General features: G+C 74.1%; 100 protein-coding genes, 3 tRNA genes and 2 riboswitches (1 of these 105 running past the window's edge). Of the genes, 53 read left to right on the forward strand and 50 right to left on the reverse strand.

Features of this window, described 5'->3' with window-relative positions; translation table 11 throughout:
• Positions 1-187: 187 nt before the first annotated feature.
• The 11 genes from dnaA (at position 188) to KKR89_RS00055 (ending at position 12,982) form a co-directional block, all read left to right on the forward strand.
• Positions 188-1,750, forward strand: a complete 1,563-nt coding sequence (gene dnaA / locus KKR89_RS00005) for a chromosomal replication initiator protein DnaA (RefSeq protein WP_208196683.1) — start codon at positions 188-190, stop codon at positions 1,748-1,750.
• Positions 1,751-2,608: 858 nt separating this feature from the next.
• Positions 2,609-3,739 (forward strand): DNA polymerase III subunit beta, encoded by a 1,131-nt coding sequence (gene dnaN, locus KKR89_RS00010; RefSeq protein WP_208196684.1) that lies wholly within the window; start codon positions 2,609-2,611, stop codon positions 3,737-3,739.
• Between the two features lie 26 nt (positions 3,740-3,765).
• Positions 3,766-4,761, forward strand: a complete 996-nt coding sequence (gnd, locus tag KKR89_RS00015) for a phosphogluconate dehydrogenase (NAD(+)-dependent, decarboxylating) (RefSeq protein ID WP_208196685.1) — start codon at positions 3,766-3,768, stop codon at positions 4,759-4,761.
• A gap of 5 nt (positions 4,762-4,766) precedes the next feature.
• Positions 4,767-5,966 (forward strand): DNA replication/repair protein RecF, encoded by a 1,200-nt coding sequence (gene recF, locus KKR89_RS00020; RefSeq protein ID WP_208196686.1) that lies wholly within the window; start codon positions 4,767-4,769, stop codon positions 5,964-5,966.
• Positions 5,956-6,615 carry a DUF721 domain-containing protein gene (locus KKR89_RS00025; RefSeq protein ID WP_251140950.1) on the forward strand — a complete coding sequence of 220 codons (660 nt, stop codon included), beginning with the start codon at positions 5,956-5,958 and terminating at the stop codon, positions 6,613-6,615. The genes recF and KKR89_RS00025 overlap by 11 nt, the downstream gene beginning before the upstream one ends.
• Before the next feature lie 287 nt (positions 6,616-6,902).
• A complete protein-coding gene (gyrB, locus tag KKR89_RS00030) occupies positions 6,903-8,903 on the forward strand; it encodes a DNA topoisomerase (ATP-hydrolyzing) subunit B (protein WP_208197262.1) in 2,001 nt (666 codons plus the stop codon).
• A gap of 62 nt (positions 8,904-8,965) precedes the next feature.
• Complete coding sequence (gyrA, locus tag KKR89_RS00035) at positions 8,966-11,548, forward strand: DNA gyrase subunit A (RefSeq protein WP_208196687.1); 2,583 nt, start codon at positions 8,966-8,968, stop codon at positions 11,546-11,548.
• Positions 11,548-12,501, forward strand: a complete 954-nt coding sequence (locus tag KKR89_RS00040) for a DUF3566 domain-containing protein (protein WP_208196688.1) — start codon at positions 11,548-11,550, stop codon at positions 12,499-12,501. The genes gyrA and KKR89_RS00040 overlap by 1 nt, the downstream gene beginning before the upstream one ends.
• 140 nt (positions 12,502-12,641) lie before the next feature.
• Positions 12,642-12,715: transfer RNA gene (locus KKR89_RS00045), tRNA-Ile, on the forward strand.
• 61 nt (positions 12,716-12,776) lie between these two features.
• Complete coding sequence (locus KKR89_RS00050; RefSeq protein ID WP_214765648.1) at positions 12,777-12,896, forward strand: DLW-39 family protein; 120 nt, start codon at positions 12,777-12,779, stop codon at positions 12,894-12,896.
• A gap of 13 nt (positions 12,897-12,909) precedes the next feature.
• A tRNA-Ala gene (locus tag KKR89_RS00055) sits at positions 12,910-12,982 on the forward strand.
• A gap of 72 nt (positions 12,983-13,054) precedes the next feature.
• Here the strand turns inward: KKR89_RS00055 and KKR89_RS00060 are convergent.
• A complete protein-coding gene (locus KKR89_RS00060) occupies positions 13,055-13,522 on the reverse strand; it encodes an ATP-binding protein (protein ID WP_208196689.1) in 468 nt (155 codons plus the stop codon).
• Positions 13,523-13,719: 197 nt separating this feature from the next.
• On the opposite strand from KKR89_RS00060, the gene KKR89_RS00065 reads away from it, so the two are divergent.
• Both KKR89_RS00065 and KKR89_RS00070 read left to right on the forward strand, forming a co-directional pair.
• A complete protein-coding gene (locus tag KKR89_RS00065) occupies positions 13,720-14,946 on the forward strand; it encodes an RtcB family protein (RefSeq protein WP_208196690.1) in 1,227 nt (408 codons plus the stop codon).
• Positions 14,947-15,534: 588 nt separating this feature from the next.
• Entirely contained in the window at positions 15,535-15,741 is a 207-nt protein-coding gene (locus KKR89_RS00070; RefSeq protein WP_089802810.1) for a cold-shock protein, read from the forward strand.
• Positions 15,742-15,813: 72 nt separating this feature from the next.
• Here the strand turns inward: KKR89_RS00070 and KKR89_RS00075 are convergent, their stop codons facing one another.
• From KKR89_RS00075 to KKR89_RS00090, 4 genes are all read right to left on the reverse strand, one after another.
• Positions 15,814-16,380 (reverse strand): hypothetical protein, encoded by a 567-nt coding sequence (locus KKR89_RS00075; protein ID WP_208196691.1) that lies wholly within the window; start codon positions 16,378-16,380, stop codon positions 15,814-15,816.
• A 57-nt stretch (positions 16,381-16,437) separates the two neighbouring features.
• On the reverse strand, positions 16,438-17,133 hold the full coding sequence (locus tag KKR89_RS00080; RefSeq protein WP_208196692.1) for a GNAT family N-acetyltransferase: 696 nt from the start codon (positions 17,131-17,133) through the stop codon (positions 16,438-16,440).
• A gap of 233 nt (positions 17,134-17,366) precedes the next feature.
• Complete coding sequence (locus KKR89_RS00085; protein WP_208196693.1) at positions 17,367-20,054, reverse strand: glycoside hydrolase family 9 protein; 2,688 nt, start codon at positions 20,052-20,054, stop codon at positions 17,367-17,369.
• Positions 20,055-20,259: 205 nt separating this feature from the next.
• Positions 20,260-21,108: a hypothetical protein gene (locus tag KKR89_RS00090; protein WP_208196694.1), complete on the reverse strand. Its 849-nt coding sequence runs from the start codon at positions 21,106-21,108 to the stop codon at positions 20,260-20,262.
• Positions 21,109-21,286: 178 nt separating this feature from the next.
• On the opposite strand from KKR89_RS00090, the gene KKR89_RS00095 reads away from it, so the two are divergent.
• On the forward strand, positions 21,287-21,826 hold the full coding sequence (locus KKR89_RS00095; protein ID WP_191783169.1) for a peptidylprolyl isomerase: 540 nt from the start codon (positions 21,287-21,289) through the stop codon (positions 21,824-21,826).
• A 16-nt stretch (positions 21,827-21,842) separates the two neighbouring features.
• Positions 21,843-22,715 carry a rhomboid family intramembrane serine protease gene (locus tag KKR89_RS00100; RefSeq protein WP_208196695.1) on the forward strand — a complete coding sequence of 291 codons (873 nt, stop codon included), beginning with the start codon at positions 21,843-21,845 and terminating at the stop codon, positions 22,713-22,715.
• 189 nt (positions 22,716-22,904) lie between these two features.
• Here the strand turns inward: KKR89_RS00100 and KKR89_RS00105 are convergent, their stop codons facing one another.
• Positions 22,905-23,210, reverse strand: a complete 306-nt coding sequence (locus KKR89_RS00105; RefSeq protein ID WP_372438581.1) for a cell division protein CrgA — start codon at positions 23,208-23,210, stop codon at positions 22,905-22,907.
• 137 nt (positions 23,211-23,347) lie between these two features.
• Between KKR89_RS00105 and KKR89_RS00110 the strand changes: the two genes are divergently transcribed.
• Genes KKR89_RS00110 through KKR89_RS00125 form a run of 4 tightly spaced genes read left to right on the forward strand, consistent with a single transcriptional unit; the run spans position 23,348 to position 25,830 of the window.
• Positions 23,348-24,193, forward strand: coding sequence for a DUF881 domain-containing protein (locus KKR89_RS00110; RefSeq protein WP_208196696.1), 846 nt, complete (start codon positions 23,348-23,350; stop codon positions 24,191-24,193).
• Positions 24,190-25,002, forward strand: coding sequence for a class E sortase (locus KKR89_RS00115; protein WP_251140951.1), 813 nt, complete (start codon positions 24,190-24,192; stop codon positions 25,000-25,002). The genes KKR89_RS00110 and KKR89_RS00115 overlap by 4 nt, the downstream gene beginning before the upstream one ends.
• 43 nt (positions 25,003-25,045) lie before the next feature.
• On the forward strand, positions 25,046-25,210 hold the full coding sequence (locus KKR89_RS00120) for a hypothetical protein (RefSeq protein ID WP_208197322.1): 165 nt from the start codon (positions 25,046-25,048) through the stop codon (positions 25,208-25,210).
• Positions 25,207-25,830 carry an aminodeoxychorismate/anthranilate synthase component II gene (locus KKR89_RS00125; RefSeq protein WP_208196697.1) on the forward strand — a complete coding sequence of 208 codons (624 nt, stop codon included), beginning with the start codon at positions 25,207-25,209 and terminating at the stop codon, positions 25,828-25,830. Before KKR89_RS00120 ends, KKR89_RS00125 begins: the two co-directional genes overlap by 4 nt.
• An 80-nt stretch (positions 25,831-25,910) precedes the next feature.
• Here KKR89_RS00125 and pknB read toward each other — a convergent pair whose 3' ends face one another.
• Genes pknB through KKR89_RS00160 form a run of 7 tightly spaced genes read right to left on the reverse strand, consistent with a single transcriptional unit; the run spans position 25,911 to position 35,060 of the window.
• Entirely contained in the window at positions 25,911-27,920 is a 2,010-nt protein-coding gene (gene pknB, locus KKR89_RS00130) for a Stk1 family PASTA domain-containing Ser/Thr kinase (RefSeq protein ID WP_208196698.1), read from the reverse strand.
• Positions 27,920-29,263, reverse strand: a complete 1,344-nt coding sequence (locus KKR89_RS00135) for a serine/threonine-protein kinase (protein ID WP_208196699.1) — start codon at positions 29,261-29,263, stop codon at positions 27,920-27,922. Before KKR89_RS00135 ends, pknB begins: the two co-directional genes overlap by 1 nt.
• A complete protein-coding gene (locus KKR89_RS00140) occupies positions 29,260-30,711 on the reverse strand; it encodes a peptidoglycan D,D-transpeptidase FtsI family protein (protein ID WP_208196700.1) in 1,452 nt (483 codons plus the stop codon). Before KKR89_RS00140 ends, KKR89_RS00135 begins: the two co-directional genes overlap by 4 nt.
• Positions 30,708-32,357: an FtsW/RodA/SpoVE family cell cycle protein gene (locus KKR89_RS00145; protein ID WP_243882971.1), complete on the reverse strand. Its 1,650-nt coding sequence runs from the start codon at positions 32,355-32,357 to the stop codon at positions 30,708-30,710. The genes KKR89_RS00140 and KKR89_RS00145 overlap by 4 nt, the downstream gene beginning before the upstream one ends.
• On the reverse strand, positions 32,357-33,832 hold the full coding sequence (locus KKR89_RS00150; RefSeq protein ID WP_208196701.1) for a Stp1/IreP family PP2C-type Ser/Thr phosphatase: 1,476 nt from the start codon (positions 33,830-33,832) through the stop codon (positions 32,357-32,359). The genes KKR89_RS00145 and KKR89_RS00150 overlap by 1 nt, the downstream gene beginning before the upstream one ends.
• A gap of 4 nt (positions 33,833-33,836) precedes the next feature.
• Entirely contained in the window at positions 33,837-34,343 is a 507-nt protein-coding gene (locus KKR89_RS00155; protein WP_208196702.1) for an FHA domain-containing protein FhaB/FipA, read from the reverse strand.
• A 9-nt stretch (positions 34,344-34,352) separates the two neighbouring features.
• Entirely contained in the window at positions 34,353-35,060 is a 708-nt protein-coding gene (locus KKR89_RS00160) for an FhaA domain-containing protein (RefSeq protein WP_191783144.1), read from the reverse strand.
• Between the two features lie 339 nt (positions 35,061-35,399).
• Between KKR89_RS00160 and KKR89_RS00165 the strand changes: the two genes are divergently transcribed.
• A tRNA-Leu gene (locus tag KKR89_RS00165) sits at positions 35,400-35,482 on the forward strand.
• 590 nt (positions 35,483-36,072) lie between these two features.
• Here KKR89_RS00165 and KKR89_RS00170 read toward each other — a convergent pair.
• Both KKR89_RS00170 and KKR89_RS00175 read right to left on the reverse strand, forming a co-directional pair.
• Positions 36,073-36,438, reverse strand: a complete 366-nt coding sequence (locus KKR89_RS00170) for a hypothetical protein (RefSeq protein ID WP_208196703.1) — start codon at positions 36,436-36,438, stop codon at positions 36,073-36,075.
• On the reverse strand, positions 36,438-36,785 hold the full coding sequence (locus KKR89_RS00175; RefSeq protein ID WP_208196704.1) for a hypothetical protein: 348 nt from the start codon (positions 36,783-36,785) through the stop codon (positions 36,438-36,440). Before KKR89_RS00175 ends, KKR89_RS00170 begins: the two co-directional genes overlap by 1 nt.
• 268 nt (positions 36,786-37,053) lie before the next feature.
• Here KKR89_RS00175 and KKR89_RS00180 point away from each other — a divergent pair, with 268 nt between their 5' ends.
• The gene (locus KKR89_RS00180) at positions 37,054-38,325 is read left to right on the forward strand and encodes an ATP-grasp domain-containing protein (protein WP_208196705.1); all 1,272 of its coding nucleotides are present in this window, start codon (positions 37,054-37,056) and stop codon (positions 38,323-38,325) included.
• Between the two features lie 92 nt (positions 38,326-38,417).
• Here KKR89_RS00180 and KKR89_RS00185 read toward each other — a convergent pair whose 3' ends face one another.
• Positions 38,418-39,305 (reverse strand): hypothetical protein, encoded by an 888-nt coding sequence (locus tag KKR89_RS00185; protein ID WP_208196706.1) that lies wholly within the window; start codon positions 39,303-39,305, stop codon positions 38,418-38,420.
• A 127-nt stretch (positions 39,306-39,432) separates the two neighbouring features.
• Here KKR89_RS00185 and KKR89_RS00190 point away from each other — a divergent pair, with 127 nt between their 5' ends.
• Positions 39,433-40,044, forward strand: coding sequence for a carboxymuconolactone decarboxylase family protein (locus tag KKR89_RS00190; protein ID WP_208196707.1), 612 nt, complete (start codon positions 39,433-39,435; stop codon positions 40,042-40,044).
• Here the strand turns inward: KKR89_RS00190 and sigJ are convergent.
• Both sigJ and KKR89_RS00200 read right to left on the reverse strand, forming a co-directional pair.
• The gene (gene sigJ / locus KKR89_RS00195) at positions 40,019-40,930 is read right to left on the reverse strand and encodes an RNA polymerase sigma factor SigJ (protein WP_208196708.1); all 912 of its coding nucleotides are present in this window, start codon (positions 40,928-40,930) and stop codon (positions 40,019-40,021) included. The genes KKR89_RS00190 and sigJ overlap by 26 nt on opposite strands.
• 68 nt (positions 40,931-40,998) lie before the next feature.
• A complete protein-coding gene (locus tag KKR89_RS00200) occupies positions 40,999-41,886 on the reverse strand; it encodes a hypothetical protein (RefSeq protein ID WP_208196709.1) in 888 nt (295 codons plus the stop codon).
• 311 nt (positions 41,887-42,197) lie between these two features.
• Between KKR89_RS00200 and yiaA the strand changes: the two genes are divergently transcribed.
• Positions 42,198-42,665: an inner membrane protein YiaA gene (yiaA, locus tag KKR89_RS00205; RefSeq protein WP_208196710.1), complete on the forward strand. Its 468-nt coding sequence runs from the start codon at positions 42,198-42,200 to the stop codon at positions 42,663-42,665.
• 29 nt (positions 42,666-42,694) lie between these two features.
• Here the strand turns inward: yiaA and KKR89_RS00210 are convergent, their stop codons facing one another.
• The gene (locus KKR89_RS00210; RefSeq protein WP_208196711.1) at positions 42,695-43,675 is read right to left on the reverse strand and encodes a LacI family DNA-binding transcriptional regulator; all 981 of its coding nucleotides are present in this window, start codon (positions 43,673-43,675) and stop codon (positions 42,695-42,697) included.
• A 74-nt stretch (positions 43,676-43,749) separates the two neighbouring features.
• Here KKR89_RS00210 and KKR89_RS00215 point away from each other — a divergent pair, with 74 nt between their 5' ends.
• Positions 43,750-45,396, forward strand: a complete 1,647-nt coding sequence (locus tag KKR89_RS00215) for an ABC-F family ATP-binding cassette domain-containing protein (protein WP_208196712.1) — start codon at positions 43,750-43,752, stop codon at positions 45,394-45,396.
• Positions 45,397-45,453: 57 nt separating this feature from the next.
• On the opposite strand, the gene KKR89_RS00220 is transcribed toward KKR89_RS00215, so the two are convergent.
• A complete protein-coding gene (locus tag KKR89_RS00220) occupies positions 45,454-46,074 on the reverse strand; it encodes a YigZ family protein (protein ID WP_208196713.1) in 621 nt (206 codons plus the stop codon).
• Here KKR89_RS00220 and KKR89_RS00225 point away from each other — a divergent pair.
• Both KKR89_RS00225 and KKR89_RS00230 read left to right on the forward strand, forming a co-directional pair.
• Entirely contained in the window at positions 46,073-46,807 is a 735-nt protein-coding gene (locus tag KKR89_RS00225; protein ID WP_208196714.1) for a hypothetical protein, read from the forward strand. The two genes, KKR89_RS00220 and KKR89_RS00225, sit on opposite strands and share 2 nt — an antisense overlap.
• Positions 46,808-46,918: 111 nt before the next feature.
• Positions 46,919-48,403 carry a Tat pathway signal sequence domain protein gene (locus KKR89_RS00230; RefSeq protein WP_243882973.1) on the forward strand — a complete coding sequence of 495 codons (1,485 nt, stop codon included), beginning with the start codon at positions 46,919-46,921 and terminating at the stop codon, positions 48,401-48,403.
• Between the two features lie 28 nt (positions 48,404-48,431).
• On the opposite strand, the gene KKR89_RS00235 is transcribed toward KKR89_RS00230, so the two are convergent.
• Positions 48,432-48,824, reverse strand: a complete 393-nt coding sequence (locus KKR89_RS00235; RefSeq protein WP_208196715.1) for a YchJ family protein — start codon at positions 48,822-48,824, stop codon at positions 48,432-48,434.
• A gap of 54 nt (positions 48,825-48,878) precedes the next feature.
• On the opposite strand from KKR89_RS00235, the gene KKR89_RS00240 reads away from it, so the two are divergent.
• Positions 48,879-49,550, forward strand: coding sequence for a ThuA domain-containing protein (locus KKR89_RS00240; protein ID WP_208196716.1), 672 nt, complete (start codon positions 48,879-48,881; stop codon positions 49,548-49,550).
• 2 nt (positions 49,551-49,552) lie between these two features.
• On the opposite strand, the gene KKR89_RS00245 is transcribed toward KKR89_RS00240, so the two are convergent.
• From KKR89_RS00245 to KKR89_RS00280, 8 genes are all read right to left on the reverse strand, one after another.
• Positions 49,553-50,707 (reverse strand): AI-2E family transporter, encoded by a 1,155-nt coding sequence (locus KKR89_RS00245; protein ID WP_208196717.1) that lies wholly within the window; start codon positions 50,705-50,707, stop codon positions 49,553-49,555.
• A gap of 126 nt (positions 50,708-50,833) precedes the next feature.
• Positions 50,834-52,270: an outer membrane protein assembly factor BamB family protein gene (locus KKR89_RS00250; protein ID WP_208196718.1), complete on the reverse strand. Its 1,437-nt coding sequence runs from the start codon at positions 52,268-52,270 to the stop codon at positions 50,834-50,836.
• A 77-nt stretch (positions 52,271-52,347) separates the two neighbouring features.
• A complete protein-coding gene (locus KKR89_RS00255) occupies positions 52,348-53,817 on the reverse strand; it encodes an outer membrane protein assembly factor BamB family protein (protein WP_208196719.1) in 1,470 nt (489 codons plus the stop codon).
• Between the two features lie 80 nt (positions 53,818-53,897).
• A complete protein-coding gene (locus KKR89_RS00260; RefSeq protein WP_208196720.1) occupies positions 53,898-55,361 on the reverse strand; it encodes a PQQ-binding-like beta-propeller repeat protein in 1,464 nt (487 codons plus the stop codon).
• Positions 55,362-55,421: 60 nt separating this feature from the next.
• Entirely contained in the window at positions 55,422-57,020 is a 1,599-nt protein-coding gene (locus tag KKR89_RS00265; protein WP_208196721.1) for an outer membrane protein assembly factor BamB family protein, read from the reverse strand.
• A 40-nt stretch (positions 57,021-57,060) separates the two neighbouring features.
• Complete coding sequence (locus KKR89_RS00270) at positions 57,061-58,569, reverse strand: outer membrane protein assembly factor BamB family protein (protein ID WP_208196722.1); 1,509 nt, start codon at positions 58,567-58,569, stop codon at positions 57,061-57,063.
• Between the two features lie 145 nt (positions 58,570-58,714).
• The gene (locus KKR89_RS00275) at positions 58,715-59,761 is read right to left on the reverse strand and encodes an LPXTG cell wall anchor domain-containing protein (RefSeq protein WP_208196723.1); all 1,047 of its coding nucleotides are present in this window, start codon (positions 59,759-59,761) and stop codon (positions 58,715-58,717) included.
• 178 nt (positions 59,762-59,939) lie between these two features.
• Positions 59,940-60,545, reverse strand: a complete 606-nt coding sequence (locus KKR89_RS00280) for a TetR/AcrR family transcriptional regulator (RefSeq protein ID WP_208196724.1) — start codon at positions 60,543-60,545, stop codon at positions 59,940-59,942.
• 103 nt (positions 60,546-60,648) lie between these two features.
• Here KKR89_RS00280 and KKR89_RS00285 point away from each other — a divergent pair, with 103 nt between their 5' ends.
• The 3 genes from KKR89_RS00285 to KKR89_RS00295 all read left to right on the forward strand — a co-directional run bounded on the left by KKR89_RS00285 (position 60,649) and on the right by KKR89_RS00295 (position 63,181).
• Positions 60,649-61,287 (forward strand): GNAT family N-acetyltransferase, encoded by a 639-nt coding sequence (locus KKR89_RS00285; protein ID WP_208196725.1) that lies wholly within the window; start codon positions 60,649-60,651, stop codon positions 61,285-61,287.
• Between the two features lie 478 nt (positions 61,288-61,765).
• A complete protein-coding gene (gene map / locus KKR89_RS00290; RefSeq protein WP_208196726.1) occupies positions 61,766-62,530 on the forward strand; it encodes a type I methionyl aminopeptidase in 765 nt (254 codons plus the stop codon).
• A 195-nt stretch (positions 62,531-62,725) separates the two neighbouring features.
• On the forward strand, positions 62,726-63,181 hold the full coding sequence (locus tag KKR89_RS00295) for a hypothetical protein (protein ID WP_208196727.1): 456 nt from the start codon (positions 62,726-62,728) through the stop codon (positions 63,179-63,181).
• On the opposite strand, the gene KKR89_RS00300 is transcribed toward KKR89_RS00295, so the two are convergent.
• Positions 63,135-64,751 (reverse strand): DNA polymerase IV, encoded by a 1,617-nt coding sequence (locus KKR89_RS00300; RefSeq protein WP_208196728.1) that lies wholly within the window; start codon positions 64,749-64,751, stop codon positions 63,135-63,137. The genes KKR89_RS00295 and KKR89_RS00300 overlap by 47 nt on opposite strands.
• Positions 64,752-64,832: 81 nt before the next feature.
• Positions 64,833-65,858 (reverse strand): endo alpha-1,4 polygalactosaminidase, encoded by a 1,026-nt coding sequence (locus KKR89_RS00305; RefSeq protein WP_208196729.1) that lies wholly within the window; start codon positions 65,856-65,858, stop codon positions 64,833-64,835.
• Positions 65,859-66,008: 150 nt separating this feature from the next.
• On the opposite strand from KKR89_RS00305, the gene KKR89_RS00310 reads away from it, so the two are divergent.
• The 3 genes from KKR89_RS00310 (at position 66,009) to KKR89_RS00320 (ending at position 69,496) form a co-directional block, all read left to right on the forward strand.
• The gene (locus KKR89_RS00310) at positions 66,009-66,524 is read left to right on the forward strand and encodes a low molecular weight protein-tyrosine-phosphatase (RefSeq protein ID WP_208197266.1); all 516 of its coding nucleotides are present in this window, start codon (positions 66,009-66,011) and stop codon (positions 66,522-66,524) included.
• 71 nt (positions 66,525-66,595) lie between these two features.
• The gene (locus KKR89_RS00315; RefSeq protein ID WP_251140952.1) at positions 66,596-68,173 is read left to right on the forward strand and encodes a class I SAM-dependent methyltransferase; all 1,578 of its coding nucleotides are present in this window, start codon (positions 66,596-66,598) and stop codon (positions 68,171-68,173) included.
• A gap of 147 nt (positions 68,174-68,320) precedes the next feature.
• Entirely contained in the window at positions 68,321-69,496 is a 1,176-nt protein-coding gene (locus KKR89_RS00320) for an aminotransferase class I/II-fold pyridoxal phosphate-dependent enzyme (RefSeq protein WP_208196731.1), read from the forward strand.
• A gap of 20 nt (positions 69,497-69,516) precedes the next feature.
• Here the strand turns inward: KKR89_RS00320 and KKR89_RS00325 are convergent, their stop codons facing one another.
• Positions 69,517-69,885, reverse strand: coding sequence for a hypothetical protein (locus KKR89_RS00325; RefSeq protein WP_208196732.1), 369 nt, complete (start codon positions 69,883-69,885; stop codon positions 69,517-69,519).
• 31 nt (positions 69,886-69,916) lie between these two features.
• Positions 69,917-71,293, reverse strand: coding sequence for a glucose-6-phosphate dehydrogenase (locus KKR89_RS00330; RefSeq protein WP_208196733.1), 1,377 nt, complete (start codon positions 71,291-71,293; stop codon positions 69,917-69,919).
• 262 nt (positions 71,294-71,555) lie between these two features.
• Here KKR89_RS00330 and KKR89_RS00335 point away from each other — a divergent pair, with 262 nt between their 5' ends.
• The 13 genes from KKR89_RS00335 (at position 71,556) to KKR89_RS00395 (ending at position 85,250) form a co-directional block, all read left to right on the forward strand.
• A complete protein-coding gene (locus tag KKR89_RS00335; protein WP_208196734.1) occupies positions 71,556-72,449 on the forward strand; it encodes a DUF72 domain-containing protein in 894 nt (297 codons plus the stop codon).
• A gap of 325 nt (positions 72,450-72,774) precedes the next feature.
• On the forward strand, positions 72,775-73,797 hold the full coding sequence (locus KKR89_RS00340; protein ID WP_208196735.1) for a LacI family DNA-binding transcriptional regulator: 1,023 nt from the start codon (positions 72,775-72,777) through the stop codon (positions 73,795-73,797).
• 133 nt (positions 73,798-73,930) lie between these two features.
• Positions 73,931-75,565 (forward strand): amidohydrolase, encoded by a 1,635-nt coding sequence (locus KKR89_RS00345; RefSeq protein ID WP_208196736.1) that lies wholly within the window; start codon positions 73,931-73,933, stop codon positions 75,563-75,565.
• A gap of 55 nt (positions 75,566-75,620) precedes the next feature.
• On the forward strand, positions 75,621-77,258 hold the full coding sequence (locus KKR89_RS00350; RefSeq protein ID WP_208196737.1) for an ABC transporter substrate-binding protein: 1,638 nt from the start codon (positions 75,621-75,623) through the stop codon (positions 77,256-77,258).
• 21 nt (positions 77,259-77,279) lie between these two features.
• Positions 77,280-78,236: an ABC transporter permease gene (locus KKR89_RS00355; RefSeq protein ID WP_208196738.1), complete on the forward strand. Its 957-nt coding sequence runs from the start codon at positions 77,280-77,282 to the stop codon at positions 78,234-78,236.
• Complete coding sequence (locus KKR89_RS00360; RefSeq protein WP_208196739.1) at positions 78,236-79,156, forward strand: ABC transporter permease; 921 nt, start codon at positions 78,236-78,238, stop codon at positions 79,154-79,156. The genes KKR89_RS00355 and KKR89_RS00360 overlap by 1 nt, the downstream gene beginning before the upstream one ends.
• Positions 79,153-80,154: an ABC transporter ATP-binding protein gene (locus tag KKR89_RS00365; RefSeq protein ID WP_208196740.1), complete on the forward strand. Its 1,002-nt coding sequence runs from the start codon at positions 79,153-79,155 to the stop codon at positions 80,152-80,154. Before KKR89_RS00360 ends, KKR89_RS00365 begins: the two co-directional genes overlap by 4 nt.
• A complete protein-coding gene (locus tag KKR89_RS00370) occupies positions 80,151-81,218 on the forward strand; it encodes an ABC transporter ATP-binding protein (RefSeq protein WP_208196741.1) in 1,068 nt (355 codons plus the stop codon). Before KKR89_RS00365 ends, KKR89_RS00370 begins: the two co-directional genes overlap by 4 nt.
• A 145-nt stretch (positions 81,219-81,363) precedes the next feature.
• On the forward strand, positions 81,364-82,536 hold the full coding sequence (locus KKR89_RS00375) for an MFS transporter (RefSeq protein ID WP_208196742.1): 1,173 nt from the start codon (positions 81,364-81,366) through the stop codon (positions 82,534-82,536).
• Between the two features lie 73 nt (positions 82,537-82,609).
• Positions 82,610-82,963 carry a TFIIB-type zinc ribbon-containing protein gene (locus tag KKR89_RS00380; protein ID WP_208196743.1) on the forward strand — a complete coding sequence of 118 codons (354 nt, stop codon included), beginning with the start codon at positions 82,610-82,612 and terminating at the stop codon, positions 82,961-82,963.
• 294 nt (positions 82,964-83,257) lie between these two features.
• Complete coding sequence (locus KKR89_RS00385; RefSeq protein WP_208196744.1) at positions 83,258-83,563, forward strand: hypothetical protein; 306 nt, start codon at positions 83,258-83,260, stop codon at positions 83,561-83,563.
• Between the two features lie 69 nt (positions 83,564-83,632).
• Entirely contained in the window at positions 83,633-84,265 is a 633-nt protein-coding gene (locus KKR89_RS00390) for a TetR/AcrR family transcriptional regulator (RefSeq protein ID WP_208196745.1), read from the forward strand.
• 37 nt (positions 84,266-84,302) lie between these two features.
• On the forward strand, positions 84,303-85,250 hold the full coding sequence (locus KKR89_RS00395; RefSeq protein WP_208196746.1) for an alpha/beta fold hydrolase: 948 nt from the start codon (positions 84,303-84,305) through the stop codon (positions 85,248-85,250).
• Positions 85,251-85,292: 42 nt separating this feature from the next.
• Here KKR89_RS00395 and KKR89_RS00400 read toward each other — a convergent pair whose 3' ends face one another.
• Together KKR89_RS00400 and KKR89_RS00405 are read right to left on the reverse strand one after the other, a co-directional pair.
• The gene (locus tag KKR89_RS00400) at positions 85,293-86,390 is read right to left on the reverse strand and encodes a COG1470 family protein (protein WP_208196747.1); all 1,098 of its coding nucleotides are present in this window, start codon (positions 86,388-86,390) and stop codon (positions 85,293-85,295) included.
• Positions 86,391-86,520: 130 nt separating this feature from the next.
• Complete coding sequence (locus KKR89_RS00405; RefSeq protein ID WP_208196748.1) at positions 86,521-89,142, reverse strand: alpha/beta hydrolase; 2,622 nt, start codon at positions 89,140-89,142, stop codon at positions 86,521-86,523.
• A gap of 550 nt (positions 89,143-89,692) precedes the next feature.
• Between KKR89_RS00405 and KKR89_RS00410 the strand changes: the two genes are divergently transcribed.
• Positions 89,693-91,156 (forward strand): sigma-54-dependent transcriptional regulator, encoded by a 1,464-nt coding sequence (locus KKR89_RS00410; RefSeq protein ID WP_208196749.1) that lies wholly within the window; start codon positions 89,693-89,695, stop codon positions 91,154-91,156.
• Here KKR89_RS00410 and KKR89_RS00415 read toward each other — a convergent pair.
• From KKR89_RS00415 to KKR89_RS00450, 8 genes are all read right to left on the reverse strand, one after another.
• Positions 91,120-91,710, reverse strand: coding sequence for a hypothetical protein (locus KKR89_RS00415; protein WP_208196750.1), 591 nt, complete (start codon positions 91,708-91,710; stop codon positions 91,120-91,122). The genes KKR89_RS00410 and KKR89_RS00415 overlap by 37 nt on opposite strands.
• A 30-nt stretch (positions 91,711-91,740) precedes the next feature.
• Positions 91,741-92,511, reverse strand: a complete 771-nt coding sequence (locus KKR89_RS00420; RefSeq protein ID WP_208196751.1) for an amidohydrolase family protein — start codon at positions 92,509-92,511, stop codon at positions 91,741-91,743.
• Positions 92,508-93,596, reverse strand: a complete 1,089-nt coding sequence (locus tag KKR89_RS00425) for an aminotransferase class I/II-fold pyridoxal phosphate-dependent enzyme (protein WP_208196752.1) — start codon at positions 93,594-93,596, stop codon at positions 92,508-92,510. The genes KKR89_RS00420 and KKR89_RS00425 overlap by 4 nt, the downstream gene beginning before the upstream one ends.
• Positions 93,597-93,607: 11 nt before the next feature.
• Entirely contained in the window at positions 93,608-95,131 is a 1,524-nt protein-coding gene (locus KKR89_RS00430; RefSeq protein ID WP_208196753.1) for a hypothetical protein, read from the reverse strand.
• An 11-nt stretch (positions 95,132-95,142) separates the two neighbouring features.
• Positions 95,143-96,513, reverse strand: a complete 1,371-nt coding sequence (locus KKR89_RS00435; protein ID WP_208196754.1) for a hypothetical protein — start codon at positions 96,511-96,513, stop codon at positions 95,143-95,145.
• Positions 96,510-97,532, reverse strand: coding sequence for a hypothetical protein (locus KKR89_RS00440; RefSeq protein WP_208196755.1), 1,023 nt, complete (start codon positions 97,530-97,532; stop codon positions 96,510-96,512). The genes KKR89_RS00435 and KKR89_RS00440 overlap by 4 nt, the downstream gene beginning before the upstream one ends.
• An 11-nt stretch (positions 97,533-97,543) precedes the next feature.
• Positions 97,544-98,185 (reverse strand): hypothetical protein, encoded by a 642-nt coding sequence (locus tag KKR89_RS00445; RefSeq protein ID WP_208196756.1) that lies wholly within the window; start codon positions 98,183-98,185, stop codon positions 97,544-97,546.
• 331 nt (positions 98,186-98,516) lie between these two features.
• The gene (locus tag KKR89_RS00450) at positions 98,517-99,752 is read right to left on the reverse strand and encodes an RNA polymerase factor sigma-54 (RefSeq protein ID WP_208196757.1); all 1,236 of its coding nucleotides are present in this window, start codon (positions 99,750-99,752) and stop codon (positions 98,517-98,519) included.
• Between the two features lie 124 nt (positions 99,753-99,876).
• Positions 99,877-99,984, forward strand: a riboswitch (glycine riboswitch).
• Positions 99,985-100,229: 245 nt separating this feature from the next.
• On the opposite strand from KKR89_RS00450, the gene gcvP reads away from it, so the two are divergent.
• The 6 genes from gcvP (at position 100,230) to KKR89_RS00480 (ending at position 106,612) form a co-directional block, all read left to right on the forward strand.
• Complete coding sequence (gene gcvP, locus KKR89_RS00455; RefSeq protein WP_251141083.1) at positions 100,230-103,196, forward strand: aminomethyl-transferring glycine dehydrogenase; 2,967 nt, start codon at positions 100,230-100,232, stop codon at positions 103,194-103,196.
• Positions 103,197-103,252: 56 nt separating this feature from the next.
• On the forward strand, positions 103,253-104,416 hold the full coding sequence (gcvT, locus tag KKR89_RS00460; RefSeq protein WP_208196758.1) for a glycine cleavage system aminomethyltransferase GcvT: 1,164 nt from the start codon (positions 103,253-103,255) through the stop codon (positions 104,414-104,416).
• A 59-nt stretch (positions 104,417-104,475) separates the two neighbouring features.
• Entirely contained in the window at positions 104,476-104,847 is a 372-nt protein-coding gene (gcvH, locus tag KKR89_RS00465) for a glycine cleavage system protein GcvH (protein WP_208196759.1), read from the forward strand.
• A 309-nt stretch (positions 104,848-105,156) separates the two neighbouring features.
• On the forward strand, positions 105,157-105,393 hold the full coding sequence (locus KKR89_RS00470) for a helix-turn-helix domain-containing protein (protein WP_208196760.1): 237 nt from the start codon (positions 105,157-105,159) through the stop codon (positions 105,391-105,393).
• A 160-nt stretch (positions 105,394-105,553) separates the two neighbouring features.
• On the forward strand, positions 105,554-106,009 hold the full coding sequence (locus KKR89_RS00475) for a (deoxy)nucleoside triphosphate pyrophosphohydrolase (protein ID WP_208196761.1): 456 nt from the start codon (positions 105,554-105,556) through the stop codon (positions 106,007-106,009).
• A 165-nt stretch (positions 106,010-106,174) separates the two neighbouring features.
• A complete protein-coding gene (locus tag KKR89_RS00480; RefSeq protein WP_208196762.1) occupies positions 106,175-106,612 on the forward strand; it encodes an Hsp20/alpha crystallin family protein in 438 nt (145 codons plus the stop codon).
• 249 nt (positions 106,613-106,861) lie between these two features.
• Here the strand turns inward: KKR89_RS00480 and KKR89_RS00485 are convergent, their stop codons facing one another.
• From KKR89_RS00485 to KKR89_RS00515, 7 genes are all read right to left on the reverse strand, one after another.
• On the reverse strand, positions 106,862-108,016 hold the full coding sequence (locus tag KKR89_RS00485) for a MalY/PatB family protein (protein ID WP_208196763.1): 1,155 nt from the start codon (positions 108,014-108,016) through the stop codon (positions 106,862-106,864).
• Between the two features lie 100 nt (positions 108,017-108,116).
• Positions 108,117-110,468 (reverse strand): 5-methyltetrahydropteroyltriglutamate--homocysteine S-methyltransferase, encoded by a 2,352-nt coding sequence (gene metE / locus KKR89_RS00490; protein ID WP_208196764.1) that lies wholly within the window; start codon positions 110,466-110,468, stop codon positions 108,117-108,119.
• Positions 110,465-111,559 carry a methylenetetrahydrofolate reductase gene (locus KKR89_RS00495; protein ID WP_208197268.1) on the reverse strand — a complete coding sequence of 365 codons (1,095 nt, stop codon included), beginning with the start codon at positions 111,557-111,559 and terminating at the stop codon, positions 110,465-110,467. Before KKR89_RS00495 ends, metE begins: the two co-directional genes overlap by 4 nt.
• A 64-nt stretch (positions 111,560-111,623) precedes the next feature.
• Positions 111,624-111,730: riboswitch (SAM riboswitch) on the reverse strand.
• Between the two features lie 163 nt (positions 111,731-111,893).
• Positions 111,894-112,112, reverse strand: a complete 219-nt coding sequence (locus KKR89_RS00500; protein ID WP_208196765.1) for a hypothetical protein — start codon at positions 112,110-112,112, stop codon at positions 111,894-111,896.
• Positions 112,113-112,163: 51 nt separating this feature from the next.
• Positions 112,164-112,769 carry a DNA-3-methyladenine glycosylase I gene (locus KKR89_RS00505; RefSeq protein ID WP_208196766.1) on the reverse strand — a complete coding sequence of 202 codons (606 nt, stop codon included), beginning with the start codon at positions 112,767-112,769 and terminating at the stop codon, positions 112,164-112,166.
• 111 nt (positions 112,770-112,880) lie between these two features.
• The gene (locus KKR89_RS00510) at positions 112,881-113,654 is read right to left on the reverse strand and encodes an SCO1664 family protein (RefSeq protein ID WP_208196767.1); all 774 of its coding nucleotides are present in this window, start codon (positions 113,652-113,654) and stop codon (positions 112,881-112,883) included.
• Positions 113,651-114,068, reverse strand: the 3' portion of a protein-coding gene (locus KKR89_RS00515; RefSeq protein ID WP_208196768.1) for a DUF3090 domain-containing protein. It continues 140 nt past the right edge of the window; 418 of the gene's 558 nt are visible here — the last part of the coding sequence; the start codon falls outside the window, past its right edge; the stop codon is at positions 113,651-113,653. The genes KKR89_RS00510 and KKR89_RS00515 overlap by 4 nt, the downstream gene beginning before the upstream one ends.

The raw sequence follows: 114,068 nt of genomic DNA on the forward strand, positions 1-114,068 counted from the left end.
CTGCCGGGTGAGCGTGCCTGCAGCGCGGAACGCCGTCGGTGCCGGCGCACGAGGCGCCCTCCCACTCCGGGTGGGGGCTCGGCGTACGGCCCCATATCACGGGCGCTCACAGGTGTGGACAACTATGTGGACGACGGTTGCCCGTGCCACACTCATCCACCCGCAGGACCGACCATCGAGGTAGACGTTGTCACAGGACGAAGAGCCGACCCGCGTGTGGGGCCACGTCGTGACGAGCCTCGAGGCAAGCCCCGACATCACGCCGCGTCAGCTGGCGTTCGTGCGCCTGGCGCACCCCCTCGGGCTTCTGGACGGCACCATGCTCCTCGCGGTCGGCAACGACCTGACCAAGGAGTACCTCGAGACGCGGGTGCGCGCCGAGGTGACCCAGGCACTCACCGAGGCGCTCGGTCGTGAGGCCCGCTTCGCGATCACCGTCGACGCCGAGGTGGCCGACGACGTGCCGCCTGCGCTGCGCGTGGTGCCGCCCTCGCCCGCCGCTCCCGCCAACGCGCCGTACGAGCGCAACGGCGAGCAGCGACCGGACCTCGCTCTCGTCACGTCGCACCCCGGCTTCCTGCGGGACCACTCGGGAGACTCGCCGGCGGACGGCGGCGCCACGGACGGCGACCAGCGTCCCGACACGCGGCCTTCCCTGCGCGCGATCGACGGCTCGGCCTACGAGGCCCCGGCCCCGCGGCGCGGCCTGTCGGAGCCGGCGCGGCTCAACCCCAAGTACCTCTTCGAGACCTTCGTCATCGGCTCGTCCAACAGGTTCGCCCACGCTGCCGCGGTCGCGGTGGCCGAAGCACCGGCGAAGGCCTACAACCCGCTGTTCATCTACGGCGACTCGGGTCTCGGCAAGACGCACCTGCTGCACGCGATCGGGCACTACGCGCAGAACCTCTACCCCACCGTCCGCGTGCGGTACGTGAACTCCGAGGAGTTCACCAACGACTTCATCAACTCCATCGGCGAGGGCAAGGCCGGCGCGTTCCAGCGGCGCTACCGCGAGGTCGACGTGCTGCTCATCGACGACATCCAGTTCCTGCAGGGCAAGGAACAGACGATGGAGGAGTTCTTCCACACGTTCAACACGCTCCACAACGCGAGCAAGCAGGTCGTCATCACGTCCGACGTCCCGCCCAAGCAGCTCAACGGGTTCGAGGACCGGATGCGGTCCCGCTTCGAGTGGGGCCTCATCACCGACGTCCAGCCGCCGGACCTCGAGACCCGGATCGCAATCCTGCGCAAGAAGGCCGCGAGCGAGCGGCTCCAGGCGCCGGACGACGTGCTCGAGTACATCGCGTCGCGGATCTCGACGAACATCCGTGAGCTCGAGGGGGCCCTCATCCGGGTCACCGCCTTCGCCAACCTCAACCGGCAGCTCGTCGACGTCTCCCTGGCGGAGATCGTGCTGAAGGACCTCATCACGGACGACCAGACGCAGGAGATCACCGCGACGACGGTCATCGGCCAGACCGCGGCGTACTTCGGGCTGTCGATCGAGGACCTGTGCGGCTCGAGCCGCTCGCGCGTGCTCGTCACGGCCCGCCAGATCGCCATGTACCTGTGCCGCGAGCTGACGGACCTGTCGCTGCCGAAGATCGGCCAGGCGTTCGGCGGACGTGACCACACGACGGTCATGCACGCCAACCGCAAGATCCGTGAGCTGATGGCGGAGCGGCGCTCGATCTACAACCAGGTCACCGAGCTGACGAACCGCATCAAGCAGCAGCACCGCGGCTGAGCGCCGCAGCGGGCCTCCCGCGCCCCACGGCACCGGTCACGCGGCGGGGCCTCCTGCGGACTGCCCCGACGGGCTGTGGAGGGTAACTCCGTTGCCGATGGCGGGTGACTGCGTTGCGCCGAAGATCCCTTGTCGTCCACCGGTCCTCCGAGTTGTCCACAGGTTTGCCCACCGCCTGGGGACACTTGTGAACTCCTTCACCCCATCGGGCCATCCCGGCAGGGCTGACGCCTGCTCTGCTGATCACGCCGTGCTGTGACCTGCAAAGACGCATGTTCTTCAGCCCGTCGGACCGGACCCCGGTGCCCGCCCGCGCGGCCTCTCGACGCCCGCTGGATGAGAGGACTCTCACACCCAAACCCGGCGATTTGGGTGTTCGTGCCCTCCGAGCGTCGGGTGAAACATGCATGGGACGAATGTTCACACCTGTGCACAGACCTGTGGACGGCGGTGGACGACACGCCCGCAGGCTGTGGACGCGGAGGGGGTCATCGGTGGACGCCACAGGACGGTGCTCGCTCCGTCCACCAGCGTCCACCGGTGCCCCGGCGCGCCGTCCCCACCCCCCGCACAGGCCGACACGCCTCGTGACCTGCACGGCGACCACTTGTCCCCATCATCAACAGCCCCGATGACGATGACGAACCATTCATCCGAGGGAGATCCACACACCGACGTTGGGGCCGGTGCGGCGACGGTCCGGCCGCCCCGAAGCAGACCGACCGGCGATGTTCCGGGCGTCGGACCTGTCGCGTAGTCTTCGGACCAGCCCAGCCAGCGCCCGCTGACGTGCCACGTCGTGCTCGTTGAACCCCGCACCGACGAGGGCACCCGGGCCGGATGACGAGAAGGTGATGCATGAGGTTCCGCGTCGATCGTGACGTCCTCGCCGATGCCGTCACGTGGACCGCACGCAGCCTGCCGACCCGGCCGCCGGTGCCCGTCCTCGCGGGCGTGCGCATCGAGGCCGACACGACGGGGACCGTGCAGCTCTCGAGCTTCGACTACGAGGTCTCGGCCCGGGCCCAGCTGCCGGCCGACGTGAGCGAGCCGGGCACCGTCCTGGTCTCCGGGCGGCTCCTCGCCGAGATCTCCCGCTCCCTGCCCGCCAAGCCCGTCGACGTGGTGCTGGATGGCACGAAGGTGCAGGTCACGTGCGGTGCCAGCCGCTTCACGCTGCTGACCATGCCGGTCGAGGACTACCCCAACCTGCCGGTCATGCCGGAGGTCACCGGCACGGTCGACGGCGACGAGCTCACGCACGCCGTGGCCCAGGTCTCGGTCGCCGCCAGCCGCGACGACACCCTGCCGCTGCTCACCGGCGTCCGGGTCGAGATCGAGGGCGAGCGCGTCACGCTGCTGGCGACCGACCGCTACCGCCTCGCACTGCGTGAGATGACGTGGAAGCCGGCGAACCCGAGCGTCGCGGCGGTCGCCCTCGTGCGGGCCCGCACGCTGTCGGACGCCGCCAAGTCGCTCGGCGGCTCGGGCTCGGTGTCTGTGGCGCTGTCCACCGGCGGCGGCGTCGACCTCATCGGCTTCGAGGCGGCCGGCCGCCAGACGACGAGCCTGCTCGTCGACGGCGACTACCCGCCGGTGCGCCGGCTGTTCCCCGACGACACGCCGATCCACGCGATCGTCAACCGCCAGGCCCTCGCGGAGGCCGCCAAGCGCGTGGCCCTCGTCGCCGAGCGCAACACGCCGATCCGGCTGACGTTCAGCGAGGGTCAGGTCGTCCTCGACGCCGGTCAGGGTGACGACGCCCAGGCGTCCGAGGCGCTCGAGGCCGTGCTGTCGGGTGACGACATCTCGGTGGCGTTCAACCCCCACTTCCTGGCCGACGGCCTGGGTGCGATCGACACGACGTTCGTCCGGATGTCGTTCACGCACCCGAACAAGCCCGTCGAGTTCACCGGCCAGGAGTCGCTCGAGGGCGACGACCTCAAGGACTACCGCTACCTGCTGGTGCCCATCCGCTTCGCGAGCTGAGGCTCGCACGCGCGAGCGTGCGGCAGGTGCGGGACAGTGTCCGGGACGGCCGTCGGGGCGAACCACGGCACGCAGCGGAGAGAGGCGAGACGATGCACATCGGTCTGGTGGGCCTGGGCAAGATGGGCGCGAACATGCGTCAGCGGATCCGGGACGCAGGCATCGAGGTCACCGGCTTCGACCGCAACCCCGACGTGACCGACGTGCCGTCGCTGGAGGCGATGGTCGACGCGCTCCCCGCGGGTGAGCGCGTGGTGTGGGTGATGGTGCCGTCCGGACCGATCACGGACGCGGTGATCCAGGACCTCGCGGGGCTCCTGGCGCCGGGCGACCTGGTCATCGACGGCGGCAACTCCTACTACCAGGACGACGAGCCCCACGGGGCCGTCCTGGCCGAGCGCGGCGTCGGCTTCATCGACGCCGGCGTCTCCGGCGGGATCTGGGGCCTCGAGAACGGGTACGGCCTGATGGTCGGGGGGTCCCCGCAGGACGTCGAGCGTGCCATGCCGGTCTTCGACGCGCTGCGTCCCCCGGGCGAGCGTGCCGACGGCTTCGTCCACGCCGGTCCCGTCGGCGCCGGGCACTACGCCAAGATGGTGCACAACGGCATCGAGTACGGCCTCATGCAGGCGTACGCCGAGGGCTACGAGCTGCTGGCCGCGAAGGACCTGGTCACCGATGTGCCCGCGACGATGCGTGCGTGGACGAACGGCACCGTGGTGCGCTCGTGGCTGCTGGACCTGCTCGTCCAGGCGCTGTCCGAGGACGCCAAGTTCGCGGCGATCGACGACTGGGTCGAGGACTCGGGCGAGGGTCGCTGGACCGTCGACGAGGCGATCGACCTCGCCGTCCCGGCGCCCGTCATCTCCGCGGCGCTCTTCGCGCGCTTCGCCTCACGCCAGGGCGAGTCGCCGGCGATGAAGGCCGTCGCCGCGCTGCGCCAGCAGTTCGGCGGGCACGCCGTGCGCGCGGCCGGCGGCGAGACGGTCACACCGTCGGCGCCGCCCACGTCGGAGGCCTGAGCCGCGTGTACGTCGCGCACCTGTCCCTCACCGACTTCCGGTCCTACCCGCAGGTCGAGCTCCCGCTCGAGCCGGGCATCACCGCGCTCGTCGGCCCCAACGGGCAGGGCAAGACGAACCTCGTCGAGGCGGTCGGCTACGTCGCGACGCTCGGCAGCCACCGCGTGCCGTCGGACGCGGCGCTGGTGCGGGCGGGCGCGAGCCGGGCCGTGGTGCGCGCCAAGGTGGTGCGCGAGGAGCGGGCCACGCTCGTCGAGGTCGAGATCACGCCGGGCAAGGCCAACCGGTCGCGCATCAACGGGGGCTCCCCCGGCCGCGCGCGCGACGTGCTGGGCATCCTGCGGACCGTGCTGTTCGCGCCCGAGGACCTCGCGCTCGTCAAGGGCGACCCGGACGGCCGGCGGCGGTTCCTCGACGACCTCCTCGTGCAGCTCACGCCGCGCATCGCCGGCGTGCTCGGCGACTACGAGCGCGTCCTGCGGCAGCGCTCGGCGCTGCTGAAGTCCGCCGCGGCCGCGACGCGCGCGCGCTCGGGTGCGGACCTGCGGACGCTCGACGTGTGGGACGCCAAGCTCGCGCAGACGGGCGCGCAGGTCGTCGTCGCGCGCCAGGCGCTGGTGGCGGCGCTACGACCGCGTGCCGCGCACGCGTACGAGCAGGTCAGCGCGGGGCAGGGCGACCTGGTCCTGACGTACCGCTCGTCGCTCGACACCGCGCTGGGCCAGACCACGGACGACCACGCGGAGCTGGCGCCCGACGCTGGCGTCGAGCTCGTCGAGGCACGTCTGCTCGACGCCATGGGCAGGCTGCGCGGCAAGGAGATCGAGCGGGGCGTGTGCCTCGTGGGGCCGCACCGCGACGACCTCGTGCTCCAGCTCGGCGACCTGCCGGCCAAGGGGTACGCGAGCCACGGCGAGTCGTGGTCGGTCGCGCTCGCGCTGCGGCTCGCGTCGTACGCGCTGCTCACGCACGGTGTCGACGACGCGGGTGCGTGGTCGGCGGACTGGGGCCCGGACGGCGAGCCGGTCCTCATCCTCGACGACGTCTTCGCCGAGCTGGACACGCGCCGTCGCGAGCGGCTCGCCGAGCTGGTCGCGGGTGCGCGGCAGGTGCTCGTGACCGCGGCCGTCCCGCAGGACGTGCCCGAGCCGCTGGCCGGCGCGCGCGTCGACGTCATGGCGGGTGAGGTGGCGCGTGTCCTCTAGTGCCGCTCGCGGTGCGCGTCGCTCCCCCGCGGCCGGGGCGGCGGGCGCGTCGGGCTCCGGCGCGGACACCGGGCGGACGGCGCCGGACGGGCACGACGCCGACGACGACGCGCTCCTGCCCGCACCGACAGCGGTACCGGACGGCGTGCCGGTCTCGGAGCTGGTGACGCTCACGCCACCGGAGCAGGTCGTCCGGGCGGCGCTGGCGCGGGCGAAGGCGGCGGCGCGGGCGCGTGGCCTGCGCCCGGGCGTCGTCCGCAGCAGGCCCATCAGCAGCGGGGCGGGCGCCGGCCCGCGCGACCCGCAGCCGCTCGCGGTGTCCGCGGGCCTGCTCGCGCGGGACCTGGGGTGGGAGCCGGGTCTGATGGTGGGCGACCTCGTGCACCGGTGGGCGCAGATCGTGGGCCCGCAGGTGGCCGAGCACTGCGAGTACGTGTCCTTCGTGTCCGGGCTGCTGACCGTGCGCGCGTCGTCGACGGCCTGGGCGGCGAACCTGCGCCTGCTCGCGCCGACGATGCTCGCGCGGTTCGACGAGACCCTCGGCGAGGGCGTCGTCGTGCAGATCGAGGTCCTCGGGCCGGTCGGCCACGGCTTCGGTCACGGCCGGCGACGGGTCTCGGGCCGCGGACCGCGCGACACGTACGGCTGACCTGCGCCCCGCCGTCCCGCGCCCGCGTGCCGAGCCTGCCTGTGAACGGGGATCCACCAGGTAGACTGGACAGGTCAAGAAAGGCGCCTGCGTGCCCTCGTGAGCCCAGAACTCCGCTGCTGTGGGGTGATCCGGAGTCTCCGGCGGTTCGCAGCCGCTCACGACGCGCCTGGCGCGTATCGAGCTCTCGAGGAGAACCGCTGCCCGTGGCCGACCAGAGCACCCCTCGCGACCCGCACGACGAGACGACCGAGGGGCAGGTCGCGGCGACCCCGTTCCGTGAGCGCCTGACGGACGACGGCACGTACGACGCCAGCGCGATCACCGTCCTCGAGGGCCTCGAGGCCGTGCGCAAGCGCCCCGGCATGTACATCGGTTCGACGGGGGCCCGCGGCCTGCACCACCTGGTCTACGAGGTGGTCGACAACTCGGTCGACGAGGCCCTGGCGGGGTACTGCGACACGATCGACGTCACGATCCTGGCCGACGGCGGCGTCCGCGTCACCGACAACGGGCGCGGCATCCCCGTCGCGATCCACCCGACCGAGGGTCGTCCGACCGTCCAGGTCGTCATGACGATCCTGCACGCCGGCGGCAAGTTCGGCGGCGCGGGGTACGCGGTCTCGGGCGGCCTGCACGGGGTCGGCATCTCCGTGGTCAACGCCCTGTCCTCGCGCGTCGAGACCGTCGTCAAGCGCGACGGGTACGTCTGGAGCCAGGACTTCGCCGACGGCGGCAAGCCCGTGGGCGACCTGCGCAAGGGCGAGGCGACCACCGAGACCGGCACGTCGCAGACGTTCTGGGCGGACCCGACGATCTTCGAGACCGTCGACTACGACTTCGAGACCCTGCGCGCGCGCTTCCAGCAGTACGCCTTCCTCAACAAGGGCCTGCAGATCTCGCTGACGGACGAGCGCCCCGCGCACACCGGCACCGAGGACGAGGTCACGGGCGACGCGGACACCAAGAAGGCCGAGACGGTCGCGCGTCACGTCACCTACCGGTACGACGGCGGGCTCGTCGACTACGTGAAGCACCTGAACTCGGCCAAGAAGGTCGACCACGTGCACCCCGACGTCATCGACTTCGAGGCCGAGGACACCGCCCGGCGGATCTCCGTCGAGATCGCGATGCAGTGGACGACCGCCTACTCCGAGTCGGTCCACACGTTCGCCAACACCATCTCCACGACCGAGGGCGGCACCCACGAGGAGGGCTTCCGGGCGGCGATGACCTCGCTGATGAACCGGTACGCCCGGGAGAAGAACATCCTCAAGGAGAAGGACGAGAACCTCACGGGTGACGACATCCGCGAGGGTCTGACGGCCGTCGTCTCCGTGAAGCTCGGTGAGCCCCAGTTCGAGGGGCAGACCAAGACCAAGCTCGGCAACACCGACGCCAAGCGCTTCGTGCAGCAGGTCGTCAACGACCAGCTCGGTGCGTGGCTCGACGCGCACCCGGTCGAGGCGAAGGACGTCATCCGCAAGTCGATGCAGGCGGCCGCGGCCCGCATGGCGGCGCGCAAGGCCCGTGAGGCGACGCGCCGCAAGGGCCTGCTCGAGTCGAACTCGATGCCCGGCAAGCTGCGCGACTGCCAGTCCAACAACCCCGCCGAGTGCGAGGTCTTCATCGTCGAGGGCGACTCCGCCGGCGGTTCGGCCGTGCGTGGCCGTAACCCGCGGACGCAGGCGATCATGCCGATCCGCGGGAAGATCCTCAACGTCGAGCGGGCACGGCTCGACAAGGCCCTGGGCAACCAGGAGGTGCAGGCGCTGATCACGGCGTTCGGCACCGGCATCGGCGAGGACTTCGACGTCTCCCGCCTCCGGTACCACAAGATCGTGCTCATGGCCGACGCCGACGTCGACGGCCAGCACATCCGCACGCTGCTGCTGACGCTGCTGTTCCGCTACATGCCGCAGCTCATCACGGGCGGGTTCGTCTACATGGCGCAGCCGCCGCTGTACCGCATCAAGTGGAGCAACGCGCCGCACGACTACGTGTACTCCGACCGCGAGCGGGACGCCGTCATCGCGGACGGCCGCGCGAACAACCGCCGGCTGCCCAAGGAGAACGCCGTCCAGCGGTACAAGGGTCTGGGCGAGATGGACTACACGGAGCTCTGGGAGACGACCATGTCGCCCGAGCACCGGACCCTGCTGCAGGTGACGCTGGACGAGGCCGTCGCCGCCGACGAGACGTTCACGGTGCTGATGGGCGAGGACGTCGAGGCACGTCGCGCGTTCATCCAGCGCAACGCGAAGGACGTCCGCTTCCTCGACATCTGACGCGCCGCCGGTGACCCCGGCGACGCGACCGACCTGGCACCGACGACTGGAGTGACCCGCACGTGACCGAGACCCCGGGCGAGATCGAGCACGGCCGTATCGACCAGGTGGACCTGCAGCTCGAGATGCAGCGGTCCTACCTGGACTACGCGATGGCCGTCATCGTGGGCCGCGCGCTGCCGGACGTCCGCGACGGCCTCAAGCCGGTGCACCGGCGCGTGCTGTACGCGATGTACGACGGCGGGTACCGCCCCGACCGGCAGTTCTCCAAGTGCAGCCGCGTCGTCGGCGACGTCATGGGCAAGTACCACCCGCACGGTGACACGGCGATCTACGACGCCCTCGTCCGCCTGGTGCAGGACTGGTCGCTGCGCTACCCGCTGGTGTCCGGCCAGGGCAACTTCGGCTCCCCCGGTGACGACCCGGCCGCCGCGCCGCGGTACACCGAGTGCAAGATGGCGCCGCTGGCCATGGAGATGGTCCGCGACATCGACGAGGACGCGGTCGACTTCCAGGACAACTACGACGGGCACACGCAGGAGCCCGCCGTCCTGCCCTCCCGGTTCCCGAACCTCCTGGTCAACGGCTCGGCGGGCATCGCCGTCGGCATGGCCACCAACATCCCGCCGCACAACCTGCGCGAGGTCGCCGACGGGGTGCAGTGGCACCTGGCGCACCCGGAGGCGTCGAAGGAGGAGCTCCTCGAGGAGCTCATGACGCGTATCAAGGGCCCCGACTTCCCGACGGCTGCCACGATCCTGGGCCGGCGCGGCATCGAGGACGCGTACCGCACGGGCCGCGGCTCGATCACCATGCGCGCGGTCGTCGAGGTCGAGGAGATCCAGGGCCGCCAGTGCCTGGTCGTCACCGAGCTGCCGTACCAGGTGAACCCCGACACCCTGGCGAAGAAGATCGCGGACCTCGTCAAGGAGAACCGCGTCCAGGGCATCGCCGACATCCGCGACGAGACCTCGGGCCGCGCCGGCCAGCGCCTCGTCGTCGTCCTCAAGCGGGACGCGGTCGCCAAGGTCGTCCTGAACAACCTGTACAAGCACACGCAGCTGCAGGACACGTTCGGCGCGAACATGCTCGCGCTGGTCGACGGTGTCCCCCGCACGCTGAGCATCGACGCGTTCGTCCGGCACTGGACGTCGCACCAGATCGACGTCATCCAGCGCCGCACGCGCTTCCGCCTGCGCAAGGCGGAGGAGGACATCCACATCTACCGCGGGTACCTCAAGGCGCTCGACGCGCTCGACGAGGTCATCGCGCTCATCCGGCGCTCCCCCGACGCCGAGCAGGCACGCAACGGCCTGATGCAGCTCCTCGACATCGACGAGCTGCAGGCGCAGGCGATCCTCAACCTGCAGCTGCGCCGGCTGGCCGCGCTGCAGCGTCAGGAGATCCTCGACAAGCACGACGAGCTCGAGGGGGTCATCACCGAGCTCAACGCGATCCTCGCCTCCCCCGAGCGGCAGCGGCAGATCGTCAGCGAAGAGCTCGCGACCATCGTCGAGAAGTTCGGCGACGAGCGGCGCACCCGCATCCTCCCCTTCGACGGCGAGGTCTCGATCGAGGACCTCATCGCCGAGGAGGACGTCGTCGTCACTATCACGCGCGGCGGCTACGCCAAGCGGACGCGCGTCGACGCGTACCGGGCGCAGCGTCGCGGCGGCAAGGGCGTGCGCGGTGCGCAGCTGCGCGAGGACGACCTGGTCGACCACTTCTTCGTCACGACGACGCACCGCTGGTTGCTGTTCTTCACGAACCTGGGCCGCGTGTACCGGGCCAAGGCGTACGAGCTGCCCGAGGCCGGGCGCGACGCGAAGGGACAGCACGTCGCCAACCTGCTGGCGTTCCAGCCGGGCGAGAAGATCGCCCAGGTGCTCGACCTCAAGGACTACGAGCAGGCCGAGTACCTCGTCCTGGCCACCAAGCGTGGTCTGGTCAAGAAGACCCGCCTGACGGAGTACGACTCGAACCGCAGCGGCGGCGTCATCGCCATCAACCTGCGCGAGGACGAGGACGGCCGTCCGGACGAGCTCGTCGCGGCCCGCCTGGTCGACTCCACGCAGGACGTCATCCTCGTCTCGCGGCGCGGCCAGTCCGTGCGCTTCACCGCGAACGACGACGCGCTGCGCCCGATGGGCCGCGCCACCAGCGGCGTCACGGGCATGAAGTTCCGCGATGCCGACGACCTGCTCGCGATGGACGTCGTCCGCGAGGACGCGTTCCTGTTCACCGTCACCGAGGGCGGCATCGCCAAGCGCACCGCGCTGACGGTCGAGAACTACCGCCAGCAGGGGCGCGGCGGCCTGGGCATCAAGGTCGCGAACCTGCCGGAGGCGAACGGCGACCTCGTGGGTGCGCTCGTGACCGACCCGGACGACGAGGTGCTCGTCATCATGGAGCGCGGCAAGATCGTGCGGTCCGCGACGTCCGAGGTGAACGCGACCGGTCGCACGACCCAGGGCGTCATCTTCGCGAAGCCCGACGCGAACGACCGGATCATCGCCGTCGCCCGAAACAGCGAGCGACACCTCGAAGTGGATGGCGGTACCGTGGGCGAGAACGTGCCCAACCCTGACGTACCGGACCCGGACGGGTCGGTGCCTGACAGCGGCGACCGACCCGCGGAGGACTGATGAGTGACACGCCCCCCTCGATCCCCCCGCGCAAGCGACCCACGCCGCCCGTGACGGGCGGCAGCGGCCGCACGAGCGACCCGGGGGGCGCGGTGCAGGCGGCCGCGCACGCCGGCGGCAGCTCGTGGTCGTCGATCGGTACGGGCGAAGGCACCGCCCCGCCCACGTACTCGGTCGACGTGCGCAGCGGCGCGACGACGTCCTCGTCGACGGGACGCACCTCGGTCCCGTCGGGGCCGCGGACGGACGAGCGTCCCCGGCCGCCGGCGGCCGAGCAGCCCAGGGCTCCGCTGCCCGCTCCAGCTCCGGCTGCGGGTGAAGCGCAGACCGACGACGAACCGCCGTCGCCCCTGGTCACGGCGGTCGACGCCACGACCGTGTGGCTGAAGAAGGCGGCGGGGGTCACTGGTTCCGGGCTCTCCAGGGCGTACTCTCAGCTGACCCGACCCCGCACCGAGGACGCCCCCATGACCACGACGCCGACGACCGCCGGTGCCGCTACCGCAGAGCGTGTCGCGCCGCGGTCCACGGCTCCCGTCACCGGGGCCACCCCGCGCCCCGCGACGGGCCGCATCCCCACCGTCGGCGGCGGCCCGCGTCGCGTCCGCCTCGCGATCTCCCGTGTCGACCCCTGGTCGGTGATGAAGCTCGCGTTCCTGCTCTCGGTGGCGATCGGCGTCATGATCGTCGTCGCGGCGATCGTGGTGTGGTTCACGCTCGACAGCCTGCAGGTGTTCTCGCAGCTCGACGGGCTCGTCCGCCAGGTCGTCGGCCCCGAGAGCCCGGTCGACATCCTCGCGTACGTCTCGTTCGAGAAGACCGTGTCGGCCGCCACGCTGGTGGGCGTCATCGACGTCTTCCTGCTGACGGCGCTCGCGACGATCGGCGCCTTCCTCTACAACATCGTGGCGGCGCTCGTCGGCGGCGTGACCGTGACGATGACGGACGAGTGACCCCTTCCGGGCCTCGTCCCGGACTCCCCCGCGGGCCGGTGCCCGCCGGTTTGGGCGCGGCGCCCCGGCTGGGGTAGTCTCGACCGTCGCGCCCACCGGTGCTGGTCCCCCGCCAGGGACCGATCCGGTGGACGCGTCACGGGCCTATAGCTCAGACGGTTAGAGCGCTTCCCTGATAAGGAAGAGGTCACAGGTTCAAGTCCTGTTAGGCCCACGCTGCTGGTACGCAGCCTCGTACCGCGGAATGCCGGCACCCACCCGAACCGGGGGATCCGATGAAGAAGCTCCTGCTGCTGGCCGCGGTCGCGGCCGTCGGTTACGTCGCCTGGCAGAAGTACGCGGAGGACCGTGACGAGCGGGACCTCTGGGCCGAGGTCACCGACACCTTCGAGTGACCCGGGGCCACCAGGGGCCATGGCGCAATTGGTAGCGCACCTGCTTTGCAAGCAGGGGGTTAGGGGTTCGAGTCCCCTTGGCTCCACGTGTCGGACGGCGCAGGACCTCGTGTCCTGCGCCGTTCCGCGTCCTGGCGGGAGATCGGCCCGGGCGGTGCTCAGACGGAGAACGTCGCCCAGATGTTCTTGGTCCGCTCGGTCGAGTACCAGCCGACGTCGAGCGACAGCCGGCGCGCCAGGTGCAGGCCCAGCCCGCCCGCACCCGTGATGCGGGCGCCCGCGTACACGGGCTCGGACTCGGGGTCGCGGTCCGCGACGTCGATCAGCCACTGGTCCTCGGACCCGGACAGGGTGACGATCGTCGGCGGCAGACCGTGCGTGAGCGCGTTGGCCGCGAGCTCCGTGGCGATGAGGACGAGCTTGTCCGGCGTCGCCTCGAGGTCCTGGGGGGCCACGGTGCTCCCGGCGCCGATCTCCCCCGCCAGCTCGTGACGCAGGGTGCGCAGCTGGGCGGTCGAGGCCAGCGCCCACTCGCGCACGGGGGCGAACCCCTCGGGTGGCCGGCTCACGGGCAGCCCCGCGTCCGCGTCCGAGAGCACCAGCCTCTCGCTCCTGCCGTCCGTCACGTCGCCTCCCCGGTCGTCCCGGTATCGAGACTCACAGTCCGCGCCCCATCCTGCATCCCGAGCGGCGGCTGCGCGTCGAGGAAAACAGCGTGCCGTCCGGGCGTGCAGCGGGCACCCTCCTCACGGCTCGGTGGCAACCTCCGCCGCGCTCCCACGTTCCCGGCGACCCCGGGTCGACCGTCCCGAGGAGGGATGTCATGACCAGCACGTTCCCCGTCGAGCTGCGCGGCGCGGCCGCGCCCACGCTGATGTGGGCGCACGAGCACGACGTCGAGCCGGCCGCGCTGCAGCAGCTGCGCAACATCGCGTCCCTGCCGTGGGTGCACGGGGTCCGGGTCATGCCGGACGTGCACCTCGGCAAGGGCGCGACGGTGGGCTCGGTCATCGCGATGCGCGACGCGGTCTCCCCCAACGCCGTGGGCGTCGACATCGGGTGCGGCATGATCGGCGTCCGCACGTCGCTGACCGCGTCCGACCTGCCCGACGACCTGCGCGCGCTGCGGTCGGCCGTCGAGGCACGGGTCCCGGTCGGGTTCCGGTCCCACGACGAGGCCGTGGACCTGCGGCGCCTGCGGCCGATCGGCGCTCGGGCCCGCACGGCCGAGGCGCTGGCGGGCGCCGAGGCCTTCTGGGCGCGCTTCGACGGCCTGAGCCCGCGGGTCCGGGACCTGGAGACGCGGGCACGCCGGCAGCTGGGCTCGCTGGGTGGCGGCAACCACTTCCTCGAGGTCTGCCTCGACCTGGACGACGTCGTGTGGCTGCAGCTGCACTCGGGGTCGCGGAACATCGGCAAGTCGCTCGCAGAGGTGCACGTCGCCGTCGCGAAGGACCTGCCCCACAACCAGGGCCTCGTGGACCGGGACCTCGCCGTCCTGCTGGCCGGGACGCCGCAGATGGACGCCTACCTCCACGACCTGTGGTGGGCGCAGGAGTACGCGGCGCGGTCCCGGGCGGTGATGATGACGCTGTTCGTCGACGCCGTGCGGGCGACGTTCGCAGGGCGTGAGGTGACGTTCGAGGAGGTCGCGAACGTCCACCACAACTACGTCACGACCGAGCACATCGACGGTGCGGACCTCGTCGTGACCCGCAAGGGCGCGATCCGGGCCGGCGCCGGTGACCTGGGGCTCATCCCGGGGTCGATGGGCACGGGCTCGTACATCGTGCGGGGCCTCGGCAACCCGGTGTCGTACTGGTCGGCGTCCCACGGTGCGGGGCGGCGGATGTCGCGCAACGCGGCCAAGCGGACGTACACGCTCGACGACCTGGCGGAGCAGACCGCGGGCGTGGAGTGCCGCAAGGACGCCGGGGTGCTCGACGAGATCCCGGGCGCCTACAAGGACCTGGACCAGGTGATCGCTGCCCAGGAGGACCTCGTGGAGGTCGTCGCGCGGCTGCGCACGATCGTGTGTGTGAAGGGGTGACAGCGCCCTGACCTGCGCGAACACGGTCCTCGGCGGGCCAGGAGATGCTGGCTCGCCGAGGACCGTCACGAGATTGCCGCAGCATCGTGTACAGTCGTCACTGCGACATGCCGCGCGAATACCTCCGCGGCGCACTTCGGGCCTCAGCATCGAAGCGAGGACCATGCGCACCCGGCAGCTCGCTGCCGGTCAGGATCAGGATCTCCGCCCAACCGGGTGCGGAGCGAAAGAGCAGAGAACATCACACACACCATCATCGAGCGTCCCTCAGCCGTAGCAACGGCGAGCGCGACCTCCGGACCGGCCGCCGTATGGCGCCCTGCCGATGACGACCTGTGGGTCGGCACCGTCGGTGGCGAGTACGCCGGCTTGATCGTCCGCCACCCCGACGGCTTCCATGCCCACGACCGCTGGACGCGGCACGTGGGCGTGGCTCCGACGTTCGACCGTGCGACGTGCCTCCTGGCACCGACCCGCACGAGCTCACCCCGAGCGCGTCGCACGTCGACCCTCCATCGTCTGCGCCCCTCGGGGCGCGGCAACCGGCGCCGCACCAGCGTGCCGGAAGGTTCTACGAAAGAAGACACCATGGCCACCGGCACCGTTAAGTGGTTCAACGCTGAGAAGGGCTTCGGCTTCATCGCCCCCTCGGACGGCTCCGCTGACGTCTTCGCGCACTTCAGCGCGATCGTCTCCACGGGCGGCTTCCGCACGCTCGAGGAGAACCAGCAGGTCGAGTTCGAGGTCACGCAGGGCCCCAAGGGCCTGCAGGCGTCGGACATCCGTCCGCTCTGACCACGAGCACCCCGAAGGCCGCACAGCGACTCGCTGTGCGGCCTTCGTCGTCCCCGCCCGCGCCCGGTCGCGTCAGCGGCGCACGCCGCGCCGGGCCCGCTCGACGAGACCCGCGAGGACGTCGTCGGTGTAGACAGTCACCGGCTCGTCGGTGACGGCACCCTCCTCGAGGGTCGCCCAGTGCCAGTGGGGGCGCACGTCCGCGGTCGCCGCGTCCTCGCGCAGCCGCAGGTCGAGCACGACCGCGTAGCGGTAGCCGAACCGGCGCTGGACGGCCTGGGCGACCGCGAGGTCCGCCGCCCCGGTGGCCGCGCCGGCGGCGTCCGCCGTCAGCTCGACCAGCAGCAGGTTGTGCTCGGGGCCGAGCCTGCCGCGCTGGTGCACGATCAGGTGCGGCGGACGCACCGTGGGCCCGTTGAGGCGCACGGACGACTCCAGGACCATGCCGGAGCGGTCGTAGTCGGCGTCGACGTCCCACGACCTCTCGATGGTGCCCTGCAGGGCCCAGCCGAGGTGGAACGAGATCGTCCGCTCCGACGGCCGGCTCGTGCCGGCGGAGGGAGCGACGAGCGTCCACTCGTCGACGAGCGTCGTGGTCAGTGCGATACGCACCCGGGACTGCAGGTCGGCGAGCAGCATGACGGGACGGTACTCCCGGACCGGCCCCAGCGGGCGGGACGGCGGGGGATCGGTGCGTCACACCATGCCGAGCTGCTCCCGGACGGGCGCCAGGCCCTCGATGGTCACCTCGAGCCGCAGCTCGTCACGGCGGGCGTCCCAGTCGGCGCGGTCGAGGACGAACAGCTGGCTGTCGACCGGGCCGTTCTCGCGCGCCTGGTGCAGCACGCCGTTGGGGCGGTAACCGATCTTGCGGCTCACCCCGGACGAGCCCGGGTTGTCGACGAACGCCGAGCTCGTCGCGTGGCGCGCGTCGAGCCCCTCGAACAGCAGGTGCAGCACGAGCAGGCGCATGCGCGTCCCGATGCCGCCGTGCTGGTGGCGCAGCCCCAGCCACGAGCCCGTCTCCGCGGTGCGCGTGACCAGGAAGTCCTTGGCGTACAGGCCCTGCATGCCCAGCGGCTGCCCGTCACGGACCACCGCGAGCTCGATCGCCCAGTCCGCCGGGGTCGTGCGCTGGCGCAGGCCCCACTGGTACGTCATGACGCTGCGGGCGACCTGCACCGGCGTGCCGCGCGTCCACGGGACGAGGAACGGCATGTAGTCCGGGGCGTGGACGCCCTGAGCCGCGAGCCGGGCCACGTCGAGCAGCATGCGGTCGTCGGGGGCCCGCAGCTCGAGGTCCCCGCACGTGACCCGCAGGCCCGTCAGGGGCCAGATGTCGACGTCCGAGAGGCCGGCCGAGGGCGGCGGGGGGAGAGGGCTGTCGCTCACTCCCCGCAGCGTTCCGGTCGCGCCGCGCCGCGTCAACACGGGACGTCCCGGGAACGCGGCCGGGCACGCGACGAGGGCGTCGCGTGCAGCACGCGACGCCCTCGTGCGGCGTCCGACCGCCCCCGCGTCGGACGCCCCGCCCCGGACGGGCGCAGCGGGGCGCCCGTCCGGGTGGTGGATCGGTCCCGGTCCGGCGACGTCGGGGGTCGAGCCGGACCGGGACCCGTCTGTGGCTACCCTGTCGCGCAGGTCGCGCCGTTCACGGCGAACGACGTCGGGGCCGGGTTCTGGCCGGTGTGCGAGCCGTTGAAGCCGAGGTCGACCGACGCGCCCGGAGCCAGCGTGGTGTTCCACGCCGCGCCGGTGGCCGTGACCCGGGTGCCCGTCTGCGACCACGTCGCGCTCCAGCCCTGCTGGAGCTGCTGCCCGGCCGTGAGGTCGAACGTCAGCGACCAGGTCAGCGGCGTCGAGCCCGTGTTCTTCAGCCGGACCGATGCGGTGAAGCCGGAGCTCCAGCTGTTCGCGGAGTACGTGACGGCGCACGTCGCGGGGCCGGAGGTCGGCGTCGGGGTGGGTGTGGAGGTGGGCGTGGACGTCGGGGAGGCCGTCGGGAACCCGTCGACGACCTCGAACCCGGTCGTCACCCAGGGCGACGTGAGACCACCTGCGGCGACGGCCCGCACCCGCAGCACGTACGTGCCGTTGCGCAGGTCGTAGAACGTCGCGGAGCGGTCGGTCACCCGCAGGGACTGCCCGCCGACCACCTCGACGTCGTACCCGACGACCGCCGCACCGGTGCTCGGGGCGTCCCACGTCGCGTCGACCGTCCCCAGGCTGCGGAGCCGGACCGCGAGGTTGCGCGGTGAGCCCACCGGGGCGGGCGTGACGCTCGGCGTGGGGGTCGGGGTGGGCGTGACCGTGGGGGTCGGCGTGGCCGTCGCCGTCGGGGTCGGGGTCGGGGTCGGGCCGACCGTGCCGTCGGGCACCGTGCCCCACAGCAGCGTGCTGCCCTCGTGGAGCGTGATGCCCGTGGTCTTCACGGGGTCGCCCGTGGCGGGCAGCCCGGCGAACGACGGGTCGTTGGTCGCGTTCCACTGCAGCGTGCCCTGGACGCGGAACTGGATCTCGCGACGGTGCTGCGACTGGCCGCCGGGGTGGATGTTCTGCCCCGCGCAGCCGATCTCCGCGTAGTACAGCGAGCCGGACGCGTGCTTGACCGCGGCGGGCTGGCTGCCGCACTCGGTGTAGTTGGTCGAGACGGACAGGCTCGAGGCGGGGACGCCCTCGTCGAGCGTGAACCAGTACCGGATGGAGGCGTTGGTCAGCGACCGGGCCGGGAAGGCCGAGCGGTTGCGGATGATGGCCTTGACCTCGGTGAACGCGCCGGACTGCGGCTGGTTGAGCTTGGCCTCGACGAAGAACTGGTCCTGGTCGGGCTTCTCCGCGGTGGGGAAGCCCGCCAGCGGGGTGCCGCCGTACTCGCCCGTCAGGTAGGCCAGCGCGCTGGTGAACCCGGCGTTGTAGTCGGTGGCGACCTCGTTGGCGACGTAGTCGCCGCGGTCGTCCGTGTAGGCGTCGTTGGCCGAGCCCGGGCCGCCGACGAGCGCGCCGTACAGCACGTGCCGCGTCTCGACCGGGTCCTTCAGGGAGTCGAGCCACGAGCCGTGCGCCGTGCGGTGGTGCGGGTTCTTCGGCGGGTTGGCGCCGAAGCCGACGACGTACGAGGCCTTGCGCGGGTTGTCGCCCAGCGCGTAGTTGATCTGGCGGACGCCGAAGTCGTGGTAGCGCGCCTTGCGCGTCGTGTCCGTCAGCCAGTCGGAGTAGACCAGCGCGACGAAGGAGGTGTTGGCCGCGTACCGCAGCGCACCCCACGAGTCGAGCACGGCCATGCCGCCGGGGGAGTAGGTGACCTTGGCGCCGTTGACGCCGACGGTCCAGTAGTCGAGCCAGCGGTTGGCGTCGTCGACGTACTTCTGCTTGCCCGTCTCCATCGCGAGCAGCGCGTACGTGGCGTACGACTTGTCGTCCCACGCGACCGTCCACTTGTAGGACTTGGTCGTCGTCTGGTTCTCGTTGCTGAGCTTGTCGTACTCCGACTCGGCCTTCGTCAGGTACGTCGCGTCGCCCGTGGCCTTGTAGAGCCAGTACGCGCCCCACACGAGCTCGTCCTGGTAGCCGGACCACGACTTGTAGAACGACTGGGCGTCGGTGACGCAGTCGGAGTACTTGCCGCGGTAGGTGTCGGCGAACGAGTAGAGCTGCTTGGCGTGCGTGAGCAGCGTGGCGGCGTACGCGGAGTCCGAGCCCTTGAAGACGATCGACGCCGACGCCATCGCGGCGGCCGTCTCGGCGGCGGCGTCCGAGCCGGGGCACGAGGCACTGATCTTGTACGACGGGCGGGCCATCGTCATGACCTCGGCGGGTCCCCACCACTTGTGGTCGTCGTCGCCCTTGCCGATCTGCACGTACAGCTCGTTGGGCGCCGTGTGCGCCTTGACGAAGTAGTCGTTGACGGCGCGCAGGTTGTCACGCAGCTCGTCGGTCTGGCCGGCCTGCGTGTAGCCCGCGGGGCTCTCGATCGCGCCCCACGCGAGCATCGTCGCGGTGAACGCCATCGGCAGGCCGAACTTCACGTGGTCGCCCGCGTCGTACCAGCCACCCGTGAGGTCCTTGCCGACGTCCTTGCCGTCGTCCATGCCCGAGTCGCCGCGCCACGACACCGGGTAGTCGGCCGGCAGGTCGCCCGAGCGCTGCGCCTGGTAGAAGAACATCGACTTCTGGAGCGCCTCGGCGTAGTTGTACGCCGGCGCGGCCTGTGCGGCCTGCGCGGGCAGGGTGACGGCTCCGGCGACGACCGCGACGACGGCGGCGCCGGCCCACACCGCGCGGCTGCGCGCGCGGCGGGCGGAGGTGCGGGGCATGGCACGACCCTTCAGACGGCGGACGAGCACCGGTGGAGCGCTCCCACGGGCGCCAGCGCCGGGGACGACGGCGACGTCGTACCTGGGTGGGGGCCCGCCGCTGATCGTGCTGACGCGGCACACGGGCTGTCTATGCCCGAAACATTTAGGCGCGACGCACACCGGCCCCGGACCGTCGTCGGACGGGCCGGGGCCTTCGTGCGGATCAGGCGGGGCTGTCGGTACCTTCCTCCGGCGTCGCCCCGTCGTCGAGCTTCTTGGGAGCCGAGCGGCGGGTGGCCTTGCGGGCCGTCTCCTGCGCCGCCTGACCGGCCTCCTTGGCCTTGTCGCTCAGGTCCTCGGTCGCCTGCGCGACCGCCTCGGCGGCCTCCCGGCTCCTGGCGACGGCGGCACCGGCGGCCTCACCGACGGCGTCCGCGGCGTCACCGACGGCGGTCTGCGCGCGCGCCTTGAGCGACTCGCTGCCGATCGGGTCGGCGGGCTCCCACGGCTCGGCCCACGGGTCCGTCGTCGAGCGCGAGCGCATCCAGGCGAACGCCGCGGCACCCGCACCGGCGAGACCGGCGACGATCCAGAACACCTTGGCGCCCGAGCCCTTGCGGTCGGACTTCGCGGCCTCCTTGGCGGCCTTCTTCGCCGCCTTGGCCAGCTTCTTGGAGTGCTTGCCGGCCTGGCCGGCGGCGGCCGTCGCGGCGATCTCCGCCTGCGCACCGGCCTTCGCCGCGGCCTCGTTCACGGCCGCGACGAGCCGGGGGATCAGCTCGTCGACCAGCTTGTCGTGCGCGGTGTCGATCGCGGGGGTCGCCCTGCGTGCCGCCTTCTCGACCTGGGGAGCCGCGTTCTTGACGCTCTCCTTGTACAGGTGGTCGACGTGGGGGAGCAGCCAGGCCACGAACGCCTCGACCCGTGGCGTCGTCCACTCCTTGGCGTACCCCGCGGCGTCACCGGCCCGGCCGGCGGCATCCTTCGCGCCGTCGGCGAGCGAGGCGCCGATGACGGCCGCCTGTGTCTTGAGGCGTTCGGTGTCCACGTCGATCTTCGGACGATGGGTCATGTGCCACTCCCGCGCTGTCTCGGCTTGGTTCGGCTGGTCTCGACTGGTCGTGCGACGTCCTGACCTCACACTCTGCCACTGTCCGGGCCGTCGTGCCCGGTGCTTGCGGGTGGTTCGCCAGCGGCGAATCCCTCAGGTGGCGGGGCGCACCGTCGGTACCGGGTGCCAGACTGGACCCATGTTCGCGACCATCCACACGTCAGCCGGTGACATCCGGGTCGAGCTCTTCGAGAACCACGCACCGCGCACCGTCGAGAACTTCGTCGGCCTCGCGCAGGGGACCAAGGAGTGGACCGACCCGTCCACGGGCGCGCCCCGCACCGACCCGCTGTACTCGGGCGTCGTGTTCCACCGCGTCATCCCCGACTTCATGATCCAGGGCGGCGACCCGCTCGGGAACGGCCGCGGCGGCCCGGGCTACCAGTTCGACGACGAGATCCACCCCGAGCTCACGTTCTCCGAGCCCTACCTGCTCGCGATGGCGAACGCGGGCAAGCAGCTGAACCCGGTGACGGGCAAGGTCGGCGGCACCAACGGCTCGCAGTTCTTCATCTCCGTCGCCGCCACGACGTGGCTCAACGGCAAGCACACGATCTTCGGCAAGGTCGCGGACGAGGAGAGCCGCAAGGTCGTCGACGCGATCGCCTCGACGCCGACGCGCCCCGGCGACCGCCCGGTGCAGGACGTCACGATCACGTCCATCACGGTGGAGGGCTGACATCAGCGTCCCTGACGTGCCGGGCGGCCCCGTCGCGGGGTCGCCCGGCCTCCCGGGCGGGGAGCAGGCGCCCGTGTGCCCGCGCCACCCCGACCGGGTGTCCTACGTCCGGTGCCAGCGGTGCGGCCGGCCGGCGTGCCCCGAGTGCCAGCGGCCCGCGGCGGTGGGCGTGCACTGCGTCGACTGTGTCGCCGAGGCGGCGCGCACGTCCCCCCAGGGGCGCACCGTCCTGGGCGGACGGGTCCGCGGCGGGCGCCCGGTCGTCACGCTGACGATCATCGGGCTGTGCGTGGTGTCCTACGTGCTGCAGCTCGTCGTGACCGGGTGGACCTCGCGCTGGGCGTTCAGCCCGGTCGCCGGTGCCTTCGAGCCGTGGCGCTTCCTCACGGCCGCGTTCCTGCACTCACCCGGCCAGGTCTTCCACATCCTGTTCAACATGTTCGCGCTGTGGATGGTCGGTCCGTACCTCGAGTCGACCCTCGGCCGCGCGAGGTTCGCCACGTTGTACCTGGTCAGCGCGCTGGGGGGCTCGGTGGGGGCGGTGCTGCTCGCACCCGCGACCGACACGTGGACCACCGCCATGGTCGGCGCCTCGGGGGCCGTGTTCGGCATGTTCGGGGCCGTCCTCGTCGTGCTGCGGCGCACGGGCCGGGACGCGGGCTCCATCATCGGGATCCTCGTCCTCAACGGCGTCCTCGGGTTCGTCCTGCCCGGCATCGCCTGGCAGGCGCACCTCGGCGGGCTGGTCGTCGGGGCGCTCCTGGGCGCCGCCTACGCCTACGCGCCGCGGGACCGCCGGGCGCTCGTGGGCTGGGCCGCCCCGGCCGCGCTCCTGGTCGTCCTGCTCGGCGCGACCTGGGCGATGTACACGGCCTACGGGCTCGTGTGACCTCGTCGGTGCGCACCGGCAGGCCGCTCCCCAGAGTTACTCACAGCTGTGGAATTACACCGGTGTAGTTTTCCACAGGTATGTGCACCGCCTGTGGACGACCAACGGGGCCCGTTGTGGACGAGGCTGTGGGTAGGAACCACCTGAAACCTCGGCCCGGGCCCCGCGCGGCGCGTCGTGCGGGCCTGGTCAGCGCCAGCGCGTGAGCATGCCGAAGCCGACGATGATGATCGTGAAGCCGACCGCGAGGTTCCACTGGCCGATCCCGGGGACCGGGTACGCAGCCCCGGGGGACAGGTAGGTCACGACCAGCCAGAGGAGCCCGAGGATCATCAGCCCGAGGGACACGGGCAGGAACCAGCGCGGAAGAGGCTTCGGTGCGGCGGCCTTGGACGGCGGCGGGGTGTACGTCGCCTTCTTGCGCGACTTGGACTCGGGCACGGGCGTGGCTCCTGTCTGCGACGGTGCGGTGAGCAGGGGCGGCTTCGTCGTCACCGGGACCGTCGGTACGGTGGGCCGTCCGGGTGCCCCTGGTGTCGTCGACCTGCGGACCGGTGTCGGCGTGCGCCGAACGTGACCTAGCGTAGTGCTGTCGTCCCGCCGCCCGTGCGGCCGACGCGGAGGGAGGGGCCATGCCATCGACCGCCGACGTCGGCACGCCCCGGACCCGCCGCCAGAGCCTGGGCCGGGGTGCGGTCTCCGTGGGGCTGGTGCTCGGGCTCTCCGGCCTGATGTTCACGGTCAACGCGCGCGGCACCGACGACGACGCGCAGCGCCACCCGCAGGACCTGCGCGAGCTCACGCAGAAGCAGGCCCTCACCGTCGAGCGGCTGTCCGGCGAGGTCGACCAGCTGCGCTCGCAGGTCGAGAGCCTCACCGCCGAGCAGAACACGCTCGCGGGCCGCCCGTCGGTGACGGCACCCCCCGGCGACCTCGTCGAGGGCGGCTCGGTCCCCGTCAGCGGGCAGGGGCTGACGGTGACGCTCGACGACGCGCCCGTCGACGTCCGGCGCGAGGACATGAACCCGGACCTGCTCGTCGTCCACCAGCAGGACATCCAGTCCGTCATGAACGCCCTGTGGGCCGGCGGGGCGGAGGCGATGGGCCTCATGGACCAGCGCGTCGTGTCCACCACCGGCGTCCAGTGCCAGGGCAACGTCCTGCGGCTGCACGGCCGCATGTACTCCCCGCCGTTCGTCATCACGGTCATCGGTGACCCGGAGCGCCTGCGGGCCGCGCTCGAGGCGGACACCGCCGTGCGCAGCTACGTGCGTGACGCGGGCGAGCTGGGGCTCGGGTGGAGCGTCGAGGACCGCGCGAGCGTCGAGCTGCCCGCGTACTCCGGCGCGACCGAGCTGAGCTGGGCCCGCGTGCCCGACGACGTCGAGGTCCTGCCCGGTCTGCCCGCCGCGGCGACCGACGAGCCCGTCCCCGCCGCGGCGGGCGACGCCGCGCGGGACGCCGAGGGTGGCCTGTGAGCACGCCCCGCGTCGTCGCGCGCCCGCCCACCCACGTCCGCACCGCAGGCAGGTCGCGGGCCTCGCGGCTCGTGTACGGCGTGATCGGCGTGATCGGCGAGCTGCTCATCACCATCGGCATCCTGCTGCTCGGCTTCCTCGTGTGGCAGCTGTGGTGGACGGACGTCGAGGGCAATGCCGTGCAGGCCGAGATCGTGCGGGAGATGGACTTCGCGCCGCCGCCTCCGGCCGACGACGGCGGCGTGCGGATCGCCGAGCCGCGGCGCGACGAGCCGCCCGTCATGGAGGAGCCCGGCCACGCCGAGCAGATCGCGCACTTCATGACGCCCCGGTGGGCCGGCGAGCAGCTGCGCCCGATCTCGCAGGGCACCGACCGCCCGACCGTGCTCGACGTCCTGGGTATCGGCCACTACGAGGGCACGGCCATGCCGGGCGGCGTCGGCAACTTCGCGCTCGCCGGCCACCGCGTGACGTTCGGCAAGCCGTTCAACCGCATCGAGGAGCTGCAGATCGGCGACGCGCTGATCGTGCGCACGAAGGACACCTGGTACGTGTACAAGGCGACGGCGACGGAGGTCGTGCTGCCGCGCGACGTGCGCGTCATCTGGCCCGTGCCCAACCAGGAGGGCGTCGAGCCCACCGAGCGGTACATCACGCTGACGACCTGCCACCCGATGTTCTCGGCACGTGAGCGGTACGTCGTGCACGGTGTGCTCGACTACTGGGCGCCGGTCGCCGACGGTGTCCCCGCGGAGATCGCCGACGCGGTCGAGTCCGGGCAGCTCGACCTGTCGGGCGGCGCTACGTGACCGGCAGGCGGGACCGGGCTGGGCGGACGACGACGGGAGGCTCATGATGTACGGATGGTTGTGGCGGCACCTGCCGGGCCCGACGCTCGTGCGCCTGCTGATCTCGGCCCTGCTCGCCGCGGGTGTCCTCGTGGCGTGCTTCCTGTGGGTGTACCCGGCGATCGCGCCGTTCATGCCCTTCAACGAGACCACGGTGGGTGAGGGATGACGCGGATCCTCGTCGTCGACAACTACGACTCGTTCGTCTACACGATCGTCGGCTACCTCGACCAGCTCGGGGCCAAGACGGAGGTGGTGCGCAACGACGCCGTGCCGCCGCCGGCCGAGCGCGCCGGGTACGACGGCGTCCTCGTGTCGCCCGGCCCCGGTACGCCGGCCGACGCGGGCGCGAGCATCCAGGTCATCCGGGACTGCGCCGCCGCCGGGACGCCGATGCTGGGCGTGTGCCTGGGCCACCAGGCGCTCGGCGAGGTGTTCGGCGGCACCGTGACGCACGCACCCGAGCTCATGCACGGCAAGACGAGCCCCGTCGAGCACGACGGCCAGGGCGTCCTCGACGGCCTGCCGACGCCCTTCACGGCGACGCGCTACCACTCGCTGGCCGTCGTCGACGGCACGTTCTCCGACGAGCTGGTCGTCACCGCGCGCACCAACGGCATCATCATGGGCCTGCAGCACCGCGACCTGCCGCTGCACGGCGTGCAGTTCCACCCCGAGTCCGTGCTCACCGAGGGCGGTCACCGTCTGCTGGCCAACTGGCTGCAGGTGTGCGGCGCGACGGACGCCGTCGAGCGGTCGCAGGGGCTGCACCCGCTCGTCCGCCTCTGACGGCAGCCGGGTCCGCGACCCGACGTACGAACGCCCCCGGCCGACCGGCCGGGGGCGTTCGTCGCGAGGGGCCGGGCCCGTCAGTCGTCCCTGCCGTTGTTCCCGGACGGGGGTGCCGACACCGACGGCGTCGGGCTGCTGCCGCCGCCCGCCGCGCGCGCGACGCGCAGCTTGACCTGCTGCTCCTTGGCGATCTGGGTGCCACCGCTGGGGTCGGACGACACGACGGTGCCGGGCGGGTCGTCGGACTGCACGTCCTCCCGCACGACGTTCGTCAGCCCGACCGCGGCCAGGGCCGCGACCGCCTGCTCGTAGGACATGCCGCGCAGGTTCGACGGCACGGTGGCGGTGCTCGCGGGCTCCGCGACGCCGAGGTTGATCGTGGTGCCCTGCGGCACGATGTCGCCCTCGGCGCGGTCCTGCGAGACCACGTTGCCCTCGGGCTCCGTGGACTCGACGCCCGTGGAGTTCACGCGCAGGCCGACGGCGGCGAGCTCCTCGGTCGCGACCTCGATGTTCTTGCCCGTGACGTTGGGGACCACGACGGTGCCGGACGCGACGAAGAGGGTGACGGTGGATCCGGCCTCGACGGCCGAGTCGGCGGCGGGCTCCGTCTTCGTGACGTGCCCCTTCGCGATCGTCGGGTGATCCTCGTACTGGCGCGTCGGTGACACCGTGAGTCCCGCGTCCTCGAGGATCTGGACGGCGTCGGCCTCGGTCTTGTCGGTGACGTTCGGGACCGTCACCTCAGCCGGGCCGGTCGAGATGTAGACGGTGACCTCGGTCTCCTGGTCCACCGGCGTGCCCTCGGGCGGGTCGGTGCGGATCACGAGCCCCGCCTCGAGGTCGCTGGCCTCCTGCGCCGGTGTCGGGAGCAGGTCCGCCCCCCGGATGCGGTCGAACGCCTCGTCCTGCGGGAGCCCGGCGACCGCGGGCACGTCGACCGTCGTCGCGACCTCCGCGTCGTTGCCCTGCATGAGCGCGAAGACGATGCCGCCGACGGCGAGCAGGGCGACAACCGCGAGCACCCAGATGAGCCAGGGCCGCTTCTTCTCCTCCTCGTCCTCCGGCAGCTGCGGGTCGGTCGAGGTCGCCAGACCCGTCGCACCCCAGGGCGCGGTCGCGGGCGGCATGGCCTGCGTCGTCGCGACCGGCGGGGCCATGATCTGCGTGGTGTCGCCCGACGGGACGGCGGCCAGGGCGGCGCCGACCGTGGGGGCGTTGACCTGCCCGCCGCGCAGCACGGCCTCGAGGTCCGCGCGGAACTCCGCCGCGGTCGAGTACCGGGCGTCGCGGTCCTTGGCCAGCGCCTTGAGCGTGATGCGGTCGAGCGTCTCGGGCAGGTCGGAGGCGATCGAGCTGGGGACGGGCGGGATCTCCCGGACGTGCTGGTACGCGACCGCGACGGGGGAGTCGCCGACGAACGGCGGGCGGCCCGTGAGCAGCTCGAACAGCAGGCAGCCGGTGGAGTACAGGTCGGAGCGCGTGTCGACCTGCTCGCCGCGGGCCTGCTCGGGGGACAGGTACTGCGCCGTGCCGATGACCGCCTGGGTCTGCGTCATGGTCGCGGCCGAGTCGGCCACGGCCCGCGCGATGCCGAAGTCCATGACCTTGACCGCGCCCGTGGGCGTGATCATGACGTTCGCGGGCTTGATGTCGCGGTGCACGATCCCGGCGTGGTGCGAGTACTCGAGCGCCGAGAGCACACCTGCCGTGATCTCGATGCCCTCGTCGATGGGCACGGCGTGGCCGTCGCGCAGGATGTCCCGCACGGTGTGGCCCTCGACGTACTCCATGACGATGAACGGCACGTGCGCGACGTTGCCCGACGGCTCGGTGAACACGTCCTCGCCGGTGTCGTACACGGCGACGATGGCGGGGTGGTTGAGGGCGGCCGCCGACTGCGCCTCGCGGCGGAACCGCGCCTGGAAGGAGGGGTCGCGGGCCAGGTCCGAGCGCAGGATCTTGATGGCGACGGTGCGTCCCAGGCGCGTGTCGTGCCCGATGTGCACCTCGGCCATGCCGCCGCGGCCGATGAGCTCGCCGACCTGGTACCTGCCGGCGAGGATGCGCGATCCGTCGTCCACCACTAGGAGTCCTTCACTTCCGTCGGTCGCGGACCCGCGGCGCGTGCCGGGGCTCCGTCTGCCGCCGGGACGGACGTGCCGTCCCGGGTCGGTTCTGCGGCGATCATCCCACCTGGTGGGCCGCCATGAGGGTACTCGGCGGCCAGCAGGCCGACGGTGGAACCATCCGGGCCGGAGCCCAGGAGCCTGTCGGCGAGCGCCGCGCCCAGGAGGGCGACGAGCACCAGCACGAGCGCGACGAGCGGCAGCCGCAGGCGCCGCACCCACGCGACGGCGGCGGTCAGTGCACCGTCCGACACGCGCTCGGCGGGCATCACGTGGCGGTTGCGGCGCGTGCCCTGGTCGACCGCGGGGCGGCCGGCGCGTTCGCGCCGCGACGGCGGGTACGACGGCGGCGCGCCGGGGCCCGCCGGTGCGGCGGCCGGTGCCGACGCGTCCGGCGAGGTCCGGGTCGCGGTGGCGGTGCGTCGCTCCTCGCGGGCGCGGGTCGGCTTGGAGACCAGCACCGCGACACCGGACGGGGGTGTCTGCGGCATGAGCCGGTCGAGCAGGCCCGCGAGCTCCTCGCCGGACGCGGGACGCTCCGTCGGCTCCTTGGACAGCAGCCGCAGCACCAGGGCGGCGAGTTTCTTGTCGACCGAGGAGGGCAGGGGCGGCACCGGGTCGTTGACGTGCGCGACCGCGATGTCGACGGCCGTCGGGCCGGTGAAGGGCCGCTTGCCGGCCAGACCCTCGTAGGCGACGACGCCGAGCGAGTACAGGTCGGACAGCGGCGTCGCGGGGCGTCCGACGGCCTGCTCGGGCGAGAGGTACTGCGCCGTTCCCATGACCATGCCGGTCGCGGTCATCGTCTTCTGGTCGGCGGCGAGCGAGACGCCGAAGTCCGTAATCTTCACCTTGCCCGAGCGTGCGATGAGGATGTTGCCCGGCTTGACGTCGCGGTGCACGACCCCGGCCAGGTGGGCCGCGTGCAGGCCGCGGGCCGTCTGGGCGAGCATCGGCAACAGGCGCCGCGGGGGCAGCACCGGCTCGCGCTCGAGCAGGTCGGACAGCGGCTCGCCAACGACGAGCTCCATGACGAGGTACGCCGAGCCCTCCTGCTCGCCGTAGTCGAACAGGGCAGCGATGTGCGGGTGGTGCAGGGCGGCGGAATTGCGCGCCTCGGTGCGGAACCGCTCGAGGAACCCGACGTCGCCGGCGAACTCGTCGCGCAGCACCTTCACGGCGACCGCACGGGCGAGGGCGTCGTCGTTCGCCTCCCACACCTCGCCCATGCCGCCGACGGCGATACGGCGCAGCAGGCGGTAGCGGCCACCGCCCAGCGCGACACCCGGTGCGGTCCTCATGAGCCGAGCACCGCCTGGATCACGGCACGGGCGATGGGCGCGGCGATCGCGCCGCCGGTCGCCTCGTTGCCCAGGTTGCCGCCGTTCTCGACGATCACCGCGACCGCCACGCGGGGAGCCTCGGCCGGTGCGAACGCCGTGAACCACGCGTGGGGCGGCTCGCCCTCGACGGTCTGGGCCGTGCCGGTCTTGCCCGCGACCTGCACGCCGTCGATGCGGGCTGCGCGTCCGGTGCCGGACTCGACCACACCCACCATCATCTGCGTCAGGGCGCTCGCCGTGCCGGACGACACGGCGTTGGAGAGCACCTCGGGCCGCGTCTGCGACACGACGGTGAGGTCGGCGGCGCGCACGGTCTCGACGAGGTACGGCGTCATAAGGCGTCCGCCGTTCGCGATCGCGGACGCGACCATCGCCATCTGCAGCGGTGACGCCTGCACGTCGCGCTGCCCGATCGCGGACTGCGCGAGCATGGCCGGGTCGAGCCCGGTGGGGAACACCGACTCGACGACGGGCATCGGGACGGTCTGCTCGGGGTCGAAGAACCCGAAGCGCTCCGACTGCTCGCGCAGCGCGTCCTCGCCGAGGGTGAGGCCGAGGCTCGCGAACGCGGTGTTGCAGGAGATGCGCAGCGCCTCGGTCAGCGTGATCTCCTCGCCGCCGCAGCTGCTGCCGCCGAAGTTGCCGATCGTCGCGCTCGTCTGCGGCAGGGTCAGCTGCGTGGGGGACGGCACGAGGCTGTCGGCCGTGTACGACCCCGACTCGAGCGCCGCCGCGGCCGTCACCAGCTTGAACGTCGAGCCGGGCGCGTAGCGCTCCTGCGTCGCGTTGGACCGCAGCGGGTTGCCGGGCGCCTCCGCGAGGGCCCGGTACGCCGCGGCGGCCTCGCTCGTGGAGTGCACCGCGAGCTGGTTCGGGTCGAAGCCCGGCGTGGAGACCATGGCGAGGATCCGGCCGGTGGAGGGCTCGATCGCGACGACGGCGCCGTTCTGGTCCCCCAGCCCGTCGCGCGCCGCCTGCTGCGCCGCCGGCAGCACGGTCGTCTCGACGGCCGCGCCCTCGGGTCGCTTGCCCGTGAGCAGGTCGCGGATGCGCGTGAAGAACAGCTGGTCGGAGCGCCCGGTGAGCTGGTCGTTCTCGTACTTCTCGAGCTCGCTGCGACCGTTGGCGATCGAGTAGAAGCCCGTCACAGCCGAGTAGAGCTCGCCGTGCGAGTAGGTCCGCTGGTACCCGAACGGGTCGTCGACGGGGACGGACGCGGCGATGGCCTCACCGCCCGCCACGATCGGGCCGCGCGCGTTGCCGTGCTCGCGGTACAGGGTGCGCACGTTGCGCCCGTCGGTGTTCAGCGACTCGGCCTGGAAGAACTGCACCCACGTGGCCGAGGCCATGAGGGCCACGAACATGACGAGCGTGATGGTCGCGAGGCGACGCAGGGGGGTGTTCATCGTGCCTCGCCTCCCTGTCGGTCGTCCGGTCTGCCGGTGCGTCGCGGGCGGGGTGCCTGCTCGTCCCTGGTCGCGGCGTCCGCCGCCATGTGCTCGGTCGGGCTGTCGTCAGGCGCAGGGCCGTCCCCCGTGTCGAGGGACGTCGTGGCCGTCGACGTGCGGACCGGTGCGTCGCCGACCACCACCGGTGTGCCGGCAGCGGGCGTGCCCGTGCGTCCGGTGCTGCGTCCCGTGCCCGCGGGTCGGGAGCGGCCCGGGGGCGAGAGCGGGACGCCGATGTCCGGCGTCGCGACCGCGCGCACCGCGGGGACCGGACGGCGCGCCTCGTCCGAGATCCGCAGCAGCAGGGCGGCGATGATCCAGTTGGCGACCAGCGACGACCCGCCGTACGCGAGGAACGGCGTCGTCAGGCCCGTCAGCGGGATCAGACGCGTCACGCCCCCGACGACGACGAACAGCTGGAACGCCATGACGAACGACAGACCGCCCGCGAGCAGCTTGCCGAAGCCGTCGCGCACGCCGATCGCGGTCCGCAGGCCGCGGGACACCAGGATCGTGTAGAGCAGCAGGATCGCGAGCAGGCCCGTCAGGCCGAGCTCCTCGCCGAGGGCCGCGATGATGAAGTCCGAGTACGCGAACGGCACGAGGTCGGGACGGCCCTGGCCCAGGCCGGTGCCGAACAGGCCTCCGCTGGCCATGCCGAACAGGCCCGCGACGAGCTGCCCCGAGCCGCCCGGCGACCGGTTGTAGATGTCGCTGTCCAGCGCGTGGAGCCACACGTCGAACCGTGCGCCGACGTGCCCGAACGTCGCGGCCGCGGCAGCGGCACCGCCGACGAACAGCACGAGACCGATGACGATCCACGACGTGCGCTCGGTCGCCAGGTACAGCACGGCGACGAACAGCCCGAAGAACAGGAGCGACGTGCCGAGGTCCCGCTGCAGGACGAGGACCACGAGGGACGCCGCCCACACCAGGATGATCGGCCCGAGGTCGCGCGCCCGTGGCAGCTGCAGGCCCAGGACGCGCTTGCCGGCGAGGGCCAGCGTGTCACGGTGCGTCACGAGGTAGCCGGCGAAGAACACGGCCAGCGCGATCTTCGCGAACTCGGCGGGCTGCATGCCGACCGGCCCGACGCGCACCCAGATGCGTGCGCCGTTGATGGTCTGACCGAGCCCGGGGACCAGCGGCAGGAGGATGAGCACGAGACCCGTGACCATCGCCGTGTAGGTGTAGCGACGCAGCGTGCGGTGGTCGCGCAGGACCCACAGGACCGCGATCGCCAGGGCCACGGAGATCGCCGTCCACGCGAGCTGCCGGTCCGCGATGTCCGCCTCGGACCGGCCGCGCTCCGCGTACGCGATGGAGATGCGGTAGATCATCGCGAGCCCGATGCCGTTGAGGGCGACGACGACCGGCAGGATCACCGGGTCGGCCCAGGGCGCGCGCAGGCGCAGCACCAGGTGCACCGCGAAGGCGAGCACCGTGGTGCCGGCCGCGTACGCGATGACGTGCGGCGGCACGGTCCCCGTCGCGCCGAGCCCCGCGAGCACGTAGCCGGCGATGCCGATGCCGAGCGCGGGGACGAGCAGCAGCAGCTCGGTCCCTCGCCCGGGCCGGACCCGGTGCGGCTGGACGCTGGCCATCACGACGCGTGCGTCATCGCCGGCGTGCCGTGGGTCGGCGCACCGGCGATCGGCTCGGGCTCGTCCGCGGCCGCCATCACGAGGGCGACGAGCTGTGCGGGCAGGTTCACGCCGGCCGCCGCGGCGGTGGGCGCCGGCGACGCGGTGGGCGAGGGGGTGGGGACGGCCGACTTCGTCGGCTCGGGGTCGACCGCGCCGTCGGCGAGCATCTCGACCAGGCGACGCGCCTCGTCGAGCGAGCCCGCGGAGATGGTCTGCTCGACGCGTTCGCGCAGGTAGCCGGGGAGGTCCTCGACCTCGACGTCGGACGTCTCGACGATCGACGCCAGGTCCACCGGGCCGAGGGACTGCGCGATGCCACGGTAGATCGCGACGGTGCCGTCGGGCGCACCGACGAAGTACTGCGTCTGCGTCCACACGTACCCGCCGGTGAGGGCGGCGACCAGCGCGACGCCCACGGCGACCCACGTCAGCGCGAGCCCGCGGCGGCGGGGCGACGGCTCGAGCGGCTCGTCCTCGTCCGTCGGGGCCGGGGCGTCGGCGGGTGGCGCGGGGGGCGCATCGCCCGGCTCGTCGTCCTCGCCCGCCTCGTCCTGGGTGGTGCCGGAGCCGGACCGGGCCTTGCGCGAGAGCCATGCCGCCCGGGCCGCGGGCCCGTCCGCGGCGGCCGAGGGGCGGTTGCGGCTCACGGCCGCGGCCCCGACGACGGCGCTGGCGGTCGACGGCATCGCGCCGTCCGCGAGGGTGTCGAGCTCCACCACGTCAGCGATGACGACCGTGACGTTGTCCGGTCCGCCGGCGCGCAGCGCGAGCTGCACCAGCCGGTCCGCGCACGCGTCGACGTCCTCGATGTCGGCGAGCGTCTCCGCGATCGTCTCCGCCGAGACGTACCCCGACAGGCCGTCGGAGCACAGCAGCCACCGGTCGCCCGGCCGCGCCTCGCGGACCGACAGGTCCGCCGTCACGTCGCTGTCGAAGTCCCCGAGGACGCGCATGACGACCGACCGCTGCGGGTGGTGCTCGGCCTCCTCGGGCGTGATGCGGCCCGTGTCGACCAGGTGCTGCACGAACGTGTGGTCCGTCGTCACCTGGGTGAGCGTGCCCTCGCGGAACAGGTACCCGCGCGAGTCGCCGAGGTGGACCATCGCGAGCTTGTTGCCGGCACGCAGGATCGCGGTGACGGTCGTCCCCATGCCGGCGAGGTCGGGCTCGGCGTCGCTGCGCGCGATGATCTCGGAGCGGGCGTCGTCCAGCGCGGTCTCGAGCTCGTCGAGCGCGTCGTCGGGGCCGTGCGACTCGCCGTCGAGCGGCGCGAGCGCGGCCACGGCGACGGACGAGGCGACGTCGCCTCCCGCGTGCCCGCCCATGCCGTCGGCGACGACGAGCAGGTGGGGTCCCGCGTAGGCGGAGTCCTGGTTGTCCGAGCGGACGAGGCCGACGTCGGAGCGCGCGGCGTAGCGGAGGGCGACCGTCACGGCACTACCTCTGCAGCTCGAGCAGGCTCTGACCGATCCGCACCGCGGTTCCGGTGGGGACGGGCGTGGGCTGCTCGACCCGCTGCTCGCCGACGAACGTGCCGTTCGTCGAGCCCAGGTCCTCGACGAACCACTGCTCGCCCTGCGGGAAGATGCGGGCGTGGCGGGACGACGAGTAGTCGTCGTCGAGGACGAGCGTGCAGCTGGGCGCGCGGCCGACCAGGACCGCGGACGACCCGAGCGGGAGCGTGGTGCCACGCAGCGGGCCCTCGGTCACGACGAGCCGCGTGGGGCCGCCGGCGCCGCGCGGGCGGCGAGGCGCGCGGGGCGTCGCCTCGCCGGCGGGCACGGGTGCGTCGGCCGCGGGCGTGCCCTTGCCGGGCGTACGGCGGCGGTCGATGATCCGCGTGCCGTACAGGTCACGGCGCAGCACGGTGATCGCCGACAGGACCAGGAACCACAGCACCGCGAGGTATCCCAGCCGCAGCAGGGTGATCGTGAGCTCACTCATGCCGCGGCATCACTCGTCCACGTCCGCGTCGCCGCCCGTCCAGAACAGGATCCGGGTGCGGCCGATGGTCAGGGTGTTGCCGTCGAGCAGCGTCGCCGCGGGCACCTGGTGCCCTTCGACGAACACGCCGTTGGTCGACCCCATGTCGCTGGCCACGACGCCGTCGGGCGTGACGCGGATCTCCAGGTGGCGCCGCGAGACGCCGGGGTCGTCGACGATGATGTCGGCCTCCGAGCCGCGGCCGATGACCGTGACCGGGCCCGTGAGGATGTAGCGCTGGCCGTCGATGTCGATCAGCGGGTGCCGCGGGCTCGGCGCCGCGTTGGTCGCCGGTGCCACCGCGCCGCGGACGGTCGCGCTGTGCACCGCGAACCGGCCGGCGTCCTGCTCCGTGTTCTCCGAGAAGGAGACGGTGACGGGGCCGACGAACGCGTAGTGCTGGCTGGACGCGTGCTCGGTGACGTTGGCGGCGAGCTCCTCCGCGAGGGCCTCCGCGCCCCACGCCTCGACCTGGTCGTAGTCGGGGGTGGACAGCTCGATGGTGAACTCGTTGGGCACGACGGTGCGGTCGCGGCCGACGACGGCGGCGCGGTCGTCGAGCTCGCGACGCAGGGCGTCGGCGAGCTCGATGGGCTTGACCTCGCTACGGAAGGCGCGAGCGAACGCGTTGTTGACGACGCGTTCCACGCCGTTCTCGAACTTGTCGAGGAATCCCACGTCCACCTCCTCCCGCATCGGGCGGGCCGGGTGGCCCGTCCCTGTGCTCGTCGGCTCGTGCGACGCGGTGCGACGACGGTCCGGCTCGATGGTATCCGTGCGACGGGCTGGACGGGTGCCCATGGGGGTGATCGGTGCACGTGGCGCGCGTGCGAGGGGTCTGTGGACGGGTCGATGCGGGGGTCGCGCGGCGGTGCCGAGTGTTGTGGTCACATGTGCGCCGGCTCCGCCATGAAGTGGTCGGGTGCGTGACCACTTCACGGGGAGGAGGGCTCGTGGAGGTCCGCTGTGCCGGCGGTTCGGTGGCGAGGGCTCCGCCGTGCTAACGTTCTGCGGCGCGCGCGAGTGGCGGAACGGCAGACGCGCTGGCTTCAGGTGCCAGTGTCCGAAAGGGCGTGCGGGTTCAAATCCCGCCTCGCGCACAGTGGGGTGGTTCCGGAAGGAACCGCTCAGGTGGTAACGAAACTCCCGGTCAGGGTTCTCTGACCGGGAGTTTCGTGGTTCTGGGGGTGCGTGGGGGTGGCTTCGAGGCGCTCGATCGGGCGCTGAGGGGCCGGTCTGGGGGCAGGTTGATGCCGACGGGGTGGTTCGGCGTGCGGACCGGCCGGTTACCGGGCGATCGAGACTCGAGGTTCAGGCGCCTAACCGCGGTACGGGCGGCGCCGGCCTCTTGTCAGAGGTGTGACGGTCGAGCGGTTCGGTTGACCCTTGCTCGCCGAGCTCACGCCGACCGGCGCCATCAGCTCGGACGGCACCTTCCTCGGCACCACCTGCGGAGACACGGTCACCACCGAGCCGTGTCTGCTCCAGGTCCCGCGGTGCGCCGCGCGGCTCCACCTACCCGAAGCGCTCGGTCACCGAAGCCCAGGGGAGGGCGTCCCCGTGCTGCCGGTAGCTCGATGATCATCGGAATCTCTGCACTGCGGTGCGGTGAGGCCCCGTCGGCTGAAGACGCGCGATGGAAGTGCCCCGGATGCAGCCCGACATCTGTGGTGGAGCCGTCCGACCGCCGCTATGCCGGCTCTGCTTCCATCAGGCCCGCTGCCGTCGTCGCCGGGGTCAGCGGCACGGCCCTCTTCGCCCACCCCAGCGCGAGAAGTGATCCGTCGGCGGGCACCGGCTGCGTTCTCGCGAGGGCAGCAAGGACCTCGGCTACCAGCCGGTCGTCTCCCTCGACCCCGAGACCGCCGGGGATGGTCAACAGCTCGACGAGAGCTGTCTCGTCCCCGTCGCGGACGACGAGCTGTCCGAGCGTGTCGACTGCACCCTCCTCGGCGGAGTAGGTGCTGGACGGCCACAGGCGCTGCATGTCGTCGATCACGCGCGGCCTGTCGAAGTCCCAGTCGTCGTCCGAGCACGCCAGCATCACGTCGGCCATCAGGACCCTCCGTTCACCTTCCGGACGTAGCCGCGCAGGCCGTGAGCCGCCATGCGCGACTCGACGAACACCGCGACGCTGCTGTTCGTCGTCACCTCGACGACCCCGGCATCCTCGGCGAGCTCGTCCGCCGCCGCCTGCGTGCGCAGCAGCTGGCGGTCCGGCTTCGCGACGGAGCCATCACGAATCCTGGGACGAAGGGCGGCTGGGTCGTACCACGTCTGCGCTTCTGCGGTGATGTGCTTGTACTCGCCGAGTGCACCACACGTGCTGGTGCAGCCGTCGGCATGGACTTCCTTGCCGTCGCCGATCTGACTGCGGCGCTCGTTGTGACCGTAGACGGCCACCCGGCCATCCTGCGCGCGACACGGTCGCGTACGCTCCTGCTCGTTGGTGCGTGTCCGGGATGTGGTGATCGTCCCGGTCCGCCGCTCCGGCAGGTGAGCTGGCTGCAGGTGACGCGCGCGTCGCCTCCGGCAGCGGCCGTGCCACGACCAGGGGGTTCGAGGTCCATGGCGTACGTCGTCACTTCCCCTGTCGAGCCGGCGACGACCGGGCCGGCCGCACGCCTCACATGCGCGCTGCAGCTGCCGGTGCCGTCGTCGGGGGGCAGCGGTGCGTGACGCGTCGGCCGGGTCGTCGGACGCACGCCCGCGCGTCGTCGTGCTCCACTCGCGCCAGCCCCTCACCACGAACCCGGCCGAGGCGTTCCCGCCCGACCGGTTCGAGGTCGTCGTCCTCACCGACGCCGACCCCGCGACCGTGTTCCGCGAGGACGTCGAGGCGTCGGTCGAGCAGGTCGTGCACGCCGGACGCGACGAGTGGGAGTCGATCGTGCGGTCCGCGCCCGGCGCGGAGGTCGTCAGCAACGACGAGTACTGCCTCGTCGAGTGCGCACGGCTGCGGGCGGCGACGGGCCTGCCGGCGCGTCACCCCGCGCACCTGGACGGGTATCGCGACAAGGTGCTCATGAAGCGCCGACTCGAGGCCGCAGGCGTCCCGGTCCCCCGGTACCTGGCCTTCGAGCCGGCCGTCACGTCCTCCCGCGCCCTCGCGGACTGCGTCGTCGCGACCGTCGGGCTGCCCGCCGTCGTGAAACCGCGTCGGGAGGCGAACTCGCGCGGCGTCGAGGTGCTGTCCGACGTCGAAGCCGTCCTCGGGTGGCTGGTCCGGCATGACGGTGAGACGGGCTGGCAGGTCGACGAGTTCGTGGACGGGCCCCTCGGCCACGTCAACGCGCTCGTGCGCCAGGGTGACGTCCGCCCCGTCCAGGCGGGGCGCTACCTGGGGCCGCTGCTCGGGTTCGAGCGCGGCCGGGTGCTGGGTGGGTGGACGCTGCCGGCCGACTCCCCGCAGGCCGTGGTGGCGCACGAGCTGAACGAGCGCGTCGTCCGGGCACTCGGGGCGGACGGCGACTTCGTGGTCCACACGGAGTTCGCGACGACGCCCGACGGCCGGCTCGTCGTGCTGGAGACCGCCGCGCGCGCTCCCGGCGCCGCCGTCTCCGAGCTCGCACGCGTGCACGCCGGCGTCCAGCTCGAGGTGGCGCACCTGCGGCTCCAGGCAGGGCTGCCCGTCGCGGAGCCGGACCGCACCAGCGGGCGCCACGCCGCCTGGCTGTGGCTGCCGGTGCTGCCGGGTCAGCGCTGGGCCGGCACCCCCGAGGTCGTCGCAGGCCTCGGGAGCGACGTCGAGGTGCACGTGTTCCGGGCGGGACGCGACGGCAACGTCGGCACGGACGTCCGGCTCGGTGCCGCGGTCCTCGTCACCCGCACCGACCCCGGGGAGCTCGCGCACGACGTCGACGTCCTGCGCCGCGCGCCGTGGTTCCGCACGGCGGACGCGCCGGGTGGGCTCTTGAGCGCGCGAGCTGCCCCGGGCCTGTGAGACGAAGGACAGGACCGCGCTGACGACCGTGGGTGACCAGTCCCCAGCGCGCGTCGGGCTCCGTTCGCGCACGACGCCTGGTGAGGCCCCGCTCAGCCCACCGTGAGCCGCGTCCCCGGGACCTCGCTGCGGATGATCGCGACGAGCGCCTCGGCCGTGACGTCATCGTCCTCGTACGTCTCGTGGTGGCAGACCGACAGCTGGGGCCGCAGGGAGTCGTCGGCCAACGAGAGGTCGACCTCGTGGTCGATCGGCACGGGCAGGCGGAGCATCGCCTCGAGCACCGGCAGGTTCTCGTCCCACGCGGCGACGACGCGGGCCGTCCACACGGCGTCGCTGACCTTGCGCGAGCCGTTGTCGCTGCGGCGGTAGCCCATCGGGTCGGGCTCGCGCTCGATGGTGGCGTCGTAGCTGATCTCGGCGTGCACGCCCTCGGTGCCGCTCGCGCCGCCGACCGCGACGCAGAGCGACGAGTCGCGCCACCGCCCCTCGGCGCGCTGCAGCAGGGACTCCCACCAGCGTGCGGCGAGGCGCGCGGTGGCGAGCGCCGTGTCGCGGGGGACGTCGCTGATGGTGAACGTGCCGTCGGCGGCGTCCAGGCCGATCGTCTGCGTGGGCAGGGCCGCGTACAGGTCGTCGTGCGCCGCGAGCAGCAGGTCGAGCGCCGGCAGCGCGTCGTCGGGCAGCGTGAAGGTCGTGCAGGGGGAGGTGTCGTCGTCGGTCGCGTGCACGGACAGGTCCACCGCCCAGCGCTCGTCACCGGCGCGCACGACGTCGACGACCTCGGCGAGCAGCGCCGAGGCGCGGGACCGGTCGCCGACCGCCCGGACGAGGTACGTCAGGTCGACGCCCTTCGAGGGCTCGATCAGCCGGATCTGCGTACCCGTCGGCAGGGTCGACCGCAGGACCTCGACGCGCTTCTGGGCCGCCTCGCGGTCGAGGGGCTCGGTGTCGTGGCTCGTGAAGCTCCGCGGTGCCATGTGGCGACGGTACGGGGCCCGGCGCCGCTCATCTCCCGCCAGGGTGCAGGGCCCGTCGGCCCCACGCTGTCACGTCCGGCCGTCCTGCGTCGTCATCCGGGTACCGACGACCACGAAGGAGCCCCCTATGGCCCGCATCACCCCGCCCGTCCGCCGCCGCCTCTCCGACCGGATCGCTGCTGCCGCGACCCGCCGGATGTTCGGCCGGTCCCTCGAGCCGGCGGCCGTCACGGCGCACCACCGCGGCGTCCTGTGGTCCCAGCTCCTCGGGGAGGTGGTGCTGCTGCGCGCGCGCCACCACCTGCCGGAGCGGCTGCGCAGCCTCGTCGAGCACCGCGTCGCGGTCGTCATCGGCTGCTCGTGGTGCATCGACTTCGGCGCGATGCTCGCGCTGCGCGTCGGGATCAGCGCGCAGGACGTCCTGGCCGTGCCGGACTACGCGGCGTCGCCCGCGTTCAGCGACCTGGAGAAGCGGGCGATGGCCTTCGCCGACGCCGCCACGGCCACCCCGCCCCGGGTGACGGACGACATGGTCGCCGGGATGCGCGCCGACCTGGGCGACGCGGGCGTCGTCGAGCTGGCGCACCTGGTGGCGCTGGAGAACCAGCGCTCGCGGCTCAACCACGCGCTGGGGATCACGGCGCAGGGCTTCACGGACGCGACGGTGTGCGCGCTGCCGGCCGTCCACGCGGCGGCGCCGAGCCCGGCGGCCGTCACCCCGGGACGCGGACCCGCGTGAGCTTCTCGGGGTTGCGGACCATGTCGACGCCGTGCACCAGGCCGTCAGGCCCGACGCGCGGCAGCACGACGTCGGTCCCCGCGCTCGCCGCCCCCGCATCCCCGCCGATCTGGACGAGCGCCCCCAGCTCGCCGTTGACCAGCACCGGGATGACCGTGACCGGTGCGCCCCCGGCTCGGACCACCAGCCCGAGCAGCAGCCGGGCGACGTGGTCGGCGCCCACCACGGGGCGCAGCGCGGCGCTGACGACCCCGCCGCCGTCGGAGCGCAGCACGACGCCGGGCGCGAGGGTCCGCAGCAGGCCGTCGAGGTCACCGGCCAGCGTCGCGCGCGTGAACGCCTCGACGACCTCGCGCTGGCGGGCGAGCGGGACCGCCGGTGGCGGCCGGTGGTCCCGGACGGCCCGGCGGGCACGCGACGCGAGCTGGCGCGCCGCGGCCACGGACGTCCCGAGCGTGTCGGCGACCTCCGTGAACGGCACCGCGAACACGTCGTGCAGCACGAACGCCACCCGCTGCTCGGGCGTGAGGCCCTCGAGCACGACGAGCAGCGCGAGCCGGACCGACTCGTCGAGCTCGATGAGCGCGTCGGGCCCCGGTGGCGCCTCGACCCCCTGCACCCACGGCTCCGGGAGCCACGGGCCGACGTACGTCTCGCGGCGCACCCGCGCCGAGCGCAGCCGGTCGAGGCACAGGCGCGACGTGACGGTCGTGAGCCAGGCGGCGGGCTCGTCGATCACGGACCGGTCGGCGGCGGCGAGCCGGAGCCACGCATCCTGCACGGCGTCCTCGGCCTCGACGACGCTGCCGAGGATCCGGTAGGCCACGCCGACGAGCCGGGACCGGTGCGCCTCGAACTCGCGGGCGAGCTCGTCCTGTGGGGTCATCGGGGCATCCTGCCAGGGCCCTCGCCCTGGGCGAGGACGCCAGGACCGCCCCCACCGACGCCGGGGCCTCACCCCACCTTGAGCTTCGACCCCGGCACCTGCTCGCGGATCGCGGCGACGAGCTCCTTGGCCGTGGCCTCGTCCTCGTCGTACGTCTCGTGGTGGGACACCGTGAGCCGCGGCTTGAGCGCGTCGGAGGTGAAGGTGAAGTCGACCTCGTGGTCGGCCGGGACGGGGAGCCCGAGCATCACCTCGAGGGCCGGCAGGTTGTCCTCCCACGCCGTGAACACGTGGGCCGCCCACACCGCGTCGGAGACGTGCTTCGAGCCGGTGGGGCCGCTGTGGCGGCCCAGGGGGTCGGGCTCCCGCTCGATCGTGGCGTCGTAGTTGATGTCGGCGTGGACGCCGTCGGCGCCGACCCCGATCCCGACGGCGACCGTGAGCGAGGACGCGCTCCAGCGGTCGCCGGAGCGCTGCAGCACGCCCTCCCACCAGCGCACGGCGACCCGGGCCGTCTCCAGGGCGTCCTCGCGCGCGACGTCGCTGATGGCGAAGCTGCCGTCCGAGGCGTCGAGGCTGATCGTCTGCGTGGGGATGGCCGCGTACAGGTCGTCGTGCGCCGTGCGCAGCAGGTCGAGCGCGGGCAGCGCGTGGCGGGGGAGCGCGAACGTCGAGTAGGGCGCGTCGTCGTCGTCACCGCTGTGCACGGCCAGGTCGAGGGACCAGTTCTCCTCGCCCTCCCGGACCACGTCGACGGCCGCGGCGAGCATCGCCGAGCTCCCCGACCGGTCCGCGACCGTCTGCACGAGGTACGTCAGGGGGAAGCCCTTCTCGGGCTCCATCAGCAGGATCTGCGACCCGGCCGGCAGGACCGACTCGAGCGCGCGGACTCGTGCCTGCGCCGCCTCGCGGTCGAAGGGCTTGGCCTTGCGGGTCAGGAAGCTCAGGATGCCCATGCCGCGACGCTACGGGTCTGCGAGGCCGGTTCCCCCGTCGGAGGTGCAGGGCCCGTCGGTGGTGCCGGGCCCGTCGGCGGTGCCGCGAGCTCCTGCCTCAGAGCCCCGTGCCGCGACGTGGTCACGTCCGTCCGTCGCCGGCGAACGCAAGGTCGCACGTGCGACCACTTCACGCGTGGGAGCCGGACAGGGATCCGAAATGGTCACAAGTGGGGCCAGGTGCGGTGCGGTGCTTGCTCGCGGGGGCGCCGACCGCCACCATCAGGGCGCGGCTGGCAGGGTGCCGGCGGCCCGACCCCCGGAGCGCCCCCATGTCGCAGCAGACCGTCCCCGCCCGTCCCACCGCCGCGTTCGTCGGCGCATCGTGGGTGGCCCTCGTCATCGCGGTCACGTCGTTCGGCGTCGGCCTGTGGAACGCCGACATGCTGCTGTCCGAGAAGGGCTTCTACGGGACCCTGCTGCTGCTCGGCCTGTTCTCGGCGATCGCCACCCAGAAGTCCGTGCGCGACCGCGCCGAGGGGGTGCCCGTGACGAGCATCTTCCTCGGCCTGTCGTGGAGCATGGTCCTCGTCTCGATGCTGCTCGTGGCCGTGGGCCTGTCCAACGCGAACCTCAGCCTGTCCGAGAAGGGCTTCTACGGGTTGGGCTACACGATGGCGCTGTTCGCCGTGGTCGCCGTGCAGAAGAACGTCCGCGACCTGGCCGCCTCCGCGGCTGCCGCGCCCGCCGCGCCGCGGCCGCCCGCCGAGACGGACGTGCACGCGACCGTCTGGAAGTGACCGCCGACCGGCCCTGACGCCGGTGGCGCTCAGGTCGACGCGCGCTGCACCACGTGGAACACGTCGTCGGGCCGCTCCGGCGGGTCCGCGGCGAGCCCCAGCGCGGCGAGCAGCGCGGCGGCCAGGTAGTCGGCCTGCGCGTCGATGGCCTGCCACACGGTCGTCAGGGCGGGTGCGGCGACGCGCGCGGCGGGGATGTCGTCGACGCCGATCACGGCGACGTCGCCGGGCACGTCGGCCCCGGTCGCCCGCAGCCCGGCCAGGACCGCCAGCGCGACCTCGTCGTTGTACGCGGCGACCCCCGTCACGCCGCCGGCGCGCCAGCCGCGGACCGCGTCCGATGCGGACGCGACGTCGAGGTCGACAGCCGTGACCAGCGGCTCCGGCAGGCCGTGACGCTCGCACGCGGCGCGCACACCGGCGAGCCGCCGGTCGGCGAAGGCCGCGACGCGGTCGTCCTGCGGCGACGCGTACGCCAGCACCCGGCGGCCGCGGGACACGAGGTGGTCCGCCTGCAGCGCACCGATGCTCGACTGCGGGACCGCGAACACGTCGGGCTGCGGGTCGGCGTCGAGGGCCGCCCCCACCACGGGGATGCCGGCCTGGCGCATGGCGCGCGCGTCCTGCTCGCCGAACGGCGTCAGGCCCAGCACCGCGCACGGCGTGACCGCGCGCCACAGCTCCGCCAGCGGGCGGGAGTCGCGGCAGATGTGCACCAGGACCGTCAGGCCGTGGTCGGCCAGCGCGGTCGCGAGGAGGTCGAGGAGCCGGTCGATGGCGGACCCGATGGTCCAGTCGGGCAGCACGCAGAGCACCAGGTCGCTGCGCCCCGAGCGCAGCGCCCGCGCGGGTGCGGAGGGCGTGTAGCCCAGGCGGGCCGCGGTCTCGAGCACGCGCTGGCGGGTCGCTTCGGTGAGCGCGATCCCCGTCTTGGCGTTGAGCACGTAGGAGACGGTGGTCCGCGAGACACCGCTCTCACGGGCCACGTCGGCGCTGGTGACGCGCGCCACGTCGGTCCCCTCCCTCGCGTCCGGCCACAGCTCGGCAACAGCGTAGGCGCTGGCGCCACGGGCAGGATGTGCCCATGAGTGCAACCCTCCAGGCCCGGTCGGTCGCCGCGGCGTTCGGCGACCGTGAGCTGTTCTCCGGGCTCGACCTCGTCGTCGCGCCGGGCGACGTCGTGGGGCTCGTCGGGCCCAACGGCGCGGGCAAGACGACCCTGCTGCGGATCCTCGCAGGTCAGCGGCCCCCGGACGCGGGGTCGGTGGCGCTGTCGCCGCCCACCGCGCAGGTCGGCTACCTCGTCCAGGAGGTCGAGCGGCGCCCCGACGAGAGCGTGCGGGCCTACCTGGAGCGGCGTACCGGGGTGCACGACGCGCAGCGCGCGATGGACGCGGCGTCGGACGCGCTCGCGGTGGACGCGCCGGACGCCGCCGACGAGTTCACCCGTGCGCTCGAGCGCTGGATGGCGCTGGGCGGCGCCGACCTCGACACGCGCCTCGACGTGGTCGCCGCCGACCTGGGCCTCGCGGTCGACCTCGACCTGCCCATGACCGCGCTGTCCGGCGGTCAGGCGGCACGTGTCGGCCTCGCGGCGCTGCTGCTCTCGCGCTTCGACATGTACCTGCTCGACGAGCCGACCAACGACCTGGACGCCGACGGCCTGGACCGGCTCGAGGAGTTCGTGGAGCGCGCGCAGGCGCCGGTCGTCGTCGTCAGCCACGACCGCGAGTTCCTCGCGCGGACCGTCACGACGGTTGTCGAGATCGACCGCAGCCTGCAGCGCGTCGTGACGTACGGGGGCTCGTACGACGCCTACCTCGAGGAGCGGTCGACGGCCCGCCGCCAGGCGCGCGAGGCGTACGAGGACTACGCGGGGCGGCGCGACGCGCTGGCCTCGCGCGCCCGGATGCAGCGCGCGTGGATGGAGAAGGGCGTGCGCAACGCGCGGCGCAAGGCATCCGACAACGACAAGCACGTCAAGCACCACCGGGGCGAGACGTCCGAGAAGCAGGCGTCCAAGGCGCGCCAGACGGACCGGATGATCGAGCGGCTCGAGACCGTGGACGAGCCGCGCAAGGAGTGGCAGCTGCAGATGAGCATCGCGACGGCACCGCGCTCGGGCGCTGTCGTGGCGACGACGCGCGCCGCGGTGGTGCGCCGCGGCGACTTCGTCCTGGGACCCGTGGACCTGCAGCTCGACTGGCAGGACCGCGTCGCGGTCACCGGGCCCAACGGGTCCGGCAAGTCGACGCTCCTCGCGCTGCTGCTGGGGCGGCTCGCCCCCGACGAGGGCAGCGCGTCGCTCGGGCCGGGCGTGCTGGTCGGCGAGGTCGACCAGGCGCGCGCCGCGTTCGAGGGCGACGAGCCCGTCGGTGAGGCGTTCGCGCGGCAGGTGCCGGAGTGGTCGACGGCCGACGTGCGCACGCTGCTCGCCAAGTTCGGCCTCGCCGGCCACCAGGTCGGGCGCCCCGCGGCGTCGCTGTCGCCGGGCGAGCGCACGCGGGCGGCGCTGGCGCTGCTGCAGGCCCGCGGCGTGAACCTGCTGGTCCTCGACGAGCCGACCAACCACCTCGACCTGCCGGCCATCGAGCAGCTCGAGCACGCCATGGAGTCGTTCGACGGCACGATCCTGCTGGTCACGCACGACCGGCGGATGCTCGACACCGTGCGTCTGACGCGGCGCTGGCACGTCGAGGAGGGACAGGTGCGCGAGGTCCGGCCGGACTGACACGCGCGCTGCTCAGCTCCCGTCGACCCAGCGCTCGCCGACTCAGCACCCGTCGACTCAGCGCCCGTCGACCCACCGCTCGCCGACGCGCTCCGGCTCGACCCGGCCCGAGGTGAGCGCCGCGACGGTCGCCACGAGCGCCTGCGGGTCGGTGACGCCGAGCAGCAGCCGCACGTCCTGCGCGTACGCGGTGTCGAGCACCTCGACGCCGCGCGTGCGCAGCTCGGCCTCGACGCGTCCCGCCTCGGTGTGGTCGAGGCGCACGCTCCACTCCTCGAGCAGCCGCCGCTCGAGCGTGCCGACCTCCGCCAGCCCGGCGGACACCGCGTCGCCGTACGCCCGCACGAGCCCGCCGGCGCCCAGCAGGATCCCGCCGAACCAGCGGGTGACGACCACCGCGACGTCGCTGACGCCGTGACCGCGGAGCACCTCGAGCATCGGCGCCCCGGCGGTCCCGGCCGGCTCGCCGTCGTCGGACGACCGCTGCAGCATCGCGTCCGGGCCGATGACGAACGCGGAGCAGTGGTGGCGCGCGTCCCAGTGGGCCCTGCGCAGCTCGTCGACCAGGGCGCGGGCCTCGCTCTCCTGCTCGACCCGGCGCAGCGTGCACAGGAACCGGGACCGCTTGACCTCGAGGGTCGCCTCACCGTCCCGGGCGATGGTCAGGTAGGAGCGCATGGCAGCACCCACGATGCCACGCGCCGGGCGCCCCGACGCACCGCCACCCGTCGCGCGACCGACCCCGGTCGTCCTGGCGACCGATGCCGGGCCGTCGCCCGGCTCGCTACCGTGGCGGCTCGACGACAGGAGGCCCACCATCACCACGAACCCCAGGTCCCGAGCCCTGAACGCCGCCCTCACCGGCCTGGCGACCGCCGCGTACTACGCCGTCCCCGACGTCACCCCGTCCCGGGCTGCGCGCGGCTGGCTCAAGGCCGCCTGTCTCGTCGCGGGAGTTGCGCTCACCGCGGCCGCGCCCGAGAGCCGTGAGGGCTGGCGGAAGCTGCGCTCGACGTGGCAGGAGGGCGTCGCAGGGGACGGTGCCCTCGGGACGCGCGACGCAGCGGTGACGGACGACGCAGCGGTGACGGACGACGCAGCGGTGACGGACGACGCAGCGGTGACGGACGACGCAGCGGTGACGGACGACGCACCCGGACCCCGAGCCGTCGACGCAGCGGTGACGGACGACGACGCGTCGCCCTCCCGGAAGACCGTCGTCGCGGTCGTCGGTGTCGTCGTGCTCGCCGCGTCCACCGCGCTGACGGTCGCGGGCGAGAAGTGGCTCTTCCGCCGCGGTGAGGCCCGCGCGGCGGCCGGCGTGCGGTTCGCGCACACCCGCACAGGGCTGGCCCTGGGGGCGCTCAGCGTCGCGTTGTCGCTGGTCCCCGACCCGTCGGACCGAGCGTGAGCCGCGTGCGGCAGATCGGGTGAAATGTGGGGTTCCGCCGCCCGGCCCAGGTCCCTAGCCTGGGTCGGGTGCCGCGACGTCGCGGCCACCCCCACACCCCGGGAGCGCGCGATGCCGGACACCACGAGAGTCCCCGTCACGACCCGCACCACCTCTGCCACCGGCCCCACCGGCCCCACCGACCGCGGCGTGCTCGGCCGTCGCACGTTCCTCGCCATCGCGGGCGCGGCGACCGCCGTCGTGGCCGGGGCGGGCGCCGCCGCGGCGCACGACGGACGTGCGTGGGGCCCACGGCCCGCACTGCACCACCGCCCCGGACGCCCGCACGGCGGCCGCGCCGGGTCGGAGCGGGCCGCCGTCGCCTTCGTCCGCGCCGCAGCCGACGCCTACCCGACCGTCAACACCGGCCCGCGGCTCGCGCAGAGCTACACCGACGAGCTCGGCCTGTTCTCCACGGCGTTCGTCTACGACAACGCGCTCGCGGTCTGCGCCCTGCTCGCCGACGGCCGCCGCAGCAGCGTCGACACCGCCCGCGTCATCGGCGACGGCCTGGTCTTCGCGCAGGACCACGACCCCGACCACGCCGACGGCCGCCTGCGCCAGGGCTACAACGTCGGCCCGTACACGTTCTACGACGGCTCGCCGCAGCCCGACGGGTTCGTGCGCGCCGACGGCGCCGCGAACGTCGGCTGGCAGTTCGGGTTCCTCGGCACCGCGGTCGGGGACATGGCGTGGCCGGGCATCGCGCTGCTGCACCTGTTCCGTGCCACGCGCGACCCCCGCTACCTGCGCGCGGCCGTGCGCATCGGGGAGTGGATCACGACGACCACGTGGTCGACCGCGCCCCTCGGCGGCTTCTCGTTCGGCGTCGACGGTGGCAACCAGCCCGTCCCCAACGGGTCGACCGAGCACAACGTCGACTGCGTCGCCTTCTTCTCGATGCTGCGCAAGACCACCGGGGAGCGGCGCTGGACCCACGCGTCCGAGCACGCGCTCGCGTTCGTCGACCGCATGTGGGAGCCGGCCTCCGGCTGGTTCTGGACGGGCACGAACGACGGCGTCGAGATCAACCGCGACCCGGTCCCGCTCGACCCCGCGACGTGGAGCCGCCTCGCGATCCGGGAGCGCCGGTACGACCGGGCCCTCGACTGGGCGGGTCAGGCGCTCGCGGTGACGGACGACCCGTCCGCCCCCACCTCGCAGCTGCCCGACGACGCCGAGCGGATCTCCGGTGTCACGTTCAGCACCGCCTCGCTGACGTCGACGGCCCAGTACAACGGCATCACCGTGCACCCGCAGGGCGTGTGGCTCGAGGGCACGGCACAGCTCGCCACGTCGCTGCTCGACCGCGACCGCCGCGAGGACCGGCAGCGGGCCGAGTGGCTCCTGGGCCAGGTGCGCCGCGCGCAGGACACCCTCGGCGGCGGGCAGCACCTGGGCGGCGCCGAGGTCGACGGCGGCGTCGTGGCGGCCTCCAGCCTCATCGACTCGGGCTTCGGGTTCGGCTACTTCCAGGTGCAGCACGTCGGCGCGACGTCGTGGTTCCTGCTGGCGTCGAACGCCGCCAACCCGATGCGCTGGGGCGGCCTGCGCTGACGGGCGGGCGGCGGTCGGCGTCGCGCGGTCAGCGGGTCGGGTCGACGTCCCCGTCCACGTACTGCCAGCCGTCCGCGCCGCGGACGAACCGGCTGACCTCGCGCACCGAACCCCGGCCGTCGGGGCTGCGCCAGAACGCCTCGAACTCGACCGTCCCCGCGCTGTCGAACACGCCGCCGCCCGTCGTGGCGCCCACGTCGAGGCGGTACCAGCGCACGTCGTCGTCGAGCGCCAGGTCCGCCGGGCGCGTCGAGGGGTGCCACGAGCGCCGCAGGTACGCGACGTCGCCGACGGCGAACGCGCTGAAGCGCGAGCGCATGAGCTGCTCGGCCGTGCCGGCGGTCCGCTCGCCGCGGTGCAGCGGCTCGCAGCACTCGGCGAGGGGCAGGCCACTGCCGCAGGGGCACCGGGTCGGGTTCACGGCACGAGTCTGCCGGGCCGCGGCGGGGCGTCGCACGTCGCCTAGCGTGGGGGCATGCCCGGACCGACGTCCCCCCGCGCCCTGGTCCTCGCGGGCCGCGCCCGTTACGCCGACCCGTGGCACGACCACGCCGCGACGTCGCACGCCGTGGCGTGCGAGCTGGCGGATGCCGGGTTCGACGTCGCGGTGCGCAGCACGTTCCCCGACGCGCTCGCGGACCTGCGGGCGGCCGACCTGCTGGTCGTCAACGCAGGTCAGGGGCCCGTGGACGACGACGACGCGGTGTGGCGCCCGCTGCACGAGCGCGTCCGCGACCACGCCGCCGCCGGCGGGCCCGTGCTCGCGCTGCACCAGGCGGCCATGACGTTCGCCGACAGCCCGTGGTGGTCGGACGTGATGGGGGGCCGCTGGGTCGAGGGCCGGTCCTGGCACCCGCCGCAGGGCGTCGCGACGTTCGACGTCCGCGCCGGGCACCCGGTCACGCGCGGGCTGGGCCCGCTGGTGGTCGACGACGAGCGGTACACCGACCTCGTCGTCGCACCGGACGTGGGCGCCCTCGTGACGCACGACGAGGGCGCCGCGACGCACCCGGTGGTCTGGGTCGTGGCGGGCCGCCGGGTCGTCTACGACGCGCTGGGCCACGACGTCGGGTCGTACGCCGCACCCGCGCGGGCCGCGCTGCTGCGCCGCGAGGCGCGCTGGCTCGTCGGCCTGCCGCCCGCCTGACCTCAGACGGTCTCTGCCCTCTTCTGCCGCGCGAAGCGCGCGGGCGTCGCGGGGCCGTCCCACACCTGCACCGCACCCCACAGGGACGCCGCGATCGGCACCGCCAGCACGGCACCCGTGACGCCCGCCAGCACGGTGCCCGCGGTCAGGGCGACGAGGATGACCAGCGGGTGCAGGCGCAGCGAGCGGCCCATGACGACCGGCTGCAGGAAGTCCCCCTCGAGCTGGTTCACGGCGACGACGATCGCCAGGACGACGAGCGCCTGGACGGGCCCGAGGGCCACGAGGGCGACGAGCGCCGCGAGGATGCCGGCGAGGGTCGCGCCGACCAGCGGGATGAACGCGAGCAGGAACACCAGGACGGACAGCGGCAGCACGAGCGGCACACCGACGACCGCCAGCCCGATGCCGATCCCGATCGCGTCCACGGCCGCGACGATCGCGGTGCCGCGCACGTACCCGCCGAGGGTCTGCACGGTCTTGTGCCCCACGCGCAGCCCGCGCTCGTACCGCGCACCCTCGAACGGCCGCAGCAGGAACTCCCAGATCCGGGGGCCGTCCTTGAGGAAGAAGAACAGCACCACGACCATGATGAAGAAGCCCGCGACGAAGTCGGCGGTCTGGGACAGGCCCGCCGCCGCGCCGGCGCCGACCGCGTCCGAGGCGAGCGCGCCCTGCAGCGCGTCCTGCGCCTCGGTGATCTGCTCGTCGGTGATCTCGAACGGCAGTCCGGACACGAGGTCCCGCAGCTCGCCGAGGCCGTCCGCCGCGGACGTGGCCAGCTCGTCCCACTGGTCGGCGACGGCGCGCACGACGGCCCAGACGATCAGCGAGAGCACCCCGACGAGCGTCACCAGCGCGAGCCACGTCGCGAGCAGCGACGGCACGCCGCGGCGGCGCAGCCAGGAGACCAGTGGGCTGATCGCAGCGGCGAGCACGAGCGCGATGAGCACGGGGATGACGACGAGCGTCAGCTGCATGACGGCCACCACGCCGACCGCGACCACCGCGAGGATCGCGAGCACCTGCAGCGAGCGGGTGCCGACGCGTCCGAAGCCGTCGGACCACAGCGATGCCGTGGGACCGCGCTGCTCCACGGGTGGTGTGACGGCCGGTCGTGCCGTCGTCACGTCGCGTCGTCCGCCGAACCAGCCCATGCACGTCCTCCGTGGTGGTGTCGGGCCCGGTGGGCGCCTAGTTGGTGCAGACGGTACGGGCTGCGCCGTCCGACGGCACGGGCTGGGCCGGTGCACGGGCTCGCTCCCCGGGAGTTGCCCGACGCGTCAGCGCAGCACGACCGTGCCCTGCGGGCCCACGCCCAGCAGGACGCCGTCGGCCTCGTCGACGCGCATGACGCCGTCCAGCCCGCTGCGGTCCGTGCGCCACTGCACGGTCCCGTCGGCGGGGTCGACCGCGACGAGCCGCGGACCGGTGGTCGGCGTCGCCCCGGCGACGAGCAGGTGGGAGCCGTCGGTCGCCACGCCGGTGACGGCGGCGTCCCCGCCGAGCAGCTCGGGTGCCGTCGTCTCCCACAGCACCTCGCCCGTGCGCGCGTCGAGCGTCGTGACGTGGAACGCGTCGTACACGTGCAGGCAACCGCCGACGACCAGCGCCACCTGCCCCGGGACGTCCGCCCGCCACCGCGGCTCACCGGTCCGCGCGTCCCACGCCCGCAGGCCGCCCGACGTGGTCAGTGCGAGCCCCGGGACGCTGCCGTCGTCGACGTCCACGGGTACCGGTGCGCCCTCGAGCCGCACCTCGCCCGCCGGGCCGACGAGGCGCGTGTAGCCCTCGCTGCCGACCACCAGCGCCGTGCCGTCCTGGCGTGCCCCCGTGACGGTGGCCAGCGTGCCGGCGGTCGCGAGGGTCGACCCGTCGGCGACGTCGAGCAGCACCGCGCCCGCGCCCAGCACCCCGACCGCGGTGTCGCCCACCGGGACGACCCGCACCTCCGCGCCCCACCGCAGCCAGCCGCCCCCGAAACCCGTGTCGGCGCGCACACGCCACCGCTGGGCGCCCGTCGCCGGGTCCAGCGCCCACACCGTCGTGCCGTCGTCGAGCGGGGCCGCGAGCACGAGCGCCCCGTCCGTCACGCCGACCGCCGCCGCGACGTTCCCGTCGTCCACGGCGGCGTGGTCGGCGACGACCTCGCCCGACGCGGCGTCCACGACCTCCACGCGGGCCGACGTCGCCGGCTCGCTGGTCGACGTCGCCGGCGGCCCCTCGAGCGTGCCGGCGACGGTCGCGTCGTGCACGAGGCACACCACCCGGCCGGGCAGCGTGGGTCCGGCGGTGCACTGCAGCCCGTACCGGACGGTCCCGGCCGGCAGGGGTGGGTCGGGCGCGTCGAGCAGCGGCGCCGTCCACCGCACGGCACCCGTCGTGAGGTCGCGCGCGGCCACGGACATCGCGCCGTCCGGTGCGATCCGGCCCTCGAGCAGCCGTGACCCGACGACCTGCACGTCGCCCGTCGCGTCGTCGTGCAGGCGCCACGCGACGCGCGGCGGGTCCGGCTGCGGGTCGAGCACGCCGGTCACGTGGGTCAGCGCCGCGAGGCGGGCGCCCTCGCGCGCGTCCGCGACGAGCTGCGCCAGGACGAGGACCACCACGACCGCGAGCAGCACCAGGGCGCCCCACCGGCGCCGCGCCGGGCCGGCGGGGGATTCCGGCGCGGGCGCCCCGGGGTCGTCGTCGAGCTCGACCAGCACCGGGTCACCCACCTCCCGCACGCTACCCAGCGGGCGCGACGGCGACCAGGACCCGCGACGGTCCGAGCGCGGGACGCCGCCGGCGCGGGTCAGCGCAGGATCGTGATGCGCGTGACGTCGCCGTCGTCGTCGCGGTCGAGCGCCACCAGCATGCCCCCGTACGACGTCAGCTCGTCGGTGCCGTCGGGCAGCGGCGCGCGCCACACCTCCGAGCCGTCCGCCGGGTCCAGGGCCACCATCTCGCTGCGCTGCCCGCGGCTCGGCGCCGCGACCAGGGCGTACAGGTGCCGGCCGTCCGTCAGGGGATCGGCGCTCGACACGTCCGACGTCCACAGCTCGTCGCCGGTGCGCGCGTCGAGCGCCGTCAGCCCGAGGCCCGCGTCGAGGTGCACGCGCCCTCCGAGCACGAAGACCACCGGGGGCACGATGCCCGGGGAGGACCACTGCCGCGTCCCCTCGGCGTCCCACGCGGTGAGCGACCCGTCGACGGACGTGAGGACGAGGCCCGGGACGCTGCCGTCGTCGACGAAGGCCGGCACGATGTCGCCCGTCACGTCGACGTCACCGTCGGGACGGACGACGGTCGTGGTGCCGTAGGACTCGGGCGGCGTCACGTAGAGCGCGCCGGTGTCCCAGCCCGTGATGTACCCGCCGTCCAGCGGCATGGTCCGCACCGTGCGTCCCGCGGCGTCGAGGAGGCGGAGCTCGGTCGCCGTCACGACCGCCACGAGGTCGCCGAGGTCGGTGAGGTAGGTCTGCGACATCTGGTCGTCGACCGGTTCGGGGACCGTCAGGTCCCACGCGGGCGATCCGTCCCACGTGACCGCTCGGACGTCCGTCACCCGCTCGCTCCCCGTGCCGTGCTGCGTGCTGACGACGACGACGTCCCGCGTGACGACCAGCGACGAGAACGACCCCGTGACGTCGAGCGCGTCGGTGAGGTCCCGGACCACCGTGCCGTCGCGCGTGTCGAGGGTGACGACGCGCACCACCGACGGCGGCACCCCGGTGGGATCACCGTCCTCGTCGACGGACTCCGTCCCGTCGTGCACCCAGCACGTCACGCGGTGCTCCCGCCCGGGGTCCTCGCTGCACAGCCCCGACCACGCGAAGGCCGCCGGGGTGTCCTGCGCGGCGCGCGTCGAGCCGTCGATGAGCTCGACGCGCCACGCCTCCACGCCCGTCGCGCCATCGAGCGCGGCCACCTCCACCGGGCCCTGGCCGGTGTGCTGCACCCCGACCAGGAGTCCGTCGGAGGTGCGCGCGTCCACCGTGAACCGGTCCTCCGTCATCTCCCACCGGACCACAGGCGGGCCCGCCAGCAGGTCGACCGCGCCGGCCTGCCCGACGACCGCCTCGACCCACGCTCGCTCGCGGCGGTCCACGACGGACTGGCCGACGACCGCACCGACGACCAGGACCGTCACCAGCGCGACCCCGACGACCAGCGCCCGGCGGCCGCGGCGCCCCGCGTCCGGCCCCGCGGCACCGTCGGCGGTCGCGGTGGGCTCGTCGTCGTCGACGAGCTCCACGTCGTGCAGAGGGCTGCGGCGGGCCATCGTCGCAGGCTAGCGCCGTGCGCGGTGGTGCGGGGCGGGTTCGGGGCGGGTTCGCGGCGGGTGCGGTCGAGCGGCTCCGGTCAGCGCAGGACGCGGTACGTCTCCACCAGGGTGGCCTCGTCGAACGTCTGCATCAGGAGCAGACCGTCCAGCGTGGACAGCCACGTGCGGGCGGGCAGCGGCGTGCGCCACGCCTCGGTGCCGTCGGCGACGTGCAGCGCGACCAGGTCGTAGGGCCCGCTGTGCCGGCCACCGCGGCTGCCGAGCACGTACAGGTGGCGGCCGTCCGTCAGGGGCGTCCCCACGCCGGTCGGTCCGGCCCACCGCCACAGCTCGGCACCGGTCGCACCGTCGTACGTCACGAGCCACGCGGACGTCCCCACGTGCACCCGGCCCTGCAGGATCGTCGCGTTCTGGGCGTCGAAGACCGTGGCCTGCCAGCGCGGCGTGCCGTCGCCCGCGTCCCACGCCTGCAGCTGTGGCGTGCGCGTCAGGACGAGGCCCGGGACGCTGCCGTCGTCCACGACGACGGGCAGGGGAGACCCGTCGAGGCGGACCTCGGCGGTCGCCGACACCACCGCGGACGAGGACTCGCCGCCGATCACGGCGGCCGCGAGGGCGGTGGAGAGCTCGACGGTCGTCGGGGTGCCCTGGCCCGTGAGGCCGGTCTCCGTCTGCGTCCCGACGGTGCGCAGGACCTCTCCGTCGGTGGACACGAGCGTGACCGCCGTGCCGTGGTCGACGGCGAGCGTCCGCGCGTCGAGCAGGGCGCTCGTCGCGGCGTCCGGCGTGAACGGCCGGTCGTCCGCGCCGGCCCCGACCGTGACGTGCCAGCGCTCGGTGCCGTACAGCACGCTCTGCGACCGGACGTGCGTCGTGCCGTCGACCGTGCCGACGAGCAGCACGTCGTCGCCGGACGGGGTCAGCCACTGCGCCGTCGCGGGGGTCTCGCGCTCGAACTGCACGGTGCCGTCGTCGGCGTCGAGCACGAGCAGCCGTGCCGTCGTGGGCGGGACGGTCGTCCACGCCCCGTCGAGGACGTCGACGCCGCCGTCCGTGACCAGGCAGACCACCTGGCCGCGGTGGTCGGGCCGGGCCGCGCACGGCACGGGGCCGGGCCTGGCCTCGGGAGTCCACCGGGCGCGGGGCCCGACCGCGTCGAGCGCCCAGAGCCGGGCGCCCGTCGCCACGTCCCGGCCCTCGAGCACGACCGCGTGGTCGGCCGTCTCGCGCGAGGTCACCAGCACCGACCCGGCGCGTGCGGCGCCCGCGAGACGCGTGCCCTCGTCCACCTCCCACGCGACCTCGACCTCGTCGTCGAGCGGCACGAGGACGCCGCGGACGTCGCCCAGCGCCGCCAGCGCGACGCGCTCGCGGTAGTCGGTGACGGCCTGGCCGACGACGAGCGCGAGGACCGCCACCACCGGGACGGCGAGCCACCACCACCGGCGCCCGAGGGCGGTCGAGCGGCCGGGCGAGGGCGGCACAGGACCGTCGGGGCTGCCGTCCTCCAGCGCCACCTCGACCCTGCGCGCGCCTGCCATGGCCGCACGGTAACCGCGGGGGGCGCGTTGCGCCGGTGGGGACCTCGGGCCGGTTGGCGTTCATCCCAGGACGGTGATGCTCCACTCCGACCCGTCCTCGGCCGGGGTGACCCCGACGAGGGCGCCGAACTTCGCCTGCAGCAGCTCGACGCCCTCCGGGAACGGCGCCCGCCAGGCCACGCTGCCGTCGGCGGCGTCCAGCGCGACGAGGTCCGTCCCGCGGCCGTCGGCGTCGGCGGCCCGCACCAGGAGGCGACGGCCGTCGGTCAGGGGAGGCTCCGTCAGGGGAGCCTGCACGTCGACCAGGCCGCCGTGGCGCCACAGCTCGGCGCCCGTGCGCGCGTCGTACGTCACCAGATCGGTGCGGACCACGAGGTGGATGCGCTCCCCGAGGACGTGCACGGAGCTGAGCGAGGCCGGCACGCCGGCCGCCGTCCACCGCAAGGTGCCGTCGCTGTCCCAGCCGTGCAGACCGTCCCCGTCCACGGTGAGCAGGAGCCCGTCGGCACTGCCGTCGTCGACGTTCGTGGGCACCCAGCGCCCGGCGAGCCCGCCGACGCGGTCCGCGCGCACGAGCCTGGTCTTCGCGCCCGTGGCGACGGTCGCGGTACCGATGCGCGTGAAGATGAGCGCTTCGGAGTCGGGGCTCGTGAGAGCCGATGCGCCGGACGTGCCGCTGAGGACCTCGCCCGGGCCCACCGGGAAGCTGCGCAGCGTCGCCCCGGTGGCGTCCAGGATGCGCAGCTCGCTCGGGGTCGCCACCAGCACGTCCGGGCCCAGGGGCATGACGTCGGCGCGCGGCTGGGAGGGCCGCGACGACGACGGGGGCGCGGCTGCCGGGACCGTGGCCCGCCACGCGACGGCACCGTCCGGTCGGACGGCCACGACCTGCGCGTCGCCGTCCACGAGGCTGCCCACGACGACGAGGTCGTCGAGGACGAAGAACGTCGAGAAGGTCCCGGTGCCGGCCACGGCGTCGGACAGGTCCGTGACGACCGCTCCGTCGTGCGGGTCCAGCACCAGCAGGCGGGTCACCGTGGGCGCGACGTACCGCTGCTCCGCCTCGCCCATGACGGTGCGCGCGTCCGACGCGAAGCACACCAGGCCCTCGCCGTCGGTGCCGTGCGCGAGGCAGGAGCCGCCCCGCGGGAGGGTGTCGGTGCCCGCGTCCGGCGGGGCGTCCGACCCAGGAAGCAGCTCCTGCTCCCAGACGACCTCGCCCGTCGCCGGGTCGGTCGCCTGCGCGGTGGCCGACCCGTCGTCGTCGTTCCTCGTGCCCACGAGCAGCCCGTCGGGCGTGCGGGCCGTCGCCCCCAGCACCTCATCGGTCTCGGCCGTCCACAGGACCTCGGGCGGTCCGTCGAGCGGTGCGAGCGCGTTCGGCAGCGTCGCCACGACCGCGAGCCGGGCACGGTCGCGCGCCGCCTCGCGGACCTGCCCGACGACCCCGACCGTGCCGAGCACGACGACGACCGTGGTCGCAGCCGCGAGCACCCGGCGACGGGCGCGGGGGGAGGGCCGGCGGGAGCGGTCGGAGAGGTCTGCGTCGCCGTCGTGCCCGTCAGCGGGGGTGCCGCGCGGGACCGCGGGCAGCCGGGTGTCCGGCGTCCCGTCGTCCTCGACGAGCTCGACGTGCATCCTGGCGCCGCGCCGTGCCATCGCAGCAGGCTAGCGCGGTGGTGGCTCTCGCGGGCCGCGCTCAGCGCAGGACGTGGGTGACGAGCCCGCCGCCGTCGGGCGACACGTCGTACGAGTAGGCGACGAGCACGCCGTGGACGGGGAGGATCGCCGAGACCGGCTCGGACAGGTCCGCCGCCCACGAGCGCTGCCCGTCCGTGGCGTCCAGCGCCACGAGCACGTCCGGCGCGCTGCCGCCCGGTCGCGGTGCGAGCACGAGGACGTAACGGCCGTCCGTCGTCGTCCCGGAGTCGGGCAGCAGGCCGTCCGCGTGCCACAGCGGCTCCCCCGTGCCCGCGTCCAGCGCGTCGAGGGCGGTGCCGTTGCCGATGAGGACACGGCCGTCGAGGAGCAGCGCCTCGTACCCGGTGGGCTTCGGTACCGACGTCCACAGCGCACGGCCGTCGACGTCCCACGCGTGCAGGCCGCGCTCGTCGGACGTCAGGACGAGGCCGGGCGCGCTGCCGTCGTCGACCGTGAGCCTGACCCACGTCCCGGCGACCCGCCGGATCCCGTCCGGCCGCACCACGACCGTGTCCTGGGCGGTGACGGCGACGGCGTACCCGGACGCCGTCGCCATGCGCGTGTCCGACGCCAGCGCGACCTGCTGCCGGGTCTCACCGGACGCGTCGATCAGGCGCAAGGCGTCCGGTGTCAGGAGCGCGACGGCGTCCGACGTCGCCCGCAGGTCCACGCGTGACCCGTCGGCCGTCGTGGTCGTGGTCGGGAACGAGGTCTGCCACGTGACCGAGCCGTCCGCAGCGACCGCGCGCACCTGGGCGGTGGACCCCCCGGTTCCGGCCAGGACGACGAGGTCGGCCAGCACGACCATCGCCCGCGACGCCAGCGGCTCGCCCGCCGCGGCCGACAGGTCGGTCACGACCGACCCGTCGCGCGCGTCGAGGACGACCAGGCGCGTCTCGGTCGGCAGGAGCTGCGCGAGGGTGCCGCGCCCCACGACGTCGGCACCGTTGTCGGCCAGGCACACGAGCAGGTCCCGCTCGGTCCCGTACGTCTCGCACGCACCGTGGCTGCGGACCACCTCCCCGTCCGGCAGGACGTCGAGCGCGCTGCCGGGGCCGATCAGCTCGACCTCCCAGGCGACCGCGCCGTCGGCGGGGTCGAACGCGACGACCGAGGCCGCGCCGTCCGTCGTCTCGCGGGAGGCGACGAGCAGGCCGTCGGGCGTCCGGGCGCTCGCCATGAGCAGCTCACCGTCCGTGGACGTGCGCAGCAGACGCATCGGCCCGTCGGCGGGGTCCACGACGCCCGGCAGTCCCGCGACCGCCGCCATCCGTGCGCGCTCGCGGGACGTCACCACGCTCTGGGCGACGACGGCGCCGACCACGAGCAGCGCGAGCAGCGCTGCGCCCGCGACCAGGAGGCGACGGCGGGTGCGGTGGGACGCGCCGGACGGTTCGTCGCCCGCTGTGGTGCCCGTCCGCGTCCCGTCACCCGGTGGCGCGCCGGCCGTGGCGTCCTCGTCGTCCTCGACGAGCTCGACGTCTCTTCTCGCGTCGCCGCGTGCCACGGCTGCAGGGTATCGACCGCGGAGGGCGTCAGCACGTGTCGGCGGACCGGGCAGACGTCACCCCCCGGCCGGGGGGGAGGGCCGGGGGGTGACGGTTCAGGGGGTGTCGGGGACACCCGGTGGGTGGGCGCGGTGGCGCCCCGGGTCAGCTCTCCGTGCGGTGACGGCGCCGGGCCAGGACGAGGGCCGTACCGCCGGCGATCGCACCGATCGCGGCGAGGAGGCCGAGGGCTGCCTGCGTGCCCGTCGCGGCGAGCGTGTCGTCCTCGACCGCGGCGAGCACCTCGGCGCGCTCGGTCGGCGTCGGGGTCGGCGCGGGCGTGGCCGTCGCGGAGACGCTCGGCGTCGGGGTCTCGGCCGGGGCCGGCAGGACCTCGCTCGTCTCGCTCGGCGACGGTGCGGGCGTCGGGGTCGGCGCCGCGGTGGGCTCGTCGTCCACGTCGGCGGTCGGGGTCGGCGACGGGGTGGGCGTCGGCGAGGGGGGCGGCGTGGGCGTCGGGGTCGCCGACGGGGTCGGGACGACGACCGGGGCGCACAGCACGTCGAGGTCGACGAGGTCGTTCACGTCGTAGTGGCCGTAGAACGCCAGCGTGTTCGGCACCGGGAAGCCGCCGTCGCCCGAGGGCGTGATGACGGTCGGGACCAGCGACGGGACGTCGAGCCCACGCCCGGCCTCGCCGTCACCCACGAGGTCCACCTGCAGGCCGTAGGCGTCGCGCTCCGCGCAGACGGCCGCGGCGTCGGTGGCGTCGAGCTCGAGCGGGATGATCTGGGCGTTGCGCGGCAGGCTCCGGGACGCCTCGGTGCGGACGGACGTGTCCGCCGTCGGCCACGCCCACACGGTGTGCAGCGCGACGCGGTGCTGCGGCCCGCTGTTCCGGTACGCGGCGGCCTTGTTCACGTCGAGCTTCTTGTAGAGGAAGTACCCCGTGGCCTGGTCGCACGTGTAGGCGTTCCAGGGGATGACGTCGCCGGTGCGCTTGCCGCCGCACAGCGCGCCGGGGGCGGCGGTGGGCTGGGGTGCGGGCGTGGGCTTGCCGGGCTTGGGCTTGCCGGGCGTGGGCTTGTAGCCGGTCGAGTAGCCGGGCTTGCCCGACCCGTGGTGACCGCCACCGGTGGCGGTCGCTGCGGTGGAGGGCAGCACGACGAGGGCTGCGACGGACAGGATGACGAGTGGCAGACGGCGGTTCACGGGAGGACTCCTCGGCCGCGGACGCTTGGACGGGTGCCCGGCGACGACGGCCACGCCATCGGGCGTAACGGACAATAGAGGCAAATGTCGGGTCCGTGGTGAACTTCTGTCCAACTTGGGGACGAATCATCCGTTCGGACCTGCAAGGGCGGCCGAGGAGCCCTCGGCGGCCCCCCGGTCAGGCCGGGCGGGCCAGGGAGGCGATCGCGCGGGCCAGCAGGTCGACCGAGGCGTCGGCGCGCTCGTCGTCGTGGTCGGCGACCCACGCCTGGATGACGCCGTCCGCGGCGGACAGGACGAGGGCCGCGACGTGCTCGACGGGGGCGGTCCAGGTGACGCCGCCGCGCTGCGACCACCCGCCGAGCTGCCGCTCGATCTCCGCGAGGTACTGCCGCCGCTCCCACGCCACGGTGCTGACGTCCGAGTCGTCGCGCGCGGCGCGGATCAGCTCGTACATCGCGGCCTGGTGGGCGGGGTCGGCGCGCACGATGTCGAGCTGCGCGCGCAGCGCCCGTCGCAGCGCCGTCTCGAGGTCGTCGGTCGCGACGGCCGCGTCCCACGCGGCGGTGGCCCCCGTCAGCTCGCGCTCCACCAGCGCGCGCACCAGGGCCGCCTTGGACCCGAACGCGTAGTGGAAGATCCCGTGCGGCACGCCCGCACGGGTCGTGACGGCCCGCGTCGTGAGGCCGGCCAGGCCGTGCTCGCGCAGCACCGCCAGCGCGGCGTCGAGCAGCTGGGCCCGTCGCTCGTCGACGGGCCGGTGGCCGCTGGCGGGGACATTCACCCCCCCATGTTTGGCCACGCGACTTGGCCGCGCGACTTGGACAAGCGGCCAAATCGTCATACGGTGGAGTCACACGCACCGTGACGCGCGGGAGGAGGACCCCATGATCGTCGTCACGCCCGCCGAGCCCGGTGACCTCGCCGCCGCGGCATCGGTGCTGGCCGAGGCCTTCGTCGACGACCCGGTCACCGGGACGCTGCTCGGCGGCCGCGGTCACGACCGTCCGGCGCGCGCCCGCCACCTGTTCGTCGGGCTGCTGCGTCCTGTCATCGCCGACGGCACCGTCGACGTCGCCCGTCGGGCCGGGGAGGACGACGTGCTGGGTGTCGCGATCTGGGAGGCGCCCGACGCCGTGACCACCATCGCGCGGCTCACGGCCCAGCTGCCGTCCTTCTGGCGCGCGTGCGGCCCGGACAACCTGTGGCGTGCGCTCGTCACCAAGCGCGCGGTCGACCGGTACCGGCCCCGCCTGCCCCACTGGTACCTGCAGGAGATCGGGGTCGCCGAGGCGGCGCGCGGCCAGGGCGTCGGCGGTGCCCTCCTCGACGCGCGGCTCGCGACCGTCGACGGCCAGGACGCCGGCGCGTACCTCGAGTCGTCGACCGAGCGCAACCGCCGCCTGTACCGCCGGCACGGCTTCGTCGACGGCGTCCCGGTCCGTGGCATCCCCGCGGCGCCCGTGACGATGTGGCGCGCCCCCGCGTCGGAGCGCGTCGGCCGCCCGGCCCGGCTCACGGTCTGACCACCCCGCGCTGACACCCGCGCCGAGCGCGGTACCCCACCGTCGAGCGCGGTACCTGTGAGTGGTGCGCTCGGCGGTCACGTACCGCGCTCGACGGGTGAGGGGGGCGGCTCCGGGGCGCGTCACCGGTTCGGGGGACGTGCGCCGTCGGCCGCGGAAAACCCTTGGCGGACGTCCAGGTGCGACGTAGCGTCGTGGGTACACGGGAAGGAGGTGGTCCGAGACATGAAGCACTCCCGGACGAGTGAGGTGGCTGTCCGCTAGCCGCCCGAGTCATCGGACGGACTGCCCAGGTCCGCACCCGCTCCGCCGGCACGACGGCAGGGCGGCAGCGAACACCAGCAGTCACCGCAGCCCGTGGGAGCCGCGACCTCGTCCTTCGCGGCAGGGCCCCGTCAGGGGTCCGGCCCACGGGCTGTCCCGTGCCCTGGCGCGGGCGCCCGACCACCGCACGCGGGTCGGATGAGAGGCTGGGGTCGTGGCACTCAAGTCCCCCGCAGAGATCGAGCAGATGCGCCCCGCCGGGCGGTTCGTCGCCGACGTCCTGACGTCGTTGCGCGAGCACGCCCGCGTCGGCATGACGACGAACGACCTCGACGCCCACGCGCGCGAGCTGATCGCCAAGGCCGGTGCGCACTCCGTCTACCTCGGCTACCACCCGAGCTTCGGGGCCATGCCGTACCCGGGTGTCCTGTGCACGTCGGTCAACGACCACGCGCTGCACGGCCTGCCGTCGGACCGCGTCCTGCAGGACGGCGACGTCCTGAGCATCGACTTCGCGTGCCAGGTCGAGGGGTGGGTCGCGGACTCCGCGCTGACGTTCCAGCTCGGCACGACGACGCCCGAGGCGCAGCGCCTCATCTCGACGACCGAGCAGGCGCTCGCGGCCGGCATCGCCGCGGCGCGGCCGAACGCCCGCATGGGCGACGTGTCGGCCGCGATCGGCCGGATCGCGCGCCAGTCCGGGTTCGGCCTCAACACCGACTTCGGCGGTCACGGCGTCGGGCGGACGATGCACGAGGACCCGCACGTCCCCAACGACGGCCGCCCCGGCACCGGCATCCGCCTCAAGCCGGGCACGGTCATCGCCATCGAGCCGTGGCTCATGGCCGGCAGCGGCGAGTACGTCATCGACGACGACGGCTGGACCATCCGCAGCGCCGACGGCGCGCTCGCCGCGCACGCCGAGCACACCGTGGCGATCACCAAGCGCGGCCCGGTGGTCCTGACGGCCCGCGACTGACGGTCGCCCGGTCGCCCGGTCGCCCGGCCGCCCGGAGAGCGTGAAGCGTTGCTGCCGGAATCCGGCAACAACGCTTCACGCTTCTGTCACGTCCGTCGGCGGTCGTCCACAGGTCGGCCGAGCGCTCCGGCGTGCTCGGAAGCGTGCAGAGCCGAAACGCTCACGTGACCCGGCGATGTGCGTCAGCATGTGCGCATGAGCGCAGAGCAGGGCACTTCGGGCGTCCCGGCCGCTCGACCGGTCGAGGCCCGCGACCACCGCGACGACCCGTCCGTCGACGCCGACGCAACGCCCCGGTACCGCGACGGCGACCGCTGGCTGCGCGCCGTGGGGGCCGGCGTCCTGGTCCTGACGTGCACGACGACCGACGTCGGCGCCGCCGCGCTCGCGGCGACCGTCGTCGTCGTGGCGGACATCACCGTGCGGACCCGCCGGACCGGCACGCGGTGGTGGACGGTCCTGGAGCTCGCCCTGCTGGTGGTGATCGTGGTGCTGACGCTGACGTCGACGCGGATCGCGGCCGGGCTGACGGGCGTCGAGCTGGCCGCCCAGCTGGTCGTCGGCGTGCTCGTGGGCGCCGGCGTCGTCGCGCTCGTCGCCGCCGTCAGGCGCCGGCGCGCAGCGGCGGCGGCACGGCCGACGGCGGTGTGACGCCGACGGGCTCGACGAGCACGAGCGGGTCCTCGTCGAGGTCGAGGACACGCGAGCGGGCGGGCGCGGTCAGCGCCGTCTCGAACCGCACGGTCGCCTCCCGGCCGCGCACGTGCACGACCCACCCGCGGCCGAGGGTCGCGTGCTCGACGTCGAGCCCGGGTCGCGCGTTGGACTCGTCGAGCGGCCGTCCCACCTGCGAGCCGCCGAGCGGTCGCCCGACGACGGCCTTCTCCGCGCCGACGAGCCGCGCGTCGTCCTCGACGAGCGCCGCCACGACGTCGTCCACCCCGGGCGCCGTGCTGCCGTCGGGGAGGCGCGGGCCGGCGGCGGGGTCGTGGGGCGCCGGGTCGTCCGGCGGGTCGTCGGCGCCGTCCGGGTCCGCGGTCGTCTCCGCCAGCCGCCCGCTGACGTGGTCGTGCTCGCCGACCACGGCGCGCCGCGGCGCGTCGAACAGGTGGGCGTCGAGGTCGAGCGCGAGCTGCGCGTGGGACGACAGCGCGTGGAACGCGACACCCAGCAGCCGCACGGGCTCGACGACGCCCGCCGCGAGCACGGCCTTGCGGGCCGCGTCGCGCAGGTCCGCGTCCGACGCGGTCGGGTGCGGGAACGTCACCGACCGGGTGACGGTCGAGAAGTCGGCGTAGCGGACCTTCGCGACGACGGTCCGCGCGGCGCCGCCGTGGCGCTCGAGCCGCTGCAGGGCCTCGTCGACGACGTCGTCCACGGCGGACAGCACCACGTCGCGCCCCCGCAGGTCGACCGCGAACGTGCGCTCGGCGCCCGCGGACTTGCGCTCGGTCGTCGTGACGACGGGCCGGTCGTCCAGGCCGCGGGACATGAGGTACAGGCCGGTGCCGTGCGCCTCGCCGAGCGTCATCGTCAGGGTGTCGAGCGGCTGCCGCCGCAGGTCGGCGACGGTGCGCACGCCGAGGCGCTCGAGCGCGCCCTGCGTCGCGGGGCCGACGCCCGGGACGGTCCGCACGTCGAGCGGCAGCAGGACGTCGTCCTCGTCCTCGGGTCGCACGACGACGACGCCCCCGGGCTTGCGCAGGTCCGAGGCGATCTTGGCGACGAGCTTCGAGCGGCCCACCCCGACCGACACGGTGAGCCCGGTGAGCTCGGCGACGCGCGCCTGGACCTGCGCGGCGGCCTCCTCCGGCTCGGGTGTGCCGCCGGGTGCCAGCGTGAGGTCGGCGAACGCCTCGTCGATCGACAGCGGCTCGACCGCGGGCGTCAGCTCACGCAGGACACCCATGATGACCTGCGAGTACGCGGCGTACGCGGCGAAGCGGGGCACGAGCACCGCCGCGGCCGGGGTGAGGCGACGGGCCCGTGCCATCGGCATCGCGGAGCGGGCGCCCGCGCGGCGCGCTTCGTACGACGCGGTCGACACGACGCCGCGTCCGCCGACCCCGCCGACCAGGACGGGCTTGCCGCGCAGCGACGGCTTGTCGCGCTGCTCGACGGCCGCGAAGAACGCGTCGGCGTCGAGGTGCAGGACGGTCGCGGCGTCGCGCATGCGCACGGCGGCGACGAGTCGCTGCGCCTGGTCACCTCCCCGTTCCACCCCCCCATCTTCCGTCGCCGGCACGACCACCGGCGGCCACGGGGCGCGGACGGGCGGCTGCTCGGCCCGTCGGGTGCGCCGTCAGCAGGCCTCGTGGACGGCCTCCGGTGCGCCGCGCGGGGCGACGTCGCGGTCGCGCAGGACCACCGAGAGCCCCGCCGCGCGCGTCGCGGGGGACGACTGCTCGGCGCACGCGGCGTCGAACGCCGCACGGTCGTACTCGACGTCGAGCACCACCGGGTACGCGGCCGTGTACACGTGGCACTCCTGCCACTCGCGGCACTCCTCGGCGACGACGAGGTCGGCCCCGAGCGCCCTGACCTGCGTCGTCAGCTCGGCCGTGTTCTTCTGCGCGAAGGCCAGGCCGGCCGCGTGCGCCCGCTCGACGAGAAGCGCCGTGTACGCGAGCGTGTCGGCGGGCGTGATGCGGCCGAGCGAGCGCGTGTAGGAGTCGAGGTTGTCGACCTCGACGGCGTCGAACCCGGCGGCGCCGCACGCGTCGATCACGTGCCCGACGCGCTCGGCGACCCGGGCCCGCAGCTCGGGGGTGGTGAGGTCGTAGAGGACCTCGTCGGGCCAGCCGTCGTCCCGCACGGGCTCGCCGGCGTGGTGCAGCACGAGCGCCGGCTCGGCGCGGAGCAGCCGCTCGGTCTGGGAGGGCTGGGTCTGGAAGCCGTTGACGTAGCAGACGTCGTAGCGGCCCGTGGGTGTCGCGGTCGAGTCCCGGACGACGACGGCGGTGTCCTCGGAGGGCTCGTCGGCACCGCCGAGCTGGTACTCGAACCGCGCCCCGGGCGTCGGGAGCGTCACGGTGCGCGGTGCGGTCGTCACGCCGGGTCCGGGTGTGGGCGTGACGTCCGGGGCCGACGTGCCCGCGGCGGGGCTCGGGGTGGCCGTCGGCGACGGTGCGGCGTCCTCGGTGGCGAGGGAGGCCGTCGCGTGGGGCGCCGCGGGTGGCGCGGTGTCGGCGGCGGAAGCCGTGGCGCCCGGTGTGCCGGCGGGCGGGGAGGCGGTGGCCGGGTCTGCCGTGGGCCGGCACGCGGGCAGCAGGAGCACGACGGCGCATGCGACGACCAGGACGGTCGCGCTGCGCGTCGTCGTCGGCACGCGGTCACTGTAGCCGGGCATACCCGGCGGCGGCCGACCTCCACACGGACGGGTGAACCCGGGCCCACGCCGTGGTGATCATCATCACGGAATGGTAACGAGAAGGGCGTGACCTGCGAGGATGTAGCGGTGCCTCGTCCTTACCGCGTGATGACCGTCTGCACCGGCAACATCTGTCGGTCGCCCATGGCCGAGATCGTGCTCCGGCGCCGGCTGGCCGACGCGGGCCTCGCCGACGTGGTCGAGGTCGACTCGACCGGCATCAGCGACGAGGAGGCCGGCAACCCCGTCGACTGGCGTGCAAGGTCCGTCCTGCGCCGCCACGGCTACCCCACGGGTGAGGGCCACCGTGCCCGCCAGGTCCGGCCGGAGCACCTCCTCGAGCGAGACCTCGTGCTGCCGATGACCGCCACGCACGCGCGCTCGCTGCGCCGCCTGGCGGGCGGGGACCCCGCCGCGACGTCCCGGATCCGCATGTACCGCAGCTTCGACCCTGCGGCGCCGTCCGAGCCCGGGCAGCCCGACAGCGTGCTGGACGTCGACGACCCCTGGTACGGCCCGGAGGAGGGCTTCGAGACCACGCTCGCCGAGGTCGAGGCCGCCGCCGACGGCATCATCGCGCACGTCCGCGAGGCGCTCGCCTACCGCGAGGGCGCAACCGACTGACACCACCACCCCGCGCACCTCACCCGCGCAGGAGACGGGGGATCGCGCCGACGTGTGGCACGGTGCTCGCTGTGCCCGCCCTGATCCGCCACGTCCTGTTCCCCGGCCGCCACCACCTGGTGACCGCCTTCCAGGTCGCGTACCTGACCGACCTGCTCGCGGGCCGCGTCCGCGACGCCGACGGCGAGCCCGTGACCTGCGCGCCCGACGCGCGGGTCGTGTGGGCGCTGACGTCCGCGTCGCACAGCGGCACGCGCCGCAACCCCGTGCCGGCGCACCGCCGCGAGGCCATGATCGAGGCGGTGACCACGCGCGCGGGTCTGGCGTCGCTCGTCGTCCCCGTGGCCGACGTGCCGCCGAGCCCTCGGTTCGCGCACACCGTCCTGGCCACGTCCGAGCTGGTGCTGGGCGAGGCGCTCGCACCGCACGACACCGTCGTCGCGTGCTCGACGCCCGAGGTCGCGGCGATGTACGCGGCCGAGGGCTACCGCATCGCGACGGCCGAGGCCGGCGCGCCGGGCGACCCGGCCCGGCCGTGGGACGTCCTCGAGCGGATGGTCGCCGGTGACGACGCGTGGCGCACCGTCGCCCACCCGGACGCCGTCGCGTTCTACGAGCGGTACCGGCTCGACGCGCACGTGCGGCTCGTCCACACCGACCCGACCGTGCAGGACGACGGGGACCTCACCGAGACCCGCGACTACGCCACGTACACCGCCGCGTTCGACGACGCGTCGGACCGCAAGTGGGAGCAGGTCGCCCCGCACGTGCGGCCCGGGCGGATCGTCGACCTCGGGTGCGCGGCCGGCGGGCTGCTGGAGCGCGCGGCCCGGGACCCGCGGCTCGCGGAGTCCGACCTGTACGGCGTCGACGTGTCCCGGCACCTCGTCGCCGAGGCGGAGCACCGCCGGGCGCAGGGCGTGTTCGCCAACCCCAACGTGTTCTTCGCGCAGCGCAACCTGCTGCTCGGCCCGGTCTTCCCGGAGCGGTCCGTCGACACCACGACGACGATCGCGCTGACCCACGAGATCGCGAGCTACGGGGACGGGCGCGCCGACCTCGAGCTGCTGGCCCGGCGCGTCTTCGAGCACACGCGCCCCGGCGGGGTGTGGATCAACTCCGACGTGCTGGGCCCGGCGGACCCCGAGCGGGTCGTCGACCTGGTGCTCGACGGCGACGCGGACGTGCCGGCCCGCGACCTGTCGGGGCTGGAGCGCGCGCAGGCCGCCGCGCACGTCGCCGGGCTGTCGCCCGCCGCGCGGCTCGTGCAGTTCGCGCAGGACTTCCCGGCGCTGTCCGGCGCCGAGGTGAAGGTCGAGTGGGTCGAGCGCGGGGCGGACCGCAGCGTCGCGCGCACGACGCTGCGCACCGCCATGGAGTACCTGTGCACGCGCGACTACACGGACTCCTGGCTCTCGGAGTGCCACGAGCGGTTCTGCGACCTGACCGGCGACGACTGGACGGACCTGCTGACGGGCGTCGGGTTCGAGCTCGAGCCCGGCAGCGGCCCGTGGCGCAACGACTGGCTGGTCGAGCACCGGCTGAGCGTCGGCGCGGCGCTGCGCGACCCGGTCACGGGCGCGCCGGTCGACTGGCCGGACACGCACGTGCTGACGGTCGCGCGACGGCCGCTCGTCCCGGTCGGATGACGCGGCCCGGCCCCGGCGGTCGACGGCGCGCCGTCGCGGCGGTCGTCCGGTCCTGACCACCGAGAAACTCGGTGAGTGCCGACATTTCTCGGTGATCGCCTCGACGGCGTCCGGACGTCCCTGCGTCCCCCGCGGCAGACTGACCCCATGAAGGTCGCCGCCCGCGCGCACGTACCGCCGTTCGCCGTCATGGAGATCCTGGCCGCCGCCAACGCGCGCCGCGCCGCGGGGGAGCACGTGCTCAGCCTGTGCGCGGGCGAGCCGTCGACGGGGGCGTCGGACGTCGTGCGGCAGCGGGCGATCGAGCTGCTGACGTCGGGCGACCTCGGGTACACCGAGGCCCTGGGAGCGCCGGGCCTGCGCGCGGCGATCGCGGCGCACTACGGCGACACGTACGGCGTCGACGTGGACGCGCGGCGCGTCGCGGTGACCACCGGCTCGTCCGGCGGGTTCATGCTCGCGTTCCTCGCGGCGTTCGACGTCGGCGACCGCGTGGCCCTGGCGCGGCCCGGGTACCCGGCCTACGCGAACATCCTGACGGCGCTGGGCTGCGAGGTCGTCGACCTGCCGTGCGGGCCCGAGCAGCGCTACCAGCCGACCGTCGCGCAGCTCGAGGCGCTGGACGAGCCGGTCGAGGGCCTCGTGATCGCGTCGCCCGCCAACCCGACGGGCACGATGATCGAGCCGGACGAGCTCGCGGCCCTCGCCGCGTGGTGCGGCGAGCACGGCGTGCGTCTCGTCAGCGACGAGATCTACCACGGCATCACGTACGCCGACGCGGCCGGAACGACCCCCGCGACCGCCACCGCGGCGCAGTACCTCGGCACGGGTGCCGTCGTCGTGAACTCGTTCTCCAAGTACTGGGCCATGACGGGCTGGCGCCTCGGCTGGCTGGTCCTGCCCGACGACCTGGTCGCGCCCGTCGACGCGCTCGCGGGCAACGTCGCGCTGTGCCCGCCGGCGCTCGCGCAGCACGCGGGCGTCGCGGCGTTCAGTGCCGACGGCATGGCGGCCGCACGCGCCAACGTCGAGCGGTACGCGGACTCCCGCCGGCTCCTGCTCGACCGCCTGCCGGACCTCGGCTGGGACCCCGTCGCGCCCGCGGACGGGGCGTTCTACCTCTACGGCGACGTGTCGGTGACGGGCCTGGACGCGGTGACCTACTGCGCGCGCCTGCTCGACGAGGCCGGCGTGGCGATCACGCCGGGCACGGACTTCGACCCCGTCGGCGGGGGCAGCTGGGTGCGGCTGTCGTTCGCGTCGTCCCCGCAGGTCGTCGCGGAGGCGGCGGACCGGATCGTGGCGTGGCAGCGCGGGCTGTGACGCCACGGCCGCGGGTGCGGTCAGGCGGCGGGGTCCTCGTTCGGTGAGGTCACCACGGTGATGCGCTCGGCGTCGATGCCCTGCGCGACGCACCGCACGACGCGCTCGACGTCGGCCACGTCCGCGTCGACGGCGAGGACCAGCCCGCCGCCGGCGCCCGGCTCGTCGGCACCGACGTAGGCGTCGACGACCATCGGGTCCTCCGCGCACACCGAGACCGTCCTCAGGTCGCCCGCCACGAGCACCGTCCACGGGCCCTGCACCGGGATGTCGACGACGGACGAGCCGCCGCCACCGAACACGGCCAGTGCCCCGAGGAGCGTGGTGCCGACGAGGGCGGCCACCACGACGACCGCGGTCGCTCGGGTCCGCCTGGCGCGATCGCGCACGGTCCCTCCCTCTGTCCGGAACCCGGGCAGCCTAACCCGCGCGCCTGCGTGGCCCGTCGCTGCCCGCCGGGTACTCCTCGAGGGGCGCGACGCCCGCGGCCCACGCGTCGAGGATCGGCTCGACGATGCGCCAGCCCTCCTCGGCCTCGGCGGCGCGGGCCGACAGGCGGGTGTCACCGTCGATGACGGCGAGCAGCAGCTGCCCGTACGGCGTGGGGTCCTGGCGGGCGAGCTCGGTGTCGAGGACGACCTTCTCCAGCGCGAACGGGTCGCCGATCCCGTTGACGTTGAGGTGCAGGGACATCCGGTCGGGGTCGAGCTGCAGGCGCAGCTCGTTGCGGGTCGGAGCGGCGCCGTCGAACACCCGCAGCGGCACCTCACGGAACCGCACGACGATCTCCCGGCGGCTCGCGGACAGCGCCTTGCCGGTGCGCAGCCGGAACGGCACGCCGGACCACCGCCACGTGTCGACGAAGAGCGTGACCTCGGCGTACGTCTCGACCTCGCGGTCCGGGTCGACGCCCGGCGCGTCGGCGTACGCGTCGACCGGGCGCCCGTCGACCTCGCCGGCGACGTACCGGGCGCGGCGCGTCCACCGGGCGACGGACTCGTGGTCCGGTGTGCGCACGGCCCGCAGCACGTCGACCTTGCGCGACGCGAGGTCCTCGGGTGCGACCGACGTCGGCGGCTCCATCGCGACGTACGTCAGCAGCTGCAGGAGGTGGTTCTGCACCATGTCGCGCAGCGCGCCGGACCGGTCGTAGTAGGAGGCGCGAGCCTGCGCGTCGACCTTCTCGTCGAAGACGATGTCGACGGAGGCGACGTGGGTGCTGCTCCACAGGGGCTCGAGGACGCGGTTGGCGAACCGCAGGCCCAGCAGGTTGAGCACCGTCTGCTTGGCGAGGAAGTGGTCGACGCGGAAGATCTTGTCCTCCGGGAGCAGCTCGCCCAGCGCCGCGTTGAGCTCGACGGCCCCGGCCAGGTCCTCCCCGAACGGCTTCTCGACGACCATCCGCAGCCCGTCGGGCAGGTCGATGTCCGCCAGCGCGCGCACCACCGGCAGGAACAGCACGTGCGGCAGCGCGAGGTACAGCACGAGAGGGTCCGCGCCCTGCACCTCGCACGCCGCGATCGCGGCGCGCAGCGTCTGCGGGTCGGTGACGTCGCCGTGCACCCAGACGACCCGCTCGACCAGCGCCGTGACGTCCGCGTCCGGCTCGCCGTCCGCGTGGTAGGCGACCTTCTCGTGGACGAGGGCACGGAACCCGTCGTCGTCGAGGTCGTCGTTCGCGACCCCGACGAGCCGCAGGCCGCCGTCCACCTTCGACTCGACCCGCGCGAGCCCGGGCAGGATGTAGCGGGCGGTGAGGTCTCCGGTCGCGCCGAGGACGACGAGGCCGGCGGTCACGGGTGCGCTCCCGTCGGGCCGGGGACGTGCGGGAGGTCTCGGCTGGTCGGGGTCATGCCCCCATCGTCACGACTCGCCGCGGAGCGCGCGAGGCGAGGTGAGCAATTGGGCGCCGCCGCCCACCGTACGCGTGGGCTCGCCTGCTGCCCCTCGCTCGGGACTGGTCGAACAGGTGACCACGTGCCGCCGAGGAGGCCCGCGGAGGTGACCACTTCGCCCTCTCGACGAGTGAGGGCGGCGGGCCGCTCCTAGAGTCGCTCGCATGGACGGGCCCGGGCAGGTGCGCATCGGCATCTCCGGGTGGCGGTACGCACCCTGGCGAGGGGTGTTCTACCCGCGGGGCCTGCCGCAGCGGCGCGAGCTGGAGTACGCCGCGCAGCAGCTCGGGTCCGTCGAGATCAACGGGTCCTTCTACTCGCTGCAGCGCCCCGACAGCTACCGCGCGTGGCGCGCGGACACCCCCGACGGCTTCGTGTTCGCGGTCAAGGGCCCGCGCTTCGTCACGCACATGAAGAAGCTGGCCGGCGTCGAGACGCCGTTGGCGAACTTCTTCGCCTCGGGCGTCCTGGCGCTCGAGGACCGCACCGGACCCGTGCTGTGGCAGCTGCCCCCGAACCTGGGGTTCGACCCCGACCGCCTCGCACGCTTCTTCGACCTGCTGCCCCGTTCGACGGCCGCCGCCGCCGAGCTCGCCGCCCGTCACGACGACAAGGTCGCCGAGGGCCGGGCACTGACGACCGTCGAGACCGACCGACCGCTGCGACACGTGCTCGAGGTCCGCCACGACACGTATCGCGACCCCGCGTTCCCCGAGCTCCTGCGCGCGCACGACGTCGGCCTCGTCGTCGCCGACACCGCCGGCCGCTGGCCGCATCTCGAGGACCTGACCAGCGACGTCGTCTACGTCCGCCTGCACGGGCACAGCGAGCTCTACGTGTCGGGGTACGACGACGACGCGCTCGACGCGTGGGCGGCGAAGGTGCGCGCCTGGTCGACGGGCGCACCGCCGCCGGACGGTCCGCGGCTGACACCGCCGGCCGCCGACCGCCCGCGGGACGTGTACGTGTACTTCGACAACGACGTGAAGGTCCGCGCCCCGTTCGACGCGATGGGCCTCGCCGCCCGGGTCGCGCCACCGGCGGGCCGGGTCGGCTGACGCGACGCCGGACGGCCGTCGCGTTCGAGGATCAGCGCGACCCCGGACCCGCGCGGCGCCCCCGGCACCACCCCGACGCTCTACGGCTCACGGCTGGCACCGCGCTCACGGTCGTGGTCTCGTCGATCTTCCCCGCCTGAGCCGCGACCATCGGGTCCGGCCTGCGTGACCGAATTGCCGCACACGTGTGCAGCAGGGGTGGACAACTGACGCGGATGCTCCTATACCTATCCCCTGGCGGGTCCTTCACCTGTCCGCGAGGTGCTCGCGCGCTGATCGTCGGCTCCCGGCGCGACGACGCGGGCGGTCCGAGTCAGGAGAGTGGATGCGGGCGACCATCCGTGACGTCGCCCGTGAGGCGGGTGTCCACCACACGACGGTCAGCAGGGCGCTCAACCCGGCGACGGCGCAGCTGGTCAAGGGCGAGACCGCCGCGCGCATCCGTGCGGCGGCGGCGCGGCTGGGCTACGTGCCGGACGCCCTCGCGCGCGGCCTGAAGAACAACACCTCGATGACGATCGGCGTCGTGGTGCCCGACCTGGCCACGCCCATCATGGGCCAGGTCGTGCGCGGGGTGGAGGACGTCGTCATGCCGCGCTACGTCGCTCTGGTGGTCAACACCGACGACGACCCCGAGCGGGAGCGGCTGCAGCTCGAGGTCCTCGCCACCCGGAAGGTCGACGGTCTCGTCGTCGCCTCCGCGCGGCTCCACACGCCGCAGATCGAGGCGCTCGTCGACAGCGGTCTGCCCGTCGTGCTGGCGAACCGGCGCGCCCGCGGCGCGGGTATCTCCAGCGTGACCAGCGACGACGCCGCAGGTGTGGCGGCCGCGGTGGAGCACCTCGTCGCCCTGGGTCACCGCCGCATCGCGCACATCTCGGGCCCGCTCGACACGTCCACGGGCGCGGCCCGTGCGGCGGCGTTCCGCACCGCGCTGACCGAGCACGGCATCGAGCCCGACGACCGGCTGGTCCGCACGGCGAAGGCGTTCCGCGTGGGGGAGGGCGAGCGCGCGTTCGCGGAGCTCGTCGAGTCGGGCGAGCAGTTCACCGCCGTGTTCGCCGGCAACGACCTCATCGCGGTCGGCTGCTACGACGCGATGCGTCGTCGCGGGATCAGTTGCCCTGAACACGTGAGCATCGTCGGGTTCAACGACATGCCCTTCGTCGACAAGCTGTGGCCACCCCTGACCTCCGTGCGCGTCCCGCACCACGAGATCGGGCGACAGGCGGCCCACATGCTCCTCGCGCAGATCGACGGCCGGGCGGAGGCCGGGTCCACCCTGCTGCTGCCTGTGTCGCTGCAGGTCAGGGAGTCGACGGGACCCGTGGAGCGGGTTGCTCCCTGAGCGCCGGAGTGTTTCGCGCAGGTAACGATCTCCCGGGTCGTCCGACGAAATCCTGAGACGCCGTTGCTCACGGTACGGACAGCCATCTACGGTCTCGGCACCGCACACGTGTGCAAAGACTGGAGATCTGACGATGTCGAAGCCCGACGCCGACCTCATCCTCACGGGGGGTCGCATCACCACCCTCAGCACGGACCCGGCGGTCCCGGGTGAGGTGACCGCCCTCGCCGTCCGCGACGGGAAGGTCCTCGCCATCGGTGGTGACGCGGAGATCGAGGCGCTCGCCTCGTCGGCGACACGCCGGATCCGCCTCGACGGCGCGCGCGTCGTCCCCGGTCTCGTCGACTCGCACGTCCACTTCGTCCGGGCCGGTCGCACGTGGAACGACGAGGTCCGCTGGGAGGACGTGTACGACCTCGAGGACGGGCTCGCCGCGCTCACCGCCCGTGCGCAGGCCGTCGGCCCCGGCGCGTGGATCCGCGTCATCGGCGGCTGGGACGAGGCGCAGTTCCGCCAGGGCCGTGGTCCGACCCGGGACGAGCTCGACCGGGCCTGCCCCGAGAACCCGGTCTACGTCCAGATGCAGTACACCTACGCGGTGCTCAACAGCCGCGGCTGGGAGGAGCTCGGCATCGACGAGGCCGCCGTCGCCGGCTCGCCGGCGCCCGGCGGGTTCGAGCGGGACGCCGACGGCGCCCTGACCGGTCGCGCCGCGGGGCTGCCCCTCATGACGTGGTTCTACCGGCGGCTGCCGGCGCCGGACTTCGAGGAGCAGGTCGCCTCGACGGCCGCCCTGTCGCGCGAGTTCGCCCGCCTGGGGATGACCGGCGCCGTCGACGGCGGCGGTGTCAACACCGGCCCCGAGGCGTACGGCCCGGTCTACGAGGCGTGGCGCCGCGGTCTGCTCACGACCCGGGTGCGCCTGTTCAAGCACGCCACGCGCCAGGGCACCGAGGCCGAGGACTACGCCGGCTACATGCGCTTCAACACCCCGCGCCTCGGTGACGACCTGCTGCGCTTCTCGGGCATCGGCGAGGTGCTCATGTACCGCACGCACGACCGCATCGCCGAGCCCGCCGACTACGGCGTCGAGGCGATGCAGGAGACCCGGGACGTGCTGCTCGAGTGCGCCGCCAAGGGCTGGACGGTGCAGATCCACGTCCACCAGCGCGAGTTCTTCCTCAAGCTGCTCGACCTGTGGGAGGAGATCGACGCGATCCACTCCATCCGGGACCTGCGGTGGGGCTTCGTCCACGCCGAGTCCACCTACGTCGAGGACATCGAGCGCCTCAAGCGGCTCGGTGCCGGCGTGCTCTTCCAGAGCCTGCTGCGGCTCAACGGCGAGGGCGCGATCGCCGTGTGGGGCGCCGAGCGCGTCGCACGGTCGCCGGAGATGCGGGACCTGTGGGACGCGGGCGTGCCGATCGCCCTCGGGTCCGACGCGATGCGCGTGGCCTCCTACAACCCCTTCAGCAGCCTCGAGTGGTTCCTGACCGGGCTGACGGTGCGGGGCACGCGCACCCTCGACGACCGGCACCTGCTCTCGCGCGAGGAGGCGCTGCGCGGCTACTCGGCCGCGGCCGCGTGGTTCACCCACGAGGAGGACGTGCGCGGCCCGCTGGTGCCGGGCATGCAGGCGGACCTCGCCGTGCTCTCGGACGACTACTTCACGATGCCGGTGGACCAGATCCACACCCTCACGTCCGAGCTGACCCTGCTCGGCGGCGAGGTCGTGTGGGACTCCGGCGCACTCGACGTCCCCAGCTGACCTACCGCTCGACCCGTCGTCCCCCACCCGTCGTCCGACCCGACTGGAGCTCACCATGACCTCCCCCCTCTCCCCGACCAGGACCGCCACGTCGGCGCCACGGCTGCGCGCCGTCGCCGGCGCGGCCGCCGGTCTCCTCCTCCTGACCGCCTGCGGTGGCGGCACCACCGAGGCCGAGTCGGCCGCGACCCCCAGCGCCGCCGCCGCGGCCCAGGCCGGCGGCACGCTGAGCATCGGCATCACCGGTGAGCCGGGCAACCTCGACCCGACGTTCGCCGCGACGCTCACCTCCGTCTCGGTCTACAACGCGATGTGCGAGCAGCTCTTCAACACGACGGCCGACGGCAAGGTCGTCCCGCAGCTCGCGGCCGAGGCGCCGACGTTCAACGAGGACGCCACCGTCGCCACGATCAAGCTGCGCGAGGGGGTGCTGTTCGCCGACGGCACGCCGTTCGACGCCGAGGCCGTGAAGTTCTCGATCGAGCGCCACAAGAATACCGAGGGCTCGCAGCGCACGAACGAGCTCGAGGCCGTGACCGCGGTCGAGGTCGTCGACGAGCACACGGTCGACGTCGTCCTCTCGGCGCCCATCGCACCGGGTGCCTTCGACGTCATCTTCACCGACCGCGCCGGCACCGTCGTGTCCCCGACGGCCGTGGCGGAGCAGGGTGAGGCGTTCTCCGAGGCGCCCGTCTGCGTCGGCCCCTTCGCGTTCGACAGCCGCATCCCGCAGGACAGCGTCACCCTGGTCAAGGACACGAACTACTACGACGCCGAGAACGTCCTGCTCGACAAGGTCGTCTACCGCGTCATCACCGACTCGAACGTGCGGGCGACGAACCTGCGGGCCGGTGAGCTCCAGGTGATCGAGCGCGTCGCGACGACCGACATCGCGACGCTCGAGTCCGACACGGCCGTCGAGGTCCAGTCCTCCGAGGGCCTGGGGTACGTCAACCTCGAGATCAACGTCGCCAACGTCGGCGGCGAGAGAGGCGTCATCGACACCCCGCTCGCCTCTGACCCGCGCGTGCGCCGGGCGCTGGCGATGAGCATCGACCGTGACGCGATCAACCAGGTCGTCTACAACGGCCAGTTCGCGCCGGCCTGCGGCTTCATGGCCCCGTCGAGCCCGCTCGCGACCGACGCGACCCAGTCCTGCCTGCCGTACGACCCGGACGCCGCGCGTGACCTGCTCGAGTCGACCGGTGTCGACCTGCCGCTCCAGGTGGGCGTCATGCTCAACCAGCAGCCGGAGACCCGCCGCATCGGCGAGATGATCCAGTCGATGGCCGCCGAGGTCGGGTTCGAGGTCGTCCTCGACATCGCCGAGTCCACGGCCACGGTCGAGCGCGGCAACAAGGGCGACTTCGAGGTCTACATCAACTCCTGGTCCGGTCGTGTGGACCCCGACGCGAACGTCAGCCTCTACGCCAAGAGCACGAGCCCGCGCAGCCTGAGCCGGTTCTCCGACGCGCGCGCCGACGAGCTCATCGAGACCGGCCGGTCCGGTGCCGACGTGGACGCGCGCATCGCCGCCTACGAGGAGCTGCACGAGCTCCTCCAGGAGGAGTCGGTGCACGTCTTCCTCGTCCGTCCGGCCAACCTGCTCGGTGTCCGCACCGACGTCACGGGCGTGACCATGCGGGCCAACGGCACGGCCGTGCCGACCTACGCCGGCTACGTCGCCGAGTAGTCGAAGGACAGGACGCGTCCCATGCTCAGGCAGCTGATCCACAAGGGCGGGCAGGCCGTGCTCACCCTGTTCCTCGCGGTCGTCGTGGTGTTCCTCGGCGTCCGCGCCCTGCCCGGCGACGCCGCGGTGGCGCTGGCCGGGCAGGAGGGGTCGCTGGAGAACGCGGACGCGGTCCGTGCGCTCCACGGGCTGGACCGGCCCCTGCCGGTCCAGTTCGTGGAGTACATCGGTCGGCTGGTCCAGGGCGACCTGGGCCGGTCGAGCAGCACGGGCACACCCGTCGTCGACTCGATCGCCCGGGCGCTGCCCGTGACCCTCGAGCTGGCCGCGCTGTCGGTCCTCGTCGCGGCGCTGATCGGGCTGGCCCTGGGCGTGGTCGCGGCCCTGCGGCAGGGCAAGCCGTCGGAGATGGTCGTCAACGCCGCGGCGCTGCTCGGGCTCTCCGTGCCCAACTTCTGGCTCGGCCTCATGGCCGTCCTGCTGCTGAGCGTGGTCTTCCCGGTGCTGCCCGCGTCCGGCTACGTGCCGTTCGCGGAGGACCCGGTGGAGAACCTGCGCCGGATGATCCTGCCGGCGGCCGTGCTCGGCACCTCGCTCGCGGCGGTGATCATGCGGCAGACCCGCTCGGCGATGCTCGAGTCGCTGAGCGCCGACTACATCCGCACGGCCAAGGCGAAGGGCCTGAGCTGGCGCACGGTCGTCGTCCGCCACGGGGTCCGCAACAGCCTCATCGTCGTCGTCACGGTCATCGGCCTGCAGCTCGGGGCCATGATCTCCGGCGCGGTGGTGACCGAGCAGGTCTTCGTCCTCCCCGGCCTGGGCAAGCTCACGCTCGACGCGATCTTCACGCGCGACTACCCGATGATCCAGGGCGTCGTCCTCGTGGTCGCGGCCGGGTACGTGCTCATCAACCTCGCGACCGACGTCCTGTACTCGGTGATCGACCCCCGCATCCGTGTGAAGGCAGGCGAGAGCTGATGGCGACCGACACGACCAGCCCCGCGGTCCCGCCGACCGGGGGAGCCGTCGAGAGCCCCCGGCGCGTCCGGGAACGTCGCGACCCGCGTCGCGTCGGGGTGCTGCGGCGCACGCTGCGCACCCCCGGCGGCGTGGTGGGCCTCACCGTCACCGTCCTCATGGTCGGCCTCGGCCTGCTCGCACCGGTCATCTCACCGGCGGACCCGGTCGCGACGGCGTTCGACCAGGTGCTGCGCCCGCCGTCCGGCGAGCACCTGCTCGGCACCGACGAGCTCGGGCGGGACCAGCTCTCCCGGGTCCTGCACGGGATCGCCGCGTCGATCCAGATCGGTCTGCTGTCCGTGGTCCTCGCGACCGCGGTCGGTGTGCCGCTCGGCCTCGCGGCCGGCTACTACCGGCGGATCGACCCGCTGATCTCCCGGGCCGTCGACGTGCTGCTCGCCTTCCCGACGCTCATCCTCGCGGTCGGCCTGGCCGCGGTGCTCGGCCCGTCGGCCACCAACGTGACCATCGCCCTGGCAGTCACCGCGGTCCCGGCGTTCGTGCGGGTCGTGCGCTCCGAGGTCATGCGCCTGCGCGGGATGGAGTTCGTGTCCTCCGCCGTCGCCTCGGGGGTGTCGGACACCCGGGTGCTGTGGGTCCACATCCTGCCCAACGCGATGAGCGCGCTGCTCGTGCAGATCACGGTCTCCATCCCGACCGCCGTCATCGGGGAGGCGACCCTGTCGTTCCTCGGCCTCGGCATCCGGCCGCCGGAGCCGTCGCTGGGGACGATGCTCTCCAACGCCCAGGCGTTCCTCGCGACGGGCTGGTGGATGGCCCTCTTCCCCGGCATCGCCGTCATCGCCATCACCCTGGCCCTCAACCTCGTGGGCGACGCGCTGCGCGACGCCCTGGACCCGAAAGGACGGCGCCGGTGAGTGTCCTCGACGTACGCGACCTGCGGGTCACCTTCGGCACCGAGTCCGGGCCGGTCGTCGCGGTCGACGGGCTGTCCTACGGCGTCGACGCGGGCGAGATCCTCGCGATCGTCGGGGAGTCCGGCTGCGGCAAGAGCGTCGGCGTCCTGTCCCTGCTCGGTCTGCAGCCCGACTCCGCCCGCGTCAGCGGCGAGGTGAGGTTCCAGGGGGAGGACCTGCTCGCCGTGCCCGAGCGGCGACTGCGCGCCGTGCGCGGCCGCGAGGTGGGCTACATCTTCCAGGACCCCATGACGGCGCTGAACCCGCTGCTCACCGTGGGCACCCAGATCACCGAGGTGCTGCGGCGCCACCTGCGGATGTCGAGGGCCGCCGCGACCGACCGGGCCGTGGAGCTGCTGGACCTCGTGGGCATCCCCGCCGCGCGCACGCGGCTGGCCGCGTACCCGCACCAGCTGTCCGGGGGCATGCGCCAGCGGGTCATGATCGCGATCGCGATCGCGTGCGGACCGCGGCTGCTCATCGCCGACGAGCCGACGACGGCGCTCGACGTCACGGTCCAGGCCGGGATCATCGAGACGCTGAAGGACCTGCGCGACAGGCTCGGCACCGCGATCCTCATCATCACCCACGACATGGGCGTCGTCGCGGACATCGCCGACCGGGTGGTCGTCATGTACGCCGGCCGCCGGGTCGAGGAGGCGCCGGTCGACACGCTGTTCCGCCGGCCCACCCACCCCTACACGCGCGGGCTGCTCGCAGCGGTGCCAGCACCGGGGCAGCGGGCGAGCCGGCACCGTCTCGTGGGCATCCCCGGCACCGTGCCGGTGCTGCGCAGCTCGCCCGACGCGTGCACCTTCGCGGACCGCTGCCCGCTCGCGTCGGCGCAGTGCGAGGCCGCGCGGCCCGAGCCCGCAGGCGTCGGCGCCCCGGGCCACGTCGCCGCGTGCTGGCACGCCGACCTCGCCCCGACCCAGCTCACCGCCGGAGGTGCACGGTGACCACCGTCCCCGACCCGCAGGACACTCCGGCAGCGACCGCGGCACGGCCACCGGCGCTGCAGCTCCAGGACGTGACGAAGCACTACCAGGTGCCCGGCGGCGTCGTCCGCAGCGTCGACGGCGTCAGCCTCACGGTCGGCGCGGGGGAGATCGTCGGCCTCGTGGGCGAGTCCGGCAGCGGCAAGTCGACCGTGGGGAAGATGGCCGTCGCCCTCGCGCGTCCCACGTCCGGTCGCGTCCTCGTCGACGGCGTCGCCGTCTCCGAGATGTCGCGGCGGCGGCTGCGGCCGCTGCGGCGGTCGTTCAACATCGTCTTCCAGGACCCCGGCTCCTCGATCAACCCCCGGATGACGGTCGGCCAGGCCGTCGCCGAGCCGCTGCGCGTCTACGACGTCGTCCCCCGGAACGCCACCCGGGCACGGGTGCTCGAGCTGCTCGACCTCGTCGGCCTGCCCTCGCACGTCGCCGGGCGCCACCCCCACGAGCTGTCCGGCGGGCAGCGGCAGCGCGTCAGCCTGGCGCGTGCGCTCGCCCCCGGGCCGACCCTGCTCGTCGCGGACGAGCCGACGTCCGCCCTCGACGTGTCGGTGCAGGCCTCGGTCCTCAACGTGATCGCCGACCTGCAGCGCGACCTCGGGTTCGCGTGCCTGTTCATCAGCCACGACCTGTCGTCGGTGGAGTACCTCGCCGACCGGGTCGCGGTCATGTACCTCGGCAAGATCATCGAGGTCACCGAGTCGGACGCCCTGTTCCGCCGACCGCTCCACCCGTACACCGAGGCGCTGCTGTCCGCCGCGCCGATCCCGGACCCCGAGGTGCAGCGCACCCGGCGACGGGTCCTGCTGTCGGGCGAGCTCCCCAGCCCGATCCACCCCCCGAGCGGCTGCGCCTTCCACCCGCGCTGCCCGCTCGCGACGGACCTGTGCACCACCTCGGCGCCGCCGCTGCGGCCCGTGTCGACCGTCGACGGCGTCGCCCACGTGGCCTGCCACCTGGTCACCGACGACGGCATCCGGCCGTCGCTGCTCGGGGCACCGGCGGCCGCCGGGTCCGCCCACACCTGAGCCGGACCCCCGCCAGGTCCCCGACACCGGTCCCGCACGACCGGAGGAACGAGCACTGCTGAGAATGGCCCGCCTTGCCGAAGCCGACACCGACGCCGGGGCCGCGACGCCCCGCCGCCGTCGGGACTCCACGACCGTCCTCCTCGTGGTCACCCTCTTCACGATCACGGGCATCGGGTTCATGCGGACGCCCCTGCTGCCCGGCATGGGTGCGGACCTGGAGCTGTCGGCGTCGAGCATCGGGTTCATCACCGCCGTCTTCGCCCTGGGACGCGTCCTGACCAACGTGCCCGCCGGACGGCTCGCCGACTCCCGGCCGGTCGCCCAGCTCGTCGGGCTCGCCGCCGCCGTCATGGCGATCGGCGCGCTCGGGGTCGCCCTCACGGCCTCCTACCCGGTGCTCCTGGTGTGCGTCGCCCTCATGGGCGTCTCCTCCGCGCTCATGAGCACCACGGCGATGACGACGCTGACCCGGCGCGCGGCGCCCGGGCGGCGGGGAGCCGCCATGGCGCTGTACTCGACGAGCCTCATGACCGGGCAGATGATCGGTCCCGCGCTGGCAGGGCTGGCCGCCGGCGCGCTGTCGTGGCGCGCGACGCACTCGATCAGCGCCGCCCTGGCCCTGCTGCTCGGGGTGACGGTGGCGCTCGTCGCGTGGAAGGTCGCAGGTCCCCTCGTCGCCCGCCCGGGGGCCCCGGGGGCGCGGCGGACGTCGGACGTCGACGCGACCCGCCCGGACATGACGAAGGTCGAGCTCGCGGTCGTCTCGGGCGTGGCGTTCGCCGTGTTCTTCGGGATGGGGGCGCTGCCCTTCACGCTGCTGCCGCTGTTCGCGGAGGACGAGCTCGGCCTGTCCGTCGAGCTCATCGGTCTGGGGGTGGGGCTCGGTGGCCTCACACGGATCGTCGGCGCCAACGTCTGCGGGTTCATCGCGGACCGGGTCTCGCGCAAGGCGGCGCTCGTGCCGAGCATGGCGCTGCTCGGGGTGTCGGCCCTGGTCGTGGCGCTGCCGCTGACCGTCCCGCTGTGGTTCGTCGTGACGGCGGTCTTCTCGCTCGCCTCGTCCGGCGTGGCGATCGCCGGCACGGTCATCGGCGACCGGTCGAGGCCGGGCGCGCTGGGCCGGCGCATGGGCGTGTACCGGGCGACCGGGGACCTCGGGCTCTTCGTGGGGCCGCTGGTGGGTACCGTGGTCTACGAGCACGTCGGCAGGTCCGCCGCGGCCGTCGTCGTGGGCGTCTTCCTCCTCGTCGCCACCGCCGTCGCCACCGCGGCGCTGCGCGAGTCCCGGCCTGCCGCCGAGTCCGTGGCCGCCTGACGCCCGTCCGCAGCGTCGAGTCGCGTGGCTCGCGTAGGTTCATGCTGCCGACCGCCGACGGAAGGACCGCACCATGCAGTGCCCCGTGGACCAGGCCCAGCTCGTGATGACCGAGCGCCAGGGCGTCGAGATCGACTACTGCCCCGTGTGCCGCGGGATCTGGCTGGACCGAGGTGAGCTCGACAAGATCATCGACCGCGCCGCCACGGTGGCACCGGCGGTGGACCCGCGGGCCGTGCCCGGGGCGGCCGGGCCGGTGTACGGCACGCCCGAGCCGCGCGGGTACGGCACGCCCGGGTACGGCGCACCCGGCTACGACCGGCCGCGCTACGACAGCGGGCGGGACGACCGCGGGTACGACCGCGGCCACGACGGCCGCAAGCGCAAGAAGAAGGAGTCGTGGCTCGAGGAACTCTTCGACTTCTGACGCGTGCGGGATCGCCCTCCCACGCGCGGGGGGTGAGGTCGCACCCCCTGTGGTGAGAGCGCGATCCGGCACCGCGGTCCCGGCGCCTCCACCAGCGGCCTTCACGCAGGTGGCAGAGGTGCCGTGTCGGCCGTCGCCGCCCAGACCTCCTCGGCGAAGCACCACAGGGCGTCCTCCCGGGCCTCGTCGTAGGACGCGGGCGAGGAGGGGACGACACGCGACCGGCGACGGTCGCCGCGGCACGGCCGGCCCTAGGCTGCGGGCGACCCACCGCTCCGAGCGTCAGGACGCCACGTGATCTTCTTCGGCTGGGGCCGCCGGCCCATGACCGCCGACCTCGACCCCGGACGCGCCCTCGTGCGCATCTGGAGCCACTTCCACCTCTTCTGGCTGTTCCGCTTCTCGTGGCCCAAGGGCTACCTGCTGGCGACGGCCACCGAGGCGGGCTGGGCGCAGCAGCCGATCACGGACGAGGAGGGGCGGGCGCTCGACCCGGAGGGTCGGACGGACGTGAACATCTGGTGGCGCTTCGGGCTGCTGCTGCCGCTCGTGGGCATCGCGTTCTCGATCTTCATGTCGACCGTGGGGCCGGGGTCCTGAGGGCCTGAGAGCGGGGGGTTTCCGCACGATCGTCCCTATTTTTCGGCACGATCGTGCTAATCTCGCCGGATGGTCGCCACCGCGCTGCCCAAGGGCCGCCGGACGCGTGCCGCCGTGCTGGCACGCGGCGTCGAGCTCGCGTGCCGCGTGGGCCTCGGCGGGCTCACGATCGGCGGGCTCGCCGACGAGGTCGGGATGTCGAAGAGCGGCATGTACGCGCACTTCGGCTCCAAGCAGGCGCTCCAGCTCGCGGTGCTCGACGCGGCTGCCGAGGAGTTCGCGAGCAGGGTGGTCCGGCCCGCGCTGCGCGCCCCGCGCGGCGAGGCCCGCGTGCGCGCGCTCGCCGACCTGTGGATCAGGTGCGGCGTGGAGCGGCAGCCCGGCGGGTGCCTGTTCGTCAAGGCCAGCACCGAGCTCGACGAGCAGGACGGGCCCGTGCGCGACCGCCTGCGCGAGCAGCACCACGAGCTCGCGCGAAGCATCGCGCGGATGGTCGCCGGCGGCGTCACCGACGGCCGGCTCCGGCCCGACACCGACACCGCACAGTTCGCGACCGACCTGCACGGCGTGATGCTCGCGATGTACCACGGGCACCGGCTGCTCGGTGATCCCGCGGCCGAGCAGCGGGCGCGCACCGCGATCGAGCGCCTGCTCGCCGCGGCCCGCGCGGAGCCGCCGTCCACGGCCGCCGCACCCGCATGACCTCCCGCCTCCACCGCACCCGAGAGCAGGTCGCCGCATGAGCGCCGTCGACGCCTCCGCCACCGGCACCGCCCGCACCCACGCGACCGCCGCGACGGCGCGTGCCTCCCGGGGCCGCCGGCTCGTCGCGCGCTCACGCCTCGCCTACGTCCGCGGACGCCTGCGCGTCCTGGGCGTCGTCGCGCCGCGCGCCGCCGGTGCCGAGGCGTTCGCGCTGTGGTGCACGCTGCCCGGCGGGTCCGGGCGTCGCAAGGACGACCGCCCGTCCGCGGGTGAGGTCGTCGAGCTCACCGCGCCCCGGGGCGGCCGGGTCGTCGCCGAGTCGTGGGGCGAGGGACCGGTCGTCTACCTCGTGCACGGCTGGGGCGGCTGGCGCGGGCAGCTCGGCGCGTTCGTCGCGCCGCTCGTCGACGCCGGTCACCGGGTCGTGGCGTTCGACGCGCCGGGCCACGGGGACTCCGACCCGAGCGTGCTCGGCCCGCGGCGCGGGACGCTGGTCGAGGTCATGGAGGCGTTCGAGGTCGTCGGTGCGCGCTTCGGCGACGCGGCCGCGGTCGTCGCGCACTCGATGGGGACGACCGCCGCGTCGATGGTGCTGCGCGCCGGGACCCTGCGGGCCGACCGGCTCGTGCTCGTCGCGCCCAACCACGACTTCGCCGACATCCTCGCGGACTTCGCCCGCACGCTGCGGCTCCCCGTGCGCGTCCAGCGGCAGCTGCGTGCGGCGCTCGAGGAGTTCGCCGGACGCTCCCTCAGCGACTTCGACCTGGCGCCGCTCGGGGCGGACGGGCAGCTGCCGCAGACGCTCGTCGTGCACGACCGGCGCGACAAGGAGACGCCGTTCGCGGTCGGTGAGCGCGTCGCGACGGCGTGGCCGACGGCGACCCTGGTCACGACCGACGGGCTCGGGCACCAGCGGGTCCTGCGCGACGCCGCGACCATCGAGCTCGTCGTGCGGGACGTCACCGGTCCGCGCGACGCCTGAGGTGAGCCGGGACGCCTGCGCCCAGGGCGGCGTCCCGCGGGCTCACGGTTGCGTCGTGGACGCGGGCTCGCGTGCCACCCCCGCCTCGGCCAGCGCCGCGTCGATGCGGGCCTGCACCCGTCGGGCCGACCGGCGGCGCCCCCAGCGGACCCCGAGCACACCGCCCACGACGAGGACCAGCAGCGCGAGCTGCGACCACGGCACCACCCACACGGCGACCTGGGCCGACCCCGTGCGCAGGGCGGCGTCGACGACGTCCTCGCCGACCACCCAGGGCCGGGCGTCGACGTGCCCGGCGACGCGGACGACGGGCCACACCTCGAGCTCGGCCTCGACGAGCGCCGACTGCCCGGGCAGCACCTCGCGGACGTCGACGGCGTGCTCGGCCGCACCCGCACCGAACGGCCCCGCGAGCGTCGTCGCGGCCCGTGCGGCGAGCCGGACGTCGCCCGTGTTGGCGACCCGGTACCGCACGTGGACGGTCCCGGGCGCGAACGGGTTCCACGACGGCTCCCAGCGCGTCGTGACGTCCTGGGGTGCGAGCGACGCCACGACGTCGCCGGTGACGCGCAGGTGCAGGCGCGTCCCGACGCGCGCGGCGAGCCGCACCGTGTCGCCGGAGACGAGCTCGGCGACGACGCCCGCGGGGTGGTCGCCCGGCGTCGCGTCCGCGGGGACGGTGATCGCCAACGGGACGGTGACGGCCGCGCCGGGGTCGAGCGTGAGGCGCAGGGTGCCGTCGTCGACGCGCTCGGCGCCGGGGACGTCACCCAGCGTGAGCCACGCGCCGCCGTCCTGCGCAGAGCTGTCGCCGGGCGGGAGGTCGAAGTGACCCGAGTCGGACACGACCCCGTCTCCGGCGTACACGGCGAAGGTCGCGGAGCGCTCACTGAAGTTGGTGATCGCGACGTGATCGGTGACCGACGCACCGGGGTCGAGCACGTGCCGCAGCGAGATGCGCCCGTCGGGACCGTCGGCGGTCGCGGGCTGCACGGTCCAGGTCACGGTCGCGCCGGCGTCGGGCGCAGCCTCGTCGGACGTCGAGCCCGCGGCGGGACCCGCGACGAGTCCTCCCACGAGCGCGACCAGAGCGGCGACGACGGTGCAACGGATCGGGATGCGCACGGGTGAGCCCTCCACGGCAGGACTGGATTGCTCTCTCACGAGCGATGGGGTGCCGAGCTCGTACTTCGGCGGCTTCCGGCGGGCCGTGGGCCGCCGAAGCACGAGCTCGACGTGACTGGACTGCTCTCTCGCCGTCCTCGTCGGGTCAGTCGACGGGGAACAGCGACAGGCTGAGCGTGCCCGTGTACTCGCCGGGCGTCGTGTCGACCGGCACGTCGAGCACGAGGTCCGCGCCGATCGTCGCCGTGCCGACCCGGCCCTCGGGCGTCGCCGACGCGAGGCGACCCGGGACGACCAGGCCCTCCCCGCCGCCGAGCGCCGTGGCCCGGGCGTCGCCCGCGGCGAGGCCCGCGCGCGGGCTCTCGAGGCGCGGGGTCCACCCCAGGTGCTTCCCGTCGAGCAGGCGTGTGGCGGACTCGAACGAGTACGCCTGACCCGTGACGGCCCAGCCGGTGACCCCGGCCTGGGACACCGAGCGCGAGTCGGTGACCGTCACGGTGGGCAGCTGACCGGTGAACCGCAGCGCGGTGCCGGTGTTCTGCGGCCCGTCGAGCGTGACGCCCGAGCCGTCGTCCGCGACCGACAGCGCCAGGACGCCGTCCTCGCCCTCGGGCACGACGGCCCGCAGCTCGACACCCTGCGTGTTCGCGGGGTCGCGGAACAGGCGCGGCAGCAGGTCGACGAGGTTCTTCGACCACGTGTCGAACCCGTGCGGGCCCTGGGTGACGCCGGCGAACTCGTGGTGGATGCCGTTGGTCTCCAGCAGCTCCAGGAGGTCCATCGTCGCCTGGTAGGTGAAGTCGGTGACGTCACCGGTGTACACGCGCGCCATCCGGGTCTCGGCGTTGACGAGCGCGGGGTCGAACTGCGGGGTGTTGAAGAACAGCCCGCCCGAGAACGCGGCCATCCACCCGAACTGACCGGGGCGGGTGAGCCACGTGTTGAGCGTGTTCATCGCGCCCATCGACAGGCCGGCGATCGCCTGCCGTGCGGCGTCGTCGGCGATGTTGTACTCGGCCCGTGCCGCGGGCGCGAGGTTCTCGACGAGCTCCGCCGGGAAGTCCGGCGAGTTGCCGTTGCCCATCACGACGACCATCGGGACGATCGCGCCGTCCTTGATGTAGTGGTCGAGGATCTGCGGCGCACGGCCCACCTCGACCCAGTCGCCGTAGTTCTGTCCACCGCCGTGGTTGAGGTACAGCACGGGGTACGGCTCGGCGCGGTTCGCGTCGTAGCCCTTCGGCGTCCAGACGTACGCCTGGCGCTCCTCGCCGGCGACCGCGCTGTCGTACGTCAGCAGGGAGACCTCGCCGCGCTCGTCCGCGGGCAGGTCGCCGAGCATGCGGTCCGTCTCACCGGGGACGAACAGCGGGCTGACGCCCGTGAGGGTGTTGACCTTGTCCTCGGGGTCCTTGACGTCGACCCCGTCGACCACGTACCGGTAGTAGTAGAACCCGTCGAGCGGGCCCATCTGCAGGCGCCAGCGGTCCCCGACCCTGGTCATCGGGACACGGAACCACGCACCGTTGGGAGCCCAGTTGGCCCACACGGTGACGTCCTTCGCGTCCTTGAACTGCGTGCCGGTCTCGAACGTGACGATGCCGTCCTCGTCGACGTGCGGCGTCGAGATCGAGCCGGTCGCCGGCGCCGTGTACTTCCTGTCGAGCGGGCGGTGCCCCTCGCGCGGACCGTGGCCCGCGTCGTCCTGGAAGACGCGCGACGCGAAGTCGCGCAGGCCCTCGCGCCACGTGTCCCACGTGCCGCCCGTGTCGGGGTCGACGCCGTCGAACTCGTGCTCGACACCCGTGCGCTCGAACGTGCGCAGCAGGTCGTGGGTCTTGTTGTACGACGGGTCGAGCACGTTGCCGACGTAGATGCGCACGCGGTCCGTGCCCTCGTTGATCGCCGCGACCTCCGACCGGTTCGGGTCGGCGGGGCGCTGGGAGAACTCGACCGAGAACGCGCCGACCTCGCTGAAGACACCCGGGTCGGTGCGCAGCAGCGTCAGCGCCTGCTCGGCGCCGGTGCCGATGCCGGCCACCGCCTGCCCGGACGCGTCGTCCGCGACGTGGTACGCGTCACGCGCGGCCGCGACGACACCGTCGAGCAGCTCGGCGCGCGGGTCGGCGCCGCCGACCTCGGCCATCACCACGACCATCGACGCGAGCCCGCCCTCGGCGGCCAGGTTGTCGAGCACCTGCCGCGCGCGGCCCAGCTCGGTCCACTCGTCGGCCGACTGGCCGTCGTCGGCCAGCAGGTACAGCACGGGGTACGCCTCGGCGCGCTCGGCGTCGTAGCCGGGGGGCGTCCAGACGAGCGTCGTCCGCTCGTCGCCCGCCGCGGGGCTGTCGTACGTCAGCTCGGCGACGTCGCCGCCGTTGGCGACGTCCGACATCCACTGCACGGACGGCCCGGGCACGAAGAACGTGCTCCAGGTCGGCTTCGAGCTGATCGCCGCGGGTGCGTCCGGGTTGCGGAACGACTTCTTGGTGCGGTCCGGGAACGTCGCTGTGTACTGGTAGTAGTACAGGCCCGGGTCCAGGATCCCGACCTGCGTCGGGTAGTCCGTGCCGCTGGGGTCCATGGCCAGGTCGGACCACGTGCCCGCGGGGCCGATGTTGCCCTGGAGCTCAACGACCTGCGGCGTGCCGCCGACGATCTCCTGGACCGTCGCCTGCGGTGCCGTGAACCGGTAGTACCCCTCGGGCGTCACCGACACCCACGGGTCGGGCGCGACGCCCTCGGCTGCTGCTGCTGGTGGTGCCATCACTGCCGCCGTTCCCAGTGCGAGCGCGGCCCCTGTGACCGCGGCTGTCGTCCTGCGCTGCGCGCCGCGTGGCCCTCTGCGAGTCATCCCCATCGAAACTCCTCCTCGGTCGCCGACCGGCAGGAGGATGCGGACGACCTGCCCTCCACGTCGAGGGCCGGGATCGCGGTGCTGCTTCCCCCTGCGGCTGCCGCGGGCGCCCATGACGCCCACGACGGGCCCGCCGTCTGCAGCGTTGCAGGAGCGGGTTGTCCGAATGCTGTCCGGTCGGGAGGTTTAACGTCAAGCCTCCAGGCCCGGCGCGTCGATCCGGTGGCCTGGTCATGTATCACGGGCCCGCCCTTGACCGGGGTCCGACCGGGGCAGAGACTGCCGGGACGGGAGCAGACCGGGCCGCACCGCTGCGGAGCCGGACGCCCGGACGCCGCTCGCGGTGCCGTGCGGTTGCCCCGACGCAGGGGGAGCGTCGTCGGTCGGTGGGGGTCGGCGCGGGTCCGGTGACGCCGCGGCCCGCGGGTCCCGCTCGGCCGCGTGGCGGACGGGGGCCGGCATGGCGTGGTTCCGCGTCGCAGCGCCCTGCGACGCGGCGACCCGTGCGCGGCTGACCGCAGCCGGCCTGCGCGACGCGGACGCGGCGGACGCCGACGGGCGAGGCGTCGCGCCCGACGAGCCCGGCGTCGTGCTGCTGACCGACCCGCACGCGGCACCCGACCCCGCGCGGCTCGCCGAGCGCCCCGGCCGGGTCCTCGTGGCCCTCGCGCCCGGCGTCGACGTCGACCCGTGGTCGCTGCTCGCGTGCGGCGCGGCGGACGTCGTGCACCTCACGGGCGGCGACCTGCGTCCCGTGCTCGACCGGCTGAGCCGGTGGCAGGACGTCGACGAGCTCGTCCGTGCGGAGGCCCGGCGGGCCGGTGCGATCGGCACGTCGTCGGCCTGGCGGCTGTTCCTGCGGGACCTCGTCGAGGTGGCGCGCTGGTCGACGGCACCCGTGCTGCTGCTGGGGGAGACGGGCGCCGGCAAGGAGCTCGCCGCGCATATCGTGCACCGCGTGGACCTGCGACGACGCGAGCGCGAGCTCGTCCTGCTGGACTGCACGACCGTCGTGCCGACGCTCTCGGGCAGCGAGTTCTTCGGTCACGAGAAGGGCGCCTTCACGGGTGCGGCGACCGCCCACGAGGGCGCGTTCGCGCGCGCCGACGGCGGCACGCTCTTCCTCGACGAGGTCGGTGAGCTGCCCGCGGCGCTGCAGGCCGCGCTGCTGCGCGTCGTGCAGGAGGGGACCTACCAGACGGTCGGTGGCACGCGGCGCCGCCGCACGGACTTCCGGCTCGTCGCCGCGACCCACCGCGACCTGCGGACCGAGGGGTTCCGCGCGGACCTGTACCACCGGCTGGCGGCCACGACGCTCCGGGTCCCGCCGCTGCGCGAGCGCCGCGACGACGTGCTGCCGCTGTTCCGGCACTTCCTCGCCGAGCAGCGGCTCGGCGGTGACGTCGCAGCGGCGCGCCACCGGCCGTCGGTCGAGGCCCGGGGCAGAGCCGCCGACGCCCCCGAGGTGTCCCGCGAGGTCGCGGACGCGCTGCGCGGCCACGACTGGCCCGGCAACGTGCGCGAGCTGCGGCAGCTCGCGGCACGGGTGGCCGCGCGGCACGTCGGCGACGGCCCCGTGACACCGGGCGACCTGCCCCCGGAGGACCGTCCCGTCCGGGCCGTCACCGCGCCGACCGTCACCGCGCCGACCGTCACCGCGCCGCACCCGTCGTCCCTCACCGCTGGGAGCCCGTGGGAGTCCGGGCTCGAGAGCGCGGTGCGGGGAGCGCTGAGCGCGGGGGTCGGCCTGCAGGAGCTCAAGGCCCGCACGGCGGACGTCGCCACGCGCGTCGCCCTCGACGTGGGCGGCGGCACGGTCGCCGCCGCCCGGCTGCTCGGCGTGAGCCGGCGCGCGCTCGGCTACCGCACGGCGGCGCAGGCCCGTCCTCAGCCCACGGACCCCAGCTCGGACGCGAGCTCGTAGAGGTACTCCGCGACCTCCTTCCACGCGACGTCCGCGCCCTGCTGCTGCGGCTGCTTGCGCGGGCTCAGGGCATGGGCGTCGCGGTAGTTCGAGAACCGGAAGAACGCGTACCTGACCAGCGGTTCGACCATCGACCCCCGCACGACCGGCCCCACGTCCGTGCCCCACCACGGTTCCGGGTGAGCGGGGAGGGCCAGTGGTGCGGGGCTCAGTGCGTACCACTCCCCGAGCGAGCCCAGCCACGCACCGAAGTTCTTGTCCGGGGGGCGGGCCGGGGCCGTCGTGCGGGCGGTGCTCGGCACCAGCAGGTACGGCGTGACGGCGCGCGGCGCGGGATCGCCGGGCTGGTGGCGGTACGTGAGCAGGAACGCCTGCTTGTACGGCAGCCCCGTCTTCAGCTTGTGCTTCTGGATGCTCTGCAGCCCGGCGAGGATCCCGCGGACGTTGTGTGGCTTCACCTCGGCGAACCCGAGCCCCACGTACCGGGGTGCTGCCTTCGTCGACAGCGGCGGCGCCGGCAGCATCGTCCCCGGCTCGATCATGATGCTCGACATGTCGGTCTCCTCGCGTGGATCGGCCCCGGCTCACACCGGGAGGGGGGTGGTGGCCGGCGTCCGGCGGACGGCGGCGACGAGCCGGCGGACGTTGCCCGCCAGGACGAGGGCGAGGTCCTCGCGCGCGAGCGGCAGCGCGCGGACCTTCGCGAGCTCGGCCGCCGGGTGCAGGTAGGGCCCGTCGGTCCCGAGCAGGACCTTGTGGGCGCCCGCCCGCCGGACGGCGTCGAGCAGCACGTCGACGTAGCGGACGCCGGACGTGTCGGTGTGGACGTTGGGCAGCCGCACGAGCAGGTCGGCGAACCGGGTCTGCGCGCGCCAGTCGTCGGCGAACGACGACAGGTGGGGGATCACCCACGCGACGTCGGGCCAGCGGGTGGCGAAGTGCGCGACCTGGTCGACGTCACCGCCGGGGTCGTGCACGACGGGCAGCGCGCGGGCGTCGGCGACCCGCGCGACCTCGTCGGTCATCGGGCCGTCGCGCCAGTGCACCTTGACCGCGCGGAACCGCCACGCGTCGACGGCCGTGGTGACCATGGCCCCGATGCGGCCCGCGTCGGCGCGCGTGCCGACGAACACGACACCCGTCCACCGGCGCGGGTCGGCGGCCACGATGCGGGCGACCCGCCGGTTGGCGGCGGGGTAGTCGTCCGACGGCGGGGCCATGAGCAGCGTGTGGTCGATGCCGGCGCGCCGGGCGCGGGCGGCGTACCGGTGCAGCGCGGCGTCGGGGCGCTCGTCGCCCAGCGGGTCGGGCATGACGTCGCCCAGGCCCGCGTGGCAGTGGGCGTCGACGATCATCGCGGGACCCCCGTGGCGGGGGGCACGCGCTCGATGCCCCGCACGGCGTCCCGGACGGCGGCCAGCGCGCGCTCGACGTCGGCCGGTGCGTGCTCCGCGGTGACGACGAACGTCAGGACGGGCTCCGGCAGGCACGCCGGGGCCAGCACGAGGGCCCGGACGCCGCGCCCGCGCAGCGCGCGTGCGACCTGTGCCGGGTCGGGGACGCGCACGTGGACGACGGGGAACGGGCGCCCCACGACCGCGAGCCCCCACCGCAACAGACCCGCGCGCAGCGCCCGGACCAGCCACCACAGGCGGCGCCGGCGCCGCGCCAGCGCCGGGCCGCCCGCGGGGTCGGTCGCGCGGTCCGCGGCCCGCAGGTCCGCGGCGGTCGGCGGGCTCGCGTGCCAGCGCGTGCCGTGCACCGCGAGGCGCGCGACGACGTCCCGCGGCCCGGTCGTCACCGTCAGGGGCGCCCCGAGGCCCTTGGCCAGCGACACGACCTGGACGGCGCCGACGGGCCGCCCACCGGCCCAGCGCCACGTGCCCGACCCGCCGGGGCCCAGGACGCCGAACGCCTGCGTGTCGTCGACGACGAGCGTGCCGCCCGCCGCGCGCACGACGCGCTCGAGCGCCGCGAGCGGCGCGGGCCGGTTGCACGCGGCGCACCAGCCGTCCGTGACGACGACAGGCCGCCGCCCGGTGCGCGCGCCCCACCCGATGCGCGCGCCCCGCCCGGTCCCGCGCCCCGCGGGCTCGCCGGCGAGCAGCCGCGCGACGTCGTCGACGTCGTGGTGCCCGAACGTGCGGACCACCGGCGCCGTCGCACCTGCCGCCAGCCTGACCAGCGGGTACGCCGCCACGTCGACCAGCACGGCCGACGGCGCGAGCACGTCCACGACGTCGACGAGCGCGTGCAGCGCCGAGCGGTGCACGACGCCGGCGGGAGCCCCGAGCCGGGCCGCGACGCGTGCGGCGACCCGGCGGGCGGCCGCCGGCTCGTCGAGCGCCGCCGCACGGCCCGTCGTCAGGGACGGCCACCCGCCGGGGCCGCCTGCCGCGTGGTGCAGGCCGAGGAACAGCGAGGACGTCAGGTCGAGCACGTCGCACGCCCCTAGGCCCGCACGCGTGCGCGGCTGCGGCGGGCCAGCAGCACGGCCGGCATCGTCGCGTCGACCCCGAGCTGCAGGTCCACCCCCGTGACCGTGCGGTACGCGTGCACGTACCGGTGCACGGGGTCGCGCATGAGGCGGGCCCAGTTGGCGGCCGAGTCGGCCGTCAGCGAGATGTCGCTCCAGTCGCCCCAGCGGACGCTCATGACGAGCTGCTCGCCGTGCACCGCGAGCTCGTGGAAGCTCATGACCGACGTGTCGCCCCAGCCGCACAGCGTGCGCACCGTGTCGACCTTGTCCATCCAGGGCTCCTCGTACGGCACCATCGGCCGCCCGCCCAGGAACTCGCGCATCTCGGGCTGGGCCAGCACGTACTGCATGGCCATCGTCTCGATGCGCGACTGCAGGGCCACACCGTCGAACTGGTTCTCCGCGCCCGGCGCGAGGGTCCGGTGCAGGTCGCGCAGCGCGTTGAGGACGGGGAACCCGTCCGCGACGACCGTGGTGTCGTCGTCGAGCCGGTGGAACCGCAGTGCCTCGTGCAGCAGCGTGTGGAACGACTCGAGGAACTGGCTGCGCCGCTCCACGTACTGCAACGAGCCGGGCACGGCGCGGCCGATGAGGCTCAGCCCGTACTCGTACTCGTACTCCGCGGCGCGGCGCCGCACCGTCAGGCGGTCGATCTCGTGGTCGCCCCACGTGTACAGCAGGTTGCGCAGCGGTCGCAGGTAGCTCAGGGAGAACCGCTCGAGCGCGAGGCCGTTCGGCAGCCGCCGGTTCTGGAACCGCGCGAGGATGAGGTTCATCGCCTGGAACCCCGCGCCCTCCTCGTTCCAGTACGTCCAGATGAGCTCGACGGGCGCCGGCCGTGCGAGCAGCTCCTCGTCGATGTCCGCCACGCCGTCCGCAGCCGTGCGGCCGAGGCGCGCGTCGGGGTAGCGGCTCGCGACGTTCTCGAGGTACGGGAGGTTGCCGCCCTCGAGGTAGTTGCCGCCGGGGTCGATGATCGTCGTGGTGTCGCGCTCGAGGAACTCCCGGGTCGCGCGCAGGATCACGTCGTACGCGGCGGGCGAGAACGCGCCGTTCGTCTCGCGCTGCAGCGAGCGGTCCACGTGCAGCTGGTACTCCGCGAACCGCCGTGCCCGCGTCACCCGCAGGATCTCCTGCGTGAGCACGACGTCGTTCGTGGGGGTGGTCGCCGTGCGCGCGAGCTGCACGCGCGCTGGCGGCGGCTCCTCGTCGGCCGTCACCGTGCCGACCACGTGGAACTCGCTCTCCGCGACCACGACCTCGGGCGTCACGCCGACGTCGACGACCTGCACGACGTACGGCCCGGAGGGCGCGTCGGCGAGGGGCACGCCGACCTTCGCCGCGGTGCCGCTCGCGTTCGGCTGCACCGGGCGGTCGATCGTCCCGAACTCCGCCGGACCGACCAGCCGCGCCTCGTACCGGTGGTGGCGGACGAGCTCGGTCGCGGTGAACCGCACCTCGCCGTCGACGAACCGGGGCGTCTGGATCTTGACCATGGCTCTTCCCTTCAGGGCTGGGCGCTGGCCGCGACGGGTGCCGCGGGGCGCTGGTGTGCGGGACGGGGACGCGCGTGATGGGGGCGCGCCATGACGTCGATGGACGAGCGGACCGCCCACGCGGCCAGCACGTCCGCGAGCACCGCGGACTCCTGCTGCGGGGCGACGAGCCCGGCGCCGCGCGCCTGGCCCAGGACGGCGAACACGAGCGTCGGGGGGCGCCGGGCCAGCACGCCCAGGTCGTCGCCCCACGTGCGCCGCAGCGCCAGCAGGCGCTCCGGCGTGCGCGTCGCCAGCGGCAGGACGTCGGCGATCGCGCGACCGCCGAGCAGGGGCGGCCGGTGCCCGGCCATGAGGTCGGCGAGGTCGTCGGCCGTGCCCTCGAGGCGGGCGATGTCCGCCCGCAGCTCCGGGGTCACGTCCTGCACCGGGTAGCAGGCCTTCCACGCCGCGACGAGCGCGTCCCACTGCGGGTGCGGGTAGAACGCGCGCCCGATCGCCGCGGACAGCAGCACCCGCACGTACGGCATGGGGTGCGGGTCGCCCCGCGGCGGCCGGAACGTCAGGGAGCGCGGCAGGCTCACGACGGCCAGCAGGCCGAGCGTCGAGGAGATGCCGAGCTTGCCGACGGACCACAGGTCCGCGACGCACTCCGAGACCGTCGAGTGCCACCCGGCCCACGCGGCGGCCTCCGCCGGCCCCGCACGCGCGCGTCGCCGCGCGATCGCGTCCTGCAAGGACGGCACGAGCTCGAGCTGGGCCGCGACCTGGTGGCCCACCTCGTGGATCAGGGACGACGCGACGCCGTGCCCCACCATCCGCTCCCGCGGGACGCGGATGACGGCGACCGGCGACAGGCGCCCGCCCGGCAGCCGCGTGCGTGCCCGGCGGATCGCCGCGCCGGCGCCCCGGGCCAGGTAGCAGACCAGCGGCGGCGGCTCGACCGGAGGGTCCGGCATGCCGACCGCGTCGGCGGCCAGCCGGTCGAGGCCCGACAGCCACACGCCGGTGCCCTGCTCGCTGCGCTGCGTCACCACCTCGGCGAACACGTCGAGCTGGGACAGGACGTCGTTGAACCGCATGCGGATCGCGACGAACCGGCGCTGCTGCTCCCACGCCGGCGCGGCCGCACCCGGGCCGGTGAGCCAGTCGAGGAAGCCCTCGACGTCGTCCCGCAGGGCCGTGCGGCCGACGTGCAGGAACCGCTCGATCGCCCGGTGGGCGTCGTACGGCAGCGCCGCCGCCAGCACCATCGTCTCGGTCATCACGAACGGGCGCAGCCGGCCGAGGCGCACGAGCAGCGCCTCGGCCTCCTGCGCGACGAGCGCCGGGGCGAGGGCGGCGCCGTCCGGGACGGGGTCGCGGTCCGCACGCGTGGTCATGCGAACTCGAACCCGGTCTCGCCGGTGCCGTCGTCGGCACCGTCCCAGACGTCGGCACCGTCGTCCCACGGCGTGCTCCACCCGGGCCACGGGCCGGCGACGGGCCAGGCGTCACCGCCCCACGCACCCCACCGCGGGCCCGGGCGCGGACCGCGACGGCGGCCGGGCCGGCCGGACGACGTGCGGCCGTCGCCGCCGTACCACGACGACGCGCGCGGCCGACCGCCGCCCGACGAGCCGTACCCGCCGCCGTACCCGCCGGACGAGCCGTACCCGCGGCCCTGCGACCGCCCCGTGCGCGGGCCGTACGCGGGTCCCACGCGCTGGCCGCGCCGGCTGCGCCACCCGGGCGTCGAGGGCCGTACCAGCGCGGGCGCGTAGCGGCGCGCGGCGGCGATCGTCGCGCTGCGGGCCACGGTCCGCGGCGGCACCGAGGGCGGCGCGGCGGCCGCGTACCGGGCGGTGGCGCGGCCGAGCTGCACGAACCGACGGGCCGCCTCGAGCTCGGCCTCCTCCTCGCCGAGAGCCTCGGCCTCCTCGGCCTCGAGGAGCTTGGAGGCCATCGAGCCGAGCTTGCCGCCGATCGCGGTGCCCACGCCCGGTGCGACGAAGCTGCCGATCGCCGACCCCACCATCGGCAGGGCGACCTTGGCGACGTTCTTCAGCGCACCGGTGACGGCCTTGCCCACGCCTGAGCTGAGGAACTTGCCCGCTCCCTTGACGAGCTTGCCGAGGAACTGGTCGAGCTCCTCCTCCGAGGTGATCTCGAGCAGCTCGTACGCGAGCTCGTCCTCGGACTCGCCCTCGCCGGACCACTCGGACTCGCCGGACCACTCGGACTCGCTCTCGCCCGACCACTCGGACTCGCCGGACCACTCGGACTCGCCCTCGCCCGACCACTCGGACTCCGACTCCGACTCGCCGGACCACTCGCTCTCACCGGACGCGCCGGGCAGCTCCCACTCCTGCAGGGACACCTCGCCGGACCACTCGCGCTGGTCGTTGCTCTGGTAGGTCATGGCACCTCTCCTCACGCGTCGAGCAGGACGATGTTGCGGCCGCGGCGCACCCAGCGGCCGGTCGTGCGGTGGCCGCCGGGCCGCGTGGGGCCGCCGGGTGCGGGCGGTCGCATGCCCGCGACGACGGGGGCGAGCGGCGGCAGGTGGCGGCGGGCCGCGGCGGTGGCGGCACGCTGGGCGGCGACCTGCGGCGGCACCCCGGGGGGCGCGCCGGCCGCGGTCCGTGCGGTCTCGTCGGCGAAGCGCACGAACGCGCGGCTCACCTCGTACTCGCGGTCCTCCTGGGACAGGCCCTCGAGGTCGGCCTCGAGCCTGCCGGCGACGAAGCCGCCGACCTTGCCGCCCGCGTCGGCGCCGATCCACGGCACGGCGCCACCGACCATGCGCCCGACGTGCGGCAGCGCCTGCTTGGCTGCGGACTTCAGCAGCCCGCCGACGGCGCGGCCGGCGTCCGACGAGGCGAACGCCCTGCCGGCGCTCACCGCGCTCTTCAGCACGTTGCCGAGGAACCGGTCCAGCTCCTCCTCCGACGTCACCTCGAGCAGCTCGGTCGCCAGGCCGATCTCGGCCTGCCCGCCGAGCTCGTCCTCGGACTCGCCCTCCCAGGCGTTCTCCTGGCCCATCTCGAAGAGGGCTCGGTCGATGTCATGCATGGGCGCATCCCTTTCCCCGCTGCGGACTCCGTCACCCCGCTACATGCACGTTCCGTGCCACGGGCGTGCGGGGGCCGCGGGCTCGTGGGTACGAAGAGCTCTTCGCACCCACGAAGCCCGCTTCCGTCGTCCCGGGCCGACCGCAGCCGCCCGACGCGCCTGGCCCGCGCCGAACGCGCCGTTCCTCGCGCACCTCAGCGGTGGCGGCGGTGGCCGTGAGTGGTCGAGCCGGCTGTGGCTGACCCCCGAGCCGCCACCCGGCGACCTGGTCGTCGTCGCGCACCTGGGCCTCGGTAGCGACGACCAACCGCCGGCGCGACGTCGGCGCGGCTCACCGCGCGGCGGACGGGGTCGCGCGGTACTTGGCCACCGTGCGGCGCGCCACGTGGATCCCGCGGGCCGCGAGCCGCTCGGTCGCCTCGGCGTCGGTGCGCGGGGGGTCGTCGGACGTGAACAGGGCCGCGACCGCGTCGCGCGCCGCGTGGGACGTGCCGAACAGGTCGGCGAGCGGCAGCACGCGGCGGCCCGGCAGCGCGACGACCGCCCCGGCGACGACGCGCGAGACGGTCGAGGCGTGCAGCCCCAGGCGCGCGGCGACCTGCGCGCGCGTCAGCGGCCGGTGCGCCGACGGCCCGTGCCGCACGAACCCCTCCTGCACGTCCACGGCCACCGCGGTGACGCGCCGCAGCGTGTCGGCCCGCCGTCCCAGCAGGTAGACGAGCTGCCGGGCGGCCGCGACGTGGGCGTCCCGCCACGCGGCGGCGGCGTCCTCGAGCGGCAGTGCGGTGAGCTCGTCGTCGAGCCCGATCCCGAGGTCCTCCGGCCCGAGCGCGTCGACGACGAGCCGCCCGTCGACCTCACGGACGACGACGTCCGGTGGCGTCGCGGGGCCGTCGGACGCGCCGCGGGGCAGCGGTGCGGGCGTCAGGCGCCGCACGACGCGCATCGCCGCCTCGAGCGCCGCGCCCGACGCACCGACGTGCCGTGCCAGGTCGGGGGTGCCGATGCGGGCGAGGTGGTCACTGACGAGCACGAGGACGAGGTCCGGCGCGCCGTGCCGCACGTGCCAGCCCGCCTGCGCGACGAGGCTCGCGTGCAGCCCCCGCTCGGCGGTGCCGGGGGGTGCGACGGCGCGCACCGCGGCCAGGGCGGCCGCGAGCCGAGGTGCCGGCGGGTCGGGTGCGTCGGAGGGCAGCAGGCCGCGGTCGTCGAGGAGGGCGACGGCCGCGTCGACGTCGTCCTCCGCACCCGGCGGGACCAGGGCGCGAGCGTCGAGGCGGACCCGGTCGCGCTCGTCGGCCGGTGCCGCGGGGTCGCGTGACCGCAGGTCGGCCCCGGAGCCGCTGCACGTCGGGCACCGCCCGCGGCGCAGCGGCGAGGCGCACCAGCGGCACCGCCGGGGGGTCCCGCGCACGAGCACCGGGTTGGCGGCCACCCGGGCGTCGACGTCCGCGTCGACGTCGGCCTGCGTCGCGGCCAGCACGTCGAGCAGCTGCCGCGCGACCGTGGTCAGCGTGGCGTGCTGCTCCAGCCCGTGCTCCGTCGCCGGGCCGTGGACCGGCTCCACCCCACCAGTGTCGCCCCGTCCGGCGTCGGCGCCCCGTGCGGGTGGTCCGGCGGCCGCCGCCGCCCGCAGCGGGGGCCGGTGCCGTAGGCTGACCGGCAGATCCAGCACAACTGAACACGCTGCTCGAACCGCGGCGGGAGAGCTCCCGCCGGCCGCCCCCGGGTGGTCGTGCGGGGCGCCGAAGGAGCAAGTTCCCTCCGAATCTCTCAGGCACCCGTACCGCCGTGGCCAGGCAACTCTGGAAAGCGGCGCCGGCAAGGTCCGGTGCCCACCGACGGTGCAAGCCGGCGCGCCCCGGGGTCTCGTCCGTCCGCGGACGACGCCCACGGCGGACCGGCAAAACTCTCAGGTCACCCCGTACGGGGTGGATGACAGAGCGGGGAGCCCCTGCCCGTCCCGGTCCGTGCGCCGTCACGACCGGACGACCCCGTGGAGCAGCCCGTGACCGATCTCGTGACCGATCTGGCCGTGCCGTCCGTGGCTGCCGCCGCGTCCGCGCCCCCGTCCACCGCGCCCGTCCGCTCGCCCGCCGCCGACGTGTTCGCCGACCGGCACATCGGCCCGCGCGGCGACGAGACGTCCCGCATGCTCGCGACCCTCGGGTACGCGGACCTGGACGCGCTGGTCGACGCGGCGGTGCCCGCCGCGATCCGCACGCAGCGTCCCCTCGACCTGCCCGCGGCCCGCTCCGAGGAGGAGGTGCTGGCGGCTCTGCGTGGCATCGCGGAGCGCAACCAGGTGCTGCGCCCCATGATCGGCCAGGGGTACTACGGCACGGTGACCCCCGCGGTGATCCGCCGGGGCGTCCTGGAGTCGCCCGCCTGGTACACGGCCTACACGCCGTACCAGCCGGAGATCGCGCAGGGCCGGCTCGAGGCGCTGCTGAACTTCCAGACCGTCGTGTCCGACCTCACGGGGCTCGACGTGGCCAACGCGTCGCTGCTCGACGAGGCGACGGCCGTCGCCGAGGCCGTCGCGCTCATGTGGCGGGCCTCGCGCGCGACGACGGGCACGGTCGTCCTCGACGCCGACTTGTTCGGCCAGTCCCTCGCCGTGACGCTCGGACGCGCGGCCGCTGTCGGGCTGCCGGTGGTCGTCGCCGACCTCACCGACGGGCTGCCGGAGGTCGACGGCCCGCTCGTGGGGGTCGTCGTGCAGCAGGTCGGGGCGTCGGGTGCGCTGCGCGACCTGCGGCCGCTCGTCGCTGCGGCCAAGGAGCGCGGGGCCCTCGTCACGGTCGCCGCGGACCTGCTGGCGCTCACGCTCGTGACGTCGCCGGGCGAGCTCGGCGCCGACGTCGCGGTCGGCTCGGCGCAGCGCTTCGGCGTCCCGCTGTTCGGCGGCGGTCCGCACGCCGCGTTCATGGCCGTGCGCACCGGCCTCGAGCGCACGCTGCCCGGGCGCCTCGTGGGCGTGTCCGTCGACGCCGACGGCGCCCCGGCCTACCGGCTCGCGCTGCAGACCCGTGAGCAGCACATCCGCCGCGAGAAGGCCACGAGCAACATCTGCACGGCGCAGGCGCTGCTCGCGATCGTCGCGTCGATGTACGCGGTCTACCACGGGCCCGACGGGCTGCGGGAGATCGCGCGGCGGGTCCACGGCACGGCCGTCCGCCTCGCGGACGTGCTGCGCGAGGTCGGCGTGGAGGTCGTCCACGAGCACGTCTTCGACACCGTGCGCGCCCGGGTCCCGGGCCGGTCGCGGGCCGTGGTCGCGGCGGCGGCCGCCCGTGGCGTCAACGTGTGGGCGCCCGACGACGACCACGTGCAGGTCGCGTGCGACGAGACGACGCGGGACCGCGACCTGCTGGCGGTCGTGCTCGCCTTCGCCGACGCCGGGACGACGCGACTGGTGCCCGGTGACGACGGCTCCCACGACGTCGGCTTCGTGGGGGCCCGCCCGGCCGACGTGCCCGCGCACCTCGCGCGGACCACCGGCTACCTGACGCACCCCGTGTTCCACGTGAATCGTTCCGAGACCGCGATGCTGCGCTACCTGCGTCGCCTGTCCGACAAGGACCTCGCGCTCGACCGCACGATGATCCCCCTGGGCTCGTGCACCATGAAGCTCAACGCGACCGCCGAGATGGAGCCCATCTCCTGGCCGCAGTTCGCGGACGTCCACCCGTACGCGCCCGCCGACCAGACGCAGGGCTACGCCGCGCTGGTCACCGAGCTGCAGGACTGGCTGGCCGAGATCACGGGCTACGCGGCCGTGAGCGTCCAGCCGAACGCCGGCTCGCAGGGCGAGCTCGCCGGGCTGCTCGCGATCCACGCGTACCACGAGGCCCGACGCGCGGACGGCGACGAGCACCGCGACATCTGCCTGATCCCCGCCTCGGCGCACGGCACCAACGCGGCGTCGGCCGCGCTCGCGGGCCTCAAGGTCGTCGTCGTCGCGACGGCCGAGGACGGCGAGGTCGACCTCGCCGACCTGCGCGCGAAGCTCGACCAGCACGGCCCCCGCGTCGCGGCGATCATGATCACCTACCCCTCGACCCACGGGGTCTACGAGGCGCACGTGCGCGAGGTCTGCGACCTCGTCCACGCCGCGGGCGGGCAGGTCTACATCGACGGCGCCAACCTCAACGCGCTCGTCGGGCTGGCCCGCCCGGCCGAGCTCGGGGGCGACGTCTCGCACCTCAACCTGCACAAGACGTTCTGCATCCCGCACGGCGGCGGCGGCCCGGGCGTCGGGCCCGTCGCGGTCGCGGCGCACCTCGCGCCCTACCTGCCGGGCGACCCGACGCCGGGGGCCGCAGGCGCGCCGGTGCCGGGTGCGAGCGGCCCCGTCGTCGCGCCCGTCGCGGCCGCGCCCTGGGGCTCGGCCGGCATCCTGCCGATCTCGTGGGCGTACGTCGCCCTCATGGGGCCGGACGGGCTGCGCCGCGCGACCGAGACGGCCGTCCTGGCCGCGAACTACCTGGCCACGCGCCTGCGCGAGCACTTCCCCGTCCTCTACGCGGGCCCCGGCGGCCTGGTCGCGCACGAGTGCATCCTCGACCTGCGCGCGATCACCAAGGCCACCGGCGTCACCGCGGAGGACGTCGCCAAGCGGCTCATGGACTACGGCTTCCACGCGCCGACGCTGTCGTTCCCCGTCCCCGGCACGCTCATGATCGAGCCGACCGAGAGCGAGGACCTCGTCGAGCTCGACCGGTTCGTCGACGCGATGGTCGCCATCCGCGCGGAGATCACGGACGTCGCCGAGGGCCGCTGGCCCCTGGCGGGCTCGCCGCTGCGCCAGGCGCCGCACACCGCGGCGTCCGTCAGCGCGGACCGGTGGGAGCAGCCGTACGGCCGCGAGCAGGCCGCGTTCCCCCTCGCGTCGCTGCGCGCCGACAAGTACTGGCCGCCCGTGCGCCGCATCGACGGCGCCCGCGGCGACCGTCAGCTCGTCTGCTCGTGCCCGCCCGTCGAGGCGTACGCGGACGACGTGCGATGAGCGCCCCCGGCACGCCGACGCCCGACGTCCGACCCGACGCCACGCCAGGAGTCCCCATGACCGAGCTGCGCTCGCCGCTGCACGACGAGCACGTCGCCCTCGGCGCCGCGCTCACGGCGTTCGCCGGGTGGCAGATGCCACTGCGGTACACGTCCGACCTCGCGGAGCACACCGCGGTCCGCACGGCGGCCGGCTTGTTCGACCTGTCGCACATGGGCGAGATCGAGGTCGCCGGGCCGGACGCGGGCGCGTTCCTCGACCGTGCGCTCGTCGGCGACCTCAGCGGCCTGCGGGTGCTCGGTGCGCGCTACACGATGATCGTGCAGCCCGACGGCGGGGTGATCGACGACCTCGTCGTGTACCGCACGGGCGACGCGGAGTACCTCGTCGTCGCGAACGCGTCGAACCACGACGTGGTCCTGGCCGAGCTGCGCGAGCGGGCGGGCGGCACGGGGCTCGACGTGCAGGTCGTGGACCGCTCCGCCGCGACCGCGCTCGTCGCGGTGCAGGGGCCGCACGCGCTCGCGGTCGTCGAGGCGCTGGCCGGGCTGACCTCGGACCCCGCCGGGCCCGCGGACGTCACGCCCGCGTCGCTGCGCTACTACGCGTGCCTGCCGATGCGGTTCGACGGCGCACCGGTGCTGGTCGCACGCACCGGCTACACCGGCGAGGACGGGTTCGAGTTCTTCGTCGCCGCGGACCGAGCGCCCGCGCTGTGGCGCGCCCTGCTGGCGGCGGGGGCGGACCACGGCCTCGTCCCCGCGGGCCTGTCGGCGCGCGACTCGCTGCGCCTCGAGGCCGGCATGCCGCTGTACGGCAACGAGCTGGACCGCACCACCACGCCGCACGACGCCGGCCTGGGCCGCGTGGTCCGGCTCGACAAGGTCGACGCGGACGGTGCGCCGGTGCCCTTCGTCGGGCGTGACGCGCTCGCCGCCCGCAAGGTCTCGCCGCCGGCGCGCGTGCTCGTGGGGCTGCGGGGCCTGGGGCGTCGTGCGGCGCGGCACGGCTACGACGTGCTCGCGTCCACGGCGCCGGACGCGCCGGTCGTCGGCACCGTGACGTCGGGGGCGCCGTCGCCGACGCTCGGGTACCCCGTGGCGATGGCGTACGTGACGCCTGAGATGAGCGCCGAGGGCGCCGAGCTCGCGGTCGACGTGCGCGGTCGGCGTGAACCCGTGCGCGTCGTGGCACTTCCCTTCTACCGTCGTCCTCGGTGACGGCCCGCAGCACGCGGTCCGCCCGCACGTCCGCACCACCCGACCCGACAGGAGCACCCATGGCTGCCGAGCTGCCCGAGACGCTGCAGTACACCGCCGAGCACGAGTGGGTGGACGCCTCGGTGCCCGTGACGGTGGGCATCACGGCGGTCGCCGCCGACGCGCTGGGCGACATCGTGTTCGTCGAGCTGCCGTCGGTCGGCTCGGACGTCGCCGCGGGTTCGGTCATCGGGGAGATCGAGTCGACCAAGTCGGTCTCCGAGCTGTTCTCGCCCGTCACGGGGCGCGTCGTCGAGGTCAACCAGGCCGCGGTCGACGACCCGTCGCTGGTCAACTCCGACCCGTACGGCGAGGGCTGGCTCCTGCGCGTCGACGTCACGTCCACGGGTCCGCTGCTCTCCGCCGAGGAGTACGGCGCGCTGAACCCCTGAGCCGTTCGGGTGGCATCCGCCCGGGTGCGCCCGTTCGGGTGACGACCTGGACGGCCGTCCATGCGTCCGGGTGCTTGCCCGAACGGGTGATCTGGCGCACAGTGCTGGTGACGACGTCTCAACCGTGATGTATCAGGGGGGCCTGGGCGTCGTCTGACAGGTGCAGCGATCGGCACCGCGGGGGGGTCTCACGGTGATTCAGAGAAATCGGCGAAAGTCGCGTCATAACCCCGACGTGTGCCGCTCTCATCCGGTACGCAGCCCACGCGGGGCCGGAGAGCCCGGGCCCGCCGCCCACCGGAGGACATCATGAGCATGCTGGACACGACCGTGGATCCGCACATCCTGGGTGCACACTCGCTCACGCGCCGGGAGCGGGTCGTCCTGGCGGAGCTGACCGAGGACGTGACGCTCGAGGACATCGCGACGCGGCTGTTCGTCACCCGCAACACCGTGAAGTCCCAGGTGCGCAGCGTGTACCGCAAGATCGGCGTGTCGACGCGCGCCGAGGCGGTCGCGTGGGCCGAGGCGCACGGCATCCGCTGACGTCACCACCCTGCGGAGGGGCGGGAGAGATCCCTCCGCACCCGTACCACCCACGTTCACGCGTTCGGCCCGGCCGGTCCTCCCCGGCTGTGCGGACGACGTGAGCAGCCGGGCACAGTGTCGTGACCCGGCCGTGACAGACGGCTGGCACACTCGAGGCATGAGTCCTGTGCTGGTCGTGGCCGCCGCCGTGGTCGACGACCTCGACGATCCCCGGCTGCTGCTCGCCGCCCGTCGTGCGACCCCGGCCAGCCTCGCCGGCCGGTGGGAGTTCCCCGGCGGCAAGGTCGAACCCGGCGAGACCCCCGAGGACGCGCTCCACCGTGAGCTGCGCGAGGAGCTCGGTGTGCGTGTGGGGCTCGGTGTCGAGCTCCTGGGGCCCGACGGCGGTGCCTGGCGCATCTCCGACGAGTACGTCATGCGGCTGTGGTTCGCCGAGGTGCTCGAGGGCGGGCCGGAACCGCTCGTCGAGCACGACGAGCTGCGGTGGCTGCCCGCCGGGCAGTGGCTGGACGTGCCGTGGCTCGACGCCGACGTCCGCATCGTCGAGGGTCTCCTGGGCTTCGTCGCCGGCTTCACGGGAGACGACCGGCGATCGGTCGACCGCTCCGCCTGAGGGCCTGGCAGGGGTGTTCGCCTGCAGCGAAATCGAGCCGCTGAGCGGTTGGCACTCTCAGTGCACGAGTGCTAATTCTTGACGTGTAGCCACCCGGTGGCGGGGACCGCCGGGGCAGCACCGGGATCCGGGGGGACCGGACCCACGTCGAGGAGGTGATGGGGCATGGCTACTCGTTTCGACCCGTTCCAGGAGATGGACCGCGTGCTCGCGCAGGTCCTGGCGTCCGACCGCGCATCGGCCACCATGCCGATGGACCTGTACCGCGACGGCGACCACTACGTGCTGCACGTCGACCTGCCGGGCGCCGACCCGGGCACCATCGACGTCAGCGTGGACGACCGCACCCTGACGATCCGCGCGCAGCGCAGCCCGCGCACCGAGCACGACGTGCAGTGGCTGGCCAAGGAGCGCCCGGTCGGCACGTACGCCCGCCAGCTCACGGTGGGCCGCGGGCTCGCGCTCGACCGCATCAGCGCGACCTACAACGACGGCGTCCTCACGCTCACGGTGCCGGTGGCCGAGGAGGCCAGGCCGCGCCGCGTCGAGATCCAGCACGGCGCCCCCGCGACGCCCATCGAGGCACCCGCCACCGCCGGCTGACTCATCCCACCGGGTGGGCGCCCTCCACGAGGGCGCCCACCCCTGTGGTGGTGAGAGAGCAGTCCAGCCACCCCGAGGTGGTGAGAGAGCAGTCCAGCCCTCTTCGGAGGTGTGAGGGGGGAACCTCCACCCCCGAACGTAGGACTGGATTGCTCTCTGACCACCTGGGGTCTGGTGGTGAGAGCGCAGTCCAGCCACCCCCGAGGTGGTGAGAGAGCAATCCAGCTCTTGTTCCCGCCGGCCCGGGCGTCAGGAGCGCGCGGCGAGCGTGGTCACGAGCCGGTCGAGGGCGTCGCTCAGGATCTCGCGGGACGTCGCGAGGTTGAGACGCACGTGCCCCGCGCCCTGCGGGCCGAACGTCGGCCCGGAGTTCACCGCGAGCCGGCCGTGCAGCAGCAGCAGCCGTGCCGGGTCGGTGCCCGACGACACCACGGCGGGCATCGCCCGCACGTCGAGCCACGCGAAGTACGTCGCCGCGGGCCGCACCCAGCACGCCTGGGGGAGACGCTCCGCGAGCGTCTGCTCGACGAGGTCACCGTTGGCGCGCACCGCCGCCCGCACGTCCCCGAGCCACGCGTCGCCCTCCCGGTGGGCCGCCTGGTGCGCGATCGACGCGACGTGGCTGACACCGTGCCCGACGATCTCGGGCAGGCGGGCCAGGTCGTCGGCGGCGGGGCCGGGGACGGCCACGGCAGCCTTGAGGCCCGCGAGGTTGAAGGCCTTCGACGCGGAGTGCAGCGAGATCGCGTCGGGGATGACGGTCGTGGTGGGGACGAACGGCTCGTCACCGACCGTGAGGGGTGCGTGGATCTCGTCGGCGACGACGCGCACGCCGTGACGTGCCGCGAGCTCGCCGACGGCGCGCAGCTCGTCCGCCGTGTGCAGCGTGCCGGTCGGGTTGTGCGGGTGGCACAGCAGGTACGCGGACGCACCGGCGAACGCGCGGTCGAGCGCCGCGAGGTCCAGGCGACCGTCCGGGGCGAGCGGGGCGGTGACGACCTGGCGTCCCGCGTGCTCGAGGAACCCGCGGAACGGCGGGTAGACCGGGGGGCTGATCACGACACGGTCGCCGGGCCGGGAGAGGATCCCGAGCACCTCGACGATCCCCAGCATGACGTCGGGGACCATCCGCGTGCGGTCCACGGGCACGTCCCAGCCGTGCTGCCGGGCGGCGAACCCCGCGAACGCCTCGGCGTACGCCGTCCCCAGCGGGCTCGCCGGGCCCACCTCGTAGCCGGTGTCACCGGCCAGCATCGCGCCCGTCACCGCGGTCACCACGGCGTCGAGCGGCTGCACGTCCATCTCCGCGACGAACGCCGGCAGCACGTCGTCGGGGTACGTGTGCCACTTCAGCGACGTGCGGCGGCGCATCTCGGCGACGGTGACGTCGAACGGGGATCCCATGCACCGCAGGTTAGGGGAGGCGTGAGTCGGCCGCGTGTCATGGCCGGGGCCCCGGCGCCGCGGGTGCGGCGGCCGGGGCCCCGGGTCGTGCGGGGTCGCGTCAGAGCGTCGCGCGGACCGTCCGGGTCGCGGTGACCAGGTGCTCGAGGGAAGGGGTGACCTCCTCGTAGCGGCGGGTCTTGAGGCCGCAGTCGGGGTTGACCCAGAGCTGGTCGACGTCGATCGTCCGGACCGCCTCGGTCAGCAGCTCGGTGACCTCGGCCTCCGACGGGACGCGCGGGGAGTGGATGTCGTAGACGCCCGGTCCGACGGCCCGCGGGTAGCCCGCGGCGGCGATGTCGCCGAGGATCTCCATCTTCGAGCGCGCCGCCTCGATGCTCGTCACGTCGGCGTCGAGACCGTCGATCGCCTCCATGATCTCGCCGAACTCCGAGTAGCACAGGTGCGTGTGGATCTGGGTGTCCTCGCGCACGCCGGCCGTCGCGAGCCGGAACGAGCGCACCGACCAGTCGAGGTACGCCGCGTGGTCCTTCTCGCGCAGAGGCAGCAGCTCGCGGATCGCGGGCTCGTCGACCTGGACGATCGCGATGCCGGCGGCCTCGAGGTCGGTGATCTCGTCGCGCAGGGCGAGCGCCACCTGGTTGGCGGTGTCGCCGAGCGGCTGGTCGTCACGGACGAATGACCAGGCCAGGATCGTCACCGGGCCCGTGAGCATGCCCTTCATGTGCTTGTCGGTCAGCGACTGCGCGTACTGCGCCCACGCGACCGTGATGGGCGCCGGACGCGACACGTCGCCCCACAGGATCGACGGCCGCGTGCAGCGCGAGCCGTACGACTGGACCCAGCCGTTCTGCGTCACGGTGAACCCGTCGAGGTTCTCGGCGAAGTACTGGACCATGTCGTTGCGCTCGGGCTCGCCGTGCACCAGCACGTCCAGGCCGATCCGCTCCTGCAGCTCGACGACGCGGCGGATCTCCGCCTTCATCTCGTCCTCGTACTGCGCGCCGGTGAGCTCGCCCTTGCCGAACGCGGCGCGCGCCTTGCGGATCTCCGGCGTCTGGGGGAACGACCCGATGGTCGTCGTCGGCAGCGCAGGCAGCTGGAGCCGTGCGGCCTGCGCGGTCTTGCGCCCGGCGAACGGGCCGCGACGGAACTGCTCGTCGGTCAGCGCCGCGACACGCTCGCGCACCTCGGGGCGCACGACCCCGGGGGCGGTGGCGCGGCTGTTGACGGCGTCCGACGCGGCGAGGAGCTGCTCGTGGATCGCCGCACGGCCCTCGGTCAGGCCCTCGGCGAGGGTGGCGACCTCGCGGACCTTCTCGTCGGCGAACGCGAGCCACTGCACGAGCGTGCGGTCGAGCGCGGGCTCGTCGTCGAGCGTGTGCGGGACGTGGAACAGGGACGTCGAGGTGCCGACGGTCACGGCGGCCGCACCGAGGGTCTCGAGCTGCTCGAGGATCGCGAGCTTCTTGTCGAGGTCGGCGCGCCAGATGTTGTGGCCGTCGATCACGCCGCCGACGAGCGTCTTGCCGGCCAGCCCGGTGACGGCGACCGTGGGCGCGTCGCCGCGGACGAGGTCCAGCGCGAGGCCCTCGACGTCGGTGGCCGCCACCGCGGGCAGTGTCGGACCGAGGTCGCCGTACGGTGCGGCGAGCAGGATCGCCGGGCGCTGCGGGCGCGCGAGCTCGGTGGCCAGCACCCGGTACGCGCGGGTGGCCGCCTCGGCGAGCACGTCGGGGGAGACGCCGACCGAGTCGGAGACCAGCGCGGGCTCGTCGATCTGCACCCACGTGGCGCCCGCGGCGGCGAGCTCGGTGAGCAGACGCGCGTAGACCGGCAGGATGTCGTCGAGGCGGTCGATCGGCGAGAAGCCGGCCGGGGCGTCCTCGGTCGGCTTGGCGAGCGCGAGGTACGTCACGGGCCCGACGACGACGGGCCGCGTGAGCACGCCCTCGGCCAGCGCCTCGGTGAACTCGGCGACCGGGCGGTCGGACGCGTAGCGGAACGCCGTGTCCGGGCCGATCTCCGGGACGAGGTAGTGGTAGTTCGTGTCGAACCACTTGGTCATCTCGAGCGGCAGGTCGTCGCCGCGGCCGCGGGCCACCGTCGAGTAGCCGGCCAGGTCGAGGCGGCCGTCGGCGTCCTGCAGGTCGGCGAAGCGTGCCGGGACCGCGCCGACGAGCGCCGTGGCGTCGAGGACCTGGTCGTAGAAGGAGAAGGCGCTGGGGATGGCGGGGACGTCCGTCGCCAGGCCGAGCTCGGCGAGGCGCGTGCGCGTGCGTCGGCGCAGGTCGGCGGCGACGGCCTCGACCTCGTCCGCGGACGTGCGGCCGGCCCAGAACGCCTCGAGGGCCTTCTTGAGCTCGCGGCGCGGGCCGATCCGGGGGTAGCCGAGGACGGAGCCGGCGGGGAAGGCCGGGATCGCCGGCGCGCTGGGGGTGGTGTCGGTCATGACAGGTTTCCTCGCGGTGTCGTCGTCGTGGTCGCGCCGGCGGTGCTGCCGTCGGACGCGGTGAGGTCGTGGGGGGTGACGGCGCTGCGGCGGCCGCCGACGAGGTCGGCGCCCTCGAGCAGGTCGAGCGCGGCCTCGTGCTTGTTGAACGTGTAGACGTGGACGCCCGGCGCGCCGCCGTCGAGGACGCGGTTGACGAGGTCGACGCCCGCCCGGGTACCGCGACGGTGCCGCTCGGCGGGGTCGTCGGTCGCGCTCAGCAGGTCGAGCAGACGGCCCGGGACGGGGACTCCGGTGAGCTCCTGCACCCGGGCGAGGCGCGCGGGGTCGGTGGTCGGGATGATGCCGGGGACGATGGGGATCGTCACCCCGGCCTCGCGCGCCTCGGCGACCAGGCCCAGGTACGCCTCGGCGTCGAAGAAGACCTGCGAGATGGCGAAGTCGGCACCGGCCTCCTGCTTGGCCAGCAGCGCCTGGACGTCCTGCGCCCGGGTGCCGCCGGTGGCGTGGTTGCCGCGCGGGAACGCCGCGACCGCGACGGACAGGGGCCGGACCCGGGCGCGGACGGCCTGTGCGGCGCTGCGGCCGCACCGCCGCTTCTCGATGTCGCGCAGCAGCTCGACGAGCTCTGCCGCGGTGTCGACGCCGTCGGGGTGCGGACGCCAGTCGGGCTCGCCCGCGGGCGGGTCGCCGCGCAGGGCGAGGAACGAGCGCACGCCCTCGTCGAGGAACTCCTCGACGATCGCCGTGACCTCGTCCCGCGACGTCCCGACGCACGTCAGGTGCGCGATCGGGTTGAGCGAGGTCTCGCGCAGCAGCCGGCGGACGAGCGCGCGCGTGGTCTGGCGGGTGCGTCCCGAGGCGCCGTAGGTGACGGACACGAAGTCCGGCTCCACGGTCTCGAGCTCGCGGACCGTCGCCCACAGGCGGGGCGCCGCGTCGGGGTTGCGCGGGGGGAACAGCTCGAAGGAGACGGTCGGGCGGTCCAGCGCGCCGGCCTGCTCGGCGCGTCGACCCGTGGCGCGGGCGGGCCGCTCGGCCGGCGTGTCCTGCGCGGCGGGCGCGGTCTCGATCTCGGCCACGACGCTCATCGCGCCGCGGGGCTGGTCGTCGGGCGGGCGGTCCCGCACGAGGGGTCGGTGGCACAGGGGCGCACGTTCATCGTCACTCCATCGTTCCTGGCGGAAGCACCCACACCCTCGCGAGGAGGGGGGTTGCTGCGGCGTCGTCGAGCCAGGTCTCTCAGCCGCTCTGGATGGTCGCCGAGGATCGTAGCCCCGCTGCCCGGATGGCGGACAGGTCCTCCCGACAGGTGAGACGCAGTGTCCGATCAGTGGGCAGGCGGGTGGCCCGCGTTCACGCCGACGACGAGAGGCCGCGTCGACGGCACGCCGCGGCGACCTCCTCGTGCTGCTCCCGGGGAGGTCAGCGACGGCGGCGGCGCAGGAGCGTCGCGGACTCCCGCGACGTGCGCTGGTGCGGCAGGCCGAACCACGACGAGGTGGGCGCGGCGACCGGGACGCGCAGCAGCCCGTCCTGGACGGCCTCCAGGACGAAGGGGTCCGGGTCGCCGGGAGACAGCCACGCCGCGTGCGCCGCGCGCACGGCGTCGTGCCGTCCGTCGTGCTCCGCGTGGTCGGTCATGACGGCACCCTAGCCCGCGGGTGCCTGTCTGCCGAGGCCTGGGCGGCGGTATCACTCCGCAGGAGTAGCCGCGACCGGTGCGCTCGCCGCGTCCCACCGACGAGCGACGACGCAGTCGGCCAGGTGGTCGTCGACCACGCCGCACGCCTGCATGGCGGCGTACGCGGTCGTGGGACCGACGAACCGGAAGCCGAGGCTCTTGAGCTCCTTCGCGAGCGCCGCCGACTCCGGCGTGCGGCCCGGGACGTCGGACCAGGTCAGCGGCCTGGGCCGAGGCGGCGGTGCGGACGACCACAGCACCGCGTCGAGCGTGCGACCCGACGCGTGGAGCGCCAGCAGCGCGCGGGCGTTGGCGATCGTCGCCTCCGCCTTGGCGCGGTTCCGCACGATGCGGTCGTCCGACAGGAGCCGCGCGATGTCGTCCTCGCCGTAGGACGCCACCACCCGGGGGTCGAAGTCCGCGAACGCCTCACGGAACGCGGGCCGCTTGCGCAGGATCGTGATCCACGCGAGCCCCGACTGGAACGCCTCCAGCGAGATCCGCTCGTACAGGGCGTGCTCGTCGTGCACGGGCACACCCCACTCGTCGTCGTGGTACGCCGCGTAGAGCGGGTCGGAGCCGCCGAAGCACCGGAACGGCGCGGGGGTCGTGGTCATGGCCCGAGTCTGGCGCGGCCCGCCGACACCTGCGGCCGCACAGCCCGCGGCCTGTGGACGAACCCCCCCCGCGGTCGGGGGCTGTGGTGGGCTCGGTGCGCGACCAGCCGGTCAGAACAGCGGCCACGGCACAGGAGACGTCCCACCGGCGGGCGCGGGGAACCGGCCGGTCCGCAGCAGCCGGTCGCACCGCTCCCCGAGCGCCTCGACCTCCGGCCCGCTGAGCAGCGCGGACAGCTGCTCACCGAGTCCACCGTCCACCCCCGACCGCACGCGCTGCACGCCGGCCCTCTCGTCGGCGTGGAGCTCGGCGCCCACCCAGCCCCAGAGGACCGTCCGCAGCTTGGGCTCGGTGTGGAACGTGACGCCGTGGTCCACGCCGTACCGGTGCCCGTTCGTCATGGGGAGCACGTGGCCGCCCTTGCGGTCGGCGTTGTTCACCAGCACGTCGAGCACCGCCATGCGGCGCAGCGCGGCGGAGTCCTCGTGGACCACCGCCACCGGGCGGCCCTGGGCGTCGGTGCCCTCGAGCACCGTGCACCAGCCCTGCGCCGGGACGGCCGACGTCGCCACGACGTCGACGGGGTCCTGCTGCGGGTCGGGCTCCTGCCACAGCTGCACCATGCCGGGGCCCAGCGGCCCGTCCCGCAACCACGTGCGCGGCACGACGTCCCAGCCGAGCGTCTGCGAGACCAGGTAGGCCGCGACCTCACGCCGTGCCAGCGTGCCGTCCGGGAAGTCCCACAGCGGCTGCTCGCCCGCCACCGGCTTGTAGACGACGGTGACGTCACCGATCGTGCCGACGAACGTCGCGTTGGACGCGGCGGTGAGACGACCGACGATCCGCAGCTCGTCGCCGTCCCCGTCGTCGCCGCCCGGGGTCACGCCCCGTCAGGCGATCCGCAGACGTGGCCGTCAGGGTCGATCGGCTCCCCGCACCGGCTGCACGTCGGCCGCCCGGCGTCCACGACGCCCCGGATCCGCTGGACGAAGGCCCGGGCGGTGCCCACCGGCATCCGGACCAGCAGCACCTCGCGGGGCCCGTCGTCGTCCGGGTCGGGCAGCACGCCCGGCTCGTCCGGCGTCTCCTCGAGCGGGAACGCCTCGACGACCACCTGGAGCGTGCGCGGGTCCCAGCCGAGGCGCATCGTCCCGGTGCGGAACAACGCGTCCACCGGCGGGTCGATCGGGTCGTCGTCGACCAGCTCGGGCGGGGTCTCCCGCGGGACGGCGACGGGGTGGGACCCGTCGGTCGCGAGGTCGTCGAGCAGCTCCTCGATGCGGTCGGCGAGCATCGCG

Source organism: Cellulomonas dongxiuzhuiae, assembly GCF_018623035.1.
Taxonomy (GTDB): domain Bacteria; phylum Actinomycetota; class Actinomycetes; order Actinomycetales; family Cellulomonadaceae; genus Cellulomonas; species Cellulomonas dongxiuzhuiae.

Excerpts from the sequence above, each read along its gene's own strand:
- dnaN (WP_208196684.1), top strand. The coding sequence starts at position 2,609 with ATGAGGTTCCGCGTCGATCGTGACGTCCTCGCCGATGCCGTCACGTGG.
- KKR89_RS00040 (WP_208196688.1), top strand. The coding sequence starts at position 11,548 with ATGAGTGACACGCCCCCCTCGATCCCCCCGCGCAAGCGACCCACGCCG.
- KKR89_RS00050 (WP_214765648.1), top strand. The coding sequence starts at position 12,777 with ATGAAGAAGCTCCTGCTGCTGGCCGCGGTCGCGGCCGTCGGTTACGTC.
- KKR89_RS00065 (WP_208196690.1), top strand. The coding sequence starts at position 13,720 with ATGACCAGCACGTTCCCCGTCGAGCTGCGCGGCGCGGCCGCGCCCACG.
- KKR89_RS00070 (WP_089802810.1), top strand. The coding sequence starts at position 15,535 with ATGGCCACCGGCACCGTTAAGTGGTTCAACGCTGAGAAGGGCTTCGGC.
- KKR89_RS00075 (WP_208196691.1), bottom strand. The coding sequence starts at position 16,380 with ATGCTGCTCGCCGACCTGCAGTCCCGGGTGCGTATCGCACTGACCACG.
- KKR89_RS00085 (WP_208196693.1), bottom strand. The coding sequence starts at position 20,054 with ATGCCCCGCACCTCCGCCCGCCGCGCGCGCAGCCGCGCGGTGTGGGCC.
- KKR89_RS00090 (WP_208196694.1), bottom strand. The coding sequence starts at position 21,108 with ATGACCCATCGTCCGAAGATCGACGTGGACACCGAACGCCTCAAGACA.
- KKR89_RS00095 (WP_191783169.1), top strand. The coding sequence starts at position 21,287 with ATGTTCGCGACCATCCACACGTCAGCCGGTGACATCCGGGTCGAGCTC.
- KKR89_RS00110 (WP_208196696.1), top strand. The coding sequence starts at position 23,348 with ATGCCATCGACCGCCGACGTCGGCACGCCCCGGACCCGCCGCCAGAGC.
- KKR89_RS00120 (WP_208197322.1), top strand. The coding sequence starts at position 25,046 with ATGATGTACGGATGGTTGTGGCGGCACCTGCCGGGCCCGACGCTCGTG.
- KKR89_RS00125 (WP_208196697.1), top strand. The coding sequence starts at position 25,207 with ATGACGCGGATCCTCGTCGTCGACAACTACGACTCGTTCGTCTACACG.
- KKR89_RS00135 (WP_208196699.1), bottom strand. The coding sequence starts at position 29,263 with ATGAGGACCGCACCGGGTGTCGCGCTGGGCGGTGGCCGCTACCGCCTG.
- KKR89_RS00140 (WP_208196700.1), bottom strand. The coding sequence starts at position 30,711 with ATGAACACCCCCCTGCGTCGCCTCGCGACCATCACGCTCGTCATGTTC.
- KKR89_RS00145 (WP_243882971.1), bottom strand. The coding sequence starts at position 32,357 with ATGGCCAGCGTCCAGCCGCACCGGGTCCGGCCCGGGCGAGGGACCGAG.
- KKR89_RS00155 (WP_208196702.1), bottom strand. The coding sequence starts at position 34,343 with ATGAGTGAGCTCACGATCACCCTGCTGCGGCTGGGATACCTCGCGGTG.
- KKR89_RS00170 (WP_208196703.1), bottom strand. The coding sequence starts at position 36,438 with ATGGCCGACGTGATGCTGGCGTGCTCGGACGACGACTGGGACTTCGAC.
- KKR89_RS00185 (WP_208196706.1), bottom strand. The coding sequence starts at position 39,305 with ATGGCACCGCGGAGCTTCACGAGCCACGACACCGAGCCCCTCGACCGC.
- KKR89_RS00190 (WP_208196707.1), top strand. The coding sequence starts at position 39,433 with ATGGCCCGCATCACCCCGCCCGTCCGCCGCCGCCTCTCCGACCGGATC.
- sigJ (WP_208196708.1), bottom strand. The coding sequence starts at position 40,930 with ATGACCCCACAGGACGAGCTCGCCCGCGAGTTCGAGGCGCACCGGTCC.
- KKR89_RS00200 (WP_208196709.1), bottom strand. The coding sequence starts at position 41,886 with ATGGGCATCCTGAGCTTCCTGACCCGCAAGGCCAAGCCCTTCGACCGC.
- yiaA (WP_208196710.1), top strand. The coding sequence starts at position 42,198 with ATGTCGCAGCAGACCGTCCCCGCCCGTCCCACCGCCGCGTTCGTCGGC.
- KKR89_RS00215 (WP_208196712.1), top strand. The coding sequence starts at position 43,750 with ATGAGTGCAACCCTCCAGGCCCGGTCGGTCGCCGCGGCGTTCGGCGAC.
- KKR89_RS00225 (WP_208196714.1), top strand. The coding sequence starts at position 46,073 with ATGGCAGCACCCACGATGCCACGCGCCGGGCGCCCCGACGCACCGCCA.
- KKR89_RS00220 (WP_208196713.1), bottom strand. The coding sequence starts at position 46,074 with ATGCGCTCCTACCTGACCATCGCCCGGGACGGTGAGGCGACCCTCGAG.
- KKR89_RS00230 (WP_243882973.1), top strand. The coding sequence starts at position 46,919 with ATGCCGGACACCACGAGAGTCCCCGTCACGACCCGCACCACCTCTGCC.
- KKR89_RS00240 (WP_208196716.1), top strand. The coding sequence starts at position 48,879 with ATGCCCGGACCGACGTCCCCCCGCGCCCTGGTCCTCGCGGGCCGCGCC.
- KKR89_RS00245 (WP_208196717.1), bottom strand. The coding sequence starts at position 50,707 with ATGGGCTGGTTCGGCGGACGACGCGACGTGACGACGGCACGACCGGCC.
- KKR89_RS00255 (WP_208196719.1), bottom strand. The coding sequence starts at position 53,817 with ATGGCCCGCCGCAGCCCTCTGCACGACGTGGAGCTCGTCGACGACGAC.
- KKR89_RS00260 (WP_208196720.1), bottom strand. The coding sequence starts at position 55,361 with ATGGCAGGCGCGCGCAGGGTCGAGGTGGCGCTGGAGGACGGCAGCCCC.
- KKR89_RS00265 (WP_208196721.1), bottom strand. The coding sequence starts at position 57,020 with ATGGCACGGCGCGGCGCCAGGATGCACGTCGAGCTCGTCGAGGACGAC.
- KKR89_RS00285 (WP_208196725.1), top strand. The coding sequence starts at position 60,649 with ATGATCGTCGTCACGCCCGCCGAGCCCGGTGACCTCGCCGCCGCGGCA.
- KKR89_RS00295 (WP_208196727.1), top strand. The coding sequence starts at position 62,726 with ATGAGCGCAGAGCAGGGCACTTCGGGCGTCCCGGCCGCTCGACCGGTC.
- KKR89_RS00310 (WP_208197266.1), top strand. The coding sequence starts at position 66,009 with ATGACCGTCTGCACCGGCAACATCTGTCGGTCGCCCATGGCCGAGATC.
- KKR89_RS00320 (WP_208196731.1), top strand. The coding sequence starts at position 68,321 with ATGAAGGTCGCCGCCCGCGCGCACGTACCGCCGTTCGCCGTCATGGAG.
- KKR89_RS00335 (WP_208196734.1), top strand. The coding sequence starts at position 71,556 with ATGGACGGGCCCGGGCAGGTGCGCATCGGCATCTCCGGGTGGCGGTAC.
- KKR89_RS00340 (WP_208196735.1), top strand. The coding sequence starts at position 72,775 with ATGCGGGCGACCATCCGTGACGTCGCCCGTGAGGCGGGTGTCCACCAC.
- KKR89_RS00345 (WP_208196736.1), top strand. The coding sequence starts at position 73,931 with ATGTCGAAGCCCGACGCCGACCTCATCCTCACGGGGGGTCGCATCACC.
- KKR89_RS00350 (WP_208196737.1), top strand. The coding sequence starts at position 75,621 with ATGACCTCCCCCCTCTCCCCGACCAGGACCGCCACGTCGGCGCCACGG.
- KKR89_RS00355 (WP_208196738.1), top strand. The coding sequence starts at position 77,280 with ATGCTCAGGCAGCTGATCCACAAGGGCGGGCAGGCCGTGCTCACCCTG.
- KKR89_RS00360 (WP_208196739.1), top strand. The coding sequence starts at position 78,236 with ATGGCGACCGACACGACCAGCCCCGCGGTCCCGCCGACCGGGGGAGCC.
- KKR89_RS00380 (WP_208196743.1), top strand. The coding sequence starts at position 82,610 with ATGCAGTGCCCCGTGGACCAGGCCCAGCTCGTGATGACCGAGCGCCAG.
- KKR89_RS00390 (WP_208196745.1), top strand. The coding sequence starts at position 83,633 with ATGGTCGCCACCGCGCTGCCCAAGGGCCGCCGGACGCGTGCCGCCGTG.
- KKR89_RS00395 (WP_208196746.1), top strand. The coding sequence starts at position 84,303 with ATGAGCGCCGTCGACGCCTCCGCCACCGGCACCGCCCGCACCCACGCG.
- KKR89_RS00405 (WP_208196748.1), bottom strand. The coding sequence starts at position 89,142 with ATGGCACCACCAGCAGCAGCAGCCGAGGGCGTCGCGCCCGACCCGTGG.
- KKR89_RS00410 (WP_208196749.1), top strand. The coding sequence starts at position 89,693 with ATGGCGTGGTTCCGCGTCGCAGCGCCCTGCGACGCGGCGACCCGTGCG.
- KKR89_RS00415 (WP_208196750.1), bottom strand. The coding sequence starts at position 91,710 with ATGTCGAGCATCATGATCGAGCCGGGGACGATGCTGCCGGCGCCGCCG.
- KKR89_RS00420 (WP_208196751.1), bottom strand. The coding sequence starts at position 92,511 with ATGATCGTCGACGCCCACTGCCACGCGGGCCTGGGCGACGTCATGCCC.
- KKR89_RS00430 (WP_208196753.1), bottom strand. The coding sequence starts at position 95,131 with ATGGTCAAGATCCAGACGCCCCGGTTCGTCGACGGCGAGGTGCGGTTC.
- KKR89_RS00435 (WP_208196754.1), bottom strand. The coding sequence starts at position 96,513 with ATGACCACGCGTGCGGACCGCGACCCCGTCCCGGACGGCGCCGCCCTC.
- KKR89_RS00440 (WP_208196755.1), bottom strand. The coding sequence starts at position 97,532 with ATGACCTACCAGAGCAACGACCAGCGCGAGTGGTCCGGCGAGGTGTCC.
- KKR89_RS00445 (WP_208196756.1), bottom strand. The coding sequence starts at position 98,185 with ATGCATGACATCGACCGAGCCCTCTTCGAGATGGGCCAGGAGAACGCC.
- gcvT (WP_208196758.1), top strand. The coding sequence starts at position 103,253 with ATGACCGAGCTGCGCTCGCCGCTGCACGACGAGCACGTCGCCCTCGGC.
- gcvH (WP_208196759.1), top strand. The coding sequence starts at position 104,476 with ATGGCTGCCGAGCTGCCCGAGACGCTGCAGTACACCGCCGAGCACGAG.
- KKR89_RS00470 (WP_208196760.1), top strand. The coding sequence starts at position 105,157 with ATGAGCATGCTGGACACGACCGTGGATCCGCACATCCTGGGTGCACAC.
- KKR89_RS00475 (WP_208196761.1), top strand. The coding sequence starts at position 105,554 with ATGAGTCCTGTGCTGGTCGTGGCCGCCGCCGTGGTCGACGACCTCGAC.
- KKR89_RS00480 (WP_208196762.1), top strand. The coding sequence starts at position 106,175 with ATGGCTACTCGTTTCGACCCGTTCCAGGAGATGGACCGCGTGCTCGCG.
- KKR89_RS00485 (WP_208196763.1), bottom strand. The coding sequence starts at position 108,016 with ATGGGATCCCCGTTCGACGTCACCGTCGCCGAGATGCGCCGCCGCACG.
- metE (WP_208196764.1), bottom strand. The coding sequence starts at position 110,468 with ATGACCGACACCACCCCCAGCGCGCCGGCGATCCCGGCCTTCCCCGCC.
- KKR89_RS00495 (WP_208197268.1), bottom strand. The coding sequence starts at position 111,559 with ATGAGCGTCGTGGCCGAGATCGAGACCGCGCCCGCCGCGCAGGACACG.
- KKR89_RS00500 (WP_208196765.1), bottom strand. The coding sequence starts at position 112,112 with ATGACCGACCACGCGGAGCACGACGGACGGCACGACGCCGTGCGCGCG.
- KKR89_RS00505 (WP_208196766.1), bottom strand. The coding sequence starts at position 112,769 with ATGACCACGACCCCCGCGCCGTTCCGGTGCTTCGGCGGCTCCGACCCG.